Here is a 114003-nt window from a genome sequence, read left to right as displayed (position 1 = left end):
AGCTCTACGAGCGCATCAACCACGAGATGGAAGAAGAGGCTCAGCATGCTGACGCCCTGATGCGTCGGATCCTGATGCTCGAAGGTACGCCGCGCATGCGTCCAGACGATCTCGATGTCGGCACCACCGTGCCGGACATGCTCGCCGCTGACCTGCGTCTGGAATATAAAGTTCGTGCCGCGCTGTGCAAAGGCATTGAGCTTTGCGAGCTGCACAAGGATTACGTCAGCCGCGAGATCCTGCGCATTCAGCTGAATGACACCGAGGAAGATCACACCTACTGGCTGGAGAAACAGCTGGGTTTGATCAAGTTGATCGGTCTGGAGAATTACCTGCAATCGCAGTTCTGATCCTTCAGGCAGATCACGCACAAAAAAAGCCCCTGTCACCAACAAAGTGACAGGGGCTTTTTCATGGGCCCGATTCAGGCCTTGTCGCGAGCCAGCAGTGGCTTGAGATAGTAGCCAGTGTGAGACTGCTTCATCTCCGACACATCCTCCGGCGTACCGGCGGCGATGATCTGGCCGCCCTTGGAACCACCTTCCGGCCCCAGATCCACCAGCCAGTCGGCGGTCTTGATCACATCCAGGTTGTGCTCGATTACCACCACGGTGTTGCCGTGGTCCCGCAAACGATGCAACACGTCGAGCAGTTGCTGGATATCCGCGAAGTGCAGGCCGGTAGTCGGTTCATCGAGGATGTACAGGGTCTTGCCGGTATCGCGCTTGGACAACTCGCGGGACAGTTTCACCCGCTGGGCTTCACCACCCGACAGCGTCGTCGCCGATTGCCCCAGTTTGATGTACGAAAGGCCTACGTCCATCAACGTCTGAAGCTTGCGCGCCAAGGCCGGAACCGCGTCGAAGAACACCCGGGCTTCCTCGATGGTCATCTCGAGGGTTTCGTGGATGCTCTTGCCCTTGTACTTGATCTCAAGGGTTTCGCGGTTGTAGCGCTTGCTCTTGCAGACGTCGCACGGGACATAGATGTCCGGCAGGAAGTGCATTTCCACTTTGATCAGGCCATCGCCCTGACAGGCTTCACAGCGTCCGCCCTTCACGTTGAAGGAGAAACGCCCCGGTCCGTAACCGCGGGAGCGGGACTCCGGTACGCCGGCGAACAACTCGCGAATCGGCGTGAACAATCCGGTGTAGGTCGCCGGGTTGGAGCGCGGCGTGCGACCGATCGGGCTCTGATCGATGTCGACGACTTTATCCAGGTGCTCAAGGCCCTTGATACTGTCGTGAGCCGCCGCTTCCAGGGTGGTTGCCCCGTTGAGTGCGGTAGCGCTCAAAGGAAACAGCGTGTTGTTGATCAGCGTCGATTTGCCCGAGCCGGACACGCCGGTCACGCAGGTCAGCAGGCCGATCGGAATCTCCAGATCGACATTGCGCAAATTGTTGCCGCGAGCGCCCTTTAGGGACAACGACAACTTCTTGTTACGGGGTGTGCGTTTGGCTGGAACAGCGATCTTTACTCGGCCCGACAAATACTTGCCAGTCAGCGAATCAGGGTGAGCCATGACTTCGTCCGGCGTCCCTTCGGCAACGATATGCCCGCCGTGCACACCTGCGCCCGGGCCGATGTCCACCACATAGTCAGCCAGACGAATCGCGTCTTCATCGTGCTCGACCACGATCACCGTGTTGCCGATGTCACGCAGGTGCTTGAGTGTGCCGAGCAATCGGTCGTTGTCCCGCTGGTGCAGGCCAATTGACGGTTCATCGAGGATGTACAGAACCCCCACCAGACCGGCGCCAATCTGACTGGCCAGGCGAATGCGCTGGGCCTCACCGCCGGACAGCGTGTCGGCACTGCGATCCAGTGACAGATAGTCCAGGCCAACGTTGACCAGAAACTGCAGGCGTTCGCGGATTTCCTTGAGGATCTTGTCGGCAATTTCGCCACGGCGGCCGGTCAGTTTCAGCACGCCGAAGTATTCGCAGGCATCGCCGATCGGCAAGTTGGTCACCGCCGGCAAGGTCTTCTCGCCAACCCACACGTGTCGCGCCTCGCGACGCAGACGGGTGCCACGGCAATCCGGGCAAGGCTGGGTGCTGAGGAATTTGGCCAGTTCTTCGCGGACCGAAGCCGATTCGGTTTCGCGGTAGCGGCGTTCCAGGTTCGGCACGATGCCTTCGAACGGGTGCGAGCGTTTGACGATGTCGCCGCGGTCGTTCAGGTACTTGAAGTCGACATTCTGCGAGCCGCTACCATGCAGGATGAATTTCTGTTGATCGGCCGGCAGTTCGTTGAACGGCACTTCGAGGCTGAACTTGTAGTGGGCAGCCAGCGAACCAAGCATCTGGAAGTAATAGACGTTGCGCCGGTCCCAGCCGCGGATCGCGCCTTCGGCCAGGGTCAGTTCACCGTTCACCAATCGTTTGGTGTCGAAGAACTGCTTAACCCCCAGGCCATCGCAGGTCGGGCAGGCGCCGGCCGGGTTGTTGAAGGAAAACAGCTTGGGTTCCAGCTCGCTGATGGCGTGGCCGCAGATCGGACAGGCAAAGCGTGCGGAGAAGATGATTTCTTCGCCGGGCTCGTCGTCCATTGGCGCCACCAGAGCGATGCCGTCCGCCAGTTTCAGCGCGGTCTCGAACGATTCGGCCAGGCGTTGTTGCAGATCGGCGCGGACCTTGAAGCGGTCGACCACGACGTCGATCGAGTGCTTCTTCTGTTTATCCAGCTTCGGCAACTCGTCCAGCTCACAGAGTTTGCCGTTGACCCGGGCCCGCACAAAGCCCTGGGCCCGCAGTTCTTCGAAGACCGAGAGGTGTTCGCCCTTGCGCTCGCGGATTACCGGAGCCAACAGCATCAGTTTGCTGCCTTCCGGTTGCGCCAGCACCAAGTCGACCATCTGGCTGACGGTCTGGGCTTCCAGCGGAATGTCGTGGTCCGGGCAGCGCGGAATACCGACGCGAGCGTAGAGCAGGCGCAGGTAATCGTAGATTTCGGTAATGGTGCCAACCGTCGAGCGCGGGTTGTGCGAGGTCGACTTCTGTTCGATGGAGATCGCCGGCGACAGACCTTCGATGGTGTCGACGTCAGGTTTTTCCATCATCGACAGGAATTGCCGGGCGTAGGCCGACAGCGATTCGACATAGCGGCGCTGGCCTTCGGCGTACAGCGTGTCGAAGGCCAGGGACGACTTGCCGGATCCGGACAGGCCGGTGATGACGATCAGTTTGTCCCGTGGCAGGGTCAGGTCGATGTTCTTCAGGTTGTGGGTTCGGGCCCCACGAATCAGGATCTTGTCCAAAGTGGCCTCGCTCGGCGGGCGTCGAAAACGTAGGAGTATACGGCCAAATACTGGATGGATGCACACTATCAAATGAGGGGCGCGCAACCTTGCATGAAGATTGCGTCATCTGTACGCGTCATAGCGTCGCGATATACCCCGTCAATCGATGGGACTGGTAGAATCGCCGCCGGTTCACATGAGGTTTTTCCATGCACGATCCCCACAGCGAACGCATGAGTGGCAGTGAGACCCGCGCAGCAAGCGGTCTGGCCCTGGTGTTCGCCTTCCGTATGCTTGGCATGTTCATGGTGTTGCCGGTGCTGGCGACCTATGGGATGGACCTGGCGGGCGCGACCCCGGCCCTCATCGGGTTGGCGATTGGCGCTTACGGCCTGACCCAGGCGATTTTTCAGATTCCCTTTGGCTTCATTTCCGACCGCATCGGTCGTCGTCCAGTGATTTACCTGGGGCTGATCGTCTTCGCCCTGGGCAGCGTGCTGGCGGCCAATGCCGATTCGATCTGGGGCGTCATCGCCGGACGCATCCTGCAAGGCGCCGGGGCGATTTCCGCGGCGGTCATGGCGTTGCTGTCGGACCTGACCCGGGAACAGCATCGGACCAAAGCCATGGCCATGATCGGCATGACGATCGGTCTGTCGTTCGCGATTGCCATGGTGGTAGGGCCATTGCTGACCCGTGCCTTCGGCCTCTCGGGGCTGTTCTTCGCCACCGGCGGCATGGCGCTGCTCGGTATCGTCATCGTGATGTTCATGGTGCCGCGCGCCACCGGGCCATTGCAGCACCGCGAGTCCGGCGTCGCCCGTCAGGCGCTGATACCGACGCTCAAGCACCCGGACCTGCTGCGCCTGGACCTGGGCATTTTTGTGTTGCACGCGATGTTGATGTCGAGCTTCGTTGCATTGCCCCTGGCGCTGGTCGAAAAAGCCGGTTTGCCCAAGGAGCAGCACTGGTGGGTGTACCTCGCTGCGCTGCTGATTTCCTTCTTCGCCATGATCCCGTTCATTATCTACGGCGAGAAGAAACGCAAAATGAAACGAGTTTTATTGGGCGCGGTGCTGACGCTGATGCTCACTGAGCTATTCTTCTGGCAGTTCGGCGACAGCTTGCGGGCTCTGGTGATCGGCACGGTGGTTTTTTTCACCGCGTTCAATCTGCTGGAAGCGTCCTTGCCGTCGCTGATCAGCAAGGTTTCACCGGCAGGCGGCAAAGGCACGGCGATGGGGGTTTATTCCACCAGTCAGTTCCTCGGTTCGGCACTGGGCGGGATCCTCGGCGGCTGGTTGTTCCAGCATGGCGGTTTGTCGGTTGTATTCCTTGGATGCGCCGGCCTGGCTGCCCTCTGGTTGGCCTTTGCTGTTACCATGCGCGAACCACCTTATGTCACGAGCCTGCGCTTGCCGTTGTCGCCCGAGGCGATCCGCGAAGCGGGTCTGGTTGAGCGCCTGAAGGCCGTCGTAGGGGTAACAGATGCGGTGATCGTTGCTGATGAAGCGGCGATTTACATCAAATTGGACACAGAACTATTGGATCGCACGACCCTTGAGCGCCTGGTGAACAACCCGGCCGAGGCAGCGTGCGTAGCCTAGGAGAACGTTATGGCCCGTGGGGTTAACAAAGTCATATTGGTCGGCACTTGCGGCCAGGATCCCGAAGTTCGCTACTTGCCTAACGGTAACGCCGTGACCAACCTGAGTCTGGCGACCAGCGAACAGTGGACCGACAAGCAAACCGGTCAGAAGGTCGAGAAGACCGAATGGCACCGTGTTTCGATGTTCGGCAAAGTGGCCGAAATCGCCGGCGAATACCTGCGTAAAGGTTCGCAGGTCTACATCGAAGGCAAGCTGCAGACCCGCGAGTGGGAAAAAGACGGTATCAAGCGTTACACCACTGAAATCGTGGTCGACATGCAAGGCACCATGCAACTGCTGGGCGGCCGTCCACAACAGGGCGACCAACAAGGCGGGAATAACTACCAGCAATCCGCTCCAGCCCCACGCCAGCAGGCTCCGCGTCCGCAGCAGTCGGCACCGCAACAGTCGCGCCCGGCTCCACCGCAGGCTGCTCCGCAACCGGCTCCGGATTTCGACAGCTTTGATGACGATATTCCGTTCTGATAAGCCGCTGTTCGACAAGTGACACCGTAAAAAGCGAAGCCATTGATCTGGCTTCGCTTTTTTGTTGGCGCTGTTAACTGGATAGAGCGGTCATGTTGGCCCGCGCCATGTGCAGTTTTTTGTAGCTCTCGATCAAGCGCAGATGCCTATCGAGCCCCTCCAGCTTCATGCTGGTCGGCGTCAAGCCATGGAAGCGCACGCTGCCGTCCACCGATCCGATCGCTGCATCCATCCGCTCGTTGCCAAACATCCGGCGGAAATTGGCCTCGTAGTCTTCCAGTTCCAGGTCTTCGTCCAGCTTCATTTCCAGCACCACATTGACCGCCTGATAGAACAAGCCGCGCTCGACGGTGTTGTCGTTGTACTGCAGGAACATTTCCACCGCCTCTTTCGCCTCTTCAAATTGCTGTAGGGCGAGATAAATCAGCAGCTTCAACTCCAGGATCGTCAGCTGACCCCAGGCCGTATTGTCGTCAAACTCGATGCCGATCAAGGTGGTGATGTCGGTGTAGTCGTCCAGCTCACTTTCCACCAGACGCTCAACCAGCGCTTGCAGTTCCTCTTCGTCCAGGCGATGCAGGTTCAGGATGTCGGCGCGGAAGAACAGTGCTTTGTTGGTGTTATCCCAGATCAGATCGTCTACTGGATAAATTTCCGAATAGTCTGGCACCAGGATGCGGCAGGCCGTTGCACCGATATGCTCGTAGACCGCCATGTACACTTCTTTGCCCATGCCTTCGAGAATGCCGAACAAGGTTGCGGCTTCCTCGGCATTCGAGTTTTCACCCTGGCCAGAGAAGTCCCACTCCACGAATTCGTAATCCGATTTTGAGCTGAAGAAGCGCCACGACACCACGCCGCTGGAGTCGATAAAGTGCTCGACGAAGTTATTTGGCTCGGTCACGGCATGACCTTCAAACGTCGGCTGGGGCAGGTCGTTGAGGCCTTCGAAGCTGCGGCCCTGCAGCAATTCGGTCAGGCTGCGCTCCAGCGCCACTTCCAGGCTCGGGTGCGCGCCGAACGAGGCGAACACACCGCCGGTACGCGGGTTCATCAACGTGACGCACATCACCGGGAATTCACCTCCCAAGGACGCATCCTTCACCAGCACGGGGAACCCTTGCTCTTCCAGTGCCTGAATCCCGGCCAGTATTCCGGGGTACTTCGCCAGCACGTGAGCCGGCACATCCGGCAGGGCAAATTCACCTTCGATGATTTCGCGTTTTACCGCGCGCTCGAAAATCTCCGACAGGCACTGCACCTGGGCTTCGGCCAGCGTGTTACCGGCACTCATGCCGTTGCTCAGGAACAGGTTTTCAATCAGGTTGGACGGGAAATACACCACCTCGCCGTCGGACTGGCGCACGTAAGGCAGCGAGCAGATGCCGCGCTCTTCATTGCCCGAGTTGGTGTCGATCAGGTGGGAACCACGCAGCTCGCCGTCGCGGTTGTAAATCTTCAGGCAGTACTCGTCGAGGATTTCGGTCGGCAGTGCATCCTTACGGCCAGGCTTGAACCAGCGCTCGTCCGGGTAGTGCACAAACGCTGCGTTGGCGATGTGTTCGCCCCAGAACTGGTCGTTGTAGAAGAAGTTGCAGTTGAGTCGCTCGATAAACTCGCCCAACGCCGACGCCAACGCGCCTTCCTTGGTCGCACCCTTGCCGTTGGTAAAGCACATCGGCGAGTGCGCATCGCGGATATGCAGCGACCACACATTGGGCACGATATTACGCCACGAGGCGATTTCAATCTTCATGCCCAGGTCCGCCAGAATGGCCGACATATTGGCGATGGTTTGCTCCAGCGGCAGATCCTTGCCGGCAATATAGGTGCTCGCCTCTGAGCTGGAAGCAGGCATCAGCAACGCCTGGGCATCGGCGTCGAGGTTGTCCACTTCTTCGATCACGAACTCAGGCCCGGCTTGCACGACTTTTTTCACGGTGCAACGGTCGATGGAGCGCAGGATGCCCTGGCGGTCCTTGTCGGAGATGTCCGCCGGCAACTCGACCTGGATCTTGAAAATCTGGTTGTAGCGGTTTTCCGGGTCAACAATATTGTTCTGCGACAGGCGGATGTTATCCGTGGGGATATTGCGCGTGTTGCAGTACAACTTCACAAAATACGCCGCACACAACGCCGACGAAGCCAGGAAGTAGTCGAACGGACCCGGTGCCGAGCCATCGCCCTTGTAGCGGATAGGTTGATCGGCCACCACCGTGAAGTCATCGAACTTGGCTTCAAGTCGCAGGTTGTCGAGAAAGTTGACCTTGATTTCCATGGGGGATTACCAGAATAACGGCTAAACGAATGGCCGCCATTATCCGGCATTTGCGCAGTAAGTCTTGTAGGTGTCTGACGATATGTCGACACCAGTCCTTTTTAGTGGGCGATGGAGGGCTCAGTCGAGTATCAGATGCGGCAAGAACCGGCTCGAATCCTTGGTAATCAGACTGTTGTCCTCACGCACGCCGATGCCGGCTGCCTGATCCCCGATCACCCAGGAACCGATCAGCGTGTAGCTGTCGCCAAATTTCGGCAGCGGGGCAAACTCCTGAAGGATAAACGGCGCATCAGTGTAGGGGCCGTCCTCTTTTACGATCAGGCCATCGGCAGTTTGCAGCTCAATGTTCGCGCCTTCCCGTGAGAAGAATGGCTTGCGCACCCAACCTTTGGGCACCGCTTTACTCGGATCGGAGTCCAGGTGCGCCGCGAGCAGGTTCGGGTGACCTTGGTTGAACTCCCACAGCAGCGGCAGGATGCCCTTGTTGGAGATGATGGATTTCCAGGGCGGTTCGAAAAACTGTGTGTCGCTCTGCGCTATCGCTGCGCCGAAGGGTTCGTGGAAGATGAACTCCCAGGCATGCAGTTTGAACAGGTGAGGGATCCAGCGATCTTCGAGGTCGACGAAACGTCCGTCGCTGGTGAGGCCAATGTCTTCGATGTCGATGTGCCGCGATTCGATGCCGACCTTTTCCGCGACCAGGCGCAGGTAATCAGTGGTGCCCTTGTCTTCGACCGAGTCTTTCATCGAGGCGAAATAGAAGGGCTGTTTGAGCTGCAGTTGGGCAAAAGCCTGATGCAGCTTGGTATCGATGCTGTTGAACTGGTCGGCGTGCCTGGGCAGCAAGCCGCGTTCGATGCATTGCTCCAGCCAGCCCCACTGAAACGCCGCGGCCTCATACAGGCTGGTCGGCGTGTCGTAGTTGAGTTCCAGCAACTTGGCTGGCCCGCTGCCGTTGTAGGAGAAGTCCATGCGCCCATACAGGTGCGGGTGGCCTTCGAGCCATGAAGTGCGAATCATGTCGAAGAACGGCGCGGGGATGCTCAAGCGCTCCAGCAACTCTTCGCTTTGCACCACTCGCGCCACCAGGTCCATGCACATCTCATGAACTTCGGTGGTCGGGTCTTCGAGGTCGTTCTCGATCTGCTTGAGCGTGAACTGGTAGTACGCGCTCTCGTCCCAATAGGGTTCGTCGTCGATGGTATGGAACAGGAAACCGAGGCTTTCGGCGGTCTGTTTCCAGTCATGACGCTCTGCGCAGAGGATTTTCTTCATGGCCTTGTTCCCTTAGCTGCTCGAACCGCCAAAGCTCTTGCCTGATCCACCCCAGCCACTGCGTGCGCTGGCCTGGCTGCCGAACCCGCCGCGGGAAGTGGACGATGCAACGGACACCGGCTTGCTGCGAGTGATGGTGTCGGTGTAACTGCCACTGCTGCCGTAACGCGCCTGATTGGACCTGTTGAAGGTTGAACCTGACGATACCCGCTGACTGAGTGTCGAGGACGAGTAGTCACCGCGATCATCGCGATAGCGGTAGACCGGTTCGGAGTAGTAGCTGTTGCGGTTGCTGCTGAGCATGTTGCCGATCAGCAGCCCGGTCAGCAGGCTACTGCCGGAGAAACCCGACCCTGCGGCATTCGCTTCCGATGCGGGCAATCTAGCCTTGGCCGCGTCCACTTCGGACTGCGTCACCTCGCCATCGGCACTCAGTTCGAAACCGCCGAGCTTGGGGATGAATTTGCCGGCGGAATCCTGCTGGCACCAGTCGGCAACAAAGTCGGCGTCGCAATCAGCCTGGTTGTCGTACACCGGCGCAATGCTTCGATGCTGGGCCATGGCCTTCATATAGGCGTCAGAACAGATGTCGACCGGGAGTTTTTCATCGGCGCACTGCTGGACGGACTGGAAGTTGTACTTTTTGTGGATCTCGTAGGTTTTTTCCGTCGGCCCGCAGCCTGATATCGCCATGGCGACCGATGCCGCCAGCGAGAGCTGAACGTACTTGCTTCGTTTCATCGCAATCTCCGTGGCGCAATCAGTTCTGGGAAGGGGTCATGCACGCGGCATTCAACATGCCGACGCTGATGGCCACTGCCGCGACATAGATACCCGCAGCGATTTCGCCGTTCTTGATGCGCTCAGAGGCGCCTTTTAGCACCAGGCTGGTCACCAGAAACGCCAGCAGTTGTACGAAAGCGGCGATCACCGCCCAGACGACGAAGTCCAGAATGCTGATCGAGTAGGCGATCACATTGCTGGCCGGAATGGCGAAACCGATGACGGCGCCGCCCAGGGCGATGGCGGCCGCAACGTTGCCCGCACGGATCAGTTCGAATTCCCGGTGCGGTGTGATTCGGGTGTAGATGAACTGGAACAGCGCGAACAGCACGGCGGCGCCGAGGATGTACAAAACAAACCCGAGCACGGCGGCTTTGTTCAGGGAGATGGAGAGCGCTTCAAGCATGGAGTTCTTCCTTTTTAAAAAGTGTTCAGGTCGGTGGTGTACAGCGAAATACCCAGCGAAGTGCTCAAGCTGATGGTGCCTTCGGCGTCTTCTTCGACGGAAAACAGCAGGAATTCCCGGCGATCGGTCAGGCCGGTTTCGCGGGCGTACAGCATCGAACGATGCCCGATGCTGTAGGTCTCATCCGGATTCTTCAGGTGTTCGCTCAACGGCACCAGTTCGGTCTGGCCGTTCTCGGTGCCCCATTCGCGGGTGTATTCGACCCCGTTGAGGGTGTAGGTCGGCAGCCCGATCAGGCTTTGAGGGCCGGCCAGCCGACGCAGCTCCGCTTCACTGTTGATGGTGACGTAGCTGAGGTAGTTGAACAGGATCACTGACTCGACCTGCCCGGCGATGTCACCGGTGGTGTGCACTTGCAGCCAGTAGTCTTCGTCGTTCATGTAATAGCGCGACAACCAGGTCGACTGCCCGAGATCAATGGTGCCGGCACTCCAGATCTGCTGGGAACCGGGGATGGTCACCGCGGTTTTTTCGTCGAGCAGCAGTTTCAGGGTCGTGTCGAACATCACGCCCTTGCCCAACGCCAGGCCCAGCGGGCCGCTGACTGGCAGGTTATCGTTGGCTGTCCATTTCGAATCGGTATTCGTGCTCGCGTTCGGGGCCTCAAGCCCCAGCAACTGTTTAAACCATCCCATTGGAGATTTCCTTGAGGCGAGTGGAGGCGATGTAGAAGAGTTCGCCGCCCTTGACGCGAGTGGCGCCGGGCGGGTTGATCGAAGGCTGTCGGGCGCCTTTGGCGCGGTAGCCGATAAGGGTCGCGTTGTGGTGTTCTTTCATCTGTGCGTACAGATCGCCGAACGTTGCTTCAAAGGTTTCGGGCAGTCTCATCAGGTATTGGGTGGCGCCTTGGCCCACGCACAGCAATTCATTGATGACCACTGACGAGCCCGGATCCTGAGAGGCGCGCACCAACATTTCGATGGCCATGCTTGAGGTGCATTCCAGGCTGGGCGCGTAGGCGCTGGCGAGTGCGGCGATTTCACTTTCATTGAAGTGGGCGACCACATGCCCGACCGGGCTCAGTTGATTGACCGCCAACACGGTGGCCAGGGTCAGATCGTCTGAATGGGTTCGTACCAGCACGCGCTCGGCGCCAGGTACGCCGGCACGCAGCAAAAGCGCGGCAGAGGACAGGCTTTCGCCTTTGATAAAGGCCGCCTTGCCCGGCATGGGGTTTTCTTCGAGGTCGCAATCGCAAATGACGATCAGGTTGTCATTGGACGTTTCGTCCTGCAGCAGCAACTCAATAACCCGCTCGCTGGATGCACCTTCCCAGCCGATGAGAACGGTATGGCCGACCTTGCCGGTGAAATCGCCTTTGCCCTTCATGCCTTTTCTCCATACATCGATGACACTGCTGGTGGTTTTACCAATGGCTGCCGTCAGCAGCGCAATGCCCCCGAGCATGACCCAGGTAGCCACGAAAATCCGTCCCGCGGCTGTCTGTGGCGCGAGATCGCCGTAGCCGACGGTGAGCGTGGTGGTGAGATAGAAGTAGGTGAACGTGGCGGGGGCGGTGAGGTGTTGCTCGCCCAGAAGCACCAGCCCCAGATATGCCGTGCTCAGGTGTACGCCCAGCGCAATGGCCAGGCCGGCCCAGCCGAAGCGATGGAAAAAGGACGCCGCGTATGTGCGCAATAAAAGGAAAATCGACATTACATCCCTGACTCCTTGGGGGCTCATTCCTGGCGACGTAATCGCTCTGGCGTCTGAGTGCTCAAGCGCGGTTACCGGACGGCATTAAACCTGCTGCGCGGCATAGATAACAGTACCTTGGCTGCAATAAACCCGGCGATCGCACCAAAGATATGTCCTTCGAAGGAAATGCCCCGGCGCGGAAGGAAGCCAACAACCAGCCCGCCATAGAGCAGGGCCACGACACTGGCCGTTATCAGGTTGCTCCAGCTCCTCTGGAACCAGGCGCGCGACAGGAGATACGCCCACAGCCCGAACACCCAGCCGCTGGCACCGATATGCACGCCGGCAAAACCGAACAGCCAGATCAGCGAACCGCCCAGCAAAATGATGATAGCGCTGACGGCCATGAACCGGTTGAGCCCTTCGACAATGACCAGGGTGCCGAGGATCAAAAAGGCAATCAGGTTGGCGCTCAGGTGCGCAAAGGATGTGTGCAGGAAAGGCGAGGTGATGATGCCGGCCAGTCCGTGCAGGGTTCGCGGAACCAGGCCGAAGGCGTTAAGGCTGTAGCCGGTCGCAACATTGAGCAGTTGCAGCGCAACCATGAAGATGGCCAGGCCGGCGATTGTCTTGAAACCCTTCAGGGCATCCATCCTTGACCTCGATTCGGCAGTAAAGAAGGGCGATCAATTAATGCCTGTCAGTTAAGAGATAGAACAAGCACTGAGTAAAATTGTGGCGAGGGAGCTTGCTCCCGCTGGGCCGCGAAGCGGCCCCTCTTATCCCCAAAAAGAAGGGACTGCTGCGCAGTCCAGCGGGAGCAAGCTCCCTCGCCACAGGGTCAGTGCACTTGACTGACTGGCTGACCGGGTTACTCGGCCGATTTTTTCTTCAGGCGTTCCAGAATCGCATTGGCGCTGCCTTCGTCCGGTGTGATGCCGGCATCGCGCAGTTTGCGTTCCAGGTCGGTGCCGGTCGACGCATCGGCCAGTTCGTCCTGGGCTTGCAGTTCAGCGGCGCGTTGCTGCTGCTTGGCCTGCAGGCGGTTCAGTGTGCCGACGGCGGTTTCCAGCTTGCCGTTGGCGCCGCCACTGGCGATCGAAGCACTGACCTGGGCTTTCTGTACGCTTTCACGAGCCTTGGCCATGTCCACTTGCTGACGCAGGCTTTTGATGCGGTTTTCGGCCTTGGTGATGTCTTTGCGCATGTTGTCGGCGTAACCGCCGAATTCGGTGGCCTGCTTTTGCTCGACATCCAGTTCATTGGTCAGGGTCGAAATGGCTTCGGCCACTTCCAGTGCCAGGTCTTCGCGGTTGGCCTGGATGGCGGCCAGGGCCTTGGATTCCAGGTCCTTGATCTTGGCGTTGTACTCGCTGACGCGGTCAGCCGACAGTTTGTGCTTGGCCATGATGGTGACCAGCTCACGCTTGGCGTTGGCCAGCGCGCTGTCAGCATCGCGAATTTCCTGGTCGAGAATGCGCAGGGCCTGTTGGTCGACGATCGATTCGCCGACTTCGTTGGCACCGCCACGCAGCGCGGTGAACAATTTGCTCCAGATGGACTGAGTCATTGGATATATCCTGTTCCCGAATAATTAATTGAAGAAGCGTTCAAAGGCTTCGCTGGCGCGCTGGACGTTGTCGACGAGGGTTTTGATCTCGGTCACGACGTTGGTCAGGCTGGAGTCGGAGCTCAGCGCGCCGAACATGTTGTAAACGATCTGCCCGTTGGGCATGGACTCGATACCGATCGAGGACAGCGGGAACATTTCCCGGCTGCGCAATACGGCATCATTGAATGCTGGGACGTCGTTTATCGACTCGACATCGACCAGAACGGTATCGACGATGATCTGATCGCCAACCACCGCGATGTAAATCGGCAAGCCACCGAAATCGTTCATTTCCAGCTTGATGCTGGATTCGGAGCCTTGAACGAGGGAGAGGGTGATTTCGTTCGCAACCACTTCGTCGAGGGCCTGGAGGGCGCTGTAGAGGCGATCGATGTTCCAGTTATTACCTGCGCTCATGTAATTCTCCGACATGAATGAGCCAGCCAGAATCGGTTGGCGTAGCTGTTTCTCCATCTGCTTGAGCAGGCTTCGATTTTCGGGAAGCACCCAAGTCTCGTGTTTCACATAGCCGGCGGCACCCAGGCCCGCGCGCATCTGCTTCATGTAAAAGCTCGATGGTTTTTTCGCGGAGGGTTTCGAGCGCTCTCCCTTGCGGCTCGCTGAATCGGTAACAGACCCGGTAGGCGGATCTGATGGAGAGCTGCTTTTCATGGTGCTGATCCCGTTGTGAAAAACTCACGCGTGATAACACTACAGGCTATTTTTGCAGCCCTCAATAGCTCACGCGTGAGATTTTTTCGACGGTTGCGCAGGTGTATGAAAAAGAAGGGAAGCAGCATGATTCCGGTCAGTTAAGCGTAATCCTGTGGAACGAGCCTCTCATCTAACCAGCCAGAAACTCATCGGTGGACACCACGCTCGCATAAGCAAACCCCAAGGCCGACATGAACGCGGCATGCACATGGGCGGCTGGGACGGTGACGCCGTTGAACTCCAGGTCGAGGGTGGCACAGGCGTCGTGGATCACCGTGACCGTATAGCCGAAGTCTGCTGCGGCACGGGTGACGCCGTCGATGCACATGTGGCTCATGCTGCCGACCACCACCAGGTGTTCGATACCTTGCTGGTCGAGGATGGCCTTGAGTTCGGTTTCGCGGAACGCGTTGACGAAGTGCTTGAGCACCACCGGTTCATCGGCGCGGTTCAGGACTTTGGGGTGCAACTTCGCGCCGTCGGAGCCTGGGGTGAAGAACGGTGCGGCGTCGGAGGTGAATTCGTGGCGGATGTGTACCACCGCGTCACCGGCCTCGCGAAAGGCCTGGATCAGCCGTGCAGCGTTGTCTGCGGCGGCATCGGCGCCCGCCAAAGGCCACTTGCCCTGGGGGAAGTAGTCGTTCTGGATATCGACTACGATGAGTGCTTGCTTGGCCATGAGTGTTTCCTCGAAGTGCTTGTTGGGTGTGATTCAAGTATCAGGTTCTGCAGGCCGTCCGAGGATTGGCCGCACCGACAATAGAAGGGGGAAAACTGACAATGGGCGTAGAAAGGGCAGTCGTCGAATTGGGCGTGCTGATCTATCCCGGCGCGCAGATGGCGGCGGTGCATGGGCTGACGGATCTGTTCGGGGTGGCCAACCGGATTGCCGCCGAGTATCAGACGGCGCAGTTGCCGTTGTTGCGGGTCAGTCATTGGCGGGTCGAGGGCGATCAGGTGCCAGAGCGGGTCTATGACAGTCAACCCGGCCCGGCCGAAGCGTTGGTCGCGGTGTTGATCCCGCCGTCGATTGGCGGCTTTTCCGCGGGCCAGGCATCGCAAGGGCTGATCCGCTGGATTCGTCAGCAACACGCCAGTGGTGCGACGTTGGGCGGGGTTTGCGTGGGGTCGATCCTGTTGGCTGAAAGCGGCCTGCTCGACGGCCGTAGCGCCACCACTCATTGGACCTCGGCCAAAGCCTTCGCCGAGCGTTACCCGGCGATCAAGCTCAAGGCTGACACGCCCATCGTCGATGACGGCGATCTGATTACCACCGCCGGGCTGATGGCCTGGTCAGAGCTGGGGTTACGGCTGGTGAACCGCTTGCTGGGGCCGAGCATTGCCACTAGCACGGCACGCTTTCTGGTGGTGGAGCACAGCGACAGCGCGAGCGAATGCGGCAGTAATTTTTCACCGATTCTCAGCCATGGCGATGCCTCGATTCTCAAGGTCCAGCATTGGCTGCAAAGCACCGGGGCGGTCGATGTCTCGCTGGCGGCAATGGCCGAACGGGCGGGGCTGGAAGAGCGCACCTTCCTGCGGCGATTCCGCGCGGCGACCGGGTTGAAACCCACCGAGTACTGCCAGCACCTGCGCGTCGGCAAAGCGCGCGAGATGCTCGAATTCACCAACGGCACCATTGATCACATTGCCTGGACCGTGGGTTATCAGGACCCGAGTGCGTTTCGTGCGACGTTCAAAAAGATTACCGGGCTGGCGCCGAGTGATTACCGGACGCGGTTTGGCGTGACGCCGCCAGCTGTTGTGGCCCGGTAGCCAGAGCACGTCAGATCAAGAAAATGTGGGAGGTTTGAGTCGTGCAAAATGCCGGAGTCCTGAAGGGCGTCGTGCAGAATCAAACAGGCGTAATGCCATTACTGTCTGGGCAACCGGCTGATTTAACAGTCGTTCTTCATCAGCCGCCATTGGCCTGATCCCTGCACCCCTCCAGCTACATTTATCCAACGCAGATTGAAGGGGGGACGCATGACCCCAACAAATCGCAAGAAACTGGTACTCGCCCATTCGGTACGGCCCGATGCCCCGCTGCACGAAGTTGAAACCAATCGGGCGCTGGCTCGTTGGCTGGCGCAGATCGTCGGGCTCGAATACGGCGGCAGTTACGACCCGCAACTGCACAGCGGTCGTGACCGCTATCTGTTGCCGACCCAGACGCTGGTGGGCGCCGCTACCGCCCGGAAGCTGGGCGTCAAAGGGCCGGAGGATTTGTGGGGCGGTTACGTCGACCACGATTTCATCTGCACCAAAGCCATCAGTCATGGGCTGTTGAACCGCGATGCGTTCGCGCCCGAAGGCTGGGCAACGTTGTTTTGCGAACGGGTGCGCAGCGTCGTGCTCGATGGCCTCAGCGTGTTCTCCCTGGACGATGCGCGCCCGGCGGCGGAGCACCTGCTCTACAGCGGCCCGATCCGCATCAAGCCTATTCACGCCTGCGCCGGACGCGGTCAGGAAGTGATCAAAAGTCTTGACCAGTTCGACGCCATCCTCGCTCGCCCCGATGCCAAGGCACTGTTCACCGAAGGCGTTGTGCTGGAGCAGGATTTGACCGAGGTGATCACCCATAGCGTCGGCCAAAGCTTCATCGGCGACACAGTGCTGAGTTATTGCGGTGATCAATACTTGACCGAAGACGCTCAGGGCGAGCAGGTTTATGGAGGGTCCAACCTGTTGGTGGTGCAGGGTTATTACGAGGACCTGCTGGCGCTGGAACTGCCGGATGACGTGAGGCTGGCGATCCAGCAGGCACAGGTATTCGACAGTGCGGCGGATGAAGCCTACCCCGGTTTCTATGCTTCGCGGCGCAACTACGACATCGCCCAGGGGCTGGATTGCAACGGCCGACAACGCAGCGGCGTGCTCGAACAATCCTGGCGCCTGGGCGGTGCCAGCAGCGCCGAGGTCGCTGCGTTGCAGAGCTTTGTCAACGACCCCGGCCTGCGTGCGATTCGCGTGTCGTCGGTCGAAACCTATAGCGATCAAACGCTGCCGGCGAACGCTATCGAGGTGTACCGCGGGCCGGCGGAGCGCAGTGATTTTCTTCTCAAGTACGTAACGGTCAAATCCTATGACGGCTAGAAGCGAAACCATTCAGATCGACATCGACGATGAACAGATGAGCGGGACCTTCCTCAGCCCCAAATCGAAAGTCCCGGGGGTGCTTTTCGTCCACGGCTGGGGCGGTAGCCAGGAGCGCGACCTGGATCGCGCCAAAGGCATTGCCGGGTTGGGTTGTGTGTGCCTGACGTTCGACTTGCGTGGCCATACCGGCGGGACCGGCATTCCGTTGTCCAGGGTCACCCGCGAAGACAACCTGCGCGACCTGCTGGCAGCCTACGACCGCTTGCTCGCCCACCCGGCGCTCGACACCTCTGCGATCGCGGTGGTCGGCACCAGTTATGGCGGTTATCTGGCGGCGATCCTGACGACATTGCGCCCTGTGCGCTGGTTGGCGTTGCGGGCGCCGGCGCTGTATCGCGATGACTTGTGGCACACACCCAAGCGTGACCTGGACAAGGCCGACTTGCACGATTACCGCGGCACACGGGTGCGCGCCGACAGCAATCGCGCGCTGCATGCCTGCTCGCAATTTACCGGGGATGTGTTGCTGGTGGAGTCCGAAACTGACGCCTATGTACCCCACGCGACGATCATGAGTTACCGCGCCGCGTGTCAGCAGACTCACTCGCTGACTCACCGGATCATCGATGGTGCGGATCACGCCTTGAGCGACCCGGTTTCGCAACAGGCGTACACCTCGATTCTGGTGGATTGGATCACCGAGATGGTGGTGGGTGAGCGGTTGAGCATCATTCAATCGAGTTGAGAGATGCGGTGGTTTTGCGATCATTCGTGGATGCGACCGCTCACCGAGGTTTCTTCGAGATCCGCAACGACTTGGCCTTGGCTTCCACCACCAGATACATCAACACCGTTATCAACAGCGGCAGAATGAAATAGATCGCCCGATAAGCGATCAACCCCGCCACCAGGCTGCCCCGCGATACTTCGTGCTGCAGCAGCACCACGAACACCGCCTCCAACACACCGAGCCCGGCCGGGATATGGGTGATGACCCCGGCAACGGCGCTGATCAGCAACACACCAAGCACCAGCGGATAATCCAGTTTGCTCGGCAGCAACGTGAAGATCACCGCCGCCATCAACGCCCAGTTCAGTGCGCCGAGGGCCAGTTGCAGGATTGCCATGCGTAGCGACGGCAGAATGATTTCCACGCCGCGAACCGACCATTTCCGGCGCCTGGAATACCGGCAGGCTGCCAGATATCCGGTGCTCAACAGCAGCAACAAAATCCCCACGTCTTGCAGTGCATTGCTGCTCACTTTCCAGCCCGGCGGCATTCGCATCAGGCCGCTGCTGAACACCGCGCCGGCAATTACCATGTAGCCGAACCAGTTGGTCGCCAGGCTCAGCCCGAGGATTTTTGCGATGTTGCCTTTGCTCACGCCGAGCCGCGAATACAGCCGATAACGCATGGCGACGCCGCCGACCCAGGCGCTCAGGTTGAGGTTGAAGGCATAGCTGATGATCCCCACCGGGAGGATCTGCCGCCAAGTCAGGTTCTGCCGGATGTAGGTGCGCCCGATCAGATCGAAACAGGCATAGACCAGAAAGCTTGCCAGGGTCACACCTGACGCAATGATCAACGTGCGTACTTTGAAATCAGCCAGGGTATCGAACACTTCGTTCCATTCGATGCGCTGGGCGAGCATCGTGAACAATACGATCAGCGCCAGGAAAAACAGCATCGTCAGCGGCCTTTTCCAGCGGTGCCAGTGGTGTTTGCCCGGCGTGTCGGAGTGCGGCGCAGGCTGCGCTTGGGAATGGCTCATGCCTTGGCGCTCCCGGTCGGATGAGTAAAGGGTTTCAGGCGCGGTTTATGCGCCGGCAACCAACCGGCCCACGCCGGGAAATGCCGCAGGATGTGGAACACCAGAAAGCCGATGGTCATGTGCCAGATCCGCCCGCGAGGCGCCGTGTCCACCGACATGACCTTGCAGTGGTTGCTGCTCAGATCATCGAGACGCTGGAACAGGTCGTGATTGAAGGCACGGTCGCGGATCAGCACGTTGGCTTCCAGGTTCAGGGACAGGCTCAGTGGGTCGAGGTTGCTTGAGCCGACAGTGCTCCAGTCCTCGTCGACCAGAGCGACTTTGCCATGCAGGGGGCGGTCGCAATATTCGTAGATCAACACCCCGGCCCGCAGCAGGTAGTCGTAGGTCATGCGCGCGGCGAGTCTGGCCACCCGCAGGTCCGGTTGCCCCTGAAGAATCAGGCGCACCTCGACCCCCCTGCGTGCCGCATTGCGGATCTCGTGCAGCAGCCGATAACCGGGGAAGAAGTAGGCATTGGCGATCACCACGCGACGCCGGGCACTGCGCAGCACCTGTAAATACACCTCTTCGATATCTTTTGGGTGTTCTGCGTTGTCGCGATACACCAGTCGCACCTGACCGTCATGATCGTCGACCGCCAGTTCAGCATGCCGCTGCCGGCGGCGTTGCCACCAGTATTTGGCTCGGGCCGGGCGACCGCCTTGCAGCAAGGCGAAATGATGAATATCGGCCACCGCCGGGCCTTGCACTTCAACCGAGTAATCCTGTTTGGCCTCGGGGCCGAAGTCGGCCAGATGGTCGGCGGAAAAATTGATTCCGCCGAGGAACGCAATCGCGCCGTCGACCACCACAATCTTGCGGTGCAGGCGGCGGAACCAGTTGGTACGGATGCCCAGATGACGCGGGGCGGGATCGAATATTTGCAGGCGTACCCCTGCAATGCTCAGGGCAGCGAGGAACTCCGTGCTCAGTTCGCCACAGCCGAATCCATCGAGACTGACAGTAATACGCACGCCGCGTTGCGCCGCTTCAATCAGGATCTGTTGAAGCTCATTGCCGACCTTGTCCTCGAACACAATGAAGGTTTCCAGCAGGATTTCCCTCTGGGCCTGGCGCAGCACTTCAAACACCCGTGGAAAGTACGCCTCACCGTTTTCCAGCAACTCGACCCGATTGTTTCCGTGCCAGCCGTATTCAACATCAGTCACCGCAGGCTCGCGCACGGGGGGAGGTGGGGAGACGTGTTCGACCGTGGTTTTTTCCATCGGCGGGCTGCTCATAACTCGATCTCCACCGACAGGGGCGCATGGTCGGAAAGGTGTGACCAGGGGCGTGCCGCCAGTACTTGCGGATGGCTGGCCTTGAGATTGCGCAGGTAAATACGGTCCAGGCGTAACGCCGGCAAACGCGCGGGGAAACTGCGCGCCGGTTTGCCATGCTGCTCGACAAAGACCTCACGCAAACCGCAAGGCTTGAGCAACGCATCGGCGCGCAGGCGCCAGTCGTTGAAGTCGCCGGCGACGACCACCGGGGCATCTTGCGGTAACTCTTCCAGGCGTCGGATCAGCAGCTTGAGCTGTGCCGTCCGGTGGCTTTCGCGCAACCCCAGATGGACGCAAATGGCATGCACTTCCCGACCATCGCCGGGCATGCGCAACACGCAATGCAGGATTCCACGGTTTTCATGGCCGCTGATGGACACGTCGAGATTGTCATGGCGAATGATCTGGAATTTCGACAACAGTGCATTGCCGTGATCGCCCGCCGGGTAGACCGCGTTGCGCCCGTAGGCGAATTGCGGCCACAGGCTATCGGCAAGGAATTCGTACTGGGGCATCGCCGGCCAATTGTTGTAGCGCTGGGGGTGCTGTTCGTGGGTGCCGTGGACCTCCTGCAAAAACACCACATCGGCGGACACACTGCGCACCGCATCGCGCAACTCGGGCAGGATGAAGCGCCGATTGAGTGCGGTGAACCCCTTGTGGGTGTTGACCGTCAGCACGGTGAAGCGGCTCACGGCATTGATGATGGGTTGCTGTTCATCCGTCCCACCGACCGGTTCGGGAGTGCTCATGGCAGCGCTCCTTCGGCAACCGGTTCGCACCACAGGGCATAACGTTCGGGCCGTTGCAGGGTGTAGAGCGATCCATCGATTTCGATGCTGTTGACTGCCCGTGACGCGAATTGCAATTCGCGTTTGTGGGTCAGCCCCTTCGGGTAGAAGCCTCCCCGCCAGGGCGTGTAGCGCCAGCCTGAAATGCCGATATGAATCGCCGCCATGTCGCCTCCCATCCTCGGACAGCCCTGTCTTTTGATGACTGCCAGGCATGCGAGAAAGTTTCGACGGGGCTACGGACGGTAAAAGCAAAAGATCGCAGCCTTCGGCAGCTTCCCACAGGCGCGCAGGAGTTGCCGAAGGCTACGATCTTTTGATCTATCAGTGCCCGGCGACGATCCGGGCCGAACCTTCAGCCGGCTCGGCATACACCGGGCCCAATCGATCGAGACGACCACTCCAGGCGGTCAGTGCCAATGCCACCAGCACCACCAGGCCACCGATCCACGCGGTATGGATCAGGCCCATATGCGCCACGATCAAGCCACCACCCCACGCACCACCGGCAATGCCGAGGTTGAACGCCGCAATGTTCAGGCCCGACGCCACGTCCACCGCATGCGGGGTGTGATGTTCGGCCTGACGCACCACATACACCTGCAGCCCCGGCACGTTACCGAACGCCACTGCACCCCAGACCAGCACAGTGGCCAGGGCCAGCCATGGATTGGCGGCGGTGAAGGTCAGTGCGAACAGTACGGCGGCGAGCAGGGCGAAGATGATTTTCAGGGCGCCGATCGGGCCGCGTTTATCCGCCAGCTTGCCGCCCCAGATGTTGCCGACGGCCACCGAGATGCCGTACACCAGCAGCACCAGGCTGACGGTGCTGGCGCTGAAGCCCGCAATGTCCTGAAGAATCGGCGCCAGAAAGGTGAAGGCGATGAACGAGCCGCCGTAGCCGACCGCCGTCATGGCATACACCAACAACAGGCGCGGTTGTTTCAGTACCTGCAACTGCTGCAACAGCGAAGCCGGTTTGCTGTGGGCGATGTTCTTCGGTACGTAGAGCAGGCTGCCGATGAAGGCGATCACACCCAGTGCAGACACCGCGAGGAAGGTTTCACGCCAGCCGAAATGCTGACCGATAAACGTCCCCAGTGGCACGCCAGTGACCAGCGCCACAGTCAGGCCGGTGAACATGATGGCAATCGCGCTGGCGGCTTTTTCCTTAGGCACCAGGCTGGTGGCGATGATCGAGCCAATTGAGAAAAACACCCCGTGGGCCAGGCCGGTGACGATCCGCGCAATGATCAGCGACTCGTAGCTGGGCGCTTTCCAGGCCAACAAGTTGCCGAGGGTGAACAGCACCATCAGCGACAACAGCAGCAATTTACGCGGGACTTTGCCGGTGAGGGCGGTCAGCACCGGCGCGCCGATGGCCACCCCGAGCGCATACAGACTGACCAGCAGACCGGCGGACGGCAGGCTGACGCCGAGGTCGGCGCCGATGGTGGGTAACAGGCCAACGATGACGAACTCCGTCGTCCCGATGGCGAAAGCGCTGAGGGTCAGCGCCAGCAAGGCAATGGGCATGGCTGCAACTCCGGTGGATTGATTGATGGAGCGCAGTGTCGGGGTTTGGGGCGTGCGGAAAAATACAGGGATGGGCATTTGATATTTGCGTGCAGGTCAAATATCTCACGGCTGGTATTAAACCTTGTGGCGAGGGAGCTTGTCGGATCGCCGCACCGTCCCGCTCGGCTGCGGAGCAGTCGTGAAACCACACAGCGTGGTGCATTCGGGAGAAATGGGTTTGCAGGTTTTGGGGGCGCTTCGCACCCCAGCGGGAGCAAGCTCCCTCGCCACAGGAGATTGAATCCTACAAGGGGGAGTGGCGGATCAGTGTGTTGCGTACTTCTGTAGTCGATTGCTGATCCAGCTCCAGCCAGAACTGCTGCTTGCCGGCGATCTCGGCGGCAGCCGGCAAGCCGTCGCGATACACCAGTCGATTGCTCGCCAGCGCCGGCACTTTCACGCCCGGCAACAGGGTGCCGGCGAGGTTCAGCGGATCCACCCCGCACACCGCAATCAAACTACCGTCATGGGGGCGCCGCCTGACTTCGCGCAGCAACGGGATCGCCTCGGGCAGGGCAAACTGTTCGCCGGCCAAACCACTGACAAACCGCCCGCCACGAATCTCGCCCCGGGCCTCCAACCGATGGAACGTGCGCAGCAATTCCCGCCAACTCGGCAGCCAATCCGCCTCACGCTCCAGCAAGCGCCAGAACACCACGCCATAACGGCGCAGCAAGGTCATGGCGATGTGTTCCAGGGTTTCTGTGGGCGTGGATGTCGGGCGTTGTTTATCCACAACCGGCTTATCCACAACCGGCGCGGCAGTACCACGGCGCAGCAACGCCCAGCGCCCGGCGTCGTCCATCCCGCCGACAAACGCGCCGCGCCCGCGTCGACTGCTGCGATTCTGGCGTTTGCTGGCCGGGGTGATCAGCGCCCGCAACCCGGCGAAACTGTCGGCGTTTACCAGTCCGGCGCCGACCAGTTCCTGCAAGGCGATTTCCAGTTCCGAGCGCAGCAGATGGGCCTCGTGCATCAGCTCATCGAAAAACAGTGCGCCGTGCTGGCTGAGTGCTGCATGGACCTTTTGTGTTTTTGGCGACAGCTCGTTGACCGGTGTCTGCTCGGTCAAGCTGCTCCACAACCCGACCTGACTACGCGGCAGCAACAGAATCGGCGTGCTGCGCAATGCCGTGCCGGCGCTCTTGTTGCGCGCGGTCAGGCGGGTCCAGACCAGTTTGCCGCTGCGGCATAACTCATCCAGCCAGCTCGCCGAATAGTCTTTGAGCCGCGCCGGCAGAATGTCGCTGTCCCATGCCGAAGCGGCGGCGGGGTAGCCTTCGAACTGGCTGATGATCGCCGGCAACACTGCGCTGCCCTGGCCTCGGCTCAGGGTGGAAAGATGCTGCCAGTCGAACAGAAAACGCATGAAGTCCTGCAACGCCACCGGCTCGATTTCCCGCCGCAGCCGTTTGACCGTGTAGCGATGAATCCGCGCCAGCAGATGTCGTTCGCACCATTCCTCTTCGCGGGCGTCCGGGCTGAACTGCCCGCGCAGCACGTAACCTTCACGTTCCAGTTGGGCCAGGGCCTGAGTGACTTGAAGCGCCGGTAGACCAAGTGGTTCGGCAATCGCTTTCAGCGGCAATGGACCAAACGCACTGAGCCGCGCGCGGACCACTTCCAGCACCGCTTCGTCCGGCTCCCAGATTTCATTGAAACCGGGCAACGCCTCCAACGACGGAAACAACGTGGCCTGTGGATAAATCGCCCGCAGGCAGGTCAGTCGCTCCAGTGGCAGCCACAGCGATTGCTTGGCGTTAATCTGCAAACGGCTGGCGCGGCCACTCTCGGCCAGGGTGTTCAGCCATTCGAGCCAATTGGGGGTGGCCCGGGCCTCGGCGTCGGTGATGCACGCCAGGCTCATCAAGGCCTCATGCATTTCATCGAGGCCGGTTGGCGTTGGCCAGGCTTCGTCGCGCACGGCGGCAATCGCGTCGGCGTCCAGCGCACCGAGGTCGTCGGTGGACTGCGGATCGCTCCAGCGGCGGTTGAGTACCGCCTGAGTGCGGCGTTCTTCCAGCGGCGCGTCGTCGAGGAAGGTGTAGGGGCGGGCACTGAGGATTTCCGCCGCCAGTGGCGAAGGCGCCGGCAGGTCGCGGCTGATCAGGCGGATATCGCCCCGTTCCATGCGCCGCAATAATGCCAGCCAGCCTTCGCTGTCCATGGCCTCGTGCAGGCAATCGTCGAGGGTTTGTTCCACCAGCGGATGGTCGGGAATCTCGCGCTCGCCGGCGAGGTTTTCCACGCAGGCGATCTGATCGGGAAACACGCTGGCGATCAGGTCTTCGCTTTTCATCCGCTGGATCTGCGGCGGCACTTTGCGGCCGCCGCTGTAGCGTGGCAGCGCCAGGGCGACCCCGGCATTCCAGCGCCAGCGCACGCCGAACAGCGGGGCCTCGAGCACCGCTTGAGTCAGGATATGTTCGGCGCTGTTGCTGTGCAGGTAGCGCCAGACGTCGTCCAGCTCGAAGCTGTGGCTGGTGGACAGCGACAACACGATGGCGTCCTCGCTGGCGGCGGCCTGCAATTCGAAGTTGAAGGTGCGGCAGAAACGCTTGCGCAGGGCCAGGCCCCAGGCGCGGTTGATGCGGCTGCCGAACGGTGAGTGGATGATCAGCTGCGTACCGCCTGACTCGTCGAAAAAACGCTCCATCACCAGTGTGTCCTGGGACGGCAAGGCGCCGAGGGTCAGGCGGGCCCGGGCCAGGTAGTCGACCAGTTGCTCGGCGCTGGCGAGGTTCAAGCCGAGGGTGTCGGTCAGCCAGTCGAGCGCCGGTTGCAGATTGCCGGGTGTGGCGGCGAGCAGTTCATCGAGTTGCGCTTGCAGGCGGGCCACGGCTAACGACAGTTCATTGCTGCGACCGGGTGCTTCCCCGAGCCAGAACGGAATGGTCGGCGGCTGGCCCTGAGCATCTTCGACCCGGACCCTGCCGGTTTCGACCCGCAGGATTCGATATGAGGTATTGCCCAGCTGAAAGATATCCCCGGCGATGCTTTCCACCGCGAAGTCTTCGTTGACGCTGCCGATGTTCAGCCCCTGAGGCTCCAGCAACACGCTGTAGTCGGCGTTGTCGGGAATCGTCCCGCCGCTGGTCACGGCGGTCAGCTTGGCGCCCCGACGGCCGCGCAAGGTGCGGCTTACGGCGTCCCGGTGCAGATACGCGCTACGCATGCCCTGGCGACCGTTGTAGCCCTCGGCGAGCATGTGCAGCAGCGCCTGATATTGTTTTTCGTCGAGCTTGGCGTAAGGCGAGGCTTTACGCAGCATCTCCAGCAACGCCTGCTCGTGCCATTCCTGGCAACTGACCTCGGCGATGATCTGCTGGGCCAGCACATCCAGCGGCGCTTCGGGGATCAGCAAGGTGTCGAGTTCGCCACGGCGCACGCAATCGAGCAAAGCGGCGCATTCGATCAGGTCGTCGCGGGTGGTGGCGAACAATCGGCCCTTGGGTGTGCCGCCGACCTGATGCCCGGAGCGGCCGACCCGTTGCAGAAAACCGGCAATCGAGCGTGGCGAAGCGATCTGGCACACCAGGTCGACGTCGCCGATATCAATCCCCAGTTCCAGCGAGGCGGTGGCGATCAGCACTTGCAGCTCGCCGCGCTTGAGCCGTTGCTCGGCGTCCAGGCGAAACTCCTTGGCCAGGCTGCCATGGTGGGCGGCCACCGCGTCTTTGCCGAGGCGTTCACTCAAGTGTCGGCTCAGGCGTTCGGCCAAGCGCCGGGTGTTGACGAAAATCAGCGTGGTCCGGTGATCGCGGGCGAGGGCGGCGAGGCGGTCATAGACCAGCTCCCACACGTCGTTGGCCATCACCGCCGACAGCGGCACGGGCGGCACTTCGATATCGAGATCCCGTGGGCGGGCATGGCCGATGTCGATGATTTCGCAGTCGCGATCACCGCCAACCAAAAAACGCGATACCGCCTTGATGGGTTTTTGCGTGGCGGACAGGCCGATCCGCACCAACGGTTGCGGGCAAAGCGCTTGCAGGCGCTCCAGGCTCAGGGCCAGGTGACTGCCGCGTTTGCTGGCGGCGATGGCGTGGATTTCGTCGACGATCACCGTTTGCGTGGTGCCGAGCATTTTCCGGCCGGAGTCGGAGCCGAGCAGCACGTATAGGGATTCCGGAGTGGTCACCAGAATGTGCGGCGCGGTTTTGCGCATGGCCGAGCGGTCTTTTTGCGGCGTATCGCCGGTGCGCACGGCAGTGCTGATCGGCACGTCGGGCAGGCCCATCAGGCGTAACTGCTCGGTGATGCCGGCCAGCGGGTTTTGCAGGTTGATCCGGATGTCGTTGGACAGGGCCTTGAGCGGCGAAACGTAGACCACCAGGGTTTCGTCCGGCAGGCCATCCGGGTTTTCCAGGCCGCGATGGACCAGATCGTCGAGCACGGCCAGAAACGCGGCGAGGGTTTTGCCGGAGCCGGTGGGCGCGGCAATCAGCGTTGAACGGCGCTGGCGGATCAACGGCCACGCCCGGGCCTGGGCGGCGGTGGCCGTCGCGAAGGTGTTGCTGAACCAGGCGCTGACGGCGGGGTGGAAACCGTTCAGCGCGCTGTCTGCGGGGATGGGCAGGTTCATGAGCCAATTTATGCGGGTGGGGGCTGGAAGTTGCAAGTACCGCTCAGGCTCTGTGTTGATCCTGAGGCCAGTAGCCGCACCACAAATCCTCGGGAACTACACTTTACGGGTGACGGTTGCGCACTAAACCCGCAAAATGCAACGATTCCGGCAATTATTGAGGACATCGCCTGCGGGCGCTGTCGATAAAGCCATCGTTCCAATCAGACTGGGCCTGCTGACTCTATGCGAATGCGCCTTATGTTACTGGGCGGCGGAAATGCCCTTGGGCAGGCGCTGATTCGCCTCGGTGCGGAGGAAGACATCGGTTTCCTCGCCCCCCGCCCACCACAAGACGGCTGGGACGCCGCGAGCCTGACGCAACTGCTCGACGATACCCGTCCGGATGCGTTGATCAATCTCGCCTACTATTTCGACTGGTTCCAGGCGGAGACCGTCAGCGAGCAGCGTCTGGCCGGGCAGGAGCGCGCCATCGAGCGTCTGGCCGAGCTGTGCCAGCATCACAACATCGTGCTGCTGCAACCGTCGAGTTATCGCGTGTTCGATGGCTCCCGGGCGACTGCCTACAGCGAAAAAGACGAACCGGTACCGTTGGGCTTGCGCGGTCAGGCCTTGTGGCGCATCGAGCAAAGCGTGCGCGCCACCTGTCCACAGCACGTGTTGCTGCGTTTTGGCTGGCTGCTCGATGACAGCCCCGAGGGCACCCTCGGGCGATTCCTCACCCGGGCCGAGAAAGCGGAAGAGCTGCTGATGGCGGATGATCGTCGCGGTAATCCGACGCCGGTGGACGATGCAGCCCGGGTGATCATCTCGGTGCTCAAGCAACTCGATTGCGCGGCGCCGCTGTGGGGCACTTACCACTACGCCGGGCATGAGGCGACCACGCCGCTGGCACTGGGGCAGGCGATTCTCACTGAAGCACGCGCCCTGCACCCGCTGGCCATCGAAGCGCCGACTGCCCAGGCTCACGCCGCGCGGCCCGACGCTGCCGAAGAACCGCAACACGCGGTGCTGGCCTGCAAGAAAATTCTGCACACTTTCGGGATCAAACCCCGCGCCTGGCGCGCGGCACTCCCGGGCTTACTGGATAGGTTTTATCGCCATGGCTGACGGCCCTGTTTTAATCACCGGCGGCGCCGGTTTCATCGGTTCGCACCTGACCGATGCCTTGCTCGCCAAAGGGCATTCGGTGCGAATTCTCGATGACTTGTCCACCGGCAAACGCAGCAACCTGCCGATGGACAATCCCCTTGTCGAACTGATCGAAGGCGATGTCGCTGATGCCGCCCTGGTGGCACAGGCGATGCTCGGTTGCAGCGCGGTGGCGCATCTGGCCGCGGTGGCTTCGGTGCAGGCTTCGGTGGATGACCCGGTGAAAACTCACCAGAGCAACTTCATCGGCTCGCTGAACGTCTGCGAAGCCATGCGTCAGGCCGGTGTCAAACGCGTGTTGTACGCGTCCAGCGCAGCGGTCTATGGCAACAACGGTGAAGGCGAGTCGATCGATGAAGACACGCCCAAGGCACCGTTGACGCCGTATGCGGCGGACAAGTTGGCGAGCGAGCATTACTTCGATTTCTATCGCCGCCAGCATGGTCTGGAACCGGTGATTTTCCGCTTCTTCAACATCTTCGGCCCGCGCCAGGATCCGTCCTCGCCGTACTCCGGGGTGATCAGCATTTTCAGCGAGCGCGCGCAGAAAGGCCTGCCGATCACCGTGTTCGGTGATGGCGAGCAGACTCGGGATTTTGTCTACGTCGAGGACCTGGTGGACGTGCTGGTGCAAGCCATCGAGAAACCGCAGGTTGAGGTCGGCGCGGTGAATGTCGGCTGGAATCAGGCGACGACTCTCAAGCAGATGCTTGAAGCCCTTGAAGCCGTGGTCGGCAAGCTGCCGCCCGTTAGCTACGGCCCGGCGCGTTCCGGTGACATCCGCCATTCACGAGCGAATAACCGGCGTTTGCTGGAGCGGTTCACCTACCCGGAGCAGACGCCGATGAGCGTTGGCCTGGCGCGGTTGTTGGGGCACTGAGGTTTTACACAGTCATGAAGAAGGCGCCTTGGACGGCGCCTTTTTTGTATGTCGAAAATTGCTTCTGTGGCCGATGCAATACCTGTGGCGAGGGAGCTTGCTCCCGTTCGACTGCGCAGCAGTCGCCATCAATCTTGGGTCTGCTTCGCAGCCCAGCGGGAGCAAGCTCCCTCGCCACAAAAGCTGATCACATGTTGCTTAGAACTTGTAACCCAGACCGACCATGTAGATGAACGGATCGACGTCCACGTTCACCCGTGCGCGGGTGCCCGGGGCCACGGCGTTGTTCTCGACGGTGGCACGGGTGTCGATGTCGATGTAGCGCACCTGGGCGTTGATCATCACGTTGTCAGTCAGCATGTAGTCGGCGCCGACCTGCCAGGCCAGGCCCCAGGAATTATTCGCCTTGAAGTTGCTGAAGCCATTGGCGCTGGCTTCGCTGCCGACGTGCTCGTCGTAGATCCAGGTGTAGTTGATCCCGCCGCCGATATACGGCTGGAATGCGGACTTGGAATCCAGTGGGTAGTAGACCAGGCTCAGGGTCGGCGGCAGGTGTTTCAGGGTGCCGAGTTTGCCGTTGGCGGCGCCGAGCGCGGTGCCTTTGAGTTTCACGTCATGCTCGAACGGCGAGGCCGCCAGCAGTTCGATCCCCAGGTTGTTGGTGATCATGTAGGCGAAGTTCAGACCCAGTTGCGTGTCGCTGCTCATGGTGGCCTTGCCACCCAGATCGGCGCCCTTCAGCGGGCCTTGATCGACCTTGACGCTGGAGCTGTCGGCCGTCGGATTCACGGTGATCGCACCGGCTCGAACGATGATGTCGCCGGCGGTGTGGGCATGGGCGAGCGGGGCTGTGAGCGCGAGGGCAAGCAGCGAAGCGCTGAGCAGGGACTTGTGCATGGGGGCTCCAAAGGACGTTAAAAATGTTTGATGTCCAATGGTAGGGATCCAACTGATACGGTCTTTTGACTCAGCTCAACGAAACAGTGATGGCCCTAAAAGATCGCAGCCTTCGGCAGCTCCTGCATTGACCGAGTGAAAAACTGATCCTGTAGGAGCTGCCGAAGGCTGCGATCCTGGCGATTTCAACGATACGAATGACTGGAGGATTCACTCCGGCAGTTCATACACATAAATCTTCTGCGCCTCCATCTGATACCCGGCATCCGCCAGTTCGCTGGTGGACGCCTTGACCTGCAACGCACCTTCGACCCAGTACGGCTGATACAGCTCATCGAGCTTCACGCCGACTTCGCTTTTGACATGCACGATCTGGTTCGACGGCGGCGGCGGTACGTGGATGCAGGCGCCGAAATATGGCACCAGCAGAAACTCCGTGGTGCGGCCTTCTTCACTGACTTCCAGTGGCACGATGTACCCCGGTAAACGAATGTTCTGGCCATCGAGACTCTTCACTACCGGCGCGTTCGGCATGTCTTGTTTGGCTGCCGGCGCCGACTCCGCGGACAACGCGTCGCTCATCTTCGACAGGTCGTGCAGCGGCGTCATGTTCGGCACTTCCGGCGGGGCATCCGGCGGGATCATTTCCGACCAGGTCAGGTCTTTCGGCTCGGCCGCCCACAGCGGCAGAGCAACCAGCATCAACAGTGCAAGCAGAGCGCGGGGCATGTTCAACGTCCTCACAGGCGGATCGACAGGCCATCGGCCAAGGATTGGCGATAGGCGCGCCAGGCCGGCACGCTGCCCATCAGCAGCGCGGCGATCAGGATGCCACCGAGCAGCGTCCATTCATATTCGCTTGGCCAGGCCAGCGGCAGGTACAAACCGTAATTCGACTGCACGTAACCCTGCGCCACGGCGATGCCGACATACAGCAGCGCCACGCCGGCAATCACTCCCGACAGCGCCAGGGCAAACGCTTCCAGCACCAGTAAAGTCGCGATATGCCATGGCCGCGCGCCCACCGAACGCAGAATCGCCATCTCGCGGCGGCGCTCGTTGAGGCTGGTGAGAATCGCCGTGAGCATGCCGATCAACCCGGTCAGCACCACGAACAGCGAGACGACGAACAAGGCTTTTTCCGCCGTGCTCATCAAGCTCCACAGCTCCTGCAACGCCACACCCGGCAGGATCGCGAGCATCGGTTCGCCACGGAATTCGTTGATTTCACGTTGCAGTGCGAAGGTCGAGATCTTGTTGTTGAGGCCGAGCATGAACGCGGTGATCGCTTGCGGCGTCAGGTCCATGTTGCGCGCCTGATCGGCACTGACCCGACCGTTACCACGCGCCGGCACGCCGTTGTGCCAGTCGATGTGGATCGCTTCCATGCCGCCGAGGCTGATGTGCAGCGTGCGGTCCACCGGGGTGCCGGTGCGTTTGAGGATGCCGACCACGGTGAACGGCTTGTCGTCGTGCTTGACCAGGCTGATCGCTGCCACGCCATGGGCCAGCACCAGTTTGTCGCCGAGTTTGTAGTGCAGCGCGTCGGCCACTTCGGCGCCGAGCACCACTTCGAACGGATCGCTGGCGAAGGCACGGCCGTCGGCCAGTTCCAGATGCTGTTGATGGCCGTACTGGTAATGCTCGAAGTACGCCTCAGTGGTGCCCATCACCCGATAACCACGATGGGAATCGCCGAGGGACATCGGGATCGCCCACTTCACTTTCGGGTTGTTGGCGAACTGCTCGAAGCTGTCCCAGCGGATGTTGTTGGTGGCGTTGCCGATGCGGAATACCGAATACAGCAGCAGGTTCACAGAGCCGGAACGCGCGCCGACGATCAGGTCGGTGCCGCTGATGGTGCTGGCGAAACTGGCCTTGGCCTCGGTGCGCACCCGCTCCACCGCCAGCAGCAGGCAGACCGACAGGGCGATGGCGAACGCGGTGAGGATCGCGGTGAAGCGACGGTTAGCGAGGCTGGCCATGGCTAGACGAAACAAATACATCTCAAACCTCGGACAGGGTGGCGGCGCGATTGAGATCGGCCAGCGACAGGTGGCGATCGAACAGCGGCGCGAGGCTCTGATCGTGACTGACGAACAGCAGACTCGAGCCGGCTTCGCGGCATTCGGCGAACAGCAGGCGAATGAAGTTTTCGCGAGCGTCGTAATCCAGTGCCGAGGTCGGTTCGTCGGCGATCACCAGTTCCGGCTGACCGATCAGCGCACGCGCGGCAGCGACTCGTTGCTGCTGGCCGATGGACAGCGAATCGGCACGACGGCCCAGAATGTTTTCGTCCTTCAGGCCCAGATGGGCGAGCAGGGTGGCGGCGGCCTGATCGACGCTGCCGTGGCGCTGTTTCGCCCGCTCGGCGCGCAATTTCGAGAAGTGACAGGGCAGTTCGACGTTCTCCCGCACCGACAGAAACGGCAGCAAGTTGAACTGCTGGAAGATGTAGCCGGTGTGATCGACCCGGAAGTGGTCGCGAGCCCCGGCAGACAGTTCGGTCAATTCCTGGCCGAGCAACCGGATGCTGCCGCAATCGGGCTTTTGCACACCGCCGAGCAAGCCGAGCAGGGTGGTCTTGCCGCTGCCGCTGGGGCCTTTGAGGAACAGGGTTTCACCAGGCTCCAGGCGAAACGCCGGGATGTCCAGCAGCGGCGGGTGACCGGGCCAGCTGAAGCCCAGGTCGGACAGTTCGATGAGTGCTTGGGTCATGGCGCCGATTTCATGGGGATTGGTGTCGGATCAGAATTTCAGGGCGGCGGTTTTGGCCGTCACTTCAACCCCTTGCTGTCCGCTCGGGCTGATCAGTTGTACCTGAATCTTCTGGGTAGCCGGGAACGTGTTGAAGACAGTCGCCAGGTCCAGGGTCTTCAGCGCGCCCGGGGCCGAGCAGCTGAATTGGTAACGGGCGTGGATTTCGCTGTGGTCATGTTGATGCTCGTGACCGTCCTTGGCTTCTTCATGCTCATCGTCGGCATCCGGTTTGTCACCGAACAACGGGCTTTCCAGCTCCTGGGTCGCGACCACGCAACCGGCGGCTTTCGGCAGGTTGAACAGTGTCAGTGGTTTTTCCAGTTGGGCACGGACGGCGGCGACTTTGGCCTTGTCGGCGTCGGTGGTGGCGGCGTGTTCGAAGCCCACGAGGTTCATTGCCGGGCTTTCCAGTTCCAGCTCCAGGGTCTGGCCGTCCAGCGCCGCATTCAAACGACCGACGCCGTGTTCGTGGGCGCCGAGGCTGCCGTGCTCATGGTCGTGATCTTGCTCGACAGCCGCGTGGGCGACAGCCAGCGGCAACAAGGCAAACGGCAAAGCGAGCAGCAGACGGCGCATGGCGGGTCTCCGAAAAGTAAAATGAAAAATTTGTTATGTAATCTTATAACGAAAGTGCCGAGAGTTTGACCGTCTGCTTGGCGTTGTGCAAGACCCATGGGAGCATGCGAGTCAGGTATGTGCTGGAGCAGACTTATGTTGCGAATACGCGGAAGCATCGGCGACTGGCCGGTGGATTTGACCCTTGAGCTGGATGAGGGCGACTGGGCGCAGCTCGGTGCGCAGTTGCAGGCAGCCAAACCCGAGGCGAGTGTGACCCCCTCCAAACCGGTGAATCAGGACGAGGCGCTGTGGCAGATCGCCAAAGAATTGCTGCGCAAGGCCGGGCAATTGAGCGGGCCGGATTTGCTGGAGCAACTGGAAGGGCTGACCGGCAGTGCAGCGGCGGGCAAGCGCTTGTTGGTGCGCTTGCGCCACTGCGCAGATGTCAAAGTGGTGAGCGGCGGGGATACACCGCTTTATAGCTGGCGCGAGCCAGCGTAGGAGCTGCCGCAGGCGGCGATCTTTTGATTTTAATAGAGCGCGGCAAACAGCTTGCGACGGTATGTGGTCACCAGCGGGTGATCGTTGCCCAGCAGCTCGAACACTTGCAGCAAAGTCTTGTGCGGCAAGCCTTCGTTATAGCTGCGGTTGCGGATGAACAGTTTCAGCAAGGCATCCAGCGCCGCGTCGTATTGCTGACGGGCCAGTTGCTGGATCGCCAGTTGATAGACCGCCTCATCGTCCTGCGGGTTTTTCGCCAGACGTGCTTTCAGGTCTGCCGCATCCGGCAAATCCCTGGCCTGACCGAGAAACTGGATCTGCGCCTTGGCGCCGGCCAGTGCGGCCTTGTGCTCATCGGTCTTGACCGCGTCGAGCACGACTTGCGCTTCACCCAGTTCACCGCGCTCGGTGAGGCAGCGGGCGTAGAGGATCAGGGCCTTGGCATTGGTGTTGTCTTCAGTCAGCAAGACTTTGAGCGTGGCTTCGGCGTCGGCGAAACGGCCGTCATCGAACAACGCCTGAGCCTGTTCGAATGGATCGGCGGCGGCTGGAGGCGGCATTTGCACATGAGGCTCGAGCATCGTGCGCACAGCGGATTCCGGTTGCGCACCGGCAAAACCGTCCACCGGTTGACCGTCCTTGAACAGCACCACGGTCGGCAGGCTGCGAATGCCGAAACGCGCAACAATGTCTTGCTCGATGTCGCAGTTGACCTTGGCCAGCAGCAACTCACCCTGATAGCTCTCGGCGATGGTTTGCAGCATCGGCATCAAGGCCTTGCACGGCGCACACCATTCGGCCCAGAAATCCACCAGTACCGGTTTGTGGAAAGAGTTCTCGATCACCGACTGGTCGAAATCGGCAGTCGTGGCGTCGAAGATGTACGGCGTTTCCTGACTCATGGGGGATCTCGTAAAAGCGTGGATGAGGCCACTATAAGGCTTGGTGGGGGGCGGCTGAAAGCGGGGGTGATCCAACTCTTGCCCGTGAAGCTTTTTGCTAACCGCGCCGCGCGTGGTAAAGGCTCACATGCCGAAACTCTTCGGGCTCGGCCAGGTCCGGCAAGGTCATCGCCTCCAGCATCTCGATGCGCCGATACAGCGGATGGCGAAAATCCCGCACCCGTGAATCCGCCACCAACGCTTCCCGGCCACGGCTGAGAAACTCGTTGAGTAGCGGCAGATTTTCCCGGTCGTACAACACGTCGGCCACCAGAATCAGATCAAATCGATCCGCTTCGGCGAAAAAATCCGTCGAGTAGCGCAGCTGCACATCATTGAGTTCGGCATTCGCCCGACACGCGGCAATCGCCAGCGGGTCCAGGTCACAGGCCACCACTTCCAGCGCCCCGGCCTTCACTGCCGCAATCGCGGCCACCCCGGAACCGGCGCCGAAATCCAGCACCCGTTTGCCTTCGACCCAGTGCGGGTGTTCGGCGAGATAGCGGGCCACGGCCAACCCACTGGCCCAACAGAAACTCCAGTACGGCGGCTCGTGGAGAATCCGCCGGGTTTCTTCGGGGCTGAAGGCGCGGTCCATGTTGTCGCCGTCGATCAGCCAGAGTTTCAGCTCGGTGCCCGGTAACTCACAGGCTACAAGCTGTGCATCACCAAGCAGTTCACCCAACGCCTGTTGCAGGTCGAGCGGTGCAATCATGGCGCTTTGACGAATTGCAACTGACCCAGGGCCTGGGTCGTCGGCTGGGTGATGAGTTGCGCCGGCAGATGCAGAATCAACTGCCCGGACTGGCTGGCGCGGCCGCGCAGTTCAACGCGAGCGCCAACCGGGAAGGATTCAGGGTTGAAACGCAGGCGAAACGGCAACACCTGATTGGTGCCGATCAGGTTGGCGCTGGCAAGCAATTGTTGCGGGCGATCCTTTTCGTCGATCACCAGCAGCGCCAGTTCGACTTCGGCGTCGGCCGGCACGCCCAGCAGGGTGCCACTGATTTCACGTTGGTAAGCCGGCAGCGGGCCGAGCTCGGCAGACGCCTTGGCCTTCTTCTGCGCCTGTTGCGGCGCCGGGCCGGGCGTCGGTGGCTGGGGCTTGGGTGCATCGCTGCCACAGGCCACCAGCAGGCTGAAAAGACTGAGCAAAACGAGCGGTCGTAACGACATTGGCGGCTCCGGCAAGGTGAAAACATTATAGCCCGTCTGTATACCGCAAACCCTATGGCTTGTCTTGCCACGGGGATGCGCTACCATGGCCCTCCCATTTTTTGTTGCCTGCCACCATGCACTGTCCCTTCTGCGGTGCCAACGACACCAAGGTCATCGACTCGCGTCTGGTCGCCGAGGGCGAACAGGTGCGCCGCCGGCGTGAATGCCTGGCCTGCGGCGAACGCTTCACGACGTTCGAAACCGCTGAACTGGTGTTGCCGCGCCTGATCAAAACCGACGGCAGTCGCCAGCCGTTCGACGAAGAAAAACTTCGTGCCGGCATGCAGCGAGCGCTGGAGAAGCGCCCGGTGAGTGTCGAGCGCCTGGAATCGTCGCTGGTGCACATCAAACACAAGCTGCGCGCCACCGGCGAACGCGAGGTCAAATCCCTCGTGGTCGGCGAACTGGTGATGGCCGAGCTGAAAAAGCTTGATGAAGTCGCCTATATCCGCTTCGCTTCGGTGTATCGACGCTTCCAGGACCTCAACGAGTTCCGTGAAGAGATTGATCGCCTCGCCCGTGAACCGGTGAAAGAATGACCACCTCCCCGGAACAAGCCATCCTCGACGCCCATTACATGGCCCGTGCCCTGGAACTGGCGCGCAAAGGTCATTACACGACGCACCCCAACCCGCGGGTCGGCTGCGTGGTGGTGCGTGACGGGCAGGTTGTCGGCGAAGGCTGGCATGTGCGCGCCGGTGAGCCCCATGCCGAAGTCCACGCCTTGCGTGCCGCCGGTGACAAGGCGCGAGGCGCCACGGCTTACGTGACCCTGGAACCGTGCAGCCACCACGGCCGTACGCCGCCCTGCGCCGATGCGCTGGTGAATGCCGGTGTGGCGCGTGTCGTTGCGGCGATGCAGGACCCGAACCCGGAAGTTGCCGGTCGCGGTCTGCAACGTCTGGCCCAGGCGGGTATCGCCACCGAAAGCGGCGTGCTGGAAGGCGAGGCGCGCAAGCTCAATGAAGGCTTCCTCAAACGCATGGAACACGGCTTGCCGTTCGTGCGGGTCAAGTTGGCCATGAGTCTCGACGGTCGCACAGCGATGGAAAGCGGCGAGAGCCAATGGATTACCGGCCCGGCGGCGCGTTCGGCGGTACAACGGCTGCGCGCTCAGGCCAGCGTGGTGCTGACCGGCGCCGACACGGTGCTGGCGGACAATGCCCGCTTGACCGTGCGAGCCGATGAATTGGGCCTCGATCCCGAACAAACGGCCTTGGTCATGAGCCGTCCGCCACTGCGCGTGCTGATCGACGGTCGCCTGCGGGTGCCGCTGGACGCGCCGTTCTTCAAGGCCGGCCCGGCATTGGTCGCGACGTGCATGGCGATCGAAGAGCAATACGCCAACGGTCCGGAATGCCTGATCGTGGCGGGCGACGATGGCCAGGTCGACTTGCGCAAGTTGCTGGTTGAGCTGGCTGCCCGTGATGTCAACGAGGTGCTGGTCGAGGCTGGCCCACGTCTGGCCGGGGCGTTTGCTCAGCAAGGGTTGGTGGACGAGTTCCAGATTTTCATTGCCGGCAAGTTTCTCGGCTCCACGGCGCGACCGTTGCTGGACTGGCCGCTGGCGCAGATGAAAGATGCGCCCGAGCTCAAAATTACCGAAATCCGCGCGGTTGGCGATGACTGGCGAGTCATTGCCATACCTGTCCCAACGGTCAGCGTATAATTCCCGGCTGCAGCCCAGAAGGCCCTGTTCTCGAGGAGGACTCCATGTTTACCGGCATCATCGAATCCATCGGCAGTATTCGTGCATTGACCCCAAAAGGCGGAGATGTGCGGGTTTACGTAGAAACCGGCAAGCTCGACCTGAGCGACGTCAAACTGGGCGACAGCATTGCCGTCAACGGCGTGTGCCTGACGGCGGTTGAACTGCCGGGCAATGGCTTTGCGGCGGACGTCAGTCGCGAAACCCTCGACTGCACTGCCATGAATGACCTCAAGAGCGGCAGCCCAGTGAATCTGGAAAAAGCCCTGACCCCGACCACCCGCCTCGGTGGGCACTTGGTCAGCGGTCACGTCGACGGTGTCGGCGAAGTGGTCTCGCGCACCGACAATGCCCGCGCCGTGGAATTTCGCATCCGTGCGCCGAAAGAACTGGCCAAGTACATCGCCCATAAAGGTTCGATCACCGTCGACGGCACCAGCCTGACGGTGAACGCGGTCGATGGCGCCGAATTCCTGCTGACAATCATTCCGCACACCCTGAGCGAAACCATCATGGCTGCTTACAAGCCTGGTCGCCGGGTGAACCTGGAGGTCGATCTGCTGGCTCGTTATCTGGAGCGCCTGCTGCTGGGCGACAAGGCTGCTGAGCCAACTGCCGGCAGCGCTATTACTGAAAGCTTTCTGGCCCAAAACGGCTACCTCAAATCCTGACTCAAGGGGGTGCCTTGTGGCGCTCAATAGCATCGAAGAACTGGTTGAAGACATCCGCCAAGGCAAGATGGTCATCCTCATGGATGACGAAGACCGCGAGAACGAAGGCGACCTGATCATGGCCGCCGAGTGCTGCAAGGCTGAACACATCAACTTCATGGCCAAGCACGCCCGTGGCCTGATCTGCATGCCGATGAGCCGCGAGCGCTGCGAACTGCTCAGGCTGCCGTTGATGGCGCCACGCAACGGTTCCGGTTTCGGCACCAAGTTCACCGTGTCCATCGAAGCCGCCGAAGGCGTGACCACCGGTATCTCCGCGGCCGACCGTGCGCGCACAGTGCAAGCCGCTGCCGCCAAAGACGCCAAGGCCGAAGACATCGTCAGCCCCGGCCACATCTTCCCGCTGATGGCCCAGGCCGGCGGCACCCTGGCCCGTGCCGGTCACACCGAAGCAGCCTGCGATCTGGCGCGCATGGCCGGTTTTGAGCCGAGCGGTGTGATCTGCGAAGTGATGAACGACGACGGCACCATGTCCCGTCGCGCCGAACTCGAAGCATTTGCCGCCGAGCACAACATCAAGATCGGCACCATTGCCGACCTGATCCACTACCGGATGATCCACGAACGTACCGTTCAGCGGATTGCCGAGCAGCCGCTGGACAGCGAACTGGGCCAGTTCAACCTGGTGACCTATCGTGATTCGGTGGAAGGCGACGTGCACATGGCCCTGACCCTGGGCACCGTGTGCGCCGAAGAGCCGACCCTGGTTCGGGTGCACAACATGGACCCGTTGCGTGATCTGCTGATGGTCAAGCAACCAGGCCGTTGGAGCCTGCGCGCCGCCATGGCCGCGGTTGCCGAGGCTGGCAGCGGTGTGGTGCTGTTGCTCGGTCACCCGCTCGATGGCGACGTGTTGCTGGCGCACATCCGCGAAACCGCCGACCACCTGGCGGTGAAAAAGCCGACCACCTACAGCACTGTGGGTGCCGGTTCGCAGATCCTTCGGGACCTGGGCGTGCGTAAAATGCGCCTGATGTCTGCGCCGATGAAATTTAATGCGATATCCGGTTTCGATCTGGAAGTTGTAGAATACGTGCCCTCCGAATAATGACCGGTTGTTTCCAGTCCTTGATTCGCGGCTAACACATCACTGAGGGACGCGTAGAAAACGCGTCCCGGCTCTTTAAGAGATCTAACGAATGACCCTGAAGACCATCGAAGGTACCTTCATCGCCCCTAAAGGCCGCTACGCTCTGGTAGTGGGCCGTTTCAACAGCTTCGTGGTTGAAAGCCTGGTCAGCGGTGCAGTTGATGCCCTGGTTCGCCATGGCGTGAGCGAAAGCGACATCACCATCATCCGTGCGCCTGGCGCCTTCGAAATCCCGCTGGTTGCGCAGAAAGTCGCTCAGAAGGGCGAGTTCGCGGCAATCATCGCCCTGGGCGCGGTCATTCGTGGCGGTACTCCGCACTTCGAATACGTGGCTGGCGAATGCACCAAGGGCCTGGCCCAGGTGTCCATGGAGTTCGGCGTACCGGTCGCTTTCGGCGTACTGACCGTTGATTCCATCGAACAAGCCATCGAACGTTCCGGCACCAAGGCCGGTAACAAAGGTGCTGAAGCTGCCCTGTCCGCTCTGGAAATGGTCAGCCTGCTGGCGCAGTTGGAGGCCAAGTGATTAGCGACGATAGCGATCGTTTCAACCCGCGCGATCCAAAGCCTGCGGATGCCGGCAAGCCATCGAAAAGCGCCAAGCGTCGCGAAGCCCGTCAGCTCGCGACTCAGGCGCTGTACCAATGGCACATGGCCAAGCAGTCGCTGAACGAGATCGAAGCGCAGTTCCGGGTCGATAACGATTTCACCGATGTCGATGGCGCGTACTTCCGCGAAATCCTGCACGGGGTTCCGCAGTTCAAGACCGAGATCGACACCGCGCTCAAGCCTTGCCTGGACTTGACCATCGAAGAGCTGGACCCGGTTGAACTGGCCGTTCTGCGCCTGTCCACCTGGGAGCTGCTCAAGCGCGTCGACGTGCCGTACCGCGTTGTGATCAACGAAGGTATCGAACTGGCCAAGGTCTTCGGTTCCACCGACGGTCACAAGTTCGTCAACGGTGTGCTCGACAAGCTGGCCCCGCGTCTGCGTGAAGCTGAAGTGAAGGCGTTCAAGCGCTGATCGGCGCTTGAACTGCCATTGCCATGGGCGAGTTTGAGCTGATCCGCAATTTCTTCGCCGCCGCGCCTTGTGCGCAGGGCGGCGAAGGCGTTGCCCTCGGGATCGGCGACGACTGCGCCTTGCTGGCTGTTCCTCCCGGGGAGCAGTTGGCGATTTCCACCGATACCCTGGTGGCCGGTGTGCATTTCGCTGACCCCTGCGATCCGTTTCTGCTCGGCCAGCGCTCGCTGGCCGTGGCCGTCAGTGACCTGGCCGCCATGGGCGCCACCCCCGTTGCCTTTACCCTTGCCTTGACCTTGCCGACCGGGACTTCCGATTGGCTGGAAGCATTCGCCCGTGGATTGAACCTCATGGCGCAGAATTGCCGTGTGGCACTGGTGGGCGGCGATACCACTCGCGGGCCGTTGAGCCTGACCATGACCGTGTTCGGCCGGGTGCCGACCGGTCTGGCGCTGACCCGCAGTGGCGCACAGCCGGGCGATTTACTCTGTGTGGGCGGTGAACTGGGTAACGGCGCGGGCGCATTGCCGCTGGTGCTCGGCCAGCGGACAGCGGACGCGGCCATCGCCGAGCCATTGCTGGCCCATTACTGGTCGCCGCAACCGCAACTGGCGTTGGGCCAGGCGTTGCGCGGCAGGGCCACGGCGGCGCTGGACATCTCCGATGGCTTGCTCGCCGACTGCGGGCATATTGCCCTGGCGTCGAAAGTCGGGATTGAGGTAGAGCGCAGCAGGCTACCGTTGTCGAAGGCACTGCAGGCTTTCCTCGGTCAATCCGGCGCTGAGCAGGCTGCCCTGAGTGGCGGTGACGATTACGTGCTGGCCTTCACCTTGCCGCCTGCCGAGTTGCCATCGTTACTGGCGGACGGCTGGCCGATCCATGTGCTCGGGCAGGTGGTTGCAGGGCAGGGCGTGATTCTGCTGGACGCCGACGGACACGACATCACCCCGCCAATCCGGGGTTATCAACATTTTCGGGAGACACCGTGACAGATCATCCCAAACAGGTTCCGTCGGAGTTCGTACCGCCGTCGGTCTGGCGCAATCCGTGGCATTTTCTGGCGTTCGGCTTCGGCTCGGGCACCCTGCCAAAAGCGCCGGGCACCTGGGGTTCGTTGGTGGCGCTGCCCTTTATTCCGTTGTGGCAGATGCTGCCTGACTGGGGCTACTGGCTGATGCTCGGCATCACCATGCTGTTCGGCTTCTGGCTGTGCGGCAAGGTCGCCGACGATTTGCGCGTGCACGACCATGAAGGCATCGTCTGGGACGAAATGGTCGGGATGTGGATCACCCTGTGGCTGGTGCCGCAAGGTTGGTATTGGTTGCTGGCGGGGTTCCTGATGTTCCGCTTCTTCGACATCCTCAAGCCGTGGCCGATTCGCTGGATCGACCGGCATGTGCACGGTGGCGTCGGCATCATGCTCGACGACGTGCTGGCCGGGGTGTTTGCGTGGTTGGCGATGCAAGGGCTGGTGTGGTTCTTCGCCTGAAGAATACAGCCGAGGATAAAAGATGGCTCGCTGGTTGATGGTGATGGTTTTCGCGACGTTTTGCTCCTTCGCCCAGGCGGGGGATGCGCCGACGACGCCGTCCGTGATTCACCTGGCCAGCGAAGCGTGGGAAGACTTTACCGCCGCCGATGGCCGTGGTTTGGGCTGGGACGTGTTGCGCGAAGTGTTCGAGCCTGCGGGCGTCAAACTGGATATTCGAATCGAACCTTATACACGCGCCACGGGCCTGGCACAGCGTGGCGAAGTGGACGCGTGTGTCGGTGCCTATCGGGATGAAGTCAGTGACGTGCTCTATCCGCGCTGGAGTTTCGATACCGATCCGATCTATGCATTGGGCCTGGCCACCAATCCGGCGCCGACCGCGGAAAATCTGGGCAATTACCGTTTGGCCTGGGTACGCGGCTACAAGTACCAGGCTTACCTGCCCAATGTGCAGCGCTATAACGAAGTCGCGCGGCGTACCGGGATTCTGCCGATGCTGATCCACAACCACGTCGACTACTACATTGACGCGCTGGACGAGGTTAACTCTATCGTCAGCCGAGCCAAGGATCCGTCGCAGTTTCGCCGCACGCATATCGCAGATCTGCCGCTTTACCTGTGCTTTGCCGATACTCCTCGGGCACGGCAATTGATGGCATTGTTCGATCAGCGCATGGACCTGCTGGTAAAAAGCGGCCGGTTGAAACCGATTTTCGAACGCTGGAAGCAACCCTATCCGTTCGGCTCGAAATGAAAGCGTTCTATGTGGGAGCGGGGCAGATATCGAACTTTTTGATCGTTATGGCCGATAATTCAGCCTAAGCGTCTGTAGGAACGTGCTGTTACAATGCCGCCTCTGCGAATCTTCAGTACTTATAGATCAGGAGCACACCGGTGCCTGTCGTTTTTGTCGCCGCTTCCAAGCTGCCAACGCCTTTTGCGCAATTCACCATGCACGGCTTTCTCGATGAAGAGAACGGGCGCGAGCACGTGGTGCTGAGCCTGGGTGAGATCGCCGACGGTGCGCCGGTACTCGGCCGGTTGCACTCCGAATGCCTGACCGGCGATGCCTTGTTCAGCCAGCGTTGCGACTGCGGTTCGCAACTCGAGGCGGCGTTGCAGGCGATTGCCCGTGAAGGCCGTGGCGTGTTGCTCTACTTGCGTCAGGAAGGTCGCGGCATTGGCCTGCTGAACAAGATCCGCGCCTATGAATTGCAGGATGGTGGCGCCGATACCGTTGAAGCCAACGAACGCCTGGGCTTCGCCGCCGACCAGCGCGACTACGCCATGTGCCTGCCGATGCTGGAGCACCTGGGCGTGAAGTCCCTGCGTCTGATGACCAACAACCCACGCAAGGTCAAAGCCTTGACCGACATGGGCATCGTGGTTGCCGAGCGCGTGCCGTTGCACACCGGGCACAACCCGCACAACAAACTCTACCTGGCCACCAAGGCCAGCAAGCTCGACCACATGATGGGCAACGAGCATCAGGGCGAGGTAGACCGGGCGTGACCCGCGGTCAGGTACGGCGACGACTGGCCGTCAACTGGTGGCAATATCTGGCGTTGGCCTTGCTGCCGCTGTTCGTGGTCAATGGCTTATTCGGCCAAAGCGAGGCGATTCTGCCGGTGCTGGCCATGCCGTTTTTCATTGCCGGTGTGGCGTCGATGTTTGTCAGCCTGAAGTTTTTTGGCGGTTACAAACATGCGCTGATCGCGACCCAAAAAGCCCTCGATACCCCTGAAGAACCCGCCGCCTGGATCGCCCTGGCCGCGAAACGCCGTGCTGCGTTTCTGGTCGCCGGCCTGCCCGCCTGGATCGGCGCACTGGCAGTCTTCGTTGGTCTGGAAGCCGTGCCGCTGATGCTGCTGGCGTTGTCGACGGCGGTGCTGTTCTACCTCTACCGTATCCCGCGTCAACTCGGTTGATGCGCTGCGTCTGGCTGGCAGTCCTGTTGCTGGCCACCGGTGGTCCGGCGGCTGCGGCCGAGCGGGTTGTCAGCCTGGCACCGTCGCTTTCCGAAATCGTGATTGAACTGAATTCGGCTGACCTGCTGGTCGGAGTGCTGGATGCCGGTGAGCGTCCGGCCGAGCTCAAAGACATTCCTTCGGTGGGCCGCTACGGTCAGTTGGATATCGAACGGTTGCTCAGCCTCAAACCCGATTTACTGCTGCTCTGGCCGGGCAGTGTAGGGCCGGCTCAGCGTGAACAGCTCAAGCGGCTGAACATTCCCACCTATGTCGCCGAGCCGCATGACCTCGAGCAACTCACTGCGCAGGTTGAGGCGATAGCCACGCAACTCGGGCGAGCGGAGCGGGGCGTTGCATTGGCCAAAAAACTGCGTTCGCGACTCGACTCCCTGCGCCAGCGCTATCGAAGGGACGAGCCGCTGCGGGTGTTTTATCAAGTCTGGGATCGGCCGCTGTACACCGTGGGCGGCGGACAGATCATCAGCGATGCGCTGCAGGTTTGCGGGGCAAGCAATGTGTTTGCCGACCTGCCACAGCCTGCGCCGCAGGTCAGTGTGGAGGCCGTGTTGCAGCGCAACCCCGAGGTGATTCTGGCCAGCGATCAGGCGCAGCTCGATGCGTGGAAGGCCTGGCCCCAGGTGACGGCGGTGGCGCAGGGGCAATTGCTGCTGGTAGCGGATAAAGGCCTGGAACGGCCGAGTGGGCAGATGATCGAAGCGACGGCCAAGCTCTGTCAGTTGATCGCACCCGACCGTTAAGACCGAGGCGCGAAAGGGCCTGCTCAAACACTACAGACGTCAGATCAAAACGACGAGTTCAGATACGACGTAACCCCTGTAGGAGCTGCCGAAGGCTGCGATCTTTTGATTTTGTTTTTCAGATATGGAGCCGCCGAAGATCAGGATCAAAAGATCGCAGCCTTCGGCAGCTCCTACGGGGGGCGGGTTTAGATGTTCAGCAATTGCAGGCGCTGACGCACCGCCTCTTCGATCCCGGCTTCATCCAGCCCGCATTCGGCGAGCATTTGCGCAGGCTTGGCGTGTTCGACGTAGATGTCTGGCAAGCCCAGGTGCAGCACCGACTTGAGGATGTTCTCGCGGGCGAGGAACTCGCTGACCGCGCCACCGGCACCGCCCATGATCGCGTTCTCTTCGACGGTCACCAGCAATTGGTGACTGCCGGCGATTTCGCGAACCAGTGCTTCGTCGAGCGGTTTGACGAAACGCATGTCGACGACCGTCGCATCCAGCTTCTCGGCGACTTTCAGTGCCTCGGCCAGTTGCACGCCGAACACCAGCAGGGCGACTGTGCTGCCCCGGCGACGAACCACGCCCTTGCCGATTTCAATCGGTTCGAGGTCTTTCGCGATCGGTGCATTCGGGCCGGTGCCACGCGGGTAACGCACCGCCGCCGGGCCGTTGTACAGGTGGCCGGTGCTGAGCATTTTGCGCAGTTCGTTTTCGTCGCTCGGGGTCATCACCAGCATGCCGGGGATGCAACGCAGGAACGACAGGTCGAAGCTGCCCGCGTGCGTCGGGCCGTCTTCGCCCACCAGACCGGCGCGGTCGATGGCGAACAGTACGTCGAGGTTTTGTACCGCGACGTCATGAATCAGCTGGTCGTAACCGCGTTGCAGGAAGGTCGAATAGATCGCCACCACCGGTTTGGCGCCTTCACAGGCCATGCCGGCTGCCAGGGTCACGGCGTGTTGCTCGGCAATCGCCACGTCGAAATAGCGCGTCGGGAAGCGTTCACTGAAGGCCACCAGGTCGGAGCCTTCCTTCATCGCCGGGGTAATCCCGACCAGACGCGGATCGGCCGCCGCCATGTCGCACAGCCACTCACCGAACACACCGGAATATTTCGGCCCGCTGGCTTTTTTCGGCGCGGCGGCCGGAGCGTCCAGCGGTTCGAGTTTGGTGATGGCGTGGTAACCGATCGGGTCGACTTCCGCCGGGGCGAAGCCTTTGCCTTTCTTGGTGACCACGTGCAGGAATTGCGGGCCTTTCAGATCGCGCATGTTGCGCAGGGTGGCGATCAGGGTCGGCAGGTCGTGGCCATCGATCGGGCCGATGTAGTTCCAGCCCAGCTCTTCGAACAGCGTGCCAGGGACCAGCATACCTTTGGCGTATTCTTCGGTGCGACGGGCGATTTCCCAGGCGCCGGGCAGGCGCGACAGGACCTTTTTGCTGCCTTCGCGCATGCTCGCGTAAGTGCGGCTGGAAAGGATTTTCGCCAGATAGTTCGACAGCCCGCCGACGTTGCGCGAGATCGACATGTCGTTGTCGTTGAGGATCACCAGCATGTTGGCGTCCACTTCCGGCGCGTGGTTCAGCGCCTCGAAAGCCATGCCGGCGGTCAGTGCGCCGTCGCCGATCACCGCGATCGCCTTGCGATCGCTGTGTTGCAGGCGGGCGGCAATCGCCATGCCCAGCGCTGCGCTGATCGAGGTGCTGGAGTGGCCGACGCCAAAGGTGTCGTACTCGCTCTCGGAGCGACGCGGGAAGGCGGCGATGCCGTCCTTCTGGCGCAGGGTGCTCATGCGCCCGCGACGACCGGTGAGGATTTTGTGCGGATAAGCCTGATGACCCACGTCCCACACCAGCCGGTCATCCGGGGTGTCGAAAACGTAGTGCAACGCGATGGTCAGCTCGATCACGCCCAGGCCGGCACCGAAATGCCCACCGGTCTGGCCGACCGTGTAGAGCAATTCCAGGCGCAACTCATCAGCCAGGGTTTCCAGCTCGGCTTCGCCTAACCGGCGCAGGCCGTCCGGCGTGTTGGCACGGTCGAGCAGGGGCGTGGTCGGGCGCTTACGGGGAATCTCATGAAACGTCGTGGGCATCAGGCGAATCGTTATAGGTATAAAAGATGCGGCAGTTTACCTGATGCATCGCCCCCTGCCCACGCGTTGGTCTTTTTTGGCGGATACGCCGTCAGTTGCGGCGGTCAACGATATACCGGGCCAGATCACGCAAGGGCTCAGCTGCCGCGTCAAACGGTCGCAGCGCGTGCAGGGCCTGGTCGCGCAGTTCCAGAGCGTAGGCCTTGGCCGCGTCGAGACCGAGCAGCGCCGGGTAGGTCGGCTTGTCCCGGGCGATGTCGGCGCCTTGGCGTTTACCGAGGGTGGCGGTGTCACTTTCGACGTCGAGAATGTCGTCCTGGACCTGAAATGCCAGGCCGATGGCCTGTGCATAACTCTGCAGCGACTTCAGTTCGTCCTTCTCGGCACGGCCACTGGCCAGGGCGCCGAGTTTGACACTGACTTCGATCAGCGCGCCGGTCTTGTGCCGATGCATGTATTCAAGGGCTTTTTGATCGAGCTTGAGACCCACCGAGCCAAGATCGATGGCTTGTCCGCCGACCATGCCCGCCGGGCCTGCCGCCAGCGCCAGGGCGCTGACCATCTGTAGACGGGTTTCGGCATCCGACGCACTCAGGCGCGGGTCTAGCAGGGCGCTGAAGGCCAGGCTCTGTAAACCGTCGCCGGCGAGAATCGCGCAGGCTTCGTCGAATTTCTTGTGGGTGGTCGGCTGGCCGCGACGCAGGTCGTCATCGTCCATGGCCGGCAAATCGTCGTGCACCAGCGAATAGGCATGGATCAGCTCAACCGCGCAGGCTGCGCCGTTGGCTTGCTCGGCCTTGCCGCCCAGCGCTTCACACGCGGCATAGGCCAGCAGCGGACGTACACGCTTGCCGCCATTCATCACGCTGTAGCGCATGGCTTCATAGAGGCGGGCGAGCTCAGGGCTCGGCGGGTTGAACAGGGTTTCCAGTGCTGCATTGACGCGGGCCTGGCTGGCTGCCGAATACGCTGCAATCATTCTGGCTGATCCGCGTCGAAGGGTTCCTCGGCCAACTCGCCGTCACGCTCGAGCAGCACTTGAACCTTCTGCTCGGCCTGGGCCAGCGCCGCCTGGCAATCGCGGGTCAGCCCGATGCCCTGCTCGAAAGCGGTCAGCGAGTCTTCCAGCGACAATTCGCCGTTCTCCAGGCGCTCCACCAGCGTTTGCAGGTCAGCGAGGGATTGTTCGAAATCCAGTGCAGCTTTTTTGCGGGCCATGGCGGCTATTTCCGGTTGACGTTAAACCGGCGCGACACTAGCAGACATGGGGGGTATGGGCAAATGAGCTGGGCCATTTGGAGCAGCAGTTCCGGGGTGACAACACACCTTGTGGCGAGGGGGCTTGCCCCCGTTGGGGCGCACAGCGGCCCTCTAATCCAGGCGCCGCGATACATCAGACATACCGCATTCAGCAATTTGCGACTGCTTCGCAGCCGAACGGGGGCAAGCCCCCTCGCCACAGTAGTGGTGTTGATCACGATTAATTCGTTGAGTTATCCGGATAGCTGACTTGATAGCGAGTGCTGCGCCCGCCACCGGGCAGGCGTTTCAGGCAGCCCTTCTCCAGCAGTTCGGTCAGATGACGGGTCGCGGTGGCTTTGGAAACCTTTGCCACTGCCTGGTATTGAGCTGCGCTGATTCCCTCCTCGAAACCACGCTCTCCGCCATCGAGTAAACGATTCAATACTTTGATCTGCTCAACTGACAGCTCAGACTCCCGATGTGCCTGCCAGAAGCGCGATTTGGCCAGCACCGACTCGATGCGGTTCATGGCTTGCTGCAAACTACGCAGGAGAGTTTGTAGAAACCATTCCAGCCATTGTGTGATGTCCAGCGTGGCTTTCTGGCTGGTTTCCAGCACTCGGTAATAGCCTGAACGATCCTCCAGGATGCTCGCCGACATGGCATAGAAGCGGATAGCCTGAGCCTCGCTCTGGGCCAGCGCCAGGTCGGTGATGGTTCGCGTGAGACGGCCATTGCCATCGTCGAAGGGGTGCAAAGTGACGAACCAGAAGTGCGCGATACCGGCCCGCAACAATGGATCGAGGCCGGCTTGATTTCGGCTGACTTCAAACCATTTGAGGAATGTGTCCAGTTGCTGCTCAAGGCCTTGGCGAGGCGGCGCTTCGAAGTGAACGGTTGGCCTGTCGAGTCGCCCCGAAACCACTTGCATGGGCTCATCGCCGCGTAACGCGCCAACGTGGATTGGCCGGGCGGCGAAGTCTGTATCCTGACCAGGAAACACCCATTTATGCCAATCCAGTAGTCGCTCAAGCGTCAGTGCTTCAGCAAAATGCTGCGTAGCGTCGAGCATTAGTTGCGCCAGCCCCTCACTGCGTTGGCTCACCTTATCGCCGTCGACCAGATTTAAACCTAACCGTCGTGCCAGTGAAGAGCGCACGGAACCAACATTGAGCTGTTCACCCTCGATAGCCGAAGACGTCACGATATTCTGCAATAACGCATCCAGTTCGTTCTGCGCGCTTAGTGAGCTACCCACGGAACTGGCCATGCCCATCAACCGACCTTGTGCCTGCACACACTCGCGTAATAACGGTGTCAGGCGCTCGGCTTGCCAGTTGAAATTTGGCCAATCAGGCCGTTGCCAGATCCAGAGAGGTGCCATGAACTCGGGTGCTCCAAGGTGAATGAGCCGAATAATAGTCTTATTCGGCTCACTTTATGAGCCGAATAAGACCGCTATTCGGCTCACGTCCAACAAACACCGTGATTCTCACCGCAAATATAGATGTATCCGATTGTTAAAAAACTGCCGAATGGCTAATCTTCGCGCCTTCAACGACCCTATATTCAGGGTCATTCTGACGAAACACAGTTTTTTTGATCTGTAACGCGCCGAGGATCAGGCGCAGGGTTTCGTTATGCATGGCAGGAGGCGTCACATGCGTTGGGTTCTTTCACTGCTGATTACGCTGGTTTGCGCTCAAATTGCGCGGGCCGAGCCCACGGCCGAGCTATCGGAACCGGTGGGCGGCTGGCGCTATCACGGCTTGCTGGACCGCAGTGAAAACCCTCGCGTCGCCTATCCCACACCGCCCATCGACCGGGGTGTGCAGCGCAATCGCACAATGATCGAAGGCCAGCTCAAGGCCCTCGGCACGCTCCGTCCGCCCCACAGCCTGGCGGTCAACGGCAATCCCCTGAATCTGTACACCGACGATCAAGGGCGTTTTGCCCGCCCGTATGCGTTCGGCGCCGGTTCCAACAGCGTCGAAGTGCGCAGTTCCGAGGGCAAGTCGCTCAAGCGCGTTCAATTCTATGAAGCCAACAACCTGCGCACCCCGGCGCGGATTCGCGTGGTGCTGGGCTGGGACGATCCCAAGGCCGAACTCGACCTGCACATCATTACCCCCGACGGCCAGCACGCGTTCTGGGCCAGTCCGGCGATGAGCAACGGTGGTGGGCTGGACCCGGACGGTGTCGATGGCCCCGGCCCGGAAATGTTCACCATGACCGCGCCGATGCACGGCACCTATCTGGTTTACGTGAACTATTGGGGCAACTACGGCAGCGGCGGCTATAACTTCGATGAGAACAGCAACCAGAACGAGGTGATCACCTCGCAAATCAATCTGGTGCTCAATGAAAACACCGTCGACGAAAAACGCGAGACGTTCATCGTGCCCTTGCGGGCAATCGGCGACCTGCTGCTGGTCAAGACTTTCAACTATTAAACATCCCGCACCACGGATGAAATCGGGTTTTGTGAACATGAGCGATAACACTGTGACTCCGGCCGCCGACGTACCAGCAGCCAAAATTCCACGTCGTTGGCCGGCGCTGCTGATCGGGCTGTGCCTGGCGGCAGGCGTAGCGGGCGGGTTAGGCTGGTTCCTGCACAAACCCAAGGCTCCGCCTGCGCAGTTGGCCAGCGACAAACTGGGCATGAGCCGCCCGGACGGTCTGCTCGAAACCCTTTCCCTGAGCCAGTTGCCCAAGGATCTGCTGGCCGTGCCGTTCCTCAAGGAAACCCTGACCGAAGATTTCGTCTTCTATTACGAAGCCCATGCCGATCGACTCGGTTTCATCGGCAGCCTGCGGCGGATCATTTACGAGCATGACCTGAAGTTGCAGGACAGCCTGATCGAGCAGCTCTTCGACCAACCGGCGGATGTGGCGCTGTGGCGTGGGGCGGATGGGCGTCTCAAGGATTTCCTGTTGGTGATGGATCGCGGCGGACTGGCCAAGGTGCTGGAGCCGCTGGCGAAAGTGGCGCTGGATGATTCGCAACTGAGCAAGCTCGGCGAAGTGAAAGTCGGTGCCGACGCCGTCACCCTCTATCAGCTCAACTACAACGCCAGCAAGTCGTTGGTGTTCGCTTCCCATGGCGACAAATTGGTGGTGCTGTCCAATCCGGCCAAACTCTACGACCCGGATAACGGGGCTTTGGAGGAAACCGGCGGCGTTTCGACCAAGGCGATCGCCGCCTTGCTCAACGGCGACAAACTGTTCCCCGAAGCCTTCGGCCTGCCGCCGCGTGCGCCCGAGGTAAAACAACGCCTCTCGGTCAACTCCAGCGTGTTGGCCATGGGTTACCAGCGCTTTATCCCGAACTTCGCCGGCCTGCGTTTCGACATGGACGACAAGGGCTGGCACAGCTTCCTCGCCATGGACGAACTGGACAAGCAGCCGGACTTCGACTTCAAACCAATCTGGCAAGCCATGCCGATGGGCGCCAGCGCTTGCGTGGCCTTGCCACTGGCCGCCGAACAACAGAAACCGCTACTGGTGAAACTCGGCGCCGAAGAGTCCGTGGCTCAGGCCCTGACTGAACACATGGCCGGTGCCGCGGGCCTGTGCTGGTATGCCGATTCGCGGCTGTATACGCCGCTGCTGGTGGCCAGCCTGAATGACGATGACAGCGCCAAACTTGATGGTGACTTGGGCAACCTGTTCGGCTCGATGGTCGGTGCCTACGAAGGCAATGTTGCCGAGCACGCATTCCCGGTGGTCGAGAAACAGGACGGTAAAACCCATCAGTGGCAGCGCCAGGTCAGCTCCAACTTCGGCCCCTATAAGGCCAAGGATGCCGAGCAGCCAGACGCGATCACCGGCAAAGCCTTCATGCGCGTCAGCCTGGCCCGTCACGGCTCGACGCTGCTGTTCTCCCTCGACGACAAACTTGTCGACAAAGCGCTGGGCACCCTCGACAAACGCTTCCCGCCGCTGGCTGACGTGCTGCCGAAAGACCTGCTGATGCCGATCTATTTCGGCCCCGATTCCATGGCGCAACTGATGCAACAGGAAACCCTCGACAGCCTGCCGCAGGACATGGAGCCGGTGTTCTACAACGCCGCGCAAACCTACCTGATCCCGAAACTGCGCACCCTCGGCGGCTACGGCAAATACGCCCTGACCTTGCCCAAAGGCAGCGAGCCCGACGGCCACTGGCAATGGCTGCCGCTGGAGTGGAAAGCCCTGTGACCGCACTCATCCGAGGCCTCGGCTTGCTGGCGTTGCTGCTGGGGACCCGCACATTCGCCAGCGAAGCCGCCGCGCTCGATCCGCAGCAATCCCAGGTGTTCCGCGCCTGGTTCGTGCGTATCGCCCAGGAACAACTGACCCAAGGCCCGAGCCCGCGCTGGTATCAGCAGGATTGCGCCGGGCTGGTGCGCTTTGCCGCCAACGAAGCGCTGAAGGTCCATGACGACAAATGGCTGCGCAGCAATGGCCTGTCCAACCGCTACCTGCCGCCGGAGCTGCAACTGAGTGAAGCCCAACGCGGCCTCGCCCAGCAATGGCAGCAGGGCGGCGGCAAGGTCGGGCCTTACGTCAACGCGATCAAATTGATTCAGTTCAACAGTCATCTGGTCGGCCGCGATCTGGCCCAGGCCCGGCCCGGCGATTTGATGTTTTTCGATCAGGGCGACGACCAGCACCTGATGATCTGGATGGGCCGCTTCATTGCCTATCACACCGGCACCACTACCCCCACCGACAACGGCATGCGCTCCGCAAGCCTGCAGCAACTCATGACATGGAAGGACACCCGATGGATACCCGACGCAGTCAACCCCAACTTCATCGGCGTCTATCGACTGAACTTTCTCTCCCAATGATCGGTGCCCGCATGCTGCGCATTTGCTCAAAACTGCCTCTTTTGCTTGCGTTGGTTCTGCCTCTGTCGGCAGTCAACGCCGAAGACACCGTCGAGCCGAGCGGCTATACGCCGGTGGCCGGTGAAAGCTTTTTCCTGTTGGCCGACAGTAGTTTTGCCAGCGATGAACAGGCGGTGGTACGCCTCGAAGCGCCGGGTCGTGACTATCGCCGGTTCCGCATGGAGCCTTACGGCGGTGCGGACATTCGGGTGTATCGCATCGACAAGCCGCTGGATTTCCTCAAGCGCCAGAAGAACCTGCACCGTGTGGTCAGCGACGGCCAGTTCAAGGGCGAAGGCCTGTCGAACACCCTCGCGTACCTGTGGGACAACTGGTACCGCAAATCCCGTCGGGTGATGCAGCGGGCGTTTTCCTACGAGTCGCGTAAACAAGTCACCGAGGAAGTGCCGGAACTGAAGATGGGCACCGCCATCGCCGCGCCAACGCCCTACGACGCTCAGCCGCAATTCGCGTTGATTCCGGGCCTGCCGGTGGTCAGCCAATTCCGTTATCCGCTGTGGCAAGCCAAACCGATCCAGCCGCCTGAAGGTGTGAAACTGGTTGGTTCTTCCAGTGAGTTCGTCAGCGTCTCGCCGGGCAACGTTTATATCCCGTTGGGCAACCTGAAACCGGGCCTGTACCTGGTGGAAGCGCTGATCGGCAAGTACCGCGCGACCACCATGGTATTCGTCTCCAACACCGTGGCCGTGAGCAAGATTGCCGGTGATGAATTGCTGGTGTGGGCTGCGCGCAAACACGAAGGCAGTTCGGTGCCCAAGGTTAATGTGCTATGGACCGACGGCCTGGGCGTGATGAGCAGTGGCGCGACCGATGCCGATGGTTTGCTGCGCCTGAAACACGTCAGCCCGGAGCGTTCGTTCGTGATCGGCGAGGACGAAGAGGGCGGGGTGTTCGTCTCCGAGAACTTCTACTACGACAGCGAAATCTACGACACCAAACTCTATGCGTTTACCGATCGGCCGCTGTACCGGCCGGGTGATTGGGTGTCGTTGAAAATCGTCGGTCGCGAGTTCAAGAATGCCCGGGATTCCGTGGCGCCGACCGCTGCCGATGTCAATGTGACGGTGCTCGATGCCACCGGCACGGCGCTGCAATCGTTGGCGTTGAAGCTCGATTCCAAGGCCGGCACCCAGGGCCGTTTCCAGTTGCCGGACAATGCGGTGGCAGGCGGTTATGAGCTGCGTTTCAGCTACAAGGATCAGGCCTACAGCAGTGCCTTCCGCGTGGCTGAGTACATCAAGCCGCACTTCGAGATATCCCTGAACCTGGCCAAGCAGGATTACCGCACCGGCGAACCGGTCAAGGGCAGCCTGGTGTTGTTGTACCCGGACGGTAAACCGGTGGCCGACGCCAAGGTGAGCCTGAGCCTGCGCGCCCAACAACTGTCGATGGTCGATAACGAACTGCAATACCTGGGGCAATTCCCGGTGGAGCTGACCAGCGCCGAACTGACCACCGACGCCAAGGGCAACGCGACGCTTGACCTGCCCGCCGCCGAGAAACCGAGCCGCTACATGCTCACCGTGTTCGCCAGTGATGGCGCGGCGTACCGGGTCAAGACCACCAAGGAAATCCTCATCGACCGTGGTGCCGCCAGTTTCCGCCTGAGCGCGCCGCAACGGTTCAGCGCGGTGGGCGACAAGGTTGCCTTCAGCTATGCCAACGAAGGTGGCAGCGAGCAGAGCAAAGCGGTCAACCCGAGCAGCTACAGCTGGGTGCGACTCGAAGACCAGACCACTGGCGAAGGAAAACTCGCCGCCAAAGACAAAGGCTTCACCTTGGCCTTCGACCGTCCGGGTACTTACAACCTGACGCTGAAAGATGATCATGGCCGCGTGCTTGGTGCGACCGGTCATTCGGTCACGGGTGATGGCGTCAAAGCCGTGCCCGGCACCGTGGAAATCGTCCTCGACAAACCCGAGTACAAGGCCGGTGACGAAGCCCTCGCGTTGATCACTTTCCCCGAGCCGGTCAGCGATGCGTTGTTGTCGCTCGAGCGCGACAAGGTCGAGGCCACGGCGTTGCTGTCCAAGGGCGCCGACTGGCTGAAGATGGAAAAACTCAGCGACACCCAATACCGCGCGCGCATCGCGGTGAAGGACAACTTCGCGCCGAACCTGACGTTCTCCGTGCTCTATACCAAGGGCGGTCAGTACAGCTTCCAGAACGCCGGTATCAAGGTGGTCGCGCCACAGATCGATGTGGCGATCACTACCGACAAAGAGGCGTATCAGCCCGGCGATACCGTGTCCGTGGACCTCACCACCCAGTTCGCCGGCAAGCCGATTCCGGCTCACCTGACGGTCAGCGTGGTCGACGAAATGATCTACGCGCTGCAGCCGGAAGTGGCGCCGACCATCGACCAGTTCTTCTACCACCCGCGCCGCAACAACGTGCGCACCAGCGCCAGTTTGTCGTTCATCAGCTACGACGTGGCACTGCCGGGCAGCCCGGGTGCGCCGGGCAAAGCCAACCGCAGCGAGCGTGGGGTGAAAGTGCTGGAGCGGCCGCGTCGTGAAGACGTCGACACCGCCGCGTGGCAGCCGGAATTGATCACCGACGCCAACGGCAAAACCCGTTTCACCTTCAAGATGCCGGACTCCTTGACCCGCTGGCGCATCACCGCCCGCGCCATCGCCGATGACGGTCAGGTCGGGCAAAAGAAGCAATTCGTGCGCTCGGAAAAACCGCTGTACCTGAAGTGGAGCGGCCCGACCAAATTCCGCAATGGCGACAAACCGGATCTTGGCGTATTCGCTTTCAGTCAGGCCGAGAAACCGGTCAAGGCTGAGCTGGTGATTCATTACGCGGGTGCCGAGCAACGTGTGCCGGTCACACTGAACAACGGCGTCAACTACGTCCCATTGCCGGCGTTCACATTGGCCAATGGCGATTGGACCGCCGAGCTGGTGCAGGACGGTAAAACCGCTGACGCCTTGGCCGTACGCCTGACCGCGACTGGCGAAGGCTGGCAGGTGACCCAGAGCCAAAGCCTGGATGCGGTCAGCGGCGACACGCCGTTGACCTTGCCGGCGGACGCCACGGATATTCGCCTGCGTCTGGATGACAGCCCGCAAGCAGTGTTCCGCTCGGCCCTCGATGATCTGCTGAGCTATCCGTATGGCGGCGTCGAACAAACCGCCAGCCGTCTGCTGCCGCTGAGCATCGCCTATCCAACGCTGTCGTCGAATCCGCAGATCCGTGATCGCTTGCGTTTGATCATGCAGAACAGCCGCCTGCGTCTGGTGCAAATGGCCGGGCCGTCGGCGAGTTTCACTTGGTGGGGCTATGACGGTGAGCCGGATGCGTTCCTCACCGCTTACGCCTATTACGCCGACTGGCACGCCAGCAAGGCGCTGGAACTGAGCCTGCCGCCGGAGCACTGGCAGCGGGTGCTGGAGGTGTACGCGAAACAGGCGCAGAACACGCCGCTGTTGCAGCGGGCGTTGATTCTGTCGTTTGCCAAACAGATGCAATTGCCGGTGAACACGTTGCTCAGCGGTTTGATCGACGACCTGGTGAAAGCCGGCGAAGGCAATGCGGCGAGCGTGATGGACGATGGCGCAGAGAGCCTGGTGATGAACGATCCGGATTCGGCATTGGGGCTGGCCAGCGCTCGGGTGCTGACCGCGTCTTTGGCGCGTCAGGCCAAGGTCAATCTGCCCCCGGCGTTCAGTCGTCAAGTGGACGCTGCGCAACAACAAGTGGCCGTTAGCGCTCAACCGTTTGTCGAAGCCCTGAACCTGTCGCTGCAAGCCTTCGATCAGGCTCACGCGCAAGCGCTGTTGCAACGCCTGTTGCCACAGCAATCAACCCTGGAACGCGCGTTGGCGCTGACCTGGTTGCAACGCAGCATCGAGCAGGCCTCTCCGACCATCGCATTGGCACCGGGTGAGGGCTGGAAGAAACGTTACAGTGATACCGGTGAGATGTATTGGACGTGGCAGGGCTCTTCGCCAGTGCCGGCGGCATTGTCGCTGAGCGGAACGCAAGAGCGCCCGCTACGCGCCATGTTGAGCTTCCAGACCAAACAACCGGCAATCGATCCGATGGCTGTGACCATCACCCGTCGCCTGTCGCGTCTGGTGCCGGGTGATGAAGCGTTCGAATTCAAACTCGAAGCGGTCGGCACCAAGCCGTTGTCCAGCGATAGCCTGTACCTGGACGAAGTGATCATCACCAGCAAAGCGGCGAAACCGCTGCGCTACGGCATGCTCGAAGTGCCGCTGCCACCGGGTGCGGATGTCGAGCGCACCACGTGGGGCATCAAGCTGATGGGCAAGGCCGGCACCGAGCCGACCGCGCTGGAGAAGGCCCGTTTCGAGCCGGGGCAAATGGCCTATGCGGTGCCAGTGGATGCGCTGAGCGGTGAGTTGCGCCTGCGTCATCTGGTGCGCTTCTCGCAAAAAGGCCAGTTCAACCTGCCGCCGGTGCGTTTCACGCAGGTCTACGCGCCACAGCATCAGGCTCAGGAACAGAAACCGGCACTCGGTCAGGTCACGGTCAACTGACATGACCCGGTGTCTGGTCTGGTGGTTGCTGTGTTTGATTCCTGCGCTGGCGACAGCGCAGGACGAGCCGCTGCGCCTGGGTTTCAAGGGTGAGCTGCTTGCGTTGAGCCAGACTCAGGTGATCTCGCGTGAGCCATTGCCTGATGATTTGCAGACGCCGTTGGGCAGCTTGTGGAAGCTGTTTGTCTACGGCTGGCTGGTGGACACCGGCGCGCGCGAGCCCGCTTATGAATGTCGCGGGCAATCGAAGGAAGAAGTTTATTGCTGCACGGCGAACGGCAAGATCGGGCGCGATCAGGCGTTGGTGAAGTCTTGCGGCTTGTACTTTGAGCCTGCGCGCCTGGGCATTGCCGACGCTGATTGGCGCGCATATTGGCAGGCCAGACAAGCGCCGAAGTGGTTGCTGGATTTGCCGTCGTTGCAACCGCAGACCCGGGTTCCGGTAGCGGAGTTGTTGAAGGTGTTGGCGGTGATGCCGGCGCAGGATCAGGCGCGAAGGGTGTTACTCGATGTGGTGCTCAATGCCGCGGATGGCAATGTCGTGGTTGAACTCGGTGGTCGGTTGCGGGTGAAAACCTGGAGCTGGCTGGGGGATCAGGATCCTTCGTCGCGCCAAGGCGGATTCGCGGGCTGGACGGTAGACGGCACGCCGATCTGGGCCGGTGGGCGTGGCACCAGCCAAATGGTGTTGCGCCATTATGGTCAGTCGCTGGCGACGGTGCTGCCCTCGTCATGGCCAGCCGAGGCAGGGAAGTGCGTTGAGGTCGGTCTGTTCGCGCGTTATCCACTGAAACGCGTGCTGTCGGGGGATCGCGTTGTAGCGCCCGGCCCTTTGCAAGGCGATTACCGCGTCGAGTTCGCCAACGGCAATCAACTCGATATCCACAGCGACGGCGAGTTGTTCTTGCTCAAAGACAAACTCGTCGCCCGCCTCGATCGTGAAGAATACGTCGCCCGCGTCCTGCAGCGCGAAGCCAGGCCTGAACCCGTTGAAGCGGCCAAAGCCCTGGCCGTCGCGATCCGCACCTACCTGCTGCAAAACGCCACTCGCAACGGCGACTGCCTGAGCATCGATGACAGCAGCAGTCGACAGCGCGTCGCGCCACGTCCGGCCGCCACTGAGTCGCGCAATATCGCCGCGTGGACCAGCGATCTGGTTCTCGCCGGCAGCAACGTCACCTATCACTCCGACCAACCGGGGCCGGACAAACTCTCCTGGCAGCAAGCCGTCGAACAAGCCAATGCCGGCCAACGCTACGACGCCATCCTGCTGCATGCCTACCCGCGCGCCAGCCTCAGTCGCTGGGACAACCCCGTCGCCTCCTGCGAAGCGCTGCCCGCCGCGCAAGACTGGCTGCAAAACCAGCGCCGCGGCTGGCGCCAACGACTCGAAAGCGAAGTCGGCTACAACGAAGTCAGCACCTTTGCGGTCTGCCGCCTGGCCTTTGGTCGTCCGTTTGTCGACCGCGAACGCCAGCGCATCTACGTACGCGGCGTGCTGTCGTTGCAAGACCGCCTCGACCTGACCCACGAATACCTGCACCTGGCCTTCGAAGCACACCCCAACGGCCAGGATGAAACCTACATCGAAGGGCTCGCCCGTCACCTCTTGCTGGAATAGGCCATGAAACTCCGTTATCCACAGGTCTTGCTGTTGCTTTGCGCTTTTTGCGTACTGCCAGCGACATTTGCCGCCGTCAAACTTGATACGCCCATTGGCGGCTGGCGTACCGGCGCCCCTGAAGGCGAAGGCGAAAACTTTCGTCAGACGGTCAATTACCCGGCGTCGTCGGTTAACACCCCGGTGGGCCAGGCCAACACGGCGCGCATTACCGGCCAGATCCAATCCACCCCCAAGAGCACTGAACCCGGCAAGTTGATTGTCAATGGCGTCAGCATGCCACTGAAGATCGACCCCGCCGGTCGCTTCGACCGCCCGTTCTCATTCCCCAAAGGCAGCAACAGCGTCGAAGTCCGCAGCCCCGACGGCCAACAACGCCACCGCACGCAGTTTCTCAATGCCAACGGCGGCGCTACCCCGGCCAAGTTGCGCGTGCTGCTGGCCTGGGACAGCGACGGCACGGACCTGGACTTGCACCTCATCACCCCCGATGGCGCACACATCTGGTACGGCGATCGTGTCGCACCCAATGGTGCGGCGCTGGATGTGGACGTGACCACTGGCTACGGCCCGGAAATCTTCGCCATGCCGGCGCCGATCAAGGGGCAATACCTGGTGTATGTGAACTACTACGGTGGCGGGTATCGCGGTGATGACGAAGGGCAGGAAGAGGCTGTACAACCGCTGACCACCGCGCAAGTGACGGTGATTACGGAGGAGGGGACGCCTGATGAAAAGATGGAAACGTTCCTGGTGCCGATGCGGGCGGTGGGGGAGTTGACGTTGGTTAAGGGGTTTAGTTATCCGTGAGGGGGGATCGTCTCGGCACTGCTGAGACCTTTATCCAATCCGTAGCAGCTGCCGAGCCTGCGAGGCTGCGTTCGAGCCGGGGTCGCGCTCAACCGAAGTCCTCGTATATCCGCTATACACGGTCTTCCTGAAAGAACCGGTTGCCTGATTTTACGACTGCTTCGCAGCCGGACGCAGGCTTCGCCTGCTGCTACAAGGAGTGCGGTGCTGTAGCTCGTTGTTGATGAGGGGGCTGAGGTTGGTGCAAGGGGAAGGGGGATTATTCCGGACATTAAAAAGCCGGCTTGTGGCCGGCTTCTCGGGGACTGGCTTGGTTTATTTTTGGTAAACCGCGCCAGCCTTCAAAACGTACACCCGGATCTTGCGTCCGGCTGTGGGACTTGGCGAGAAAGTGATCTGCCTTGTCGGTGCGATCTGAGCCTTGGAAAGGGTCGATGCGCAAATGTGGGGCGCAGCATACTGATTTTTTTGAGGAATTCCCAGCTTGGCGTGCGGGATAGAGCTTTGCGGGAATGATTTTGTGTGGCCGCTTTGACCCTGTGGCGAGGGGGCTTGCCCCCGTTGGGGCGCGGAGCGTCCCTGAAGTGGGTAATCCCGAAGCACCGCATGTTCAGGTTTTGCGACTGCTGTGCAGTCGAACGGGGCGGTGCGGCGTTCCGACAAGCCCCCTCGCCACATTGGATCGCAGGGCTTCGTATTTACAGGAACGGTACGGACGGTCTGCGTTTGTTGAGCGTGGACCACCAGAACACCCACCCCAATACCCTGATGTTCTGCTTGTCGATCTGCTCGGCACTGAAGATCTCATCTGGATACTCAGTACGGTTGTGGCTGCGCAGCCGCAGCGCATTTCCCGGCATCCGGTGCAGGTATTTGATCCGCAACATTCCGTCATGCTCGATCGCATAGATCTCGCCATCGATAATCTGCGTAAGCCCGCGATCAATGGCGAGGGTTGAACCGTCTTCAATCTTTTCGGCCATGCTGTTACCGATCATATGGGTGCAGATGGCATTGGCATGTTTGATTTCCAGGGAGTCGAGGTGGCTGTGGGGCAGGCGGATGGATTGACCCTTGTCCTCGACGACGTGGGTTTTATTGGAGCCTGGGGCGGTGGTGGTTTCTTTGAAGAAGGGCAGTTCGACGTCGATGGGCTCGATCACCGTGTAGATGCCCCGGATGGCCTGGGCGTCGAAGGTGTTGCCGGACTCATCGAGCACACGCAGGCGCGAGGACTCTTTCGGGCCTTCGCCGGTTTTCAGCCAGTCACTGTTTACAGACAGAAGTCGGGAGACTTCTTCCATGCGATAAGCGGGCACACCACGGGTGTACCAGTTATGGATGTTTTGCGCTTCCGTGTCGAAGAAAGCGGCAAATCCTGTCGTTGTGATGTTGGCTGCTTCGAGGAGCGCTCTGAACCGTGGGCCGCTAGTGTTCTTTTTCATAAACACGAGTCTACGGGCGCAGGATGGGGGTTTGAATAAACGACCCGTTCAAATTTCGAGGGAAATTTAAGACCGGATGTAAGACGCTTTTCGTAAAAAATAAACAGGCAAACACCCAGGCCGAAATGCTCAAAACTCATTGTTAAAAGCGTTCCAGGCAGGCACAAAAAACCCCGGATCAACCGGGGTTTTCCTTGAAGCGTGAGGCTAGAAACTAACCGTTGCTTCTCAGCCTTTGTAGGCAGCGACCGACTTGGTGATCGCGGCGCGGGCGGCGTCTGCGCCGTCCCAGCCTTCGATTTTCACCCATTTGCCTTTTTCGAGGTCTTTGTAGTTCGCGAAGAAGTGCTCGATCTGCTGGATCAGCAGGGCTGGCAGGTCGGTGTATTCCTTCACGTCCACGTACAGCTGGGACAGCTTGTCGTGTGGGACTGCGATGACTTTGGCATCGCCGCCGCCGTCGTCGGTCATGTTCAGGATGCCGACTGGACGCGCGCGGATCACCGAACCTGGAGCAACCGGATAAGGAGTCACGACCAGCACGTCGAGGGGATCACCGTCGTCAGCCAGGGTGTTCGGGATGTAACCGTAGTTGGCCGGGTAGAACATCGGGGTGGCCATGAAACGGTCAACGAACAGGCAGTCGCTGTCTTTGTCGATTTCGTATTTGATCGGCGCGTGGTTGGCCGGGATCTCGATCGCGACGTAGATGTCGTTCGGCAGGTCTTTGCCAGCCGGAATCTTGCTGTAGCTCATTGGGCGGTGCCCCCGTTAGTTGACCAAAAACACTTGGCCGGATTGACCAAAAAGTGGCGGCGATTATAGGCATATTCCGCCACCGTTGCTATGTGCCAGAGGTCGTGTAGACCTTAGTCGTGAGCTTGATAGACCGGATCATTGGCCTGAAGTTGCCTAAGCCTTGCCAAGGGATCCTGCCGGTAAAACAGCCTCAACTGCTCGTAGACCTGTGGATAAGCCTCGTGCAGCAAATCCGGGGCGCTGAAGAAGTATTCGCTGGTAACCGCGAAGAACTCGGCGGGGTTTTCCGCCGCGTACGGGTCAATGGCGGTTTCAGCGTCCGGGTTGCGCTCCAGTTGCCGGTCGAGGTCGTCATAGGCTTCCTGCATGACCTTGGCCCAGTCGCTGACGCGCATGTCGGCGTGCAGCGGTGGCAGGCCATTGGCGGAGCCGTTGAGCATGTCGAGCTTGTGTGCGAGTTCGTGGATCACCAGGTTGTAGCCTTCCCAGCCACCGCTGGCCATCACGCCGGGCCAGGCGAGGATGATCGGGCCTTGCTGCCAGGCTTCGCCGCTGTGTTCGCCGTCCCATTCGTGTTCGACACCACTGGCATCGCGATGGCGCTGGGGGCTGAGGAAATCGTCGGGGTAGAGGATGACTTCGTGAAAGCCCTGATACCAGTTCAGATCACCCAAATGCATGAGCGGTAATTGGGCCTGGGCGGCGAGCAGCAGGCGCTGCTCCTGGTGGAGTTCGACGCCGGGCAGGGCGGTCAGGTGTTTGTCTTGCAGGAACAGCACGCTGGCTTCGCGCAGCCACTGGTCTTCGGCCGCGCTGATGCCGTCGAGGAAGCTCAGGTGATGGCGCACCCGTTGCCACATGTCGTCGGCAATCGGATGCCTGGCCAGGGTGCGCCGGCGTCGCCAGGCGCTAAGGGACCACATTGTCAGTCAGCGGGGTTCAGCTTTGGACGCGGCATTAGCGAGACGGCTGCGGATCACGCCAATGATCATCGGTAGCAGCGACACCAGGATGATACCCACCACCAGCAGCGACAGGTTTTTCTTGATGAACGGTACGTTGCCGAAGAAGTAACCGAGGGTTACCAGGCCACCCACCCAGAGGATGGTGCCGAAAACGCTGAAGGCAAAGAAACGCGGGTAAGGCATTTTGCCAACGCCGGCGACGAACGGGGCAAAGGTACGGATGATTGGCATGAAACGCGCCAGGGTCACGGTTTTGCCGCCATGTTTGTCGTAGAAATCGTGGGTTTGTTGCAGGTAATCGCGGCGGAAGATTTTCGAGTTCGGGTTACTGAACAGCCGTTCGCCGACGGTGCGGCCGATCACGTAGTTGGTGCTGTCGCCGAGGATCGCCGCCAGCATCAGCAGGCCGCCCAGCAGTACCGGATCCATGCCGCCACCGGCCGCCACGGCGCCCGCGATGAACAGCAGGGAATCGCCCGGCAGGAACGGCATCACCACCAGACCGGTTTCGCAGAAGATCACCATGAACAGGATGGCGTAGATCCATGCTCCGTAGTTGTTCACCAGCATCTCGAGGTAAACATCGAGATGCAGAATAACGTCGATCGGGTTGAAATCCATGGAAAGCACCTGTGGTGATGGCCCGACTCAGCAGGCCTGTGCGGATAGCTTCGCGTAAGACTACAGCGGGGTGTGATTTTTCTTACGAGTCGTGAGGTGTGGGCATTATACGGGGTGAAAAGTGAAAAACGCGTCGAGTTTGTAGCGAGGAATGTCGATGTGTTACGAGGTTTGTCGGAAAAGATCGCAGCCTTCGGGAGCACCTACAGGTTCGAGGTCGCCTCGGTCAATGTAGGCGCTGCCGAAGGCTGCGATCTTCTTGGTGATCTTAAAGTCCGTCACTGATCGGCAACACGTAGTTCTTGAACTCGGTGTCTTCCCTGAACCCGATGGATTCGTAGGTTTTCTGTGCGACTTCGTTGTTGCTGCTGGTGGAAACGCGCATGCGCACGGCATTGGTTTCCTTGGCCATTTTCTTCGCGGTGCGGATCAGGTTGTCGGCCACCAACTGACGGCGGGCGTCTTCGGCGACGTAGATGTCGTTGAGGATCCACACGCGTTTGAGCGAAAGAGACGAAAAGCTCGGGTACAACTGACAGAAACCCAACAGTTTGTTGTTGTCGTCATCGGCCAGGGCCAGGTAGATCACCGACTCTTTGCGCCGCAGGCGCTTTTCGAGGAACGCTCGGGACGAGTCCGGATACGGCAGGGAACCGTAAAACTCGCGATATTTGACGAACAACGGGGTCAGCAGGTCCAGGTGTTCGAGGGTCGCTTGAATAATCCGCATGGTAGGTCTCGTCTTCAAGTGGCTGTCTTACATGGTGACGGCGATAGGAAACCCTTGGCGGCCGTGCATCGATCCTGCCTTAAACCAGAATAGAAACGCAATGCGGAAACGGTTCAGGCATCCGACGGACTGAGTAGGAAATTACCTTTCAAACCTGCTCCTGTGTCCGACTCCAGCGTCTGAACCTGGGCTTCGTCCTTCAGACTGACCCCCGATAACTGCCGCCGACAGGCTTCGCGCATCAAATACAGCAAACGGTGTGCCGCCATGCCGTAACTCAAGCCTTCGAGCCGGACATTCGAGATGCAGTTGCGGTAGGCATCCGTCAGTCCGACCTTGGGATTATAGGTGAAATACAGCCCCAGGCTGTCTGGAGAGCTTAATCCAGGGCGTTCCCCGATCAGAATGACCACCATTTTTGCGCCCAGCAGCTCGCCAATCTCGTCAGCCACCGCAACCCGGCCTTGTTCCACCAGAATCACCGGCGACAGGGACCAGCCTTCGATAGCCGTCTGTTCTTCCATGCGTGCCAGAAACGGCAAGGTGTGGCGATGAACGGCCAGTGCCGAGAGACCATCGGCCACCACAACAGCCAGATCCACCCCGCCAGGATGGGCTTGCGCGTAATCGCGCAGAGTCTGCGCCGACTCGTCACTCAACTTGCGCCCCAAATCGGGGCGCTGCAGATAGCTGTTCCGATCCGTGGCGGCACTGTGCAGCAGCAAACTCTCACGCCCACGCTCGGTCAGTTGCGAACTGAGCGCCGAGTGATCGAAAGGCAGGTGCACCGCATCCCGGGCCTGGGCATGGGCGTACTGGAAATCCAGTTGCGCGCTGGTCGGCATACTGGTGCCGGTGCGACCCAGCGCAATGCGCGCCGGGGTCAGGCGACGCAGTTCCAGCAACGGATTTTGCGGATCGACGGGGGGCTTATCCATATAAACACTCATCCCAGTTGCGCCAATGCCTGGCGGAACGCCGGTGGTAGGCTGTTGCCGAAGTGAATTTTGCCGTCCGCCTGGGTGAAGATGCCCATGTTCGCCAGCCACTGTTCAAACTCCGGCGCCGGTTTCAGGCCCAGGGTTTGCCGGGCGTAGAGGGCGTCGTGGAACGAGGTGGTCTGGTAATTGAGCATGATGTCGTCGGAGCCGGGGATGCCCATGATGAAGTTGATCCCGGCCACGCCCAACAAGGTCAGCAGAGTGTCCATGTCGTCCTGGTCGGCTTCGGCATGGTTGGTGTAACAGATATCGCAGCCCATGGGCACGCCCAGAAGCTTGCCGCAAAAGTGGTCTTCGAGGCCGGCACGGATGATCTGCTTGCCGTTGTAGAGGTATTCCGGACCGATGAAGCCGACGACGGTGTTCACCAGAAACGGTTTGAAATGCCGCGCCACGGCGTAGGCGCGGGTTTCGCAGGTTTGTTGATCGATGCCATGGTGGGCATTGGCCGACAAGGCACTGCCTTGGCCGGTCTCGAAATACATCAGGTTTTGGCCCAGAGTGCCGCGATTCAGACTCAAACCCGCTTCATAGCCTTCCTGTAAAACGTTGAGGTTGATACCGAAACTGGCGTTGGCCGCTTCGGTGCCGGCAATCGACTGGAACACCAGGTCCAGCGGAACCCCGCGATTCACTGCCTCGATGGAGGTGGTGACATGGGTCAGCACGCAGGCCTGTGTCGGAATGTCGTAGCGCTGGATGATCGCGTCGAGCATTTCCAGAATGGCGCAGATCGAAGCGATGCTGTCGGTGGCCGGGTTGATGCCGATCATCGCGTCACCGTTGCCGTACAGCAGACCGTCGAGAATGCTGGCGGCGATGCCGGCCGGTTCGTCGGTGGGGTGATTGGGTTGCAGGCGTGTCGAGAGCCGGCCACGCAGGCCCAGAGTGCCGCGGAACTTGGTGACCACGCGGATTTTCTGCGCCACCAGCACCAGATCCTGCACGCGCATGATCTTCGACACGGCGGCGACCATTTCCGGGGTCAGGCCGGGGGCGAGGGCGCGCAGGCTTTGTTCATCGGCGGCTTCGCTGAGCAGCCAGTCGCGGAAACCGCCGACGGTGAGGTGGCTGACCGCTTTAAAAGCCTGTTTGTCGTGAGTGTCGATGATCAGTCGGGTGACCTCATCGGCCTCGTAAGGAATCAGCACTTCCTCCAGGAAGTGGGCCAGCGGGGTGTCGGCCAGGGCCATCTGCGCGGCCACCCGCTCGCCATCGTTGAGGGCGGCAACGCCGGCCAGAAAGTCCCCGGAGCGCGCCGGGCTGGCTTTGGCCATGACGTCCTTGAGGCTGTTGAAGCGGTAGGTCTGGGCGCCGACGGTATGGGCAAATACGGCCATGGGGCGGTGTCCTCCTGATTCAATGAATCTCTCAAATGCATCGCCGAACCCCTGTGGGACGGCGGTGCACTTCAATATGGCAGGCGCCGGGAATCAGCCCGGCGCCGGTGCATTTCAGACACCTTCGAGCATCGCATCTGCCGGCGCATCGGCGCGTTGCTTGGCGGTCAGTTGGAAATACAGGTAACCGGCCACCATGAAACCGAGGAACACGCAGCCGATCAGCGCGTTGAACCAGGCCATCGCCACCAGGCACACCACCGCCAGAAACAGTGCGATCCCCGGTACGATCGGGTAGCCCGGCGCGCGGAAGGTGCGTTCCAGGTTGGGTTCGGTTTTACGCAGTTTGAACAGGCTCAGCATACTGATGATGTACATCACGATGGCGCCGAATACCGACATGGTGATCATTGCAGCCGTCAGCGTCATGCCTTGCAGGTTGACCAGGCCGTCGCTGTAGATCGCCGCGATGCCGATCACGCCGCCCGCCAGGATCGCCCGGTGCGGGGTCTGGAAGCGCGACAGTTTGGCCAGGGAAGCCGGCAGGTAGCCGGCGCGAGCCAGGGCGAAGAATTGCCGCGAATAACCCAGAATGATCCCGTGGAAGCTCGCCACCAGGCCGAACAGACCGATCCACACCAGCATGTGCATCCAGCTTGAATTGTTGCCGACCACGGCTTTCATCGCCTGAGGCAGGGGGTCGTTGATGTTCGACAGTTGACGCCAGTCGCCGACACCGCCGGCCATGACCATCACGCCGATGGCGAGGAACACCAGGGTCAGAATGCCGCTGACATACGCCTTGGGAATCGTGCGTTTCGGGTCCTTGGCTTCTTCGGCGGCCATGGCTGCGCCTTCAATGGCGAGGAAAAACCAGATCGCGAACGGGATGGCCGCAAAGATGCCGGGAATCGAGGCCATGCTGAATTCGTTGGCGCCCGACCAGCCGTTGAGCACGAAGTTACTGAAGCTGAAGCCCGGTGCGACCACACCCATGAACACCAGCAATTCGGCGACGGCAAGCACGGTGACCACCAGTTCGAAGGTGGCCGCGATGCTGACGCCGAGGATATTCAGGGTCATGAACACGAAATAGGCGCCAACAGCGGCGATCTTCGGGTCCAGTTCCGGGTATTGCACATTGAGGTAGGCGCCGATGGCCATGGCAATTGCCGGTGGCGCAAAGACGAATTCGATCAGGGTGGCGATGCCGGCGATCAGTCCGCCTCGTTCGCCGAAGGCCCGGCGGCTGTAGGCAAACGGCCCGCCAGCGTGGGGAATGGCGGTGGTCAATTCGGTGAAACTGAAGATGAAGCAGGTGTACATCGTCGCCACCATCAATGCGGTGACGAGAAAACCCAGGGTGCCTGCGGTGCCCCAGCCGTAACTCCAGCCGAAATACTCGCCGGAAATCACCAGGCCGACGGCAATGCCCCATAGATGCAGGGTGCCGAGTGTGGGTTTGAGCTGTGTAGTAGAAGTCATAAGTCCTCTCTGTCTTTTTTATTGTTTGATCTGTTGGACTTTCGGGTATGGCGTTTTCAGGTGTAGAGCGGGCACGCAAAGCCCATGCCAGACCGGCAGGGCGATGAAGGGTGCGTTTAGGGGCGCCATCGCGGGCAAGCCCGCGATGGCTCATCTGAAGGGCGACACAGAAATACCTGTATCGCCCCCGGTTTTTAGAAGAAGCCCAACGGGTTGATGTCGTAGCTCACCAGCAGGTTTTTGGTCTGCTGATAGTGATCGAGCATCATTTTGTGGGTCTCACGGCCGACGCCGGACTTTTTGTAACCACCGAACGCGGCGTGCGCCGGGTACAGGTGGTAGCAGTTGGTCCACACGCGACCGGCCTTGATGGCGCGGCCCACGCGGTAGGCGCGGTTGATGTCGCGGGTCCAGAGGCCGGCACCCAGGCCGAACTCGGTGTCGTTGGCGATGGCCAGGGCCTCGGCTTCGTCCTTGAAGGTGGTGATGCTCACCACCGGGCCGAAGATTTCTTCCTGGAACACGCGCATTTTGTTGGTGCCCTTGAGCAGGGTCGGCTGGATGTAATACCCGGTCGCCAGGCTGCCCTCGAGTTTTTCTACCTTGCCGCCGGTCAGCAGCTCGGCACCTTCGCCCTTGGCGATCTCCAGGTACGAAAGGATTTTGTCGAATTGCTGCTCGGACGCCTGGGCGCCGACCATGGTGTCGGTGTCCAGCGGGTCGCCACGCTTGATCTGCAGGACTTTATTCATGACGACTTTCATGAACTCGTCATATATCGACTCCTGTACCAAGGCGCGGGACGGGCAGGTGCAGACTTCGCCCTGGTTGAAGAACGCCAGCACCAGGCCTTCGGCGGCTTTTTCGATGAAGGTCGGTTCGGCTTGCATGATGTCGGCGAAGAAGATGTTCGGCGACTTGCCACCCAGCTCCACGGTGGACGGAATGATGTTTTCGGCGGCACATTTCATGATGTGCGAGCCGACCGGGGTCGAGCCGGTGAAGGCGATCTTGGCGATGCGTTTGCTGGTGGCCAGGGCTTCACCGGCTTCTTTGCCGAAGCCTTGCACCACGTTGAGCACGCCAGGTGGCAGCAGGTCGCCGATCAGCTCCATCAGCACAGTAATGCCCAGCGGGGTTTGCTCGGCAGGTTTGAGGACAATGCAGTTACCGGCGGCCAGGGCCGGAGCGAGTTTCCAGGCGGCCATCAGAATCGGGAAGTTCCACGGGATGATCTGCCCGACCACGCCCAGCGGTTCATGGATGTGATAGGCCACGGTATTGCCGTCGATCTCGGCGGCGCTGCCTTCCTGGGCGCGGATGCAACCGGCGAAGTAGCGGAAGTGGTCGGCGGCCAGCGGGATGTCGGCGTTGAGGGTTTCACGCACGGCCTTGCCGTTGTCCCAGGATTCGGTGATCGCCAGCAGTTCCAGGTTCTGTTCGATGCGATCGGCGATTTTCAGCAGCACCAGCGAGCGTGCCTGGGCGGACGTGGCGCCCCAGGCATCGGCGGCGGCATGGGCGGCGTCCAGGGCTTTTTCGATGTCTTCGGCAGTGGAGCGCGGGAATTCGGCAATCGGTTGGCCGTTGACCGGAGAAGTATTGGTGAAGTACTGACCTTTGACAGGCGCGACGAACTCGCCGCCGATGTAGTTACCGTATTTGCTCTTGAACGAAACGATAGCGCCTTCAGTACCGGGGTGAGCGTAACGCATGATGGGTTTCTCCTTGGCTTTTGTGCTTATAAGGGAGGACGCGCCAGAGCGCGGTAACAAGCGTAGAGCAAAGGTCGGGCCACCGCCTTGTGGGTCAGGTAAATCAAGGGCTTGTGTGTTTTTTGTCGGACGGCAGGCCGGTGCTTGTGACGCTTGCGGTACAACCCGTGTGACACTTTGTACCGCTTGTGGCACAGCCTGTGACCTATGGGGCTTGCCAGCATTGCAATGCGTCGATGGCTGGAGGATGCTGGGCCTCAAATTGACACACAGGTAATCCTCTGTGGCGAGGGAGCTTGTGTGGCGAGGGGGCTTGCCCCCGTTGGGCAACGAAGCCGCCCCCAAACCATTCACCTCGATTTACCAGATACACCGCATGCTCAGGATTTACGACTGCTGCGCAGCCGAACGGGGGCAAGCCCCCTCGCCACAGGAAGTGGTTATAGGTAAGCACTCACCTATCGGGGAGAATAATAAGAAATGCACGACAACCATTTGAGTCGCCATGCCCAGCAAGTGTTGACCGTGACCCAGGGTAAATCCCACCTGCACGGCCCCGGCAGCGATCCGTCCATTGCCCGTTCCTGGTTGCGTTGCCTTGAGGACTATCACCTCGACCCGGCCCTGACCATGGCGCCGACAGTGCTGGAACATGGCCGCATCCTGGAAAGCCGCGAACGTTTGCAGCAAGTGCTGCAGATCGCCGGCAACGAAATGACCAGCCTCCACCAGCAACTCTCCGGCGCCGGCCATGCGGTGCTGCTGACCGACGCCCGTGGGGTGATCCTCAACTGCGTCACCGCACCCGCCGAACGGAAGATTTTCGAACGCGCCGGCCTTTGGCTTGGCGCCGACTGGAGCGAAGCCTGCGAAGGCACTAATGGTATCGGCACCTGTCTGGTAGAGCGCCAGTCCCTGACCATCCACCAGGACGAACACTTTCGCGGCCGCCACACCGGCCTGACTTGCTCGGCAAGCCCGGTGTTCGATCCTCATGGTGAGCTGTTGGCAGTGCTCGACGTGTCTTCGGCGCGTCACGAGGTTTCGCGGCAGAGCCAGTTTCACACCATGGCCCTGGTCAATCTGTCGGCGAAGATGATCGAGAGCTGTTATTTCCTGCGTTACTTCGACAATCAATGGCTGCTGCGTTTTCACTTGCAGGCCGAATCCGTCGGGCTGTTCAGCGAAGGGCTGCTGGCGTTCGACGGCGAAGGGCGGATCTGTGCGGTCAATCAGAGTGCGCTGAATTTGCTGGGGCATATTCGCGGCGGGCTGTTGGGCCAGCCGGTGGAGGCGTTCTTCGATTGCTCTCTGGACGAGTTGCTCGGCCGCGCGAGCGCCAATGCCAGCGCCAGTTGGCCGTTGCGCACCCGCGACGGGCGGCGGCTGTTTGCTGTATTGCGCGGGCAGCCGCGCAGCATTCCGGCACCCGTGGTGCAAAGCCCGGCAGTGGTCGAGCGTCCACGGCTGTCAGGTATTTGCCTGGGTGACGCCGCGCTGCAGGAAGACTTCCGCAAGGCCTTGCGGGTGTTCGAGCGGGATGTGCCGTTGCTGATCAACGGTGAAACCGGCTGTGGCAAGGAGGCTTTCGCCAAGGCCGTGCATCAGGCCAGTCAGCGGGCAGAAAAATCGTTCGTCGCCCTCAATTGCGCGGCGATCCCCGAAAGCCTGATCGAAAGCGAGCTGTTCGGCTATCGCGGCGGCAGTTTCACCGGTGCCCGCAAGGAAGGCATGCGCGGCAAGTTGCAGCAGGCCGATGGCGGGACATTATTCCTGGATGAAATCGGCGACATGCCGCTGAGCATGCAAACCCGGCTATTAAGGGTGCTGGAAGACCGTCAGGTGGTGCCGATTGGCGGCGAGCCGGAATCGGTCAATGTGCGGATCATCAGCGCCACTCACCGTAACCTGCTCGAAAGGGTGCAGGACGGCAGTTTCCGCGAGGATTTGTATTACCGGCTCAATGGGCTGGAAGTCGCATTGCCGGCCTTGCGCGAGCGCACGGATAAATCACAGCTGCTCGACTTTCTGCTGGCCGAAGAGGCGGGTGGGGAGACGGTATTGATTGATGCAGCGGCGCGGCAGGCCTTGCTGGATTTTGCCTGGCCGGGGAACGTGCGGCAGTTGCGCAATGTGCTGCGGACCCTGGCGGCGCTGTGTGACGGCGGTCGGATAGGACTGGAAGATTTGCCGGCGATGATTCGTCAGGCCCGGCCGGTGGCAGCGGCGACGATTGAAGAGCCGTCCGAGTATCCGCTGGACGATGCCGAGCGGCTGGCATTGCTCAATGCACTGGAACAGCAGCGCTGGCACATGACCCACACCGCCGAACAGTTGGGCGTGAGCCGCAATACCCTCTACCGGAAGCTGCGCAAACACGGCATCGCCCGATAAGCGTTTTTGTGGCGAGGGAGCTTGTCGGATCGCCGCACCGTCCCGCTCGGCTGCGCAGCAGTCGTAAAGTTGGCAACCGTGATCCAGCTAGCACACCGCGTTGGCTGGTTTTGGGGCTGCTTCGCAACCCAGCGGGAGCAAGCTCCCTCGCCACAAAAAAACGCGCTCGATCAGTCAGGCGGTTGTGCCGCGTTCAGCTAAAGAGTGCGATTTTCCCCTCCCTACGCTAACCTGCGGCCATGTTTTACGAGGTCGACTATGCACATTCATATTCTTGGTATTTGCGGCACTTTCATGGGTTCGATGGCGGTTCTGGCCAAAGAGCTGGGCCATCGCGTGACCGGCTCCGATGCCAACGTCTACCCGCCGATGAGCACTCAGCTGCAAGCCCAGGGCATTGAGTTGACCCAAGGTTACGACCCGGCGCAGCTCGATCCGGCCCCGGACCTGGTGGTGATCGGCAATGCCATGTCCCGCGGCAACCCGGCCGTCGAGTACGTGCTGAACAAAGGCCTGCCGTATGTCTCCGGCCCGCAATGGCTGGCGGATCACGTACTGCAAGGCCGCTGGGTGCTGGCGGTTGCCGGCACGCATGGCAAAACCACCACCAGCAGCATGCTTGCCTGGGTCCTGGAACACGCCGGCATGAGCCCGGGTTTCCTGATCGGTGGCGTGCCGCAGAATTTCTCGGTGTCGGCGCGTCTGGGCGATACGCCGTTCTTCGTGATTGAAGCCGACGAATACGACAGCGCATTCTTCGACAAGCGCTCCAAGTTCGTTCACTACCGCCCGCGCACGGCGATCCTGAACAATCTGGAGTTCGATCACGCGGACATCTTCCCTGATCTGGCGGCCATCGAGCGACAGTTCCACCATTTGGTGCGGACCATTCCGAGCGAAGGCCTGGTGATCCATCCGACCACAGAGCCGGCCTTGCAGCGCGTGATCGAGATGGGCTGCTGGACCCCAGTGCAAACCACCGGCGCCGGCGGTCAATGGCAGGTCAAACTGCTCAGTGAAGATGGCTCGAAGTTCGAAGTGATGTTCGAAGGCGTCGCTCAAGGCGTGGTCGAGTGGGACATGACCGGTCAGCACAATGTCGCCAACGCCTTGGCCACCCTGGCCGCTGCGCGTCACGTCGGCGTCGTGCCGTCGATGGGCGTCGCGGCACTGAGCGCGTTCAAAAGCGTGAAGCGCCGGATGGAAAAAGTTGCGGAAGTCCGTGGCATCACCATCTACGACGACTTCGCCCACCACCCGACCGCCATCGCCACCACCCTCGACGGTTTGCGCAAGCGCATCGGTGATGCGCCGCTGATCGCGATCATCGAGCCGCGCTCCAACTCCATGAAGCTCGGTGCTCACCGCGATGGCTTGCCGGAAAGCGTGGTCGATGCCGATCAGGTGATCTGGTATTCGCCGGCCAACCTCGGTTGGGACCTGGGTGCCACGGCGGCATTGTGCACCGTGCCGTCGATTGTCAGCGATTCGCTGGAAGGCATCATCGAGCGCGTGAAGAGCCAGGCCCAGCCCGGCACTCACGTGGTGATCATGAGCAACGGCGGCTTCGGCGGCCTGCACGGCAAACTGGCCGAGGCGCTGCAATGAACAACGGTCCGGAACGCATCACGCTGGCGATGACCGGCGCTTCGGGCGCCCAGTACGGCTTGCGCCTGCTCGACTGCCTGGTGCGTGAAGACCGCGAGGTGCACTTCCTGATTTCCAAGGCCGCGCAGCTGGTGATGGCCACCGAGACCGATGTCTCGCTGCCGTCCAAGCCGCAGATGATGCAAGCCTTCCTTACTGAATACACCGGTGCCGCCGTCGGGCAGATTCGGGTGTACGGCAAGGAAGACTGGATGTCGCCGGTGGCTTCGGGCTCCGGCTCGCCAGCGGCGATGGTGGTGGTGCCGTGTTCCACCGGGACCTTGTCGGCTATCGCGACCGGGGCCTGCAACAACTTGATCGAGCGGGCGGCCGACGTGACGTTGAAGGAGCGCCGCCAGCTGATTCTGGTACCGCGCGAGGCGCCGTATTCGAGCATCCATCTGGAGCACATGCTCAAGCTGTCGAACATGGGCGTGACGATTCTGCCGGCATCGCCAGGCTTCTATCATCAGCCGCAAACCATTGATGACTTGATCGACTTCGTCGTGGCGCGAATTCTCAATCTGCTGAACATTCCGCAAGACATGCTGCCGCGCTGGGGTGAACACCATTTGAGCAGTGATGAATAAGCTGCTGATCATTCTGCTGGCGGTGCAACTGACGGGCTGCGCCACGGCGCGCACCCTCGATGCCGCCAAACCCGGGGCGCCGGTGGTGTATTCGGGGACGCGTCTGGACTTGTATGCAATGAACGGTGGGTGCTGCGCCATGGACAGATTTGGCGCAGAGGCGCCGAGTTATCCCGGCGTCGATCTGCCAGCCAGTGCTTTGCTCGACACACTGCTGTTGCCGTTGTCGTTGTTGACGGTTTTAGGCGTTGGGTTTCAGGCGACCGGCGGATTGTGAGGGTAGCTGCGCTCCCTGTGGCGAGGGGGCTTGCCCCCGTTGGGTCGCGTAGCGGCCCTCCGTTTCTTCAGTTGCACCAAATCGCCTGGATTTACGACTGCTTCGCAGCCGAACGGGGGCAAGCCCCCTCGCCACAGGTCCGATATCGATCTGAAATCACTTGCCTAACTTGCGCAACTCATCCGACTCGACAATCCGTACGCCATCCTGCTCTTCCAGCGCCAGGCGCCACATGGCGCGGGCCAGTTGGCAGGCTTCGATGCCGTGGTATTTGCCCGGAATCAATTTCGACAACGGACCGGCAACCCGTTCGGCCAGTCGCGGCTCGGCGCGATCGCCCAGCAACAGCGAAGGCCGGCAGATGGTCAGCTGCGGCCAATTCTGCGCGCGCAATGCGTGTTCCATCTCGCCTTTAACCCGGTTATAGAAAATCGGCGATCTGCGGTCGGCCCCCAAGGCACTGATCACGATCAGGTGCCGTGCGCCCATTTCCCGGGCACGTTTGGCGAAGGCCACGACCATGTCCAGGTCCACCGCGCGAAACGCTTCCTCGGAGCCGGCTTGCTTGATCGTGGTGCCGAGGCAGCAGTAGGCGACGTCGACGCGACCGTTCAATTGCGGCAGAAACACCGTCGGGTCACCAACCGGGTTTTCCAGGTGAGGGTGTTCGGCCAGTGGCCGGCGTGAGGGGGCTAATACGCGTGCAATCGTTGGCTCGTTGAGCAGACGGTCAAGCAAATGTTCACCGGTTAACCCGGTAGCTCCGGCAAGCAATACATGCTGAGGCGTCAAGTACATAAAAATTCCCCCTTGATACTGTTCAGCTTAGTTGCTCTTTTCATCCTTGCTGATAGAGACACTTTGCAATGCCTTTCGTGCCTGCTGCTTGCGTAACAATTGCCAATGGGCGAGCACGGCTTTCGGTGCCCATATCTGCGGTTCGGAAGCTTCGAAGCTGTCCGCCAGCTCACGCTCGGCCACGGTGGCGCTGGCCCGTTTGAAGGCTTGCTCCAGATCGTCGGTCTGGTTCAGCGCCTGGGCGAACAGTGCGTCGCCGAAATAGGTGAAGTTGGCTTCTTCCGAACACCCGAAGGACACCCGGTCGGCGCGCGAGGCGGTCATGATCAGGGTGTGTTCATCCTTGAGGGCAGGGATGAAGCCGCCGGAATAGCAAGACGAAATCACGATGATTTTGTCGCGCTTCTTCAGGGGCGCGAGGACGGCGGCGAGTTCGTCGGCCGGCAGGTCGGCCAGTTCCATGCGTGGCTGGTCGAGTACCAGCTCGTGTTCACTGGAGCCATGGCTGGTCAAGTAAATGAACAGCAAGTCCTCCGGGCCACTGCGCTCGGCCAGGGTCTGGGCGGCGCGGCGCAGGTTTTCCCGGGTGGCCATCGGCCGGTCGCCGAGGTGGTCGCGATGGTTGACCAGGCGAATCTGGCCGAAAGCGCCGAAACGGCTGGCGAGCATGTTGGCGACGTAGTCGGATTCGCGCAGGAACACGCTCTGCTTGCCGTCACCGCCCAGGGTCAAGGTGTACAGTTCGACCGCCGGAGTCGAGGCCGGCACGTTGGCCAGTGCTTCGTCGAGCAAGCGGCCCTGGGCCAGCAAGCCGAGTTCCAGGGTGTCGGGCAGCAGCTTGCCGTCGGCGTCGCGCACGCGCTGGCTGTTGATCCAGGTGCCGCTCAGCACCGTGCCATCGGTCAGCACCAACGTGCCTTTGCCCTGATAGTTGTCGCCGTCGAACTGGCCGATATAGAAACTGCCATCGGCCAGGTTCAAGCGGCCCTGGCCGGTAAAACGCCAGTCGCTGAACTGACCGATGTAGTGACTGCCATCGGCGCCGATCAACTCGCCCTTGCCGTTCAGCACGCCTTCCTTGAACTGACCGATCCAGACATCGCCATCGGCGTTTTCGTAGCGGCCCTTGCCATGCAATTGATTGTTCTTGAACCCACCGACGTAGATATCGCCATCGGCGCTGTTGAAAGTACCGTTGCCTTCCAGCTGGCCATCGACGAAATGCCCGGTGAACTGATTGCCGCTGCCATCGCTGCGCTGGCCTTCGCCGTTGGGTTTGCCGTGGGCGAACTGACCCTGGTACTGGCTGCCGTCTTCGAGTTCCAGACGACCGAGCCCTGAATATTGGTCGGCCTTGAATTCGCCACGGTAGGTCATGGCGTTTTCTTTGAGGGTGCCTTCTCCGTCCCGTCGACCGGCCTTGAAACCGCCGGTGTAGCTGCTGCCGGTGGTGGTCAGCGTGCCCTGGCCGTCGAACAGCCCCTGCTGGAACTGCCCACGATAGACCTCGCCGTTGCTGCCGTGCCATTCTCCCTGGCCATGCCATTGGCCTTTGTCGAAGTGACCGGCGTACCAGCTGCCGTTCGGGTAATCGATGCGACCCTCGCCTTGCAGCAAGCCGTTGACCAGATCACCACGATAGCGTCCGCCGTCCGGCAGGCGGGCGTCGGGGGGCAACAGCGATTCGCCATCGCCGCAAGCGGTGAGCATCAGGGTCAGGGCAAGGAGTGCAAGTGAGCGCATAGCGGGATCCGGGCAATTAGGCGACGGAGTATGCCGCAGCTATGTGTCGCATTTATAGAGACACGGCACAGACACCGCGCGAAACAGCATGAGCTGCTTCGCAATCAGGCATGTGTCAGACGAAGCAGAGGGACAATGGCTCGGCGATATAGGCCGGTTTGTCCGATCCTTCGATTTCAAGCGTAGCGGTGGCCTTGAGCAGCCATTGGCCGGGTTTCTTCTCGGTGACGTCGTTCATGTCGACCTTGAGTCGAACCCTGGAATTAACCTTCACAGGCTGGATGAAACGCACGCTGTCCAGGCCATAGTTGACCACCATCTTCGCGCCTTCGGGCAGGATGAGGATGTCTTCCATCAGTTTGGGGATCAGCGACAACGACAGGAAACCATGGGCGATGGTGCTGCCAAAAGGCGTTTGCGCGGCTTTGACCGGGTCGACATGGATGAACTGATAATCGCCTGTGGCTTCTGCGAACAGGTTGATGCGTTCCTGGTCGATGGTGAGCCATTGGGAACATCCGAGTTCCTTGCCGACATAATCTTTGAGCTCTGCAACTGGAACATAGGGCATTGAGACTCTCCTTGGTTCATCGGATTTATAGTTTTTCGAGTGGGGGACTTGACCTCCCTGCGAACCACTTTAGATCAACATGACAAATTGCTCCGGTCAACTGACCATGCTTTTGGCGAATGCCGATTCATAGCGTGGGCATGCTTATAATGTCCGGCCCCTGCTTGGTGGGGGAGAGCGCGGGAGAGGATGGATGTTGTTACGTGGCCTGACCTGGCTGGTGCTGTTTCAATTGCTCGGCACAGCCCTCAATCATCTGTTTTTGCCGGTGCTGCCGGGGCCGATCATTGGCCTGCTGTTGCTGCTGGGGTATCTGATCAGCCGCGGTCAAGTCGGCGAGCCGCTGAACCTTGCGGCCAGCAGCCTGCTGCGCTACTTGCCGTTGCTGCTGGTGCCGCCGGCTGTGGGGGTGATGGTTTATGCCACTGACATTGCCGCGGATTTCTGGGCGATCACCGGTGCGCTGGTGTTGTCGCTGGTGCTGTCGATGGCCTTCGCCGGAGTGCTGATGCAGCGCCTGGTCAAGCGTCACGCCCATTCCGAGGACAGCCAATGATGTTCGATTGGCACGGCGCCTGGGCGTCGGTGATTCATCATCCGCTGTTCGGCATCGGCATTACGCTGGGCGCATATCAATTGGTGCTGGCGGCGTTCGAGAAAACCCGCTGGATTTTTCTGCAACCGGTGCTGGTCTCCATGCTGCTGGTCATCGGCGTGCTGGTCAGTTGCGGCCTGAGTTACGTTGAGTACCGCAAGAGCACCGAGATCCTCAGTATCTTGCTCGGGCCAGCCACTGTTGCGCTGGCGGTGCCGCTGTACCTCAACCTGCGGCGGATTCGACAGTTGTTCTGGCCGATATTTACTACGCTGGTGATAGGTGGCGTGGTCGCCACGGGCATGGGTGTGCTGCTGGGTTGGTGGTTCGGCGCCGAACACATGATCCTGATGACCATGGCCCCCAAGTCGGTCACCTCGCCGATTGCCATGCTGGTGGCGGAGCAGATTGGTGGCGTCGCGGCGCTGGCGGCGGTGTTCGTGTTGATTACCGGGGTGATCGGAGCGATCTTCGGGCCGAGTCTTTTGTCCCGTCTCGGTGTCCACAGTCCGGAGGCCCGCGGTATGGCACTGGGCATGACCGCCCATGCGGTCGGCACCTCCGTGGCCTTGCAGGAAAGTGAAGAGTGCGGCGCCTTCGCGGCGCTGGCGATGAGTCTGATGGGCGTGGCCACGGCGGTATTCCTGCCGTTGGCGGTGTCGATGGTGGTGTAAGGAAATGTCTATGAGTTTGCCGCTTTTTCCGCTGAACACGGTGCTGTTTCCGGACTGCATCCTCGACTTGCAGATTTTCGAGGCGCGCTACCTGGACATGATCGGTCGTTGCATGAAACAGGGCAGTGGCTTCGGCGTGGTGTGCATTCTCGAGGGTGAAGAAGTCGGCATCGCTCCTGAAGGCTACGCGCGGGTGGGGTGCGAGGCGCTGATCACCGATTTCCATCAGCAGGACAACGGCCTGTTGGGCATTCGGGTAAAGGGCGGGCGGCGTTTCCACGTGGTGCGCACCGAGGTGCAGCGCGACCAGTTGATCGTCGCCGAAGTCGAGTGGCTCAAAGATGAGCCTGAACAACCGTTACAGGATGAAGACGCCGACCTGGTCGCGCTGCTCAAGGCCTTGGCGGAACACCCGATGGTCGAAGCGCTGAGCATGGGCACCGAAGCGACGGGGCAACAGTCGCTGGCCAATCAGTTGGCGTACCTGTTGCCGTTTTCCGAGGTGGACAAGATCGACTTGCTGCAACTCGATGATCCGCAGCAACGGCTGGATGCGATTCAGGCGTTGCTGGATGAGTTGCAGGGTGAGTTGTTTGCCTGACGTCCGCTTTTGATCTTCTAATACGCATACCGCAGCAAAGCATGCGGCAAATGCCTCAACACAAAGAATCCAAACAACGCCACCAGCGACGGCAACACCAGCCACCAGACCTTGGGTGGCATGGCGTTGAGCGGCGTCTGGCGTTGCGTCAGCCACAGGCTCACCGCACACACGCATGCCGCCAGCATCGCTCCGGCCAGCACATCGGTAGGCCAATGCGCCCCCAGGTACACCCGCGACAGGGCAATCGCCAGCGCCGGCAAACAACCCAGCAGCAACCAGGTCAGGCGCATCCGCGGCGGCTGCCCGCGACCGGCCAGCACCGCGAGCGTCAGAAACAGCGCGAACGAGCCCGAGGCGTGGCCGCTGGGCATGCTGTAGCTGGTCAGTGGATCGCTCAGCACTTCCGGGCGAATGCGGGCGAAAAAGTGTTTGGTTGCAGTGTTGCCCAGCGCGGTGAAAAGCAACGTGCTGCCGGCAAAGATCGCGTGCCGCCATTGTCGCGTCAGCAACAGCAAGGCAATCAGCAGGGCGCTGAACATAAACATGTTGCGGAACTCGCCAATCAGCGTGAACACCACGGCTACTTCATCGAGCATCGGGCTGCGGTGTTCCTGCACCAGGGTCATCAACCCTTGGTCGAGGGCGGTCAGGTGCGGATAGCCGATGAACAGTCCCGCCAGAATTAGAAAACTCATGCCGGTGATCAGCATCGTCGCCTTGCGATGGCGGCGCATGCTGCTGGTAATGCTCAAGCCCACCATGACGGCGATGCTGCCGGCAACGATCCCGGCCTCGGGCCAGAACCCTTCGGGCAATGGCAAGCGAATCGCCGCGCCGGTGGCCCAGCCGGGCAGCAGATAGGCAACGCTCCAGCCCGCGGCGGCCAACAGGCTGACGGCGGCGAAGCGGGGGAAGGGCATGTCGAACATTCCGGCGACCATCGGCAGCATTGGTCGCAACGGGCCGATAAAGCGTCCGACCAACAGGCTGGCAATGCCATAACGCTGAAAATACGCTTCGGCCCCGGCGATCCATTCCGGATGATGGCGCAACCCCGGCAGGCGCCGGATGTTCTGGTGGAAATGTCGCCCCAGGAAATACGAAACGATGTCGCCCAGCACGCCGCCGAGGAAACCCAGCAGCAATGTTTCACCCAGCGACAGTGCGCCACTGCCGGCCAGTACTGCCACGGCAAACAACAACACCGTACCGGGTACGATCAGCCCGGCAATCGCCAGGCACTCCACACACGCCACTAGGAACACCGCCAAGGCCAGCCACTGCGGATTGACCGTCAGCCAACCGGTCACGCTATCGAGCCATGGGCCCATAAAAACAACTCCATCGTATTGATTGAACCTGTGTAGGGGACTGTGTTCACAGCAAAAAATAATCGCGACCTTCGACTTGCCCACGTCGCAGCGGGTTCCGAGTGCAATAGGCGGCGTAAGCCGCATCGACGAAGCGGTACATCAAATGTTCGTCGCGCCCCTGGGGGATGCCCAGGCGTGTGGTCTGGATGATGTGGCCGGGCGCAGGCCCGATGTCTTCCACCAGCAGCACTTCATGGTCAAAGCGCTTGGCGTCCCAGACCGGCACCTTCAGCCCCAGCGCCTTGCACAGCAAGGTCTGCCCGGCGCACAGCTTTTGCGAGGGGCGAGGGCGGCCCTTGGCGTCGGGATTGTTCAACAGCATCTGCGCCAGGCTGGCTGGCCCGCTCAGTTCATCGACCCATGGATAGGCGGATTTGATCAGCACCGCATTGCCCGGACCTTGGGCACTGAAGTTCAGGGAATCGCCGCCGCGGGCGTAATACATATAGATGTGGCCGCCATCCAGAAACAAAGCCTTACGCTTTTCTGTGTAACCCAGGGAGGCGTGGCTACCCTTTTCTTCGCAGTAATAGGCTTCGGTCTCGATGATCCGGGCGCTGAGCCAAAGGTCGTCGACCCGGTGACGGATAATTTTCCCCAGTAAATCCCGGGCCAGCGTTTGGGCATCGCGGTCGAAAAAAGCATCCGGCAGAGCCTTGGGCGTGCGTGTGTCGGAGGTGCGAACGGTCAGATTAGTCATGATGAACAGCGTTTATCAGGGCTGATTGAGTCGTGATGATAACAATATGCAACTTAATCACGGCTGAACGTCGGCAATTTGCCTTCCATTTCGACCATCCGCCCGTCACCGCTGTTAGTCCCGAGACGCGACAGCTATAATCTGCCGCTTTCCTCTTTACCAAGACCACAGCAGACCATGACTGAGTCCGTTCTTGACTACATGACCCGTTTGGGTCGCGCCGCCCGCGAAGCTTCCCGCGTGATCGGCCGTGCCAGCACCGCGCAGAAAAACCGCGCCTTGCAGGCGGCCGCCAATGCGCTGGATGCTGCGCGCGCCGAGCTGACCGCAGCCAATGAACTGGATTTGGCCGCCGGCCGTGCCAATGGTCTTGAGCCGGCCCTGCTGGAACGCCTGGCGCTGACCCCGGCGCGCATCGACGGCATGATCGTCGGTTTGCGTCAGGTCGCGGCTCTGCCGGACCCGGTCGGCGCAATCCGTGACATGAGTTATCGGCCGTCGGGCATTCAGGTCGGCAAGATGCGCGTGCCGTTGGGCGTGATCGGGATCATCTACGAATCGCGGCCGAACGTGACCATCGATGCTGCCAGCCTGTGCCTGAAGTCCGGTAACGCGACCATCCTGCGTGGCGGCTCCGAAGCGATTCACTCCAACCGCGCCATTGCCGCCTGCATCCAGCGCGGCCTGGCCGAGGCCGATCTGCCGGCCGCGGTGGTGCAAGTGGTCGAAACCACCGACCGTGCCGCCGTCGGCGCGCTGATCACCATGCCCGAATACGTCGACGTCATCGTGCCCCGCGGCGGCCGTGGCCTGATCGAACGGGTCAGCCGCGATGCCCGCGTGCCCGTCATCAAGCACCTGGACGGCATCTGTCACGTCTACGTCAGTGCCCACGCCGATCTGCCGAAAGCCCAGCGCATCGCATTCAACGCCAAGACTTACCGTTACGGCATCTGCGGCGCGATGGAAACCCTGTTGGTCGATCAAGCCGTCGCCAAAGAGTTTCTGCCAGCGATGGCTGCCCAGTTCCGCGAAAAAGGCGTCGAGCTGCGCGGTTGTGAGCGCACCCGGGCGATCATCGAGGCCGTCGCGGCCACTGAAGAAGACTGGACTACCGAATACCTGGCGCCGATCCTCTCGATCCGCGTGGTCGACGGGCTGGACCAGGCCATCGAGCACATCAACCAGTACGGCTCCCATCACACCGACTCGATCGTCAGCGAAAACCTGGCTGACACCCGGCGTTTCGTGGCTGAAGTCGATTCGTCCTCGGTGATGATCAACACCCCGACCTGCTTCGCCGATGGCTTCGAATACGGATTGGGTGCCGAGATTGGCATTTCTACTGATAAGCTGCACGCCCGCGGCCCGGTGGGCCTCGAAGGTCTGACCTGCGAGAAGTACATCGTGGTCGGTGATGGTCAGTTGCGCGGCCAGGAGTCGCTCTGACTTGGGCGACCTCGACCCGTCAGCCCCTGTGACCGCCAGCGAGCCCCGGCCTCGACGCATTGGCGTACTGGGCGGGACCTTCGACCCGGTGCACATCGGCCATTTGCGCGGTGCGCTGGAAGTCGCCGAATCGCTGGCGCTCGATGAGTTGCGTCTGACACCCAGTGCCAGGCCGCCCCATCGGGACAAGCCGCAGGTATCGGCGAAGGACCGTCTGGCGATGGTCAAGTGCGCGGTGGCCGGTGTGGCACCGTTGGTGGTGGATGCCCGCGAATTGCAGCGGGACAAGCCGTCCTACACCATCGACACCCTGGAACTGATGCGCGCCGAACTTGCCGCGTCAGACCAGGTTTTTCTACTTTTGGGCTGGGACGCATTTTGCGGCCTGCCCACTTGGCACCGCTGGGAAGAGTTGCTCCAGCATTGCCACATCCTGGTGCTGCAACGCCCGGATGCCGACAGCGAACCGCCGGATGCCTTGCGCAACCTGCTGGCAGCACGTTCGGTGAGCGACCCGCTGGCCCTCAAAGGGCCGAGCGGACAGATTGCATTCGTCTGGCAGACACCGCTCGCGGTATCCGCCACCCAGATCCGTCAACTGCTGGCCAGCGGTAAGTCGGTACGTTTCCTGGTGCCCGACGCGGTCCTGGCCTACATCGATGCGCACGGACTTTACCGTGCGTCGAACTGAAAAAGGGCGCGCTTCAAGGCACGTGAATGCGTGTATCGAAGCGCCCGAACATACGAGCAAAACGAGTTTTATATGACTGACAAAGACGTAAACAAAGTAAAGCGCAAGGGCACATTCAAGAGCGCACCGCTGCCAGTAGAAGCGCCAACTGGCGCACCACTGGCCGGCGAAGAGCTGGTCAAGGTTGCCGTAGCGGCCCTGGAAGACGTCAAGGCCCAGGACATTCAGGTGATCGACGTTCGTGAAAAGCAGAGCATCACTGACTACATGATCATCGCCACCGGTACCTCCAACCGCCAGATCGGCGCGATGCTGGACAAGGTCCGCGAAGCCGTCAAAGCCCAAGGCGTCAAGCCGCTGGGTGAAGAAGGCAAGGGCGACAGCGACTGGGTACTGCTGGATATGGACGACGTCATCGTGCACATGATGACTGCCTCGGCGCGCCAGTTCTATGACCTGGAACGCCTGTGGGCCGGCGCCGAGCAAAGCCGTTCTGCCAGCGCTGCACACCACAGCCCTGAGAACACCCATGAGCATTTCACCAAGCTCAACAAAGACCAGCAATAAGGGAACGCTGTGCGACTGCGACTGATCGCCGTCGGTTCACGCATGCCCAAGTGGGTGGAAGAAGGCTGGCATGAATATGCCAAGCGTCTTCCTTCCGAGCTGGCGCTGGAACTGGTGGAAATTCCGCTCAACACCCGCGGCAAGAACGCCGACGTGGCGCGCTTTATCCGTCAGGAAGGCGAAGCCATGCTGGCCAAGGTCGGGCCGAACGAGCGCGTTGTCACCCTCGAAGTCCACGGCAAGCCCTGGAGCACCGAGCAACTGGCGGTCGAGCTCGATCGCTGGCGGCTGGACTCGCGCACGGTGAATTTCATGGTCGGCGGCCCCGAGGGGCTGGCGCCGGAAGTCTGTGCCCGGGCGGATCAACGTTGGTCGTTGTCGCCGTTGACGTTGCCGCACCCACTGGTGCGGATTCTGATCGGCGAACAGCTGTATCGTGCCTGGACAGTGCTGTCCGGCCACCCTTACCACAAGTAGTTCTGCCCTCATGTCCCAGCCGATCCGCATCAAGGACCACGAAAAAGACGCCCGTCTGGTGCGTGGCCGCGTCGTGTTCGGGGCTATTGCGGTCGTGACGCTGATCGGCGTGCTGATCGCGCGGCTGTATTTCCTTCAGGTGATCCAGTACGAGTACCACTCGACCCTGTCGGAAAACAACCGCGTCCATGTGCAGCCGATTCCGCCGACTCGCGGGCTGATCTTCGACCGCAATGGCGTGGTGGTGGCCGACAACCGGCCCAGCTTCAGCCTGAGCATGACCCGCGAACGCTCCGGCGACTGGCAGCAAGTGCTCGACGTAATCGTCGAAGTGCTGGAGCTGACGCCCGAGGACCGGGTGATCTTCGAGAAGCGTATGCGTCAGGGGCGTCGGCCGTTCGAGCCGGTGCCGATCCTGTTCGAGCTGACCGAAGAGCAGATCGCCCGCATCGCGGTGAACCAGTTCCGTCTGCCGGGCGTGGAAGTGGTCGCGCAGCTGGTTCGTCACTATCCGCAGGGCGCGCACTTTGCGCACTCGGTGGGTTACATGGGGCGGATCAACGAGAAAGAGCTCAAGACTCTGGACCCGGTGAGTTACAGCGGCACCCATCAAATTGGCAAAACCGGCATCGAGCGCTTCTACGAGCCCGAATTGCACGGTCAGGTCGGTTACGAAGAAGTCGAGACCAACGCCCGTGGCCGCGTGCTGCGGGTACTCAAACGTACCGAACCGATTTCCGGCAAGGACATCGTCCTGAGCCTGGACATCAAATTGCAGGAAGCCGCCGAAGCTGCACTCGGCGGTCGCCGTGGCGCGGTCGTGGCGCTGGATCCGGCGACCGGCGAAGTGCTGGCGATGGTCAGCCAGCCGAGTTTCGACCCGAACCTGTTCGTCACCGGCATCAGTTTCAAGGCCTACTCCGAGCTGCGTGACTCCATCGACCGGCCACTGTTCAACCGCGTGCTGCGCGGTCTGTACCCGCCGGGTTCGACCATCAAGCCTGCGGTGGCGATTGCCGGCCTGGATGCGGGCGTGGTCACGGCGTCGACCCGGGTGTTCGACCCGGGTTACTACATGCTGCCCAACTACGATCACAAGTACCGCAACTGGAACCGTACCGGTGACGGCTTTGTCGATCTCGACACGGCGATCATGCGTTCCAACGACACCTACTTCTATGACCTGGCGCACAAGCTGGGGATTGATCGCTTGTCGTCCTACCTGAGCAAATTCGGCATTGGCCAGAAGGTCTCCCTGGACATGTTCGAAGAGTCGCCGGGGCTGATGCCGACACGGGAATGGAAGCGCGTGACCCGTCGTCAGGCCTGGTTCCCGGGCGAGACGCTGATTCTCGGGATCGGGCAGGGCTACATGCAGTCCACTCCGTTGCAACTGGCGCAGGCCACAGCACTGGTGGCCAACAAGGGTGTCTGGAATCGTCCGCACCTGGCCAAGACCATCGAGGGCGAGAAGCCGAAGGATGAAAATCCGATGCCGGACATTATCCTGCGCGACCCGTCGGACTGGACCAAGGTCAACCACGGCATGCAGCAGGTGATGCACGGTGCCCGGGGTACGGCGCGCAAGGCATCGATCGGCGCGCAATACCGGATCGCCGGCAAAAGTGGTACGGCCCAGGTGGTCGCGATCAAGCAGGGCGAGAAGTACGACCGCTCCAAGGTGCAGGAGCGCCACCGCGACCACGCCTTGTTCGTCGGCTTCGCACCGGCCGACAACCCGAAAATCGTGGTGTCGGTGATGGTCGAGAACGGCGAGTCCGGCTCCGGCGTCGCCGCGCCGGTGGTGCGTCAAGTGATGGACGCCTGGCTCCTCGACCAGGACGGCCGACTGAAAGCCGAATACGCCAGCCCTATCAGTGCGGAGGCTACGGCCCGTGAAGAATAATTTCGATCGCATGCTCTCAAGCGAGGATGTGATGCGTCGCCGTGCGACGCTGTTGCAACGCCTGCACATCGACGGCCCGCTGCTGATCCTGCTGCTGACCCTCGCCGCCGGCAGCCTGTTCGTGCTGTATTCGGCCAGCGGCAAGAGCTGGGATCTGCTGGCCAAGCAAGCCACTTCCTTCGGCATCGGCCTGATATCGATGATCGTCATCGCTCAGTTCGAACCGCGCTTCATGGCCCGCTGGGTGCCGCTCGGCTATGTGGTCGGCGTGATCTTGCTGGTGGTGGTGGACGTCATGGGCCACAACGCCATGGGGGCCACCCGCTGGATCAATATCCCCGGGGTGATCCGCTTCCAGCCCTCGGAATTCATGAAGATCCTGATGCCGGCGACCATCGCCTGGTATTTGGCCAAGCGCTCCTTGCCGCCACAGCTCAAGCACGTGGGGATCAGTCTGGTGCTGATCGGTGTCCCGTTCATTCTGATCGTGCGTCAGCCCGACCTCGGCACTTCGTTGCTGATCCTCGCCGGTGGCGCATTCGTGCTGTTCATGGGCGGCCTGCGCTGGCGCTGGATCCTCAGCGTGATTGCCGCCGCCGTGCCGGTGGCCGTGGCGATGTGGTTCTTCATCATGCACGACTATCAAAAGCAGCGAATCCTGACCTTCCTCGACCCCGAGAGCGATCCGCTGGGCACGGGCTGGAACATCATTCAGTCGAAAGCGGCCATTGGTTCCGGCGGCGTGTTCGGCAAGGGCTGGTTGCTCGGCACCCAGTCGCACCTGGACTTCCTGCCGGAAAGTCACACCGACTTCATTATTGCGGTACTGGGCGAAGAGTTTGGCCTTGTAGGCATCTGCGCGCTGCTGCTGATTTACCTGCTGTTGATCGGTCGCGGGCTGGTGATTACCGCCCAGGCCCAGACGTTGTTTGGCAAATTGCTTGCGGGCAGCCTGACCATGACGTTTTTTGTTTATGTTTTCGTCAACATCGGTATGGTCAGTGGCCTGTTGCCGGTGGTGGGGGTGCCGTTGCCGTTCATTAGCTACGGAGGAACTTCGCTGGTGACGCTGCTGTCAGCGTTTGGGGTTTTGATGTCGATCCATACCCATCGCAAGTGGATCGCGCAGGTTTGAATAAGGTGAAGATTTCAATGCAAGTAATGCGTGGCTGGGCGACTCGATACGCACCGTGGGTCGGCCTGGTGAGCATCCTTGGTTCCGTGCAGGAAGCATTGGCCGGCGATTACGAAGGTTCACCCCAGGTGGCCGAGTTCGTTGGTGAAATGACCCGTGACTACGGCTTTGCCGGTGAACAGCTGATGGGCGTGTTCCGCGAAGCCGAGCGCAAACAGTCGATTCTGGACGCGATCTCCAAACCCGCCGAACGCGTCAAGCAGTGGAAAGAATATCGCCCGATGTTCATCACCGACGCGCGCATCGCCCGTGGCGTGGACTTCTGGCGTCAGCACGAGGCGGTGCTGGCTCGCGCCGAGCAGGAATACGGTGTGCCGGCGCAGGTGATCGTCTCGATCATCGGCGTCGAGACCTTTTTTGGTCGCAATACCGGTAATTATCGGGTGATCGACGCCTTGTCGACCCTGGGTTTCGACTATCCTCCCCGTGCTGATTTCTTCCGCAAGGAGTTGCGTGAATTCCTGCTGCTGGCCCGTGAAGAGCAGGTCGACCCGTTGACCCTCAAAGGCTCCTACGCCGGGGCCATGGGCTTGCCGCAATTCATGCCGAGCAGCTTTCGCGCCTATGCGGTGGATTTCGACGGTGACGGCCACATTAATATCTGGACCAACCCGGACGATGCCATCGGCAGCGTCGCCAGTTATTTCAAGCAACACGGCTGGGTTGCCGGCGAACCTGTGGTCAGTCGTGCCGATGTGCGCGGCGATCAGGTGGACGACGGGCTGACCGATGGCATCGAACCGACGAAAACCGTCGGGGAGTTGCGGGCGCTGGGCTGGTCGAGTCATGATGCGCTGCGCGATGATATGCCGGTCACGGCTTTCCGCCTGGAAGGTGACAATGGCCCTGAATACTGGATGGGCCTGACGAATTTTTACGCGATCACGCGTTATAACCGCAGCGTGATGTACGCCATGGCCGTACATCAACTGTCTGAACAGCTGGTCCAAGCACGGGGCGTCAAGTAATGCGGGCATTGCCTATGAATAAACCCCTGAAGCTCATGGCATTCGCCGCGTTGGCGGTGCTGGTCGCCAGTTGTTCGACCAGCCGCTCACCGACTCAGAAGTCTTCCACCGCCGTTCGTTCGGCCCCCGGCCTGGATATCAACCGGGCGCACAAGGATGGCGCACCCTGGTGGGACGTCGACGTATCGCGCATCCCGGATGCCACGCCGACCCTGCACAGCGGTCCTTATAAAGCCAACCCGTACACCGTGCTGGGCAAGACCTACTTCCCGCTGCAGGAATCCAAGACCTACGTCGCGTCGGGCACGGCGTCCTGGTATGGCACCAAGTTCCACGGCCAGAACACCGCCAACGGCGAGGTGTATGACCTGTATGGCATGAGCGCCGCCCACAAGACCTTGCCACTTCCAAGTTACGTTCGGGTGACCAACCTGGACAACAACAAGACGGTGATTCTGCGGGTCAATGACCGTGGGCCGTTCTATTCAGACCGGATCATCGACTTGTCCTACGCGGCCGCCAAGAAGCTTGGCTACGCTGAAATCGGCACGGCGCGGGTCAAGGTCGAAGGCATCGACCCGCAGGAATGGTGGGCGCAGAGAGGTCGTCCGGCACCGTTGATGCTCAACGAGCCGCAAGTGGCGCAAAATGCCGCGCCGACCGTGACGGCTTCCACTGGCACCGTCGAGCAATGGACGCCACCGCCGCAGCAACACGCCGCGGCCGTTGTGCCTGTGCAGATCGATGCAAAAAAAAACGCTTCTGTACCAGCCTCTGGCCAGTATCTGCAGGTGGGCGCGTTCGCCAACCCGGACGCTGCAGAACTCCTGAGATCGAAGCTCAGCGGGATGGTGAGCGCTCCGGTGTTCATCAGCTCGATCGTGCGTAACCAGCAGACACTGCATCGGGTGCGCATGGGGCCGATCGGCTCTGCGGGTGAAATCCAGCAGGTGCAGAACAGCGTGCGGCTGGCCAATCTCGGTTCACCGAGCCTGGTCAGCGCCGAGTAACACGTAGTACTTGATTGACGGTTCGCTTGCAGTTTTGGGGGCGAACCGGGTTGTTGGCTCGTTGAAGAACAAAAGCCCGGCAAGGGTTACAGAGTGAGCAACTGAACACGTGACAGCTTTTTGAAAAGTTGTCTGATTAGTTTTGCCCTAGGGCAGTTTCCATTAGCGATTTCGAGAGACGGATGAACATCACCACCTTTGCCAAACGCCTGTGCCTGCTAGTCCCGCTGCTCCTCTCACCCGCGGCTTTCGCGGTCGAGATGATGCCGTCGCCACCGCAATTGGCCGCCAAAGCCTACGTACTCATGGACGCCAGCAGCGGCAACGTGCTGGTAGAGAACAACGGTGACCAGCGTCTGCCGCCGGCCAGCCTGACCAAGCTGATGACCGCGTACATCGCGACCCTGGAAATCCGTCGTGGCCAGATCGGCGAAAACGATCCGGTGACCGTCAGCGAGAACGCTTGGCGTACTGGTGGTTCGCGGATGTTCATCAAGGTCGGCTCGCAAGTTACCGTCAGCGACCTGCTGCACGGCATCATCATTCAGTCGGGCAACGACGCCAGTGTTGCGCTTTCCGAGCACATCGCCGGCAGCGAAGACGCATTCGCCGACCTGATGAACAAAACCGTTGCTGATCTGGGCATGACCAACACCCACTTCATGAACCCGACCGGTCTGCCGAACCCTGAGCACTACTCGTCGGCTCACGACATGGCCGTGCTGGCTCGCGCGATCATCCACGAAGACCCGGCTCACTACGCGATCTACTCGCAGAAAGAGTTCTTCTGGAACGGCATCAAGCAGCCTAACCGCAACCTGCTGCTGTGGCGCGACAAGACTGTCGACGGTCTGAAAACCGGTCACACCGACGAAGCCGGCTACTGCATGGTGTCTTCGGCCGTACGTGATGGCATGCGCCTGATCGCCGTGGTGTTCGGCACCAACAGCGAAGTGGCTCGTGCTGCCGAAACCCAGAAGCTGCTGACTTACGGTTTCCGCTTCTTCGAAACCCAGACCTTCTATCAGAAAGGCGCCGAGCTGGCTCAGGCACCTGTCTGGAAAGGCACCACCAATCAAGTCAAGGCCGGCCTGGCTGAAGACCTGACCATGACCTTGCCGAAAGGCCAGCTGAAGAAGCTTGCTGCCAGCATGACCATGAACCCGCAACTGGTTGCGCCAATCGCCAAGGGCGACGTGATCGGTAAAGTCGAAGTGAAACTGGACGACAAAGTGGTGCACAGCGCCGACCTGATCGCTCTGGACGCGGTCGACGAGGGTGGTATCTTCCGCCGCATGTGGGATAGCATCCGTCTATTCTTCTACGGCTTGTTCAACTGATAGTGTGCACCTGCATGGCCCCGCGCTGATCCGGCGTGGGGCCTTGCTGTCGCCACGGCTTACGCTTACGAGGCCGTTACGCCATGACCGATACCGAAGTAAAGGCGCCTAAGATCGAATTCCCCAATGTTGATTACCCGGTTAAGGTGATCAGCGATACGGGTGTAGGCAACAAAGACAAGATCATCGAGATCGTCAAGAAACACGCGACGATCAACCATGACCGCGTTGATGAGCGCCAAAGCACCAACGGCAAGTACACCACGATTCAGTTGCACATCGTCGCCACCGACCAGGACCAGCTGTACAACATCAACAGCGAACTGCGGGCTACCGGCTTCGTGCACATGGTGCTGTGATGCCTGGCACGCTGGGCTTTCGCGAACTTGGCCAGATGGCTTACGAGCCGGTCTGGCATGCCATGCAACGCTTCACCAACGAACGCGGCAGCGATGCCGCCGACGAGATCTGGCTGGTCGAGCACTCGCCGGTGTTCACCCAGGGCCAGGCCGGCAAGGCTGAACACCTGTTGCTGCCAGGTGATATTCCGGTGGTGCAGGTCGATCGCGGTGGTCAGGTGACCTACCACGGTCCGGGCCAATTGGTAGCCTACCTGTTGCTGGATGTGCGCAAGCTGGGGTTCGGCGTGCGTGACCTGGTCAGCCGCATGGAGCAGTGCCTGATCGAGTTGCTGGCCAGTTACGGCGTGACCGCATCCGCCAAGCCGGATGCACCGGGTGTGTATGTCGATGGCGCGAAAATCGCGTCCTTGGGTCTGCGGATCCGCCACGGTTGTTCCTTTCATGGCCTGGCCCTGAACGTGGATATGAACCTGGAACCGTTTCGACGGATTAATCCCTGCGGCTATGCCGGGCTGGCGATGACCCAGCTGCGCGATCACGCAGGACCGATTGAATTTGCCGAGGTAAGTGCCCGGCTGCGCGCGCAGCTCGTCAAACACCTCGACTATGCTGAGCAGACGACCCTAACGGGCGGAATCGATTGATATGACTACTGATGCAGTGCAAACCATGATCCCGACGCTCGATGTCACCGAGCGTCCGGCCCCGCGTGCCAAGGTTGAAGCCGGCGTCAAGCTGCGCGGCGCCGAGAAGGTTGCACGCATCCCGGTGAAGATCATCCCGACCACCGAACTACCGAAGAAACCCGACTGGATTCGCGTGCGCATCCCGGTTTCCCCGGAGGTCGATCGCATCAAGGCCCTACTGCGCAAGCACAAGCTGCACAGCGTTTGCGAAGAAGCATCCTGCCCTAACCTGGGCGAGTGCTTCTCCGGCGGCACAGCGACCTTCATGATCATGGGCGACATCTGCACCCGTCGTTGCCCGTTCTGCGACGTCGGCCACGGCCGTCCAAAGCCTCTGGACGTGAACGAGCCGGAAAGCCTGGCCATCGCCATCGCCGACCTGAAACTGAAATACGTGGTCATCACCTCGGTAGACCGCGACGACCTGCGTGACGGCGGTGCCCAGCACTTTGCCGACTGCATCCGCGAAATCCGCAAACTGTCGCCGAACGTACAGCTCGAAACCCTGGTCCCGGACTACCGTGGCCGTATGGACATCGCGCTGGAAATCACCGCCGCCGAGCCGCCGGATGTGTTCAACCACAACCTGGAAACCGTGCCGCGCCTGTACAAGGCTGCGCGTCCGGGGTCGGATTACCAGTGGTCGCTGACCCTGCTGCAACGCTTCAAGCAGATGATGCCGCACATTCCGACCAAGTCCGGCCTGATGCTGGGTCTGGGCGAAACCGACGAAGAAGTCATCGAAGTCATGAAACGCATGCGCGAACACGACATCGACATGCTGACCCTGGGCCAGTACCTGCAACCGTCCCGCAGCCACTTGCCGGTCCAGCGCTTCGTGCACCCGGACACCTTCGCCTGGTTTGCCGAGGAAGGTTACAAGATGGGCTTCAAGAACGTCGCTTCCGGCCCGCTGGTACGCTCCTCGTACCACGCCGACGAGCAGGCGAAGCTGGTCAAGGCCGAATTGATGTCGTCCTGATTCCGCGCTGAAAAAAGAGCACGCCCGCAAGGTTAGTCCTTGCGGGCGTTTTCATTGGCGGTGCCCACATCCTCTTCAGGCTTTTCCTGCAAGCCGTGGTGCGACTGACCCTCTTTTGTTTATTCCCGTTCCTGACTACTGTGTGCTGAAGCATTCACACAGGGAGAATCATGGATGACTGCTCGACCGACCCACACCCTTTGTCCTCACGTCCCTGTTCCGGCTTTGCCGCCTGCAGGGCTGATCGGCGTCATTGCGCCTGCCGGCCCCGCTGCTCTGGACACCGATAAAGCGATTGCCTGGATGCGTGCTCGCGGCTATTCGCTGCGAGTGTTCCCCGGCGTTTACGAGAAAGACGGCTACCTGGCCGGCAGCGACGATGTGCGGCTCAATGACTTGCACGCGGCATTTACCGACAGCGAGGTCGACGCCATCATCTGTTTGCGTGGCGGTTACGGTACGCCACGTTTGCTCGATCGTATCGATTTCGAGTTACTGCGCAACAATGCCAAACCGTTCATCGGCTATAGCGATATTACTGCACTGCACCTGGCAATCAGCCGTTATGCGGGTTTCGTGACGTTTCACGGCCCGATGCTCAATGCTGACCTGCTGGGTGACAAGCAGAAACCCACCGAGTCCTCGTTTTTCAACATGTTGCGCGGGCAAGTGACGGCGGACAGCGTGCTGGCGCACCCGGTGGCCTATCCGTTGACGACCGTCTCGCCAGGCATCGCTCACGGGCGTTTGCTGGGGGGCAATCTGTCGATGATCGCCGCGACCATGGGCACGCCTTACGAGATCGACGCCGAGGGTGCCATCCTGTTCATCGAAGACATCAACGAGCCGCTTTATCGCATTGATCGGCTGTTGACCCACTTGCGTCTGGCCGGCACGCTGCACAAGTTGCGCGGGGTTCTGGTGGGGGATGTGGCGGGTGTGGACACAATCGCGCTGGAGGGCTTGCTCAAGCAGACCTTCGCGTCGTTGCGCATACCCGTGCTGGCGGGGTGGCGCAGCGGGCATTGCGATCCGAACCTGACGTTGCCGATGGGGGCACTGGTCAGGCTGGATGCGGGGAGCAAGACGTTGGTGTTGGAGCAGGATGTGGTGATCAAGTAACAACACATCGCAAAAAAAATATCGCAGCCTTCGGCAGCGCCCAACGGGCGCGTAGGAGCTGCCGAAGGCTGCGATCTTTTGCTCTTAACGGTTACGCAAACCTTCGAGCAACTTGTGCGTCGGATACCCATCCGCCGGCCAGCCAAACGACTGCTGCGCGCTGCGGATTGCTTTACGGGTATTGGCGCCGATGATGCCGTCGGGGGTGCCGGCGTCATAGTTCCGGGCGCTCAGCAGGGTTTGCAGCTCGATTCGCTCGGTACGGCTCAGCGGCAAGTCATCTTTTGGCCATAGACCGTTGATCAGGCCACCGCCATTGAAACGCTCAGACAACAGGCTCACGCCCAAGGCGTAGGACGAAGAGTTGTTGTACTTGAGGATTGCGCGGAAGTTATCGAAGATCAGGAATGCCGGGCCGCGATAGCCTGCCGGCAGGAGCAGGGCGGCCGACAGGTGTTCGGAACCGGCCGGAACCTGGACACCATTGGGCAGGGTGATCCCCAGTTGCTGCCACTCGGCGACGCTTTTGCGAATCGCGCCATCGGCCAGGACGTAATTGAAGCTGCTCGGCAGTTGGACTTCGAAGCCCCACGGCTGGCCTTTCTGCCAGCCAGAGCTCTGCAGGTAATGCGCAGTCGAGGCCAGTGCATCAGCGGCGCTGTTCCAGATGTCACGCCGGCCATCGCCGTCGAAGTCTACGGCGTGGGTGTTGTAGGTGGTCGGGATGAACTGGGTCTGGCCCATGGCGCCTGCCCAGGAGCCGAGCATTTTCTCCGGTTCAATATCGCCCTGTTGCAGGATTTGCAGGGCAGCGATCAGCTGCGCATGAGCAAAGCCTGGGCGTCGACCTTCATAGGCCAGGGTTGCCAGGGAGTTGATCACTGACTTGTTGCCCTGGAACTGACCGAAGTTACTCTCCATGCCCCACACCGCGACCAGTGCCTGACGGTCGACGCCATAGCGCTGTTCGATGCTTTGCAGGATATCGGCGTACTGGCTGACCAGTGCCTGACCTTTGCGCACCCGCAGCGGCGACAGCGCGCCATCGAGGTATTCCCACACCGGACGAGTAAACTCCGGCTGGCTGCGGTCGGCACGGATCACGCTGGCGTCCAGGCTGACATTGGCAAAGGCACGGTCGAACAGGTCGGCGCGAATGCCGGCGGCGAGGGCGTCTTTGCGAAAACCCGCCTGCCATTCGGCAAAGGTCTGGGTGGGTTGGATGTCGAGATTCTCACCGGTCGGAACCACCGGCGGAATGACCGCAGGGGCCGTGGCAACGGCTTGGGTCTGAAGCGGCTGGGCGTCGGCGGCGGTGGGTTTTTCCGCGCAGGCGACAAGCAGAACGAGGCTGGAGGCAGCTATCAATTGGCGAAGGTGCCAACGACGGGAAAGACAAAGGGGCATGCACAGGTCCAGAGGATACGAATCAGGTGCAGACCTTAACATGTTGAGCGATGGCTTGCCTTTCAGGCTGCCAGAAAGTAAGAAACCTCCCAGCTATTAGACTGGAAGGCTTCGCGGCGGTAGCTGCCTTTGCCCTTGCCGGCTCGTTCCTGACGGCTGCGGAACAGTGGTTGGGCGATGATGGATTTGGCCTTGTTGGGGCCATGCCTGGATGGCTTTTTACTCATGATGATTTCTCGCAAGTGAGTGGATTTTGCGGGACAAATCATCGGCCGAAGTTGGGGTTCTGTCTAGTCCCCAGGATGTGTAGGAAATGATGACCTGTGGTGAGGGAGCTTGCTCCCTTTCGGCTGCGGAGCAGTCGTAAACCCGCTGAACATGGATTACCTGAAGCGTCGCGGTGTCTGGTTTTGGGGTCGCTTCGCAACCCAGCGGGAGCAAGCTCCCTCGCCACAGAGGATGGTGCAGGCTGAAAAACAGGTTATTCGGCAGGCAACGACAATCTCTGCCCAGCCATCAACAACGTCAACCGGCTCAAACTCATCCACGGTGAACCCGCCGCCTGGCCTTTGATCTGCGCGTCGATGCGCTGTGCTTCGAGCAGCAACTGCGCCCAGCGTTGCGCCGAGTAGCGTTGCAGTGCCTTGCTCATCAGCGGTTTGCGCTTGTCCCAGATTGGCGGTCGGGCCTGGCTGAAGGCTTTGTCCAGCGGCACGCCCTGGCTGTATTGCAGCGACAGGTTGGCCAGCAGGCGCAGTTCACGGGCCAGCGCCCAGAGAATCACCGGCGGTTCGACGCCTTCGCCGCGCAGCCCTTCGAGCATGCGCAGGGCATGAGCGGCTTCGCCGTTGAGGATCGCGTCGGTCAAGCCGAAGACGTCGAAGCGTGCGCTGTCGGCCACCGCCGCTTGCACGGTTTCGACGGTGATCTGGCCACCTTCGGCCATCAGCTTGAGCTTTTCGATTTCCTGGGCGGCAGCCAGCAAGTTGCCTTCGACCCGAGCAGCGATCAGTTCGACGGCGTCCTGGCTGGCGGAAAGCCCGGCCTGGGACAGTCGTTGACGAATCCAGCTGGGCAACTGGTTGGTGTCCACGGGCCAGATCTGCACGAACTGGGTCTGCGGACCTTCGACCAGCGCCTTGCCCCACTTGGTTTTCTGCGCACTGCCATCAAGCTTGGGCAGGCTGATCAGCAGCAGCGTGTCTTCGGCCGGGCGCGAGCAGTATTCGATGAGCGCGGCGGCGCCTTTGTCACCAGGTTTGCCGGAGGGCAGGCGCAGTTCCAGAAGACGTTTTTCGGCAAACAGCGACATGCTTGCACCAGCCTGCAGCAGCGTACCCCAGTCGAAACTGGCGTCGGCGGCGAAGACCTGGCGTTCATCGAAACCTTGTTGGCGAGCAGCGGCGCGAATGGCGTCGGCGGCTTCCTGGCACAGCAGTGGGTCATCGCCACTGATGATGTAGACCGGCGCAAGAGCGCCTTGCAGGTGTTTGCCGAGTTGGGCGGGGGCGAGTTTCATAAGAAGAGGCGAACGGGGCGCCTGAGCGCCCCGTAAGTCTTACTGCTGCGGCAGTTCGACAGGCGACTGACGCGGAGTCTCCGCTTCAGCCTTCTGTGCCGCTTCCAGCGCGGCGGCTTCAGCCTTGGCCCGGGCGTCGGCGGTCTGTTGCAGCTGTTCCAACTGAGTCGGAGTCAGCTGTTGCAGACGCAGCATCATGCGTTGAATCAGTTCACGACGAATCTCGCGGCGGGCATCGTTGGCTTCCTGGTCGGAACCTACCAGGTTGTTGCCGTCGTGGATGAACACCTTCTGCACTTCAAGCTTGTCACTCAGCAGAGGCAGGTCACCCTGACCACGGATGTCGTAATTGAGCACGCTGTTCACCTGGTACTCGCCAGTACGGCCGGCACCGGCATAGCTGAGGATGCGTTGATTTTCCTGCTCATCGGTCAGCACCAGTTTGTAAGGTGCGCCGCTGTAGACCCTGACGCCGCTGCTTTCCAGCATCTGGCGCATTTGCGTCACGGTTTCGCCATAGGCGTTACGGGCGCTCAGATCGAGTTCCTTGATCGCCAGTTCGGTGGTGCCGGTGCCACGCAGGTGGAAACCGCAGGCGCTCAGCAGGACTGCAAGGCCCATCACCAGCAAATTGCGTTTGATCATCTTGTTGCTCCCCTTGAAACCATGTGGGCCGGTCAACCGGCCCGAAAGGTTTTACTCGGCGCCAGGCTCACCTGGCGCCCGATCCAATTTTTAGCTGGCGACGATATTGACCAGTTTCCCGGGCACTACGATCACTTTGCGAATAGTCAGGCCATCGACGAAGCGCAGGACATTTTCGTTGGCCCGTGCGGCGGCTTCAACTTTTTCGCGGCTGGCGCTGGCTGGCATTTCGATGTGGCCGCGCAGCTTGCCATTCACTTGAATGACCAGTTGCAGGCTGTCCTGTACCAGGGCGCTTTCGTCCAGCACCGGCCAACCGGCGTCGATCACCGGGTCAGCGTGGCCCAGGCGATGCCACAGCTCGTGGCTGATGTGCGGGGTGATCGGGGCCAGCAGCAGAGTCACGGTTTCCAGACCTTCGTGAATCAGCGCGCGATCCTGCTCGGTGCCTTGCGGGGCTTTTTCCAGCACGTTCATCAGCGTCATCACTTGGGCGATGGCAGTGTTGAATTTGTGGTTCTGGCCGACGTCGTGGCTGGCCTGCTTGATGGCCTGGTGGATCGAACGGCGAATGGCTTTCTGCTCGTCGTTCAGGCTGGCGACATCCAGTTTGCCCGGCAGGCCCTGAGTGACGTGCGCTTGAGCCAGGCGCCAGACGCGCTTGAGGAAGCGGTGCGAACCTTCTACTCCGGAGTCGGACCATTCCGCGCTCATGTCAGGTGGCGAGGCGAACATCATGAACAGGCGGCAGGTGTCTGCGCCGAACTGGTCAATCATCGACTGTGGGTCGACGCCGTTGTTCTTCGACTTGGCCATCTTCTCGGTGCCGCCGATTTCCACCGGCAGACCGTCGGCGATCAGCTTGGCGCTAATGACCTTGGCCTTGCTGTCGCGTTCGAGTTCGACGTCCGCCGGGTTGAACCAGGTGTAGGCACCATTGGCTTCGCGACGGTAGTAAGTCTCGGCGATCACCATGCCCTGGGTCAGCAGGTTCTTGAACGGCTCGTTGGAGCTCACCAGGCCTTCATCGCGCATCAGCTTGTGGAAGAAGCGCGCATAGAGCAGGTGAAGAATCGCGTGTTCGATACCGCCGATGTACTGATCCACCGGCAACCAGTGGTCGGCCGCCGATTTTTCTACCAGGCCACCTTCAAAGTGCGGCGAGGCGTAACGAGCGTAGTACCACGAGGACTCGACGAAGGTGTCCATGGTGTCAGTTTCACGCTTGGCCGGTGCGCCGCATTTCGGGCAAGCGCACTCGTAGAACTCGGGCATGCGCGCCAATGGCGAACCAGCACCGTCCGGTACCACGTCTTCCGGCAGCACGACAGGCAGTTGATCTTCCGGGACCGGCACATCACCGCAGCTATTGCAGTGGATGATCGGGATCGGGCAGCCCCAGTAGCGTTGACGGCTGATGCCCCAGTCGCGCAGGCGGAACTGGGTGCGCGAGGCGCCGAGGTTTTTCTTGATCAGTGCGACTTCGATGGCGTCGAAAGCGCCTGCGAAGTCGAGGCCGTCGAACTCACCGGAGTTGATCAGCGTGCCGTACTCGCCGTAAGCGTCCTGCCACGGGGCCGGGTTGGTGTCACCGGAGCTGGTGCGCACCACCGACTTGATCGGCAGGTTGTACTTGGTGGCGAACTCGAAATCGCGCTCGTCGTGGGCCGGAACAGCCATGACCGCGCCATCGCCGTAGTGCATCAGCACGTAGTTGGCGACCCATACCGGGAGTTTCTCACCGGTCAGCGGGTGCTCGACGAACAGCGAGGTCGGCAGGCCTTTTTTCTCTTGAGTGGCGACGTCGGCTTCAGCAACGCTGCCGCCCTTGCATTCAGCGATGAACGCTTGCAGCTCAGGGTTGTTCTGCGCAGCCAGGGCAGCCAGATGGTGTTCGGCGGCCACGGCAACGTAGGTCGCGCCCATCAGGGTATCCGGACGGGTGGTGAAGACTTTCAGCGCGCCGGCTTCACCGATGGAAGCGACGTCGTACGGGAACTGTACTTCCATGCCGCGGGATTTGCCGATCCAGTTGCGCTGCATGGTCTTGACCTGTTCAGGCCAGCCAGTCAGTTCGTCGAGGCTCTCCAGCAGCTCATCCGCGTAAGCGGTGATCTTGAAGTAGTACATCGGGATTTCGCGCTTTTCGATCAGCGCGCCGGAACGCCAGCCGCGACCGTCGATCACTTGCTCGTTGGCCAGAACGGTCTGGTCGACCGGGTCCCAGTTCACGGTGCCGCTTTTCTTGTAAATCACGCCTTTTTCGAACAGGCGAGTGAACAGCCATTGTTCCCAGCGGTAGTAATCGGGCTTGCAGGTGGTCACTTCGCGCGACCAGTCCACCGCCAGGCCCAGGCTGCGCAGCTGGCTTTTCATGTAGGCGATGTTTTCGTAGGTCCACTTGGCGGGCGCTACGTTGTTCTTCATCGCGGCGTTTTCCGCCGGCATGCCGAAGGCGTCCCAACCCATGGGTTGCAGGACGTTCTTGCCTTGCATGCGCTGATAGCGGGAGATCACGTCGCCGATGGTGTAGTTGCGCACGTGCCCCATGTGTAGCTTGCCGCTGGGGTAAGGGAACATCGACAGGCAGTAGAAAGTCTCCTTGCCTGGCTGTTCACTGACTTCAAAGGACTTTTGCTCGTCCCAGAACGACTGGGCGGCGGCTTCGATTTCACGGGGCTGATATTGTTCGTGCATGGCTACTTTTGAACTGAATAGGGGTGGCCTAATCCTCTTCAATGCAACGCTGGACGGTGATCACGCCAAATCGGCGTTTCGCTGCCCAGGCGAGCTGGAAGTGGAGTTACAGGAAGCGCCGTAGCATACATGACGGCACTCTACCGAGGGAAACCCTGATTACACGCAAGGGCGCGGCCAATTCCCGCCCCAAGGGCCGTTGGTCGCGGCGCTCAGCCGGTTTTTTCAGCGAAGCTAAGCTCTAAAAGGGGAGTGAGTCTTATCTTCAATGAGGTGATGGATGGTTGATTCACAGCAAAAAGCTACAAAACCGGAGTTGTACGAAAGACTGATCGACCGTCTCGCAATGGCCCTGGACGCGGCCAAAACCGCTGGACGGCTTCGCGACGAGCGTCCCCTGGAGCTGGAACTGCGTGGTTTGACCCCCGCAGAGTTTGAACTGGTCAAGGCCTATCTGGACCGCAGTGAACGTGAAACGCACGGATGCTTGTCAGCAGCAATGAAGCAACTCGAGGCACCACGTACGGCCAAGATCCTCTGGCTCAAGGATAAGACACCCGGCGGAGGCGCGGTAAAGGTCCGGTCTCTGCAGTTCAAGTAAGGACACTTGAAACCATCGCATATGGTTTTTTGAAATAAAGTCCTTCCGCATTTGTTGTCGCATTGCGTTAACCCACTTAGGCTTCGGGCATCTATGGAGATGCCCGATGCCTTTTCGTTATTTCATTAAACAACTTCTATTGCCGCCCGGCGTTCTTTTGCTGTTACTGGTACTCGCCTGGTGGTGGCGCCGCTCAAGGCCGAGGCTGGCGGGGGCGTGCTTCGTTATGGGTGTGGGCGGCTTCTGGTTGATGAGCCTGCCAGTCATGGTGGAGTGGACTGCCAGAGTTCTGGAGCGCGAGCCGCCGCTCGTACGCGAGGAATGGGCCACCCTGGGCCAGCGCGCCGACGCGATCGTGGTGCTGGGTTCCGGGCGTGAGCGTGGCGACCTGGCCTGGGGCGTCGACCAGCCCACCGGCGTAGGTCTTGGGCGCGAGCGTTATGCCGCACGTCTGGCCAAGGCTTCCGGCTTGCCGATTCTGACCAGTGGCGGCCTGCATTACGGGACACCGCCGACTGAAGCGCAGCTGATGGCGGATTCGTTGCTCGATGATTTTGGCGTGACCGTACGCTGGCAGGAAGGGCGCAGCCGCACAACCTGGGAAAACGCGCAGTTCAGCGCCCAGGTATTGTTGCCGCAGGGGATCAAACGGGTGGTGGTCGTGACTCAGGCGTGGCATATGCCGCGGGCGGTCTGGAGCTTTGAGCAGGCCGGATTTGAGGTGGTGCCGGCGCCGGTGGGGTTTTTAGGCGTGGACAATTCGCGGCCACTGGGTGGCTGGATGCCGGAATTCAAATCGATCTGGCAATCGGGGCAGTTGATGAATGAGCTCGTGGGGCAGGTCGGGTATTGGATGTTCTATCGAGGCGAGCCTGTTGAGGAGTGATCATTCCCACGCCAGTGCATGGGAATGATCCTGCCGGGTTAAACGGTCTTCGCCATCCGGTTGGCCATCAACGCCCAGCCAAACAACAGCACGCAAATGATGATCAGCGGCCACGAACGCCATTGCAGATACGGCGTCAGGTTATGCATTGGCACCACTTCGCCGTACAGAATACCGCGTTCGAACTGCGGGATCCGGGCAGTGATCTGACCAAACGGGTTGATCAGGCCGGTCACGCCGTTGTTGGTGGCGCGGATCATCCAGCGGCCGGCCTCAAGGGCGCGCATCTGCGCCATCTGCAAGTGTTGCAATGGGCCGATCGAGGTGCCGAACCAGGTGTCGTTGCTGATGGTCAGCAGCAAATCGCTGCGGGCGGCGAGGCCGGCGGCGAATTCCGGGTAGACCACTTCGTAGCAGATGTACGGCGCAATCTGATAGCCCTTGGCCTGTAGCAGCGGTTGATCGGCCGGTCCACGGGCAAAGTCGGACATCGGCAGGTCGAAGAACGCGATCAGGCCGCGCAAGACTTCCTGCAACGGAACGTATTCGCCGAATGGCACCAGTTTCTGCTTCAGGTAAGTGCCATCGCCTTCACCAACCACGGTAATGCCGTTGAAGTAGCGCTTCTCGTGACGGACTTCCTGGCGAATCGGCACGCCGGTAATCAGCGCGGATTTACGCTCTGCCGCGAAGCTGCCCATCATGTTCAGGTAGCCCTCGGCAGACTCCTTGAGCACCGGGACCGCTGTTTCCGGCCAGATCAGCAGGTCGACGGGTTTGGAGCTGAAACTCATGTCGCGGTACAGCGCCAACTGCGCGTTGATCTGCGACGGGTCCCATTTCATGCTTTGTTCGATGTTGCCCTGAATCGCCGCAACGCTCAGTGACGGGCCCGAAGGGCTGGTCCAGGCGTGTTCCTTGAGCGCCATGCCGATCACCCACGGGCCGGCCAGCAGCAACACGCCAGCGACAATAAAGCCCTTGCGAGCGGTGCGAATCAGGCGCGGTGCGTTGTAGATCAGCGCAGCGGTCAGGGCCAGCGCGAAGGAAATCAGCCACATTCCGCCGACCGGTGCGAGCCCGGCCAATGGGCCGTCGAGCTGGCTGTAACCGGAATAGAGCCATGGGAAACCGGTGAGGAACCAGCCGCGAAAGGCTTCCTGGCCCACCCACAACGCTGCAAACGCCAGGGCATCGGCCAGCGGCGCTTCGTTACGGCGCAGCCAGCGCGCCCAAATCCAGGCGGGCAGGGCGAAGAACCAGGCAATCGCTGCGGTGAAGAGCAGCATCAAGAACCCGGCCAGCAGTACAGATGCGCCGCCGAAGTTGTGAATGCTGTAGTAGATCCAGCTGGTTCCGCCGGCAAACAGGCCGAAACCGAAACACCAGCCACGGCCCAAGGCCTGACGGGGGCTCAGTTCGCGCAAACCGGCGTAAAAGAAACCGACCGCCAGCAATGCCAGCGGCCAGATATCGAATGGCGCCAAGGCCAGGGTGGTGAGTGCACCGGCCGCCACGGCCAGCAGGTTACCGGGCCAGCCGGGGCGGGTCATCCAGCGCATTTCTTTCCTTAATTTTTACCGGGCGATTGGTGTCAAGCGCAGCAAATGAATCCGACGGCTGTCGGCGTTCAGGATGCGAAAGCGATAGGCGCCGATTTCGGTGATTTCGTTGCGTTTTGGCAAGTGCCCGAACGCGCTCATCACCAGACCGCCGACGGTGTCGAATTCGTCGTCGGAGAATTCACTGTCGAAGAACTCATTGAAGTTCTCGATCGGCGTCAGGGCCTTGATCAGGAAGTCACCGCTGGGCAGCGGCTTGATGTAGCTGTCTTCTTCGACGTCATGCTCGTCTTCGATGTCGCCGACGATCTGTTCGAGCACGTCTTCGATGGTCACCAGACCGGCCACGCCGCCGTATTCGTCAATGACGATGGCCATGTGGTTATGGTTGGCGCGGAATTCGCGCAGCAGCACATTCAGGCGCTTGGACTCGGGAACGAAGGTGGCCGGGCGCAGCAGGTCCTTGATGTTGAAGCTGTCGCCGTTCTCCTTGAGGATCAACGGCAGCAAGTCCTTGGCCAGCAACACGCCCATCACGTCATCATGGCTTTCGCCGATCACCGGGTAGCGGGAGTGGGCCGAATCGACCACGGCAGGCAGGAACTCGCGAGGTGTCTGGGTCGCCTTGATGCTGATCATCTGCGAGCGCGGGACCATGATGTCCCGTACTTGCAGGTCTGCAACCTGGATGGCGCCTTCGACGATGGCCAGCGCTTCGCTGTCCAGCAACTTGTTTTGGTGTGCATCGCGCAGCAGCTCCAGCAGCTCCTGGCGGTTTTTCGGCTCGTGGGCAAAAGCCTGGGTGAGCTTACCCAGCCAAGACTTCTGCCCGTTGCTCGATCGATCTTCGCTCATAGCGATTACTCTGAATCCTTTGTTGTAACGATAGGGGATGTGTCTGTTTCGTCGTCCGCGTAAGGGTCCGGATGACCCAGTTCTGCAAGCAACGTTCGTTCCAGTGCTTCCATTTCTTCGGCTTCGTCGTCATCTATATGGTCGTAACCAAGCAGATGCAAGCAGCCGTGAATGACCAGATGCGCCCAATGGGCGTTGAGTGCCTTGCCTTGTTCGGCGGCTTCGCGCTCGACCACGGCCACGCAGATCACCAGATCTCCCAGTAACGGGATATCCAGCAACTCGTCCGGCACGTCGGCAGGGAATGACAGCACGTTGGTGGCGTAATCCTTCTGCCGCCAGGTGTGATTGAGTTCTCGGCCTTCTTCTTCGTCGACCAGACGAATGGTCAGCTCGGAGTCGGCGGTGCGCTGGCGCAGGGCCAGTTCGCACCATTGACGGAACTCGGCTTCACTCGGGGCAGGTGCGTCGCTCGCCAGTTGCAGATCAAGCTCAAGCATCGCGTGGGGTGTCCTTTGGCGCGGCATCGGCAGCGCGATTTTCGAAGCGCTCGTACGCCTCGACAATGCGTTGCACCAGCGGATGGCGCACCACGTCCTTGGGCTGGAAGTGGGTGAAGCTGATGCCCGGAACGTCCTTGAGCACTTCGATCACATGATGCAACCCGGACTTGGTGCCGCGTGGCAGGTCGACCTGGGTGATGTCACCGGTGATGACCGCCGTGGAGCCAAAGCCGATCCGGGTCAGGAACATCTTCATCTGTTCGACGGTGGTGTTCTGGCTTTCGTCGAGGATGATGAAGCTGTTGTTCAGCGTGCGGCCGCGCATGTAGGCCAGTGGCGCGACTTCAATGACCTGACGCTCGATTAGCTTGGCGACATATTCGAAACCGAGCATTTCGTAGAGCGCGTCGTAGAGCGGGCGCAGGTACGGGTCGATTTTTTGCGACAGGTCGCCGGGCAGGAAGCCGAGTTTTTCACCCGCTTCAACCGCCGGACGCACCAACAGAATGCGACGAATCTGCTCGCGTTCCAGTGCGTCTACCGCACAGGCAACAGCCAGATAGGTCTTGCCGGTACCGGCAGGGCCGATGCCGAAATTGATGTCGTTACCGAGGATTTCCTTCACGTAGCGCAGTTGATTCAAGCCGCGAGGGCGAATCATGCCTTTCTTGGTGCGCAAGGCGACGGACGGTTCGGCGGGGGAGTGGTTGTCCAGTTCCTCGACGGCTGATTCCTGCAGGAACAGGTGAACCATGTCCGGCGACAGCTCGGTACCCTTGGTTTCCCGGTACAAGCGACGCAGGAGGTTTTCCGCGGAGGTGGTGTGCTTGGGCTCGCCGATCAGTTCGAACTGGTTTCCGCGGTTGCGGATCTCGATGGTCAGGCGCTGTTCGATCAAGCGCAGATGCTCGTCGAATTGCCCGCACAGATTGGCGAAGCGGCGAGCTTCAAAAGGCTCGAGGATGAAGCGATGTGGTTCTATGGGTGCGTTCAAGGTCGTATTTAGCCGCCCTGGGGCAATATTGATGAAATAAAGGATAACGCCAGTCGCCTGGGTGCGAAAGCTCTTAAAGCAGTCTCACTGGATAACTGTGGCGAGGGAGCTTGCTCCCGCTGGAGTGCGAAGCGCTCCCAAATCATCCAGCCTCAATCTTTCAGGATGATCGAGGTGTCTGGTTTGCGGCTGCTTCGCAACCGAGCGGGAGCAAGCTCCCTCGCCACAAAGGCTCTCTGGCCTGCTGTTATTGGATCAACGAGCCCCGCAGCGAGTGCGGTTGCGCGGCGTCGATGTGCACATCGGCGAATTGGCCGATCAGGGTCGGATTGTCGCAGCGGAAGTTGACGATACGGTTATTCTCGGTGCGCCCCTGCAGTTCGCCGGGGTCTTTTTTCGAATAATCGGTGACCAGAATCCGCTGAATGGAGCCCACCATTTGTCGGCTGATCTCAAACCCTTGCTGGTTCAAGCGATGTTGCAGGGCATTCAGGCGTTCTTTTTTCAGTTCTTCCGGCGTTTCGTCGGCCAGGTCGGCGGCCGGGGTGCCCGGGCGTTGGCTGTAGACGAACGAGTAGGAGAAGTCGAAACCGACGTCTTCGATCAGCTTCATGGTCTGTTCGAAGTCTTTTTCGGTCTCGCCCGGGAAGCCGACGATAAAGTCCGAACTGATGCAGATACCCGGCACGGCGGCCCGCAGTTTGCGCAGTTTGGACTTGTACTCCAGCGCGGTGTGGTTGCGCTTCATCGCCGCGAGGATCCGGTCGGAGCCCGATTGCACCGGCAAGTGCAGGTGTTTCACCAGTTCCGGCACGTCGGCGTGGGCCTGGATCAGGCTGTCGGAGAACTCCAGCGGATGCGAAGTGGTGTAGCGAATCCGGTCGATGCCATCGACAGCGGCGACCACCCGGATCAATTCCGCCAGGTCGGCCAGGCGACCATCGTGAGTGGTCCCGCGATAGCCGTTAACGTTTTGCCCCAGCAGGGTCACTTCGCGCACGCCGTTTTCGGCCAGGTGGATGATCTCGGCAATCACGTCGTCGAACGGCCGGCTGACTTCTTCACCGCGGGTATAAGGCACCACGCAGAAGGTGCAGTACTTGCTGCAGCCTTCCATGACCGACACGTAAGCGCTCGGCCCATCGATGCGCGGTTCGGGCAAGTGGTCGAATTTTTCGATTTCCGGGAACGAGACGTCGACTTGCGGCAGTTTGGTAGCGCGCGCGGCGTCGATCATTTCCGGCAGGCGGTGCAGGGTCTGCGGGCCGAACACCACGTCGACATACGGAGCGCGATCACGGATGGCCGCGCCTTCCTGGCTGGCCACGCAACCGCCGACGGCGATGACCATTTCCGGATTGGCCAGTTTCAGTTCGCGCCAGCGGCCGAGCTGGGAATACACCCGGTCCTGGGCGCGTTCACGGATCGAGCAGGTATTGAGCAGGATCACGTCGGCGTCTTCAGCGCGGGCAGTGACTTCCAGGGCCTGATGTTCACCCAACAGATCGACCATGCGCGAGCTGTCGTACTCGTTCATCTGGCAACCGTGGGTTTCGATGTAAAGCTTCTTGGCCATGGAAAGATTCATCACGTGATTCAAAGAACCGCGCATTATAGGGAACATGTCCCAAGGTTCCTACCGCTGCGCGTCCGGTGGCTATGCTATAGTTCGCGCCCTCATTTTTATCCCCGATGTGTTACCCGCCCACCATGACCAAACGTGAAGCTCCAATCTACAAGGTGATTTTCCTCAATCAGGGCCAGGTGTTCGAAATGTACGCCAAGCAGATCTATCAAAGTGATCTGTGGGGCTTTCTGGAAGTGGAAGAGTTCGTCTTTGGCGAGCGCACACAAGTGGTCGTCGATCCGAGCGAGGAAAAGCTCAAGGCTCAGTTCGAAGGCGTTGTGCGCAGTTTTGTGCCGATGCATTCGATCGTGCGCATCGACGAGGTCGAACGCCTTGGCACGCCGAAAATCAGCGAAGCCCGCGGCGCGGTCGGTAATGTCATGCCGTTCCCGATGCCGATGCCTGAGAAGTAAGCAGCAGGTTTTTCTAAGGTGAAAATGGCTTTTTGTGGCGAGGGAGCTTGCTCCCGCTGGGGCGCGAAGCGGCCCCGAGATCTGCAATCACGATAAGTCTGGCACACCGCGTTCTTGGGTTTTACGACTGCTGCGCAGCCGAACGGGGGCAAGCTCCCTCGCCACAGGGGGCTCTGTCGATTCAGGGAAGTGGCGAAAACGGCGTACGCCCGTCGGCGCTCTGCAATTCCATCAGGTATTTACGGAAAATTTGCCCCAGCACCTGGGTAGCAACTTCCAGGTCTTCGCGGGGCATTTTTTCGGCGACTTCGTCGGCGGTGTCCAGCGCGTCTTCGGCGCCGTTGACCGCGGCCATTTTCAGCACGATATACGCCTGAATGTTATTGGCCGGTACACCTTCGCCATGGAAGAACATGGTGCCGAGTTTGAATTGCGCCTGGGCATGACCTTGCAGCGAGGCCTTTTCGAAGTAGCTCAGGGCTTTATTGAGGTCGCGCGGCGCGTTTTTGCCTTCGTAGTAGAACTCACCCAACTCGTATTGCGCTTGCGCATCCCCTTCATCCGACGCTTTCTGGCAGGCGGCGAGCGCTTGCGTCAGGTCTTGCGGCTGAGTATTGAGGGTGCAGCGACCCATCGCCGGGATCAACAACGAGTTGCCGCCTGCTTGTGCGAGCGCGAGCAGGGGCTGAAGGAGCAACAGGCAGCCCAATGCAAGGGTGCGGCCGGTGCGGTTCATGGGAATCGACTTACCTCTGAGGGGCGCGCGGACCCGTCGAGGGATCCAATAAGCGCGCATTATGAAATAAGCAGGGCCAACCTTACAAAGTCTTTACTCGTTTTTCTGCTGCGCGGGGACTATATCACCCACTTTGCGGGGGATTATTGGCAGCTGAGCAGGAAAAAGGCTGCGGATGTAGGTGAAAGCTGACGCTGGCAATCGCCAACGTCAGCGTCGCAGATTTACTTCAGTGCGGCGAAGGCACGTTCGGCGGCGTCCAGCGTCAGTTTCAACTCGGTTTCGCCGTGGGCGATCGAGGTGAAGCCGGCTTCGAAGGCGCTCGGCGCCAGGTACACGCCGCCCTCGAGCATCAGGTGGAAGAAGCGCCCGAACAGGTTCGCATCGCTGGCCATCACGTCATCGAAGGTGACGATATCGTCGGCGCCGCTGAAGTACAGACCGAACATGCCACCGGCCTGAGTGGTCACGAACGGAATGCCGGCGGCATCGGCGCGCTGTTGCAGGCCATCGAGCAGGCGGCTGGTGTAGTCGCTCAGCTCGGCGTGGAAACCCGGACGACTGATCAGACGAAGCGTGGTCAGGCCAGCCGCCATCGCCAGCGGGTTACCCGACAACGTACCGGCCTGGTAGACCGGGCCCAGTGGCGCGATGTGTTCCATGATTTTGCGTTTGCCGCCGAAGCAGCCCACGGGCATGCCACCACCGATGATCTTGCCGAAGGTGCTCAGGTCCGGTGTTACGCCGTAATAGGCTTGGGCACCGCCGAGGGCGACACGGAAACCGGTCATCACTTCGTCGAAGATCAGCACCACGCCGTGCTTGTCGCACAGGGTCCGCAGGCCTTCGAGGAAACCCGGTGCCGGCGGTACGCAGTTCATGTTGCCGGCCACCGGTTCGACGATGATGCACGCCACATCCTGACCGACTTCGGCGAGCATGGTTTCTACTGCGTCGATGTCGTTGAACGGCAGGGTCAGGGTGTGTTTGGCGAACGCTGCCGGCACACCGGCCGAGCTCGGTACGCCTTGGGTCAGGGCGCCGGAACCGGCCTTGACCAGCAGGCTGTCGGAGTGGCCGTGGTAGCAGCCTTCGAATTTGATGATGCTGTCGCGACCGGTGAAACCACGGGCCAGACGGATCGCACTCATGGTCGCTTCGGTGCCGGAGCTGACCATGCGCACCATTTCCATCGACGGCACGATCGAGCAGACCAGATCGGCCATCTCGGTTTCCATCGCGGTCGGGGCGCCATAGGACAATCCGTGCTCAAGCTGTTTACGCACCGCGTCCAGCACGTCCGGGTGGCTGTGGCCGAGAATCATCGGGCCCCAGGAACCGACGTAATCCACATAACGCTTGTCGTCTTCGTCGGTGACGTAGGCGCCTTCGGCGTGTTTGAAGAACAACGGCGTGCCGCCAACGCTCTTGAACGCACGAACCGGCGAGTTCACGCCTCCGGGGATGTGTTTCTGGGCATTGGCAAACAGGGTTTCGGAACGAGACATTATTTGGCTCTCAAAATCAGGATTTGAACAATTCGTTAAAGGCGCGGGCGCGACGCGTCACTTCAGCCGTGCTCTCGGCGCCGAACAGGCCATGCACCACCGCCAACAGATCGACCCCGTGGGCCACCAGCGGGGCGGCGTTGTCCAGGGTGATGCCGCCGATCGCACAGATCGGCAGGTGCAGTTTGCTGCGGGCCTGGTCAAGCAAGTCGAGGCTGCACGTCGGTGCGCCAGGCTTGGTGTTGGAATTGAAGAAGCGGCCGAAGGCGACGTAACTGGCGCCTTCCTTGGCGGCTTGTTCGGCGAGTTCGAGTTGCGCATGGCAGGTCGAGCCGATGATCGCCTGGCGCCCGAGCAGTGCTCGCACCGGCATCAGTGGGCCATCAGTCTGGCCCAGGTGCACGCCGACATTCAGGCGCGCGGCCAGTTCGGCGTCGTCATTGATGATCAGCTGGGTCTTGTAGCGATCGCACAGATCACGCAGGGCTTCGGCCTCGCGCAGGCGGCGGGCCTCGTCGCTGCTTTTGTCGCGGTATTGCAGCAGGGTGACGCCGCCTTCGAGCGCCGCCTCCACGTACGAAAGAAATTTACCGGCCAGTAGCTGGCTGTCGGTAATGGCGTACAGGCCACGTAGTTTCATCGGACAAGCCTCTGCGCTTTACGCATCGAAAGTTACGAACAGAAATCCAGCGGCAGGCGGCGGGGCACGAACTGGCCTTTGCCCAGCTGTTCCGCATCTCGCAGGGTGCGCCAAGTGTAGTCAAGCGCGCTCTGTACGGCACTGGCGAGGTGTTCACCCTGGGCCAGGCGACCGGCGAGGGCGCTGGCCAGCGTGCAACCGGAACCGTGATAACTGCCGGGCAGGCGCTGGCAGGTAAAGGTTTCGCGGCGACCGTCGCGGCTGTACAGGCGGTTGTGGATTTCGTGTTCGTCGCCATGGCCGCCGGTGATCAGCAGGTGTTTGACGAATGGCAGGAGTTTTTCCGCGCACTCGTCGGCGGTGCCTTCGGGCAGTTCGGCGAGGATGCGGGCTTCGGGAAGGTTAGGGGTGGCGATGATCGACAACGGCAGCAAGCGTTCGCGCATGGCGTAGCCGACTTCGTCCTTGCCCAGTCGTCCACCACCGCCGGCGCGCAGCACCGGGTCGCAGACCACTGGCAGATGCGGGTGCGCTGAAAGCAGTTCGACCACGGTGTCGACCATTTCCAGGGAACCGAGCATGCCCAGCTTGACGGCGGCGACTTCGGAGTCGTTGAGCACGGCATTGGCCTGGGCCAGTACCCACTCGCGATCGAGCACGCGGAAGTCAGTGACGTTGACCGTGTCTTGCACGGTCAGGGCGGTGACGGCCGGAGCCGCATGGCAACCCTGGGCGAGCAGGGCTTCGATATCTGCCTGCAAGCCGGCGCCACCACTAGGGTCGTGGCCGGAGAGACAGAGGACAACGGGGCGAGAGCTGTAGATATTCATGGTGCGCGAGCTTACCACCAAACATGTTTTTCGGGTGTTGCGACGTCCAGTCCGGCCGATACATTGTGGCGAGGGAGCTTGCTCCCGTTCGGCTGCGAAGCAGTCGTAAATCTGCCGACGCGGTGTTCCGGGCAGAAGGCAAAGGGGGCCGCTTCGCACCCCAACGGGGGCAAGCCCCCTCGCCACAGGGTTCATCACCCACCGGGACAATGTCGCGGCCTGATCAAGCCAACCGCTCTAACTCAATGCATGGCGCTGGAACGCCCGTTCTAGAGCCTTTGTAGGAAAAATTTCAATGGTGTTCAATGGCCACTAACGGCTATGCTAGAGTGGATCCAAACCAATAACAGGTAATACCGGTTTTACGTCTACTCAAAAGGAATGGGGGGCTTCCTGACAGAACCGGACAGGCCACGCTGGGGCTTAAATGCGCTATTTGTTGATGTTGCTGTTGTGCTTGCCCCTCCTGGCGAGCGCCGTCGAGTTCGACGAGTTCACCCAGAGCCTTCCCCTGGGCCGAACGATGCAGGTTTATGAAGACGCGGGCGGTCAAGCGACCATTGCCGATGTCCGTGCGCAAGCAGCGGCCGGGCACTTCAAACCCCACGATAAAGCCACCCTCAACGCCGGCTATTCGCGTTCGGCGTTCTGGCTGAAAATCGACCTGCAATACCGTCCGACCAATCCATCGGCGCAGCGGACCTGGCTGCTGGAACTGGCCTATCCGCCTCTCGATCACCTTGATTTGTACTTGCCCGATGCTGGCGGTGACTATCGATTGGCCCGACAGACGGGCGATGCGCTGCCGTTCGCCACTCGCGAAATTCGTCAGAACAACTATCTGTTCGGTCTGAGCTTTGCGCCCGGGCAGGCGCAAACCGTGTACCTGCGTCTGCAAAGCGAAGGCTCGATCCAGGCGCCCGTCACCTTGTGGTCGAGCACTGCTTACCTTGAAGAGCAGCCGGTGCGGCTTTATGTGCTGGGGCTGATTTACGGCGTGTTGCTGGGGATGCTGGTCTACAACCTGTTCATCTTCCTCAGTGTGCGCGATACCAGTTACCTCTATTACATCGTCTACATCGCCTCGTTCGGCTTGTATCAGCTGTCGGTGAACGGCGCGGCCGTGGAGTATTTCTGGCCGAACAATCCGTGGTGGGCCAATGCCGCGACGCCGTTTTTCATCGGCTGTTCGGGGTTGTTCGGCAGCCAGTTTGCCCGCAGCTTCCTGCGGACGGCCACCCACAGCCGCTGGCTGGACCGTGTGCTATTGGCGCTGATCGCGTTCAGCGGGCTGGTGGTCGGGTTGTCTTTGATGACCAGTTACGCCCTGGCCCTGCGTCTGGCGACGGCGTTGGCACTGGTCTTTACCGTGGTGATTTTCGCTGCCGGGATTTTCGCCTGGTGGCGTGGCTTGAGGGTGGCGCGCTACTTCATCATTGCCTGGTCGGCATTTTTGCTCGGAGGCGTCGTCAACACGATGATGGTGTTGGGGTATTTGCCCAACGTGTTCCTCACCATGTACGCCAGCCAGATCGGCTCGGCGATTGAAGTGGCGTTGCTGTCCCTGGCGCTGGCCGATCGCATCAACGCCATGCGCGAGCAGCAGGCACAGACGTTGTTCGACGCCGGCCAGAAACTCGAAGTGCTGAACCAGC

At 60.8% G+C, this 114003-nt stretch carries 107 protein-coding genes and 1 pseudogene (2 of these 108 cut by a window edge); 51 read left to right on the top strand and 57 right to left on the bottom strand.

Going from position 1 to position 114003, the window contains the following annotated elements; genetic code table 11:
* A protein-coding gene (gene bfr / locus ACCC96_RS05125; protein WP_007933692.1) for a bacterioferritin crosses the window boundary here: on the top strand, positions 1-350 show its 3' portion. 115 nt of this gene lie to the left of the window's left edge; only the last 350 of its 465 coding nucleotides appear in the window; its start codon lies off the left edge, out of view; the stop codon is at positions 348-350.
* Between the two features lie 74 nt (positions 351-424).
* On the opposite strand, the gene uvrA is transcribed toward bfr, so the two are convergent.
* Positions 425-3259, bottom strand: coding sequence for an excinuclease ABC subunit UvrA (gene uvrA / locus ACCC96_RS05120; protein ID WP_413695150.1), 2835 nt, complete (start codon positions 3257-3259; stop codon positions 425-427).
* Positions 3260-3450: 191 nt separating this feature from the next.
* Between uvrA and ACCC96_RS05115 the strand changes: the two genes are divergently transcribed.
* Together ACCC96_RS05115 and ACCC96_RS05110 are read left to right on the top strand one after the other, a co-directional pair.
* Entirely contained in the window at positions 3451-4848 is a 1398-nt protein-coding gene (locus ACCC96_RS05115; RefSeq protein ID WP_019650831.1) for an MFS transporter, read from the top strand.
* 9 nt (positions 4849-4857) lie between these two features.
* Positions 4858-5376: a single-stranded DNA-binding protein gene (locus tag ACCC96_RS05110; protein ID WP_064620707.1), complete on the top strand. Its 519-nt coding sequence runs from the start codon at positions 4858-4860 to the stop codon at positions 5374-5376.
* Positions 5377-5449: 73 nt separating this feature from the next.
* Here ACCC96_RS05110 and ACCC96_RS05105 read toward each other — a convergent pair whose 3' ends face one another.
* The 10 genes from ACCC96_RS05105 to ACCC96_RS05060 all read right to left on the bottom strand — a co-directional run bounded on the left by ACCC96_RS05105 (position 5450) and on the right by ACCC96_RS05060 (position 14824).
* Complete coding sequence (locus tag ACCC96_RS05105; RefSeq protein ID WP_258671295.1) at positions 5450-7654, bottom strand: OsmC domain/YcaO domain-containing protein; 2205 nt, start codon at positions 7652-7654, stop codon at positions 5450-5452.
* A 120-nt stretch (positions 7655-7774) separates the two neighbouring features.
* Positions 7775-8932 (bottom strand): glutathionylspermidine synthase family protein, encoded by a 1158-nt coding sequence (locus tag ACCC96_RS05100; protein WP_019650833.1) that lies wholly within the window; start codon positions 8930-8932, stop codon positions 7775-7777.
* Between the two features lie 12 nt (positions 8933-8944).
* The gene (locus ACCC96_RS05095; protein ID WP_019650834.1) at positions 8945-9673 is read right to left on the bottom strand and encodes a DUF1190 domain-containing protein; all 729 of its coding nucleotides are present in this window, start codon (positions 9671-9673) and stop codon (positions 8945-8947) included.
* A gap of 19 nt (positions 9674-9692) precedes the next feature.
* Positions 9693-10121, bottom strand: a complete 429-nt coding sequence (locus ACCC96_RS05090; protein WP_019650835.1) for a DUF350 domain-containing protein — start codon at positions 10119-10121, stop codon at positions 9693-9695.
* A 14-nt stretch (positions 10122-10135) separates the two neighbouring features.
* The gene (locus ACCC96_RS05085; RefSeq protein WP_258671293.1) at positions 10136-10816 is read right to left on the bottom strand and encodes a YjfK family protein; all 681 of its coding nucleotides are present in this window, start codon (positions 10814-10816) and stop codon (positions 10136-10138) included.
* Complete coding sequence (locus tag ACCC96_RS05080; RefSeq protein ID WP_413695149.1) at positions 10803-11837, bottom strand: ion channel; 1035 nt, start codon at positions 11835-11837, stop codon at positions 10803-10805. The genes ACCC96_RS05085 and ACCC96_RS05080 overlap by 14 nt, the downstream gene beginning before the upstream one ends.
* Before the next feature lie 71 nt (positions 11838-11908).
* Positions 11909-12472 carry a rhomboid family intramembrane serine protease gene (locus tag ACCC96_RS05075; RefSeq protein WP_413695148.1) on the bottom strand — a complete coding sequence of 188 codons (564 nt, stop codon included), beginning with the start codon at positions 12470-12472 and terminating at the stop codon, positions 11909-11911.
* 218 nt (positions 12473-12690) lie between these two features.
* Complete coding sequence (locus ACCC96_RS05070) at positions 12691-13389, bottom strand: PspA/IM30 family protein (RefSeq protein ID WP_019650839.1); 699 nt, start codon at positions 13387-13389, stop codon at positions 12691-12693.
* 24 nt (positions 13390-13413) lie between these two features.
* Positions 13414-13995, bottom strand: a complete 582-nt coding sequence (locus tag ACCC96_RS05065) for a YjfI family protein (RefSeq protein WP_413695147.1) — start codon at positions 13993-13995, stop codon at positions 13414-13416.
* Positions 13996-14275: 280 nt separating this feature from the next.
* Positions 14276-14824: a cysteine hydrolase family protein gene (locus tag ACCC96_RS05060; RefSeq protein WP_413695146.1), complete on the bottom strand. Its 549-nt coding sequence runs from the start codon at positions 14822-14824 to the stop codon at positions 14276-14278.
* A gap of 101 nt (positions 14825-14925) precedes the next feature.
* Here ACCC96_RS05060 and ACCC96_RS05055 point away from each other — a divergent pair, with 101 nt between their 5' ends.
* The 3 genes from ACCC96_RS05055 (at position 14926) to ACCC96_RS05045 (ending at position 17989) form a co-directional block, all read left to right on the top strand.
* A complete protein-coding gene (locus ACCC96_RS05055; protein ID WP_111454181.1) occupies positions 14926-15921 on the top strand; it encodes a GlxA family transcriptional regulator in 996 nt (331 codons plus the stop codon).
* Positions 15922-16131: 210 nt separating this feature from the next.
* Positions 16132-17241 (top strand): DUF3182 family protein, encoded by a 1110-nt coding sequence (locus ACCC96_RS05050; protein WP_413695145.1) that lies wholly within the window; start codon positions 16132-16134, stop codon positions 17239-17241.
* Positions 17231-17989, top strand: coding sequence for an alpha/beta hydrolase family protein (locus tag ACCC96_RS05045; protein WP_413695144.1), 759 nt, complete (start codon positions 17231-17233; stop codon positions 17987-17989). Before ACCC96_RS05050 ends, ACCC96_RS05045 begins: the two co-directional genes overlap by 11 nt.
* A gap of 40 nt (positions 17990-18029) precedes the next feature.
* On the opposite strand, the gene ACCC96_RS05040 is transcribed toward ACCC96_RS05045, so the two are convergent.
* From ACCC96_RS05040 to ACCC96_RS05015, 6 genes and pseudogenes are all read right to left on the bottom strand, one after another.
* Complete coding sequence (locus ACCC96_RS05040) at positions 18030-19016, bottom strand: lysylphosphatidylglycerol synthase domain-containing protein (RefSeq protein ID WP_413695143.1); 987 nt, start codon at positions 19014-19016, stop codon at positions 18030-18032.
* The gene (gene clsB / locus ACCC96_RS05035; RefSeq protein WP_413695142.1) at positions 19013-20299 is read right to left on the bottom strand and encodes a cardiolipin synthase ClsB; all 1287 of its coding nucleotides are present in this window, start codon (positions 20297-20299) and stop codon (positions 19013-19015) included. Before clsB ends, ACCC96_RS05040 begins: the two co-directional genes overlap by 4 nt.
* Entirely contained in the window at positions 20296-21093 is a 798-nt protein-coding gene (locus tag ACCC96_RS05030; protein WP_413695141.1) for an endonuclease/exonuclease/phosphatase family protein, read from the bottom strand. Before ACCC96_RS05030 ends, clsB begins: the two co-directional genes overlap by 4 nt.
* Positions 21094-21101: 8 nt before the next feature.
* Positions 21102-21299, bottom strand: a pseudogene (locus ACCC96_RS05025) (DUF72 domain-containing protein); the annotation flags it as partial.
* A 157-nt stretch (positions 21300-21456) separates the two neighbouring features.
* The gene (locus ACCC96_RS05020; protein WP_258671284.1) at positions 21457-22668 is read right to left on the bottom strand and encodes an MFS transporter; all 1212 of its coding nucleotides are present in this window, start codon (positions 22666-22668) and stop codon (positions 21457-21459) included.
* A 286-nt stretch (positions 22669-22954) separates the two neighbouring features.
* Positions 22955-27295, bottom strand: coding sequence for a DEAD/DEAH box helicase (locus ACCC96_RS05015; RefSeq protein WP_413695140.1), 4341 nt, complete (start codon positions 27293-27295; stop codon positions 22955-22957).
* 225 nt (positions 27296-27520) lie between these two features.
* On the opposite strand from ACCC96_RS05015, the gene ACCC96_RS05010 reads away from it, so the two are divergent.
* Both ACCC96_RS05010 and ACCC96_RS05005 read left to right on the top strand, forming a co-directional pair.
* A complete protein-coding gene (locus tag ACCC96_RS05010) occupies positions 27521-28405 on the top strand; it encodes a sugar nucleotide-binding protein (RefSeq protein WP_413695139.1) in 885 nt (294 codons plus the stop codon).
* Complete coding sequence (locus ACCC96_RS05005; protein ID WP_413695138.1) at positions 28398-29327, top strand: NAD-dependent epimerase/dehydratase family protein; 930 nt, start codon at positions 28398-28400, stop codon at positions 29325-29327. Before ACCC96_RS05010 ends, ACCC96_RS05005 begins: the two co-directional genes overlap by 8 nt.
* Before the next feature lie 198 nt (positions 29328-29525).
* On the opposite strand, the gene ACCC96_RS05000 is transcribed toward ACCC96_RS05005, so the two are convergent.
* From ACCC96_RS05000 to ACCC96_RS04980, 5 genes are all read right to left on the bottom strand, one after another.
* Entirely contained in the window at positions 29526-30224 is a 699-nt protein-coding gene (locus ACCC96_RS05000) for an OmpW/AlkL family protein (RefSeq protein WP_413695137.1), read from the bottom strand.
* A gap of 210 nt (positions 30225-30434) precedes the next feature.
* Positions 30435-30953, bottom strand: a complete 519-nt coding sequence (locus ACCC96_RS04995; RefSeq protein ID WP_018925681.1) for a DUF3299 domain-containing protein — start codon at positions 30951-30953, stop codon at positions 30435-30437.
* An 11-nt stretch (positions 30954-30964) separates the two neighbouring features.
* The gene (locus ACCC96_RS04990; protein ID WP_007933653.1) at positions 30965-32230 is read right to left on the bottom strand and encodes an ABC transporter permease; all 1266 of its coding nucleotides are present in this window, start codon (positions 32228-32230) and stop codon (positions 30965-30967) included.
* Position 32231: 1 nt separating this feature from the next.
* Positions 32232-32942 (bottom strand): ABC transporter ATP-binding protein, encoded by a 711-nt coding sequence (locus ACCC96_RS04985; RefSeq protein ID WP_413695136.1) that lies wholly within the window; start codon positions 32940-32942, stop codon positions 32232-32234.
* A 30-nt stretch (positions 32943-32972) separates the two neighbouring features.
* Positions 32973-33560: a DUF2796 domain-containing protein gene (locus ACCC96_RS04980; RefSeq protein WP_018925683.1), complete on the bottom strand. Its 588-nt coding sequence runs from the start codon at positions 33558-33560 to the stop codon at positions 32973-32975.
* A 135-nt stretch (positions 33561-33695) separates the two neighbouring features.
* Between ACCC96_RS04980 and ACCC96_RS04975 the strand changes: the two genes are divergently transcribed.
* On the top strand, positions 33696-34043 hold the full coding sequence (locus tag ACCC96_RS04975) for a hypothetical protein (RefSeq protein ID WP_413695135.1): 348 nt from the start codon (positions 33696-33698) through the stop codon (positions 34041-34043).
* Positions 34044-34072: 29 nt separating this feature from the next.
* Here the strand turns inward: ACCC96_RS04975 and trxA are convergent, their stop codons facing one another.
* The 3 genes from trxA to ACCC96_RS04960 all read right to left on the bottom strand — a co-directional run bounded on the left by trxA (position 34073) and on the right by ACCC96_RS04960 (position 36160).
* Positions 34073-34945, bottom strand: coding sequence for a thioredoxin (gene trxA / locus ACCC96_RS04970; RefSeq protein ID WP_413695134.1), 873 nt, complete (start codon positions 34943-34945; stop codon positions 34073-34075).
* A gap of 97 nt (positions 34946-35042) precedes the next feature.
* Positions 35043-35699, bottom strand: coding sequence for a class I SAM-dependent methyltransferase (locus tag ACCC96_RS04965; RefSeq protein WP_258671276.1), 657 nt, complete (start codon positions 35697-35699; stop codon positions 35043-35045).
* Complete coding sequence (locus ACCC96_RS04960) at positions 35696-36160, bottom strand: YbaY family lipoprotein (RefSeq protein ID WP_413695133.1); 465 nt, start codon at positions 36158-36160, stop codon at positions 35696-35698. Before ACCC96_RS04960 ends, ACCC96_RS04965 begins: the two co-directional genes overlap by 4 nt.
* 116 nt (positions 36161-36276) lie before the next feature.
* Here ACCC96_RS04960 and nrdR point away from each other — a divergent pair, with 116 nt between their 5' ends.
* From nrdR to ACCC96_RS04900, 12 genes are all read left to right on the top strand, one after another.
* Entirely contained in the window at positions 36277-36741 is a 465-nt protein-coding gene (nrdR, locus tag ACCC96_RS04955; protein ID WP_007906838.1) for a transcriptional regulator NrdR, read from the top strand.
* Complete coding sequence (ribD, locus tag ACCC96_RS04950) at positions 36738-37871, top strand: bifunctional diaminohydroxyphosphoribosylaminopyrimidine deaminase/5-amino-6-(5-phosphoribosylamino)uracil reductase RibD (protein WP_413695132.1); 1134 nt, start codon at positions 36738-36740, stop codon at positions 37869-37871. Before nrdR ends, ribD begins: the two co-directional genes overlap by 4 nt.
* Positions 37872-37915: 44 nt before the next feature.
* A complete protein-coding gene (locus ACCC96_RS04945) occupies positions 37916-38581 on the top strand; it encodes a riboflavin synthase (protein ID WP_413695131.1) in 666 nt (221 codons plus the stop codon).
* 16 nt (positions 38582-38597) lie between these two features.
* Complete coding sequence (gene ribBA / locus ACCC96_RS04940) at positions 38598-39689, top strand: bifunctional 3,4-dihydroxy-2-butanone-4-phosphate synthase/GTP cyclohydrolase II (protein ID WP_413695130.1); 1092 nt, start codon at positions 38598-38600, stop codon at positions 39687-39689.
* A gap of 91 nt (positions 39690-39780) precedes the next feature.
* Positions 39781-40257, top strand: coding sequence for a 6,7-dimethyl-8-ribityllumazine synthase (ribE, locus tag ACCC96_RS04935; RefSeq protein WP_003228649.1), 477 nt, complete (start codon positions 39781-39783; stop codon positions 40255-40257).
* On the top strand, positions 40254-40754 hold the full coding sequence (nusB, locus tag ACCC96_RS04930) for a transcription antitermination factor NusB (protein ID WP_007933632.1): 501 nt from the start codon (positions 40254-40256) through the stop codon (positions 40752-40754). Before ribE ends, nusB begins: the two co-directional genes overlap by 4 nt.
* Before the next feature lie 23 nt (positions 40755-40777).
* Positions 40778-41743 carry a thiamine-phosphate kinase gene (gene thiL / locus ACCC96_RS04925; protein WP_413695129.1) on the top strand — a complete coding sequence of 322 codons (966 nt, stop codon included), beginning with the start codon at positions 40778-40780 and terminating at the stop codon, positions 41741-41743.
* Complete coding sequence (locus tag ACCC96_RS04920) at positions 41740-42243, top strand: phosphatidylglycerophosphatase A (RefSeq protein WP_019650862.1); 504 nt, start codon at positions 41740-41742, stop codon at positions 42241-42243. Before thiL ends, ACCC96_RS04920 begins: the two co-directional genes overlap by 4 nt.
* 22 nt (positions 42244-42265) lie before the next feature.
* A complete protein-coding gene (locus ACCC96_RS04915) occupies positions 42266-43000 on the top strand; it encodes a transporter substrate-binding domain-containing protein (RefSeq protein WP_019650863.1) in 735 nt (244 codons plus the stop codon).
* A gap of 140 nt (positions 43001-43140) precedes the next feature.
* The gene (gene ribA, locus ACCC96_RS04910; RefSeq protein WP_007933624.1) at positions 43141-43758 is read left to right on the top strand and encodes a GTP cyclohydrolase II; all 618 of its coding nucleotides are present in this window, start codon (positions 43141-43143) and stop codon (positions 43756-43758) included.
* Positions 43755-44174: a hypothetical protein gene (locus ACCC96_RS04905; protein WP_019581376.1), complete on the top strand. Its 420-nt coding sequence runs from the start codon at positions 43755-43757 to the stop codon at positions 44172-44174. Before ribA ends, ACCC96_RS04905 begins: the two co-directional genes overlap by 4 nt.
* Positions 44174-44974: a cobalamin-binding protein gene (locus ACCC96_RS04900; protein WP_413695128.1), complete on the top strand. Its 801-nt coding sequence runs from the start codon at positions 44174-44176 to the stop codon at positions 44972-44974. The genes ACCC96_RS04905 and ACCC96_RS04900 overlap by 1 nt, the downstream gene beginning before the upstream one ends.
* A gap of 188 nt (positions 44975-45162) precedes the next feature.
* Here the strand turns inward: ACCC96_RS04900 and dxs are convergent, their stop codons facing one another.
* From dxs to ACCC96_RS04880, 4 genes are all read right to left on the bottom strand, one after another.
* Positions 45163-47061 carry a 1-deoxy-D-xylulose-5-phosphate synthase gene (gene dxs, locus ACCC96_RS04895; protein WP_413695127.1) on the bottom strand — a complete coding sequence of 633 codons (1899 nt, stop codon included), beginning with the start codon at positions 47059-47061 and terminating at the stop codon, positions 45163-45165.
* Positions 47062-47152: 91 nt separating this feature from the next.
* Positions 47153-48040 carry a (2E,6E)-farnesyl diphosphate synthase gene (gene ispA / locus ACCC96_RS04890; protein ID WP_413695126.1) on the bottom strand — a complete coding sequence of 296 codons (888 nt, stop codon included), beginning with the start codon at positions 48038-48040 and terminating at the stop codon, positions 47153-47155.
* Complete coding sequence (locus ACCC96_RS04885; protein WP_007894317.1) at positions 48037-48279, bottom strand: exodeoxyribonuclease VII small subunit; 243 nt, start codon at positions 48277-48279, stop codon at positions 48037-48039. The genes ispA and ACCC96_RS04885 overlap by 4 nt, the downstream gene beginning before the upstream one ends.
* 262 nt (positions 48280-48541) lie before the next feature.
* Complete coding sequence (locus ACCC96_RS04880) at positions 48542-49687, bottom strand: Fic family protein (protein WP_413695125.1); 1146 nt, start codon at positions 49685-49687, stop codon at positions 48542-48544.
* Positions 49688-49964: 277 nt separating this feature from the next.
* Here ACCC96_RS04880 and ACCC96_RS04875 point away from each other — a divergent pair, with 277 nt between their 5' ends.
* Genes ACCC96_RS04875 through ACCC96_RS04850 form a run of 6 tightly spaced genes read left to right on the top strand, consistent with a single transcriptional unit; the run spans position 49965 to position 60143 of the window.
* A complete protein-coding gene (locus ACCC96_RS04875; RefSeq protein ID WP_413695124.1) occupies positions 49965-50756 on the top strand; it encodes a YfaP family protein in 792 nt (263 codons plus the stop codon).
* Positions 50757-50793: 37 nt separating this feature from the next.
* Complete coding sequence (locus ACCC96_RS04870; protein WP_413695123.1) at positions 50794-52506, top strand: DUF2138 domain-containing protein; 1713 nt, start codon at positions 50794-50796, stop codon at positions 52504-52506.
* Entirely contained in the window at positions 52476-53141 is a 666-nt protein-coding gene (locus tag ACCC96_RS04865) for a DUF1175 domain-containing protein (protein ID WP_413695122.1), read from the top strand. Before ACCC96_RS04870 ends, ACCC96_RS04865 begins: the two co-directional genes overlap by 31 nt.
* Positions 53142-53152: 11 nt before the next feature.
* Complete coding sequence (locus ACCC96_RS04860; RefSeq protein ID WP_413695121.1) at positions 53153-57712, top strand: alpha-2-macroglobulin family protein; 4560 nt, start codon at positions 53153-53155, stop codon at positions 57710-57712.
* A gap of 1 nt (position 57713) precedes the next feature.
* Positions 57714-59333 (top strand): DUF2300 domain-containing protein, encoded by a 1620-nt coding sequence (locus ACCC96_RS04855; protein WP_413695120.1) that lies wholly within the window; start codon positions 57714-57716, stop codon positions 59331-59333.
* A gap of 3 nt (positions 59334-59336) precedes the next feature.
* Positions 59337-60143 carry a YfaP family protein gene (locus tag ACCC96_RS04850; protein WP_413695119.1) on the top strand — a complete coding sequence of 269 codons (807 nt, stop codon included), beginning with the start codon at positions 59337-59339 and terminating at the stop codon, positions 60141-60143.
* 698 nt (positions 60144-60841) lie between these two features.
* On the opposite strand, the gene ACCC96_RS04845 is transcribed toward ACCC96_RS04850, so the two are convergent.
* From ACCC96_RS04845 to ACCC96_RS04805, 9 genes are all read right to left on the bottom strand, one after another.
* Positions 60842-61588, bottom strand: a complete 747-nt coding sequence (locus ACCC96_RS04845; RefSeq protein WP_413695118.1) for a helix-turn-helix transcriptional regulator — start codon at positions 61586-61588, stop codon at positions 60842-60844.
* A 228-nt stretch (positions 61589-61816) separates the two neighbouring features.
* A complete protein-coding gene (gene ppa, locus ACCC96_RS04840) occupies positions 61817-62344 on the bottom strand; it encodes an inorganic diphosphatase (RefSeq protein ID WP_007933577.1) in 528 nt (175 codons plus the stop codon).
* Between the two features lie 113 nt (positions 62345-62457).
* On the bottom strand, positions 62458-63270 hold the full coding sequence (locus tag ACCC96_RS04835; protein WP_204124831.1) for a zinc-dependent peptidase: 813 nt from the start codon (positions 63268-63270) through the stop codon (positions 62458-62460).
* A 6-nt stretch (positions 63271-63276) separates the two neighbouring features.
* Positions 63277-63933, bottom strand: coding sequence for a DedA family protein (locus ACCC96_RS04830; protein ID WP_019650877.1), 657 nt, complete (start codon positions 63931-63933; stop codon positions 63277-63279).
* Positions 63934-64201: 268 nt separating this feature from the next.
* Positions 64202-64663 (bottom strand): GNAT family N-acetyltransferase, encoded by a 462-nt coding sequence (locus ACCC96_RS04825; RefSeq protein ID WP_007933573.1) that lies wholly within the window; start codon positions 64661-64663, stop codon positions 64202-64204.
* A gap of 113 nt (positions 64664-64776) precedes the next feature.
* A complete protein-coding gene (gene eutC, locus ACCC96_RS04820) occupies positions 64777-65601 on the bottom strand; it encodes an ethanolamine ammonia-lyase subunit EutC (RefSeq protein ID WP_177431108.1) in 825 nt (274 codons plus the stop codon).
* An 8-nt stretch (positions 65602-65609) separates the two neighbouring features.
* On the bottom strand, positions 65610-67004 hold the full coding sequence (locus ACCC96_RS04815) for an ethanolamine ammonia-lyase subunit EutB (protein WP_413695117.1): 1395 nt from the start codon (positions 67002-67004) through the stop codon (positions 65610-65612).
* Positions 67005-67118: 114 nt separating this feature from the next.
* Positions 67119-68489, bottom strand: coding sequence for an ethanolamine permease (gene eat / locus ACCC96_RS04810; RefSeq protein ID WP_019581359.1), 1371 nt, complete (start codon positions 68487-68489; stop codon positions 67119-67121).
* Between the two features lie 194 nt (positions 68490-68683).
* Complete coding sequence (locus tag ACCC96_RS04805) at positions 68684-70204, bottom strand: aldehyde dehydrogenase family protein (protein ID WP_413695116.1); 1521 nt, start codon at positions 70202-70204, stop codon at positions 68684-68686.
* A gap of 480 nt (positions 70205-70684) precedes the next feature.
* Between ACCC96_RS04805 and ACCC96_RS04800 the strand changes: the two genes are divergently transcribed.
* The 4 genes from ACCC96_RS04800 (at position 70685) to ACCC96_RS04785 (ending at position 75112) form a co-directional block, all read left to right on the top strand.
* Positions 70685-72598 (top strand): sigma-54-dependent Fis family transcriptional regulator, encoded by a 1914-nt coding sequence (locus ACCC96_RS04800; protein ID WP_413695115.1) that lies wholly within the window; start codon positions 70685-70687, stop codon positions 72596-72598.
* Positions 72599-72856: 258 nt separating this feature from the next.
* Positions 72857-74206: a UDP-N-acetylmuramate:L-alanyl-gamma-D-glutamyl-meso-diaminopimelate ligase gene (gene mpl, locus ACCC96_RS04795; protein WP_258671254.1), complete on the top strand. Its 1350-nt coding sequence runs from the start codon at positions 72857-72859 to the stop codon at positions 74204-74206.
* Positions 74203-74835, top strand: a complete 633-nt coding sequence (gene ubiX, locus ACCC96_RS04790) for a flavin prenyltransferase UbiX (RefSeq protein WP_258671253.1) — start codon at positions 74203-74205, stop codon at positions 74833-74835. The genes mpl and ubiX overlap by 4 nt, the downstream gene beginning before the upstream one ends.
* Positions 74828-75112 carry a YceK/YidQ family lipoprotein gene (locus tag ACCC96_RS04785; protein ID WP_019650882.1) on the top strand — a complete coding sequence of 95 codons (285 nt, stop codon included), beginning with the start codon at positions 74828-74830 and terminating at the stop codon, positions 75110-75112. Before ubiX ends, ACCC96_RS04785 begins: the two co-directional genes overlap by 8 nt.
* A gap of 156 nt (positions 75113-75268) precedes the next feature.
* Here ACCC96_RS04785 and ACCC96_RS04780 read toward each other — a convergent pair whose 3' ends face one another.
* The 3 genes from ACCC96_RS04780 to ACCC96_RS04770 form a co-directional block, all read right to left on the bottom strand.
* Positions 75269-75910 carry an oxidoreductase gene (locus ACCC96_RS04780; protein WP_019650883.1) on the bottom strand — a complete coding sequence of 214 codons (642 nt, stop codon included), beginning with the start codon at positions 75908-75910 and terminating at the stop codon, positions 75269-75271.
* Positions 75911-75937: 27 nt separating this feature from the next.
* Complete coding sequence (locus ACCC96_RS04775; protein WP_258671252.1) at positions 75938-77653, bottom strand: C13 family peptidase; 1716 nt, start codon at positions 77651-77653, stop codon at positions 75938-75940.
* A gap of 115 nt (positions 77654-77768) precedes the next feature.
* Positions 77769-78224 carry a MaoC family dehydratase gene (locus tag ACCC96_RS04770; protein ID WP_018925744.1) on the bottom strand — a complete coding sequence of 152 codons (456 nt, stop codon included), beginning with the start codon at positions 78222-78224 and terminating at the stop codon, positions 77769-77771.
* Positions 78225-78417: 193 nt separating this feature from the next.
* On the opposite strand from ACCC96_RS04770, the gene ACCC96_RS04765 reads away from it, so the two are divergent.
* The 3 genes from ACCC96_RS04765 to ACCC96_RS04755 are packed head-to-tail and all read left to right on the top strand — an operon-like array spanning position 78418 to position 80094.
* Entirely contained in the window at positions 78418-78780 is a 363-nt protein-coding gene (locus ACCC96_RS04765; protein ID WP_064620620.1) for a CidA/LrgA family protein, read from the top strand.
* Entirely contained in the window at positions 78777-79493 is a 717-nt protein-coding gene (locus ACCC96_RS04760) for an LrgB family protein (RefSeq protein WP_413695114.1), read from the top strand. The genes ACCC96_RS04765 and ACCC96_RS04760 overlap by 4 nt, the downstream gene beginning before the upstream one ends.
* A 10-nt stretch (positions 79494-79503) precedes the next feature.
* Positions 79504-80094: an LON peptidase substrate-binding domain-containing protein gene (locus ACCC96_RS04755; protein WP_018925747.1), complete on the top strand. Its 591-nt coding sequence runs from the start codon at positions 79504-79506 to the stop codon at positions 80092-80094.
* 17 nt (positions 80095-80111) lie between these two features.
* Here ACCC96_RS04755 and ACCC96_RS04750 read toward each other — a convergent pair whose 3' ends face one another.
* On the bottom strand, positions 80112-81428 hold the full coding sequence (locus ACCC96_RS04750) for a bifunctional DedA family/phosphatase PAP2 family protein (protein ID WP_413695113.1): 1317 nt from the start codon (positions 81426-81428) through the stop codon (positions 80112-80114).
* 46 nt (positions 81429-81474) lie between these two features.
* On the bottom strand, positions 81475-82170 hold the full coding sequence (locus ACCC96_RS04745; RefSeq protein WP_413695112.1) for a DNA-3-methyladenine glycosylase: 696 nt from the start codon (positions 82168-82170) through the stop codon (positions 81475-81477).
* A 177-nt stretch (positions 82171-82347) separates the two neighbouring features.
* Here ACCC96_RS04745 and ACCC96_RS04740 point away from each other — a divergent pair, with 177 nt between their 5' ends.
* From ACCC96_RS04740 to ACCC96_RS04680, 13 genes are all read left to right on the top strand, one after another.
* The gene (locus ACCC96_RS04740; RefSeq protein ID WP_138866357.1) at positions 82348-83619 is read left to right on the top strand and encodes a glutamate-5-semialdehyde dehydrogenase; all 1272 of its coding nucleotides are present in this window, start codon (positions 82348-82350) and stop codon (positions 83617-83619) included.
* A gap of 1 nt (position 83620) precedes the next feature.
* Entirely contained in the window at positions 83621-84310 is a 690-nt protein-coding gene (gene nadD / locus ACCC96_RS04735) for a nicotinate-nucleotide adenylyltransferase (protein WP_018925751.1), read from the top strand.
* 72 nt (positions 84311-84382) lie between these two features.
* On the top strand, positions 84383-84877 hold the full coding sequence (gene rsfS, locus ACCC96_RS04730; RefSeq protein ID WP_019581345.1) for a ribosome silencing factor: 495 nt from the start codon (positions 84383-84385) through the stop codon (positions 84875-84877).
* Between the two features lie 9 nt (positions 84878-84886).
* Positions 84887-85354: a 23S rRNA (pseudouridine(1915)-N(3))-methyltransferase RlmH gene (gene rlmH / locus ACCC96_RS04725; protein WP_007937439.1), complete on the top strand. Its 468-nt coding sequence runs from the start codon at positions 84887-84889 to the stop codon at positions 85352-85354.
* A gap of 10 nt (positions 85355-85364) precedes the next feature.
* Positions 85365-87260, top strand: coding sequence for a penicillin-binding protein 2 (gene mrdA, locus ACCC96_RS04720; protein ID WP_007937437.1), 1896 nt, complete (start codon positions 85365-85367; stop codon positions 87258-87260).
* A gap of 31 nt (positions 87261-87291) precedes the next feature.
* Positions 87292-88395, top strand: a complete 1104-nt coding sequence (gene rodA / locus ACCC96_RS04715) for a rod shape-determining protein RodA (protein ID WP_019650887.1) — start codon at positions 87292-87294, stop codon at positions 88393-88395.
* A 17-nt stretch (positions 88396-88412) separates the two neighbouring features.
* Positions 88413-89423 carry a lytic murein transglycosylase B gene (mltB, locus tag ACCC96_RS04710; protein ID WP_018925755.1) on the top strand — a complete coding sequence of 337 codons (1011 nt, stop codon included), beginning with the start codon at positions 88413-88415 and terminating at the stop codon, positions 89421-89423.
* Positions 89423-90433, top strand: a complete 1011-nt coding sequence (locus ACCC96_RS04705) for a septal ring lytic transglycosylase RlpA family protein (protein WP_026345997.1) — start codon at positions 89423-89425, stop codon at positions 90431-90433. Before mltB ends, ACCC96_RS04705 begins: the two co-directional genes overlap by 1 nt.
* A 182-nt stretch (positions 90434-90615) precedes the next feature.
* Positions 90616-91773, top strand: coding sequence for a D-alanyl-D-alanine carboxypeptidase family protein (locus ACCC96_RS04700; RefSeq protein ID WP_018925757.1), 1158 nt, complete (start codon positions 90616-90618; stop codon positions 91771-91773).
* An 83-nt stretch (positions 91774-91856) separates the two neighbouring features.
* Complete coding sequence (locus ACCC96_RS04695; protein WP_003215438.1) at positions 91857-92132, top strand: DUF493 domain-containing protein; 276 nt, start codon at positions 91857-91859, stop codon at positions 92130-92132.
* Complete coding sequence (gene lipB, locus ACCC96_RS04690; protein ID WP_019581344.1) at positions 92132-92779, top strand: lipoyl(octanoyl) transferase LipB; 648 nt, start codon at positions 92132-92134, stop codon at positions 92777-92779. Before ACCC96_RS04695 ends, lipB begins: the two co-directional genes overlap by 1 nt.
* Before the next feature lies 1 nt (position 92780).
* A complete protein-coding gene (gene lipA / locus ACCC96_RS04685) occupies positions 92781-93803 on the top strand; it encodes a lipoyl synthase (RefSeq protein WP_007937422.1) in 1023 nt (340 codons plus the stop codon).
* Between the two features lie 174 nt (positions 93804-93977).
* On the top strand, positions 93978-94925 hold the full coding sequence (locus ACCC96_RS04680; RefSeq protein ID WP_018925758.1) for a S66 peptidase family protein: 948 nt from the start codon (positions 93978-93980) through the stop codon (positions 94923-94925).
* 84 nt (positions 94926-95009) lie between these two features.
* Here ACCC96_RS04680 and ACCC96_RS04675 read toward each other — a convergent pair whose 3' ends face one another.
* The 5 genes from ACCC96_RS04675 to leuS all read right to left on the bottom strand — a co-directional run bounded on the left by ACCC96_RS04675 (position 95010) and on the right by leuS (position 101193).
* Positions 95010-96332, bottom strand: coding sequence for a lytic murein transglycosylase (locus ACCC96_RS04675; protein WP_258671243.1), 1323 nt, complete (start codon positions 96330-96332; stop codon positions 95010-95012).
* Between the two features lie 62 nt (positions 96333-96394).
* On the bottom strand, positions 96395-96559 hold the full coding sequence (gene arfA / locus ACCC96_RS04670; RefSeq protein ID WP_413695111.1) for an alternative ribosome rescue factor ArfA: 165 nt from the start codon (positions 96557-96559) through the stop codon (positions 96395-96397).
* Positions 96560-96813: 254 nt separating this feature from the next.
* Entirely contained in the window at positions 96814-97851 is a 1038-nt protein-coding gene (gene holA / locus ACCC96_RS04665) for a DNA polymerase III subunit delta (RefSeq protein WP_019650891.1), read from the bottom strand.
* Between the two features lie 39 nt (positions 97852-97890).
* Positions 97891-98496, bottom strand: coding sequence for an LPS assembly lipoprotein LptE (gene lptE / locus ACCC96_RS04660; RefSeq protein ID WP_019650892.1), 606 nt, complete (start codon positions 98494-98496; stop codon positions 97891-97893).
* 90 nt (positions 98497-98586) lie between these two features.
* Complete coding sequence (gene leuS, locus ACCC96_RS04655) at positions 98587-101193, bottom strand: leucine--tRNA ligase (protein WP_413695110.1); 2607 nt, start codon at positions 101191-101193, stop codon at positions 98587-98589.
* 280 nt (positions 101194-101473) lie between these two features.
* On the opposite strand from leuS, the gene ACCC96_RS04650 reads away from it, so the two are divergent.
* Positions 101474-101794, top strand: coding sequence for a hypothetical protein (locus ACCC96_RS04650; RefSeq protein ID WP_019650894.1), 321 nt, complete (start codon positions 101474-101476; stop codon positions 101792-101794).
* Positions 101795-101900: 106 nt separating this feature from the next.
* The gene (locus ACCC96_RS04645) at positions 101901-102680 is read left to right on the top strand and encodes a YdcF family protein (protein WP_413695109.1); all 780 of its coding nucleotides are present in this window, start codon (positions 101901-101903) and stop codon (positions 102678-102680) included.
* Between the two features lie 38 nt (positions 102681-102718).
* Here ACCC96_RS04645 and lnt read toward each other — a convergent pair whose 3' ends face one another.
* From lnt to miaB, 5 genes are all read right to left on the bottom strand, one after another.
* A complete protein-coding gene (gene lnt, locus ACCC96_RS04640; RefSeq protein WP_413695108.1) occupies positions 102719-104242 on the bottom strand; it encodes an apolipoprotein N-acyltransferase in 1524 nt (507 codons plus the stop codon).
* Between the two features lie 15 nt (positions 104243-104257).
* Positions 104258-105097, bottom strand: coding sequence for an HlyC/CorC family transporter (locus tag ACCC96_RS04635; RefSeq protein ID WP_007909641.1), 840 nt, complete (start codon positions 105095-105097; stop codon positions 104258-104260).
* Positions 105098-105102: 5 nt separating this feature from the next.
* Positions 105103-105597, bottom strand: coding sequence for an rRNA maturation RNase YbeY (gene ybeY / locus ACCC96_RS04630; RefSeq protein WP_007937400.1), 495 nt, complete (start codon positions 105595-105597; stop codon positions 105103-105105).
* Positions 105590-106594: a PhoH family protein gene (locus tag ACCC96_RS04625; protein WP_019650896.1), complete on the bottom strand. Its 1005-nt coding sequence runs from the start codon at positions 106592-106594 to the stop codon at positions 105590-105592. The genes ybeY and ACCC96_RS04625 overlap by 8 nt, the downstream gene beginning before the upstream one ends.
* A 247-nt stretch (positions 106595-106841) precedes the next feature.
* The gene (miaB, locus tag ACCC96_RS04620) at positions 106842-108170 is read right to left on the bottom strand and encodes a tRNA (N6-isopentenyl adenosine(37)-C2)-methylthiotransferase MiaB (protein ID WP_018925767.1); all 1329 of its coding nucleotides are present in this window, start codon (positions 108168-108170) and stop codon (positions 106842-106844) included.
* Between the two features lie 134 nt (positions 108171-108304).
* Here miaB and ACCC96_RS04615 point away from each other — a divergent pair, with 134 nt between their 5' ends.
* Positions 108305-108634, top strand: a complete 330-nt coding sequence (locus ACCC96_RS04615) for a DUF1820 family protein (RefSeq protein ID WP_003185742.1) — start codon at positions 108305-108307, stop codon at positions 108632-108634.
* A 181-nt stretch (positions 108635-108815) separates the two neighbouring features.
* Here the strand turns inward: ACCC96_RS04615 and ACCC96_RS04610 are convergent, their stop codons facing one another.
* The 4 genes from ACCC96_RS04610 to ACCC96_RS04595 all read right to left on the bottom strand — a co-directional run bounded on the left by ACCC96_RS04610 (position 108816) and on the right by ACCC96_RS04595 (position 112348).
* The gene (locus tag ACCC96_RS04610) at positions 108816-109370 is read right to left on the bottom strand and encodes a tetratricopeptide repeat protein (RefSeq protein ID WP_258671239.1); all 555 of its coding nucleotides are present in this window, start codon (positions 109368-109370) and stop codon (positions 108816-108818) included.
* Between the two features lie 224 nt (positions 109371-109594).
* The gene (hemL, locus tag ACCC96_RS04605) at positions 109595-110878 is read right to left on the bottom strand and encodes a glutamate-1-semialdehyde 2,1-aminomutase (RefSeq protein WP_258671238.1); all 1284 of its coding nucleotides are present in this window, start codon (positions 110876-110878) and stop codon (positions 109595-109597) included.
* A 16-nt stretch (positions 110879-110894) separates the two neighbouring features.
* On the bottom strand, positions 110895-111518 hold the full coding sequence (gene thiE, locus ACCC96_RS04600; protein ID WP_018925770.1) for a thiamine phosphate synthase: 624 nt from the start codon (positions 111516-111518) through the stop codon (positions 110895-110897).
* 32 nt (positions 111519-111550) lie between these two features.
* The gene (locus ACCC96_RS04595) at positions 111551-112348 is read right to left on the bottom strand and encodes a hydroxymethylpyrimidine/phosphomethylpyrimidine kinase (protein ID WP_019581334.1); all 798 of its coding nucleotides are present in this window, start codon (positions 112346-112348) and stop codon (positions 111551-111553) included.
* 427 nt (positions 112349-112775) lie between these two features.
* Between ACCC96_RS04595 and ACCC96_RS04590 the strand changes: the two genes are divergently transcribed.
* Positions 112776-114003, top strand: the 5' portion of a protein-coding gene (locus ACCC96_RS04590; RefSeq protein WP_413695107.1) for a hybrid sensor histidine kinase/response regulator. Its footprint extends 1154 nt past the window's final position; the window shows 1228 of its 2382 coding nt (coding positions 1-1228); it begins with the start codon at positions 112776-112778; the stop codon falls past the right edge of the window.

It is taken from the genome of Pseudomonas sp. Pseusp11 (assembly GCF_047304405.1).
Lineage (GTDB): Bacteria > Pseudomonadota > Gammaproteobacteria > Pseudomonadales > Pseudomonadaceae > Aquipseudomonas.
This window is presented reverse-complemented; position numbering and strand designations above follow the sequence as displayed.

What these genes read in the sequence shown, in the direction of transcription:
- ACCC96_RS05115 (WP_019650831.1), top strand. Translation starts at nt 3,451, where the DNA reads ATGCACGATCCCCACAGCGAACGCATGAGTGGCAGTGAGACCCGCGCA.
- ACCC96_RS05110 (WP_064620707.1), top strand. Translation starts at nt 4,858, where the DNA reads ATGGCCCGTGGGGTTAACAAAGTCATATTGGTCGGCACTTGCGGCCAG.
- ACCC96_RS05105 (WP_258671295.1), bottom strand. Translation starts at nt 7,654, where the DNA reads ATGGAAATCAAGGTCAACTTTCTCGACAACCTGCGACTTGAAGCCAAG.
- ACCC96_RS05100 (WP_019650833.1), bottom strand. Translation starts at nt 8,932, where the DNA reads ATGAAGAAAATCCTCTGCGCAGAGCGTCATGACTGGAAACAGACCGCC.
- ACCC96_RS05095 (WP_019650834.1), bottom strand. Translation starts at nt 9,673, where the DNA reads ATGAAACGAAGCAAGTACGTTCAGCTCTCGCTGGCGGCATCGGTCGCC.
- ACCC96_RS05090 (WP_019650835.1), bottom strand. Translation starts at nt 10,121, where the DNA reads ATGCTTGAAGCGCTCTCCATCTCCCTGAACAAAGCCGCCGTGCTCGGG.
- ACCC96_RS05085 (WP_258671293.1), bottom strand. Translation starts at nt 10,816, where the DNA reads ATGGGATGGTTTAAACAGTTGCTGGGGCTTGAGGCCCCGAACGCGAGC.
- ACCC96_RS05080 (WP_413695149.1), bottom strand. Translation starts at nt 11,837, where the DNA reads ATGTCGATTTTCCTTTTATTGCGCACATACGCGGCGTCCTTTTTCCAT.
- ACCC96_RS05075 (WP_413695148.1), bottom strand. Translation starts at nt 12,472, where the DNA reads ATGGATGCCCTGAAGGGTTTCAAGACAATCGCCGGCCTGGCCATCTTC.
- ACCC96_RS05070 (WP_019650839.1), bottom strand. Translation starts at nt 13,389, where the DNA reads ATGACTCAGTCCATCTGGAGCAAATTGTTCACCGCGCTGCGTGGCGGT.
- ACCC96_RS05065 (WP_413695147.1), bottom strand. Translation starts at nt 13,995, where the DNA reads ATGAAGCAGATGCGCGCGGGCCTGGGTGCCGCCGGCTATGTGAAACAC.
- ACCC96_RS05060 (WP_413695146.1), bottom strand. Translation starts at nt 14,824, where the DNA reads ATGGCCAAGCAAGCACTCATCGTAGTCGATATCCAGAACGACTACTTC.
- ACCC96_RS05055 (WP_111454181.1), top strand. Translation starts at nt 14,926, where the DNA reads ATGGGCGTAGAAAGGGCAGTCGTCGAATTGGGCGTGCTGATCTATCCC.
- ACCC96_RS05050 (WP_413695145.1), top strand. Translation starts at nt 16,132, where the DNA reads ATGACCCCAACAAATCGCAAGAAACTGGTACTCGCCCATTCGGTACGG.
- ACCC96_RS05045 (WP_413695144.1), top strand. Translation starts at nt 17,231, where the DNA reads ATGACGGCTAGAAGCGAAACCATTCAGATCGACATCGACGATGAACAG.
- ACCC96_RS05040 (WP_413695143.1), bottom strand. Translation starts at nt 19,016, where the DNA reads ATGAGCCATTCCCAAGCGCAGCCTGCGCCGCACTCCGACACGCCGGGC.
- clsB (WP_413695142.1), bottom strand. Translation starts at nt 20,299, where the DNA reads ATGAGCAGCCCGCCGATGGAAAAAACCACGGTCGAACACGTCTCCCCA.
- ACCC96_RS05030 (WP_413695141.1), bottom strand. Translation starts at nt 21,093, where the DNA reads ATGAGCACTCCCGAACCGGTCGGTGGGACGGATGAACAGCAACCCATC.
- ACCC96_RS05020 (WP_258671284.1), bottom strand. Translation starts at nt 22,668, where the DNA reads ATGCCCATTGCCTTGCTGGCGCTGACCCTCAGCGCTTTCGCCATCGGG.
- ACCC96_RS05015 (WP_413695140.1), bottom strand. Translation starts at nt 27,295, where the DNA reads ATGAACCTGCCCATCCCCGCAGACAGCGCGCTGAACGGTTTCCACCCC.
- ACCC96_RS05010 (WP_413695139.1), top strand. Translation starts at nt 27,521, where the DNA reads ATGCGAATGCGCCTTATGTTACTGGGCGGCGGAAATGCCCTTGGGCAG.
- ACCC96_RS05005 (WP_413695138.1), top strand. Translation starts at nt 28,398, where the DNA reads ATGGCTGACGGCCCTGTTTTAATCACCGGCGGCGCCGGTTTCATCGGT.
- ACCC96_RS05000 (WP_413695137.1), bottom strand. Translation starts at nt 30,224, where the DNA reads ATGCACAAGTCCCTGCTCAGCGCTTCGCTGCTTGCCCTCGCGCTCACA.
- ACCC96_RS04995 (WP_018925681.1), bottom strand. Translation starts at nt 30,953, where the DNA reads ATGCCCCGCGCTCTGCTTGCACTGTTGATGCTGGTTGCTCTGCCGCTG.
- ACCC96_RS04990 (WP_007933653.1), bottom strand. Translation starts at nt 32,230, where the DNA reads ATGTATTTGTTTCGTCTAGCCATGGCCAGCCTCGCTAACCGTCGCTTC.
- ACCC96_RS04985 (WP_413695136.1), bottom strand. Translation starts at nt 32,942, where the DNA reads ATGACCCAAGCACTCATCGAACTGTCCGACCTGGGCTTCAGCTGGCCC.
- ACCC96_RS04980 (WP_018925683.1), bottom strand. Translation starts at nt 33,560, where the DNA reads ATGCGCCGTCTGCTGCTCGCTTTGCCGTTTGCCTTGTTGCCGCTGGCT.
- ACCC96_RS04975 (WP_413695135.1), top strand. Translation starts at nt 33,696, where the DNA reads ATGTTGCGAATACGCGGAAGCATCGGCGACTGGCCGGTGGATTTGACC.
- trxA (WP_413695134.1), bottom strand. Translation starts at nt 34,945, where the DNA reads ATGAGTCAGGAAACGCCGTACATCTTCGACGCCACGACTGCCGATTTC.
- ACCC96_RS04965 (WP_258671276.1), bottom strand. Translation starts at nt 35,699, where the DNA reads ATGATTGCACCGCTCGACCTGCAACAGGCGTTGGGTGAACTGCTTGGT.
- ACCC96_RS04960 (WP_413695133.1), bottom strand. Translation starts at nt 36,160, where the DNA reads ATGTCGTTACGACCGCTCGTTTTGCTCAGTCTTTTCAGCCTGCTGGTG.
- nrdR (WP_007906838.1), top strand. Translation starts at nt 36,277, where the DNA reads ATGCACTGTCCCTTCTGCGGTGCCAACGACACCAAGGTCATCGACTCG.
- ribD (WP_413695132.1), top strand. Translation starts at nt 36,738, where the DNA reads ATGACCACCTCCCCGGAACAAGCCATCCTCGACGCCCATTACATGGCC.
- ACCC96_RS04945 (WP_413695131.1), top strand. Translation starts at nt 37,916, where the DNA reads ATGTTTACCGGCATCATCGAATCCATCGGCAGTATTCGTGCATTGACC.
- ribE (WP_003228649.1), top strand. Translation starts at nt 39,781, where the DNA reads ATGACCCTGAAGACCATCGAAGGTACCTTCATCGCCCCTAAAGGCCGC.
- thiL (WP_413695129.1), top strand. Translation starts at nt 40,778, where the DNA reads ATGGGCGAGTTTGAGCTGATCCGCAATTTCTTCGCCGCCGCGCCTTGT.
- ACCC96_RS04915 (WP_019650863.1), top strand. Translation starts at nt 42,266, where the DNA reads ATGGCTCGCTGGTTGATGGTGATGGTTTTCGCGACGTTTTGCTCCTTC.
- ACCC96_RS04900 (WP_413695128.1), top strand. Translation starts at nt 44,174, where the DNA reads ATGCGCTGCGTCTGGCTGGCAGTCCTGTTGCTGGCCACCGGTGGTCCG.
- dxs (WP_413695127.1), bottom strand. Translation starts at nt 47,061, where the DNA reads ATGCCCACGACGTTTCATGAGATTCCCCGTAAGCGCCCGACCACGCCC.
- ispA (WP_413695126.1), bottom strand. Translation starts at nt 48,040, where the DNA reads ATGATTGCAGCGTATTCGGCAGCCAGCCAGGCCCGCGTCAATGCAGCA.
- ACCC96_RS04885 (WP_007894317.1), bottom strand. Translation starts at nt 48,279, where the DNA reads ATGGCCCGCAAAAAAGCTGCACTGGATTTCGAACAATCCCTCGCTGAC.
- ACCC96_RS04880 (WP_413695125.1), bottom strand. Translation starts at nt 49,687, where the DNA reads ATGGCACCTCTCTGGATCTGGCAACGGCCTGATTGGCCAAATTTCAAC.
- ACCC96_RS04875 (WP_413695124.1), top strand. Translation starts at nt 49,965, where the DNA reads ATGCGTTGGGTTCTTTCACTGCTGATTACGCTGGTTTGCGCTCAAATT.
- ACCC96_RS04870 (WP_413695123.1), top strand. Translation starts at nt 50,794, where the DNA reads ATGAGCGATAACACTGTGACTCCGGCCGCCGACGTACCAGCAGCCAAA.
- ACCC96_RS04865 (WP_413695122.1), top strand. Translation starts at nt 52,476, where the DNA reads ATGGCTGCCGCTGGAGTGGAAAGCCCTGTGACCGCACTCATCCGAGGC.
- ACCC96_RS04860 (WP_413695121.1), top strand. Translation starts at nt 53,153, where the DNA reads ATGCTGCGCATTTGCTCAAAACTGCCTCTTTTGCTTGCGTTGGTTCTG.
- ACCC96_RS04855 (WP_413695120.1), top strand. Translation starts at nt 57,714, where the DNA reads ATGACCCGGTGTCTGGTCTGGTGGTTGCTGTGTTTGATTCCTGCGCTG.
- ACCC96_RS04850 (WP_413695119.1), top strand. Translation starts at nt 59,337, where the DNA reads ATGAAACTCCGTTATCCACAGGTCTTGCTGTTGCTTTGCGCTTTTTGC.
- ACCC96_RS04845 (WP_413695118.1), bottom strand. Translation starts at nt 61,588, where the DNA reads ATGAAAAAGAACACTAGCGGCCCACGGTTCAGAGCGCTCCTCGAAGCA.
- ppa (WP_007933577.1), bottom strand. Translation starts at nt 62,344, where the DNA reads ATGAGCTACAGCAAGATTCCGGCTGGCAAAGACCTGCCGAACGACATC.
- ACCC96_RS04835 (WP_204124831.1), bottom strand. Translation starts at nt 63,270, where the DNA reads ATGTGGTCCCTTAGCGCCTGGCGACGCCGGCGCACCCTGGCCAGGCAT.
- ACCC96_RS04830 (WP_019650877.1), bottom strand. Translation starts at nt 63,933, where the DNA reads ATGGATTTCAACCCGATCGACGTTATTCTGCATCTCGATGTTTACCTC.
- ACCC96_RS04825 (WP_007933573.1), bottom strand. Translation starts at nt 64,663, where the DNA reads ATGCGGATTATTCAAGCGACCCTCGAACACCTGGACCTGCTGACCCCG.
- eutC (WP_177431108.1), bottom strand. Translation starts at nt 65,601, where the DNA reads ATGGATAAGCCCCCCGTCGATCCGCAAAATCCGTTGCTGGAACTGCGT.
- ACCC96_RS04815 (WP_413695117.1), bottom strand. Translation starts at nt 67,004, where the DNA reads ATGGCCGTATTTGCCCATACCGTCGGCGCCCAGACCTACCGCTTCAAC.
- eat (WP_019581359.1), bottom strand. Translation starts at nt 68,489, where the DNA reads ATGACTTCTACTACACAGCTCAAACCCACACTCGGCACCCTGCATCTA.
- ACCC96_RS04805 (WP_413695116.1), bottom strand. Translation starts at nt 70,204, where the DNA reads ATGCGTTACGCTCACCCCGGTACTGAAGGCGCTATCGTTTCGTTCAAG.
- ACCC96_RS04800 (WP_413695115.1), top strand. Translation starts at nt 70,685, where the DNA reads ATGCACGACAACCATTTGAGTCGCCATGCCCAGCAAGTGTTGACCGTG.
- mpl (WP_258671254.1), top strand. Translation starts at nt 72,857, where the DNA reads ATGCACATTCATATTCTTGGTATTTGCGGCACTTTCATGGGTTCGATG.
- ubiX (WP_258671253.1), top strand. Translation starts at nt 74,203, where the DNA reads ATGAACAACGGTCCGGAACGCATCACGCTGGCGATGACCGGCGCTTCG.
- ACCC96_RS04785 (WP_019650882.1), top strand. Translation starts at nt 74,828, where the DNA reads ATGAATAAGCTGCTGATCATTCTGCTGGCGGTGCAACTGACGGGCTGC.
- ACCC96_RS04780 (WP_019650883.1), bottom strand. Translation starts at nt 75,910, where the DNA reads ATGTACTTGACGCCTCAGCATGTATTGCTTGCCGGAGCTACCGGGTTA.
- ACCC96_RS04775 (WP_258671252.1), bottom strand. Translation starts at nt 77,653, where the DNA reads ATGCGCTCACTTGCACTCCTTGCCCTGACCCTGATGCTCACCGCTTGC.
- ACCC96_RS04770 (WP_018925744.1), bottom strand. Translation starts at nt 78,224, where the DNA reads ATGCCCTATGTTCCAGTTGCAGAGCTCAAAGATTATGTCGGCAAGGAA.
- ACCC96_RS04765 (WP_064620620.1), top strand. Translation starts at nt 78,418, where the DNA reads ATGTTGTTACGTGGCCTGACCTGGCTGGTGCTGTTTCAATTGCTCGGC.
- ACCC96_RS04760 (WP_413695114.1), top strand. Translation starts at nt 78,777, where the DNA reads ATGATGTTCGATTGGCACGGCGCCTGGGCGTCGGTGATTCATCATCCG.
- ACCC96_RS04755 (WP_018925747.1), top strand. Translation starts at nt 79,504, where the DNA reads ATGAGTTTGCCGCTTTTTCCGCTGAACACGGTGCTGTTTCCGGACTGC.
- ACCC96_RS04750 (WP_413695113.1), bottom strand. Translation starts at nt 81,428, where the DNA reads ATGGGCCCATGGCTCGATAGCGTGACCGGTTGGCTGACGGTCAATCCG.
- ACCC96_RS04745 (WP_413695112.1), bottom strand. Translation starts at nt 82,170, where the DNA reads ATGACTAATCTGACCGTTCGCACCTCCGACACACGCACGCCCAAGGCT.
- ACCC96_RS04740 (WP_138866357.1), top strand. Translation starts at nt 82,348, where the DNA reads ATGACTGAGTCCGTTCTTGACTACATGACCCGTTTGGGTCGCGCCGCC.
- rsfS (WP_019581345.1), top strand. Translation starts at nt 84,383, where the DNA reads ATGACTGACAAAGACGTAAACAAAGTAAAGCGCAAGGGCACATTCAAG.
- mrdA (WP_007937437.1), top strand. Translation starts at nt 85,365, where the DNA reads ATGTCCCAGCCGATCCGCATCAAGGACCACGAAAAAGACGCCCGTCTG.
- rodA (WP_019650887.1), top strand. Translation starts at nt 87,292, where the DNA reads ATGCGTCGCCGTGCGACGCTGTTGCAACGCCTGCACATCGACGGCCCG.
- mltB (WP_018925755.1), top strand. Translation starts at nt 88,413, where the DNA reads ATGCAAGTAATGCGTGGCTGGGCGACTCGATACGCACCGTGGGTCGGC.
- ACCC96_RS04705 (WP_026345997.1), top strand. Translation starts at nt 89,423, where the DNA reads ATGCGGGCATTGCCTATGAATAAACCCCTGAAGCTCATGGCATTCGCC.
- ACCC96_RS04700 (WP_018925757.1), top strand. Translation starts at nt 90,616, where the DNA reads ATGAACATCACCACCTTTGCCAAACGCCTGTGCCTGCTAGTCCCGCTG.
- ACCC96_RS04695 (WP_003215438.1), top strand. Translation starts at nt 91,857, where the DNA reads ATGACCGATACCGAAGTAAAGGCGCCTAAGATCGAATTCCCCAATGTT.
- lipB (WP_019581344.1), top strand. Translation starts at nt 92,132, where the DNA reads ATGCCTGGCACGCTGGGCTTTCGCGAACTTGGCCAGATGGCTTACGAG.
- lipA (WP_007937422.1), top strand. Translation starts at nt 92,781, where the DNA reads ATGACTACTGATGCAGTGCAAACCATGATCCCGACGCTCGATGTCACC.
- ACCC96_RS04680 (WP_018925758.1), top strand. Translation starts at nt 93,978, where the DNA reads ATGACTGCTCGACCGACCCACACCCTTTGTCCTCACGTCCCTGTTCCG.
- ACCC96_RS04675 (WP_258671243.1), bottom strand. Translation starts at nt 96,332, where the DNA reads ATGCCCCTTTGTCTTTCCCGTCGTTGGCACCTTCGCCAATTGATAGCT.
- arfA (WP_413695111.1), bottom strand. Translation starts at nt 96,559, where the DNA reads ATGAGTAAAAAGCCATCCAGGCATGGCCCCAACAAGGCCAAATCCATC.
- holA (WP_019650891.1), bottom strand. Translation starts at nt 97,851, where the DNA reads ATGAAACTCGCCCCCGCCCAACTCGGCAAACACCTGCAAGGCGCTCTT.
- lptE (WP_019650892.1), bottom strand. Translation starts at nt 98,496, where the DNA reads ATGATCAAACGCAATTTGCTGGTGATGGGCCTTGCAGTCCTGCTGAGC.
- leuS (WP_413695110.1), bottom strand. Translation starts at nt 101,193, where the DNA reads ATGCACGAACAATATCAGCCCCGTGAAATCGAAGCCGCCGCCCAGTCG.
- ACCC96_RS04650 (WP_019650894.1), top strand. Translation starts at nt 101,474, where the DNA reads ATGGTTGATTCACAGCAAAAAGCTACAAAACCGGAGTTGTACGAAAGA.
- ACCC96_RS04645 (WP_413695109.1), top strand. Translation starts at nt 101,901, where the DNA reads ATGCCTTTTCGTTATTTCATTAAACAACTTCTATTGCCGCCCGGCGTT.
- lnt (WP_413695108.1), bottom strand. Translation starts at nt 104,242, where the DNA reads ATGCGCTGGATGACCCGCCCCGGCTGGCCCGGTAACCTGCTGGCCGTG.
- ACCC96_RS04635 (WP_007909641.1), bottom strand. Translation starts at nt 105,097, where the DNA reads ATGAGCGAAGATCGATCGAGCAACGGGCAGAAGTCTTGGCTGGGTAAG.
- ybeY (WP_007937400.1), bottom strand. Translation starts at nt 105,597, where the DNA reads ATGCTTGAGCTTGATCTGCAACTGGCGAGCGACGCACCTGCCCCGAGT.
- miaB (WP_018925767.1), bottom strand. Translation starts at nt 108,170, where the DNA reads ATGGCCAAGAAGCTTTACATCGAAACCCACGGTTGCCAGATGAACGAG.
- ACCC96_RS04615 (WP_003185742.1), top strand. Translation starts at nt 108,305, where the DNA reads ATGACCAAACGTGAAGCTCCAATCTACAAGGTGATTTTCCTCAATCAG.
- ACCC96_RS04610 (WP_258671239.1), bottom strand. Translation starts at nt 109,370, where the DNA reads ATGAACCGCACCGGCCGCACCCTTGCATTGGGCTGCCTGTTGCTCCTT.
- hemL (WP_258671238.1), bottom strand. Translation starts at nt 110,878, where the DNA reads ATGTCTCGTTCCGAAACCCTGTTTGCCAATGCCCAGAAACACATCCCC.
- thiE (WP_018925770.1), bottom strand. Translation starts at nt 111,518, where the DNA reads ATGAAACTACGTGGCCTGTACGCCATTACCGACAGCCAGCTACTGGCC.
- ACCC96_RS04595 (WP_019581334.1), bottom strand. Translation starts at nt 112,348, where the DNA reads ATGAATATCTACAGCTCTCGCCCCGTTGTCCTCTGTCTCTCCGGCCAC.